Consider the following 104,940-nt stretch of genomic DNA (forward strand, 5'->3'; position numbering starts at 1 on the left):
CCCGATACCGTGCGGTGCTGTCGCCGGATTTCAGTATGTACCTGGAAATGGCGCCTGTCATGCAGCTTTACAATGTATTTCGTAATCGTTGGTGCGGCGCTTACTGGGCATCCAAAGGGCTCCGGGTCATTCCGACTGTCAACTGGGGAGATGAATCCACGTTTGATTTCTGCTTTGAGGGGCTCGAAAGAGGCAGTGTGGTGGCTGTCTCCACCTACATGGCGTCCGAACACGACAACCGCCAGGATCAAAAAGAGTGGTTCATGGCTGGATACAACGAGATGCTGCGTCGTATTGAGCCGGAAAAAATTATCTGCTACAATACACCGTTTCCCGAAATGCAGGGCAATATCATCTACGTGGATTACGAGCGCAGTTCCTGGAGGTATATGAACTATGAACGAAGTTTCCGTCGTGAAGATTTGGATGCCTTTAAAATTGGCGGCACATCCAGTAATAATCGTGATACAATAGAGCCGTACCTGATTGGAAAAGGCGGCGGCAGTGCTTATGGCGCAGACTGGAAACCGAACCCCAAGAAACCGAATGATTGGAAGTTTTTAGGGAATCCGGGCGATATCAATCAGACATATAATAAGCACGGAGAGCTTTATGAGGCCCATATTGGCCCAGATGGTAAAGCTGATCATGAGATTCATCATTCAGACCATGGTAACCCGGGTGAGCATGCAAATCCCCACGCCCATGAAATCATATGGACACCAACAGGTCCAAGCTTTAATCCTATGGATATGCCATTGAAGCGATTCATACACAGAAAGGAGATTTTTTCCATGACTCCTTTGATTCCCTCTAATACACCCGAACAGAATCAATTTGTTTCAATCAGTGATTTTAAATGGTGTGTGAACAAAGGCGGTGAAATCGACTTTATTTGGGATGGAAAAGAATACGGTATCAGCCATTCCAGAGGACGAATCATTGCCTACCTGTGGGGGCAGCCTGATACAACGCAGTACTTCGCAACAGCTGACGATGTTCTGAACTATATGGTGGGTTCTGACCGCCTGCGTGATGTGATCACGCAGGTTACTGTGCTTGACCGGACCATCTAAGATAAAAGTGACTTGTCTGCTGCTTGTAAACGGCTAGTATTGCTGGACTTTCGCAAGCCATTTCATGACACGCGGACGATCGGAGTATCCTTCGGGGTGCTCCGATTTTTTGTTCATTAGAAATAGGATCCGATCTTAATCCCTCAAAATCTGCGCCGCAGTAAACAATAATAGGCCCCTGCCCCTCGAACCACGCAAATGATAATTCTTTCTGAACTGTGGTCAAAATCCCTGGATATTCTCCGTGTCTTTCGGTATTGTGTGTCGCTGATAGGAGGCGAGACACATGAACGACTATATGCGTGCACTGCACCAGCGGTTCTTCCGGGAACCCGAGTATGCGGACGTGCGAAGAGAGATCGAGGGGCTCCGCCGGGAACTGCGGGAGCAGCTGGATCGGCAGAACCGGGAAAAGCTGCTGAAGCTGGTAGACCTAGGCATCGAGCTCCGGGAAGAGACATTCCTTGCCAGCTTCATGGCCGGGTTCAAACTGGCCTGGGGACTGGCACAGGAGTTGGAGGCAGACGGGCTGTATTCCTTCGAGGATGAGGAAGAGGCCAGAGCTTGCCGCCGGGCGGAGGAGGTGTAGTCCATGGGAAAGCGCAGACCGGCTGGGGACGGCATGGTGCGCAAGCGGGAGGATGGCCGCTGGGAGGGCCGCATCGTGGTGGGCCACAAGGAAAACGGCGACTCCATCTTCCGCTACGTGTCCGCCGGGAGCCAGAAAGCCCTGACGGAAAAGCTCCACCGGGAGATGAGTACCTACCGGGGTGTAGACCTTACCGAGAACAGTCGCATGACCCTGGGGGAGTGGCTGGACCAATGGCTGGAGGAGCTGGTGGCACCCTCCGTGCGGGAGAGCACTCTGGAAGGATACCGCCATCATATCCAGTACCACATCAAGCCCCGCCTGGGCAGCAAGCCCATCAGCAAGATCACCCCGGACGATGTCCGGAAGCTGTACCGGGACGCCCAGAGGCATGGCCGTATCCGGGAGGACCCGGAGTATGGCCACGCTCTGTCCGCCTCCACTGTCCGCCGACTCCACGGGGTGTTCCACCTGGCCATGGATGCGGCGGTGCGGGCGCGGCTCATCCCCTTGAATCCCACCCAGGGCGTCACGTTGCCCAAAAAGGAGACAGCTCCCAGAAAGATCCTCAATGACGCCCAGCTGGATCGGTTTATGGAGGAGATTCGGAAGGATCCCATCTGGTATGACTTCTTCTACACGGAGCTGACTACCGGCCTGCGGAAAGGCGAGATCTGCGGCCTCATGTGGTCGGACTTTGATGGAAAGCAGGGCACCCTCTCCGTCCGCCGCACCATCCACCGCCGAAGGGGCGGAGGCGTCACCGCAGGAGCCACCAAGACCGGAGCGGGCAAGCGGGTCATCACCCTGCCGCCCAGCACGGCGGAGCTGCTGCAAAAGCGGAAGAAGCGCTCCTATTCCCAGTGGATCTTCTGCCACCCGCTTCTGCCGGAGCAGCCCCTGCCGCCGGACATGGCATACAACCGGATGAAGACCCTGCTGAAGCGGGCAGGACTGCCGGAGCTTCGGTTCCATGACCTCCGGCACACCTTCGCCACCCACGCCCTGGCCAGCGGCGTGGATGCCAAGACCCTCTCCGGCATCCTAGGCCACACCAAGGCCAGCTTCACCTTAGACACCTACGCCCACGTCACCGGCGATATGCAGCGGCAGGCGGCCCAGGTGATGGACACCTTCATGACGGACATCTTCGGAAAGGAGCTGACACCATGGCAAAGCGGCGCAAGCCCGGCACCGGCAGTGTCCACCTGAGAAAGGATGGCCGCTGGGAGGGGCGGTGCGTGGTAGGCTACGACCAGCGGGGCTATCCCAGGACGAAGAACTGCCTGGCCAAAACGAAAGGGGAGTGCCTGCGGAAATTAAAAGCCCTGCGGGAGCAGTGCCGTCCTCCGGAACAGCCCAAGGAAATCAAATCCGGCATGACCTTCGGGGCGTGGCTGGATCACTGGTATCAGACCTGTTCCATGCCTGCCCTCCGGCCCAGCACCCAGCAGGAGTATGAGCTGCGGATCTACCGGCATATCATCCCGGCCCTGGGGGAGATCCCCCTGAACAAGCTGACAGAGGCGAATCTCCAGCAGTTTTACCACCAGCTCAAGCACGGCGGGCGGCTGAACAGAACGGACCTCTATGGGCCGGGACTGTCCGACCGCTCTGTCCGGGGCTGCCACATCACCTGCCGGGCGGCGCTGGCCCAGGCGGTGGAGGAGGGGCTGATCCCCGTGAACCCCGCCGAGGGCTGCAAGCTGCCGGGAGAGGGAAGACGGGAGATGCAGGTGCTGACCCGGGAGGAGATGCAGCGATTGCTCATCCAAGCCAAAGAGGACGGCTGCTATGAGCTGCTTCTTCTGGAGTTGTCCGCAGGACTGCGGCGGGGAGAGCTGCTGGCCCTCTAGTGGGACGACCTGGACCTGGGAATCGGCGAGCTGCGCATCAGCAGACAGGTCTCCCGGGTGCGGGGAAAGCTGACGGTATCCCAGCCCAAGACGGATGCCGCCGTCCGCACCATCGTTCTCTCGCCCGCTGTGACGGAACAGCTGCGGCGGTACCGGGAGCAGGTGGATTCCCGCTGGATTTTTCCATCCCCCAAAAAGGAGGATGCTCCCCGGGACCCAGCGGCAGTCCGAAAGCTGCTGAGCCAGGTCCTGAAAAGGGCCCAGTGCCTCAAGGTCCGGTTCCATGATCTCCGGCATACCTTCGTGACCACGGCGCTGGAGTACGGCATGGATGTGAAGACCCTCTCGGCGGTGGTGGGGCACCGGTCCTCTAGCACCACCCTGAACGTCTACACCCACGTGACGAAAGCCATGGAGCGGCAGGCAGCGGCCAAAATCGACCAGGGGATCGGAAAGCAGGAAGTTCCGCAGGAGGAACCCCAGGAGAAGCACCTAACCATGACCACTTTCTGGACGGACCCCGGAAAGCGGCGCAAGCCCGGCACCGGCTGCGTCAATCAGATCGGTGACCACCTCTGGGAGGGGCGGTATTCCCCCGGAGGGCCGGACGGCAAGCAGCGATCCAGGAACGTCTACGGCCACACCCCGGAAGAATGTGAGGAGAAGCTGAAGGTGCTGATTGAAACCATGAAAGCGGAGATCCAGGCGGAGCGGAGACAGCTCCGGGAGGCAGGGAACCGGCCATGAAAGTGAAAAAAAGAAACTCCCGCGGATGCGGGAGTTTTCCTGTCTGTGGTATTTCTGTGGTCAATCAAAAACAGCAAAAAATCGGGGCACTAGAAAGACACGAAAAAGTTGCGAAAGTGAAAGAAAAGAACCTGATTTCTTGCGAAATCAGGTTCTTTTTGGTGGAGACTACTGGACTCGAACCAGTGACCTCCTGCGTGTGAAGATACGTCGGGGGCGGAAAGAACGGGCTATCCCGTCCTTTCCGCCCCTTTTGGCTCAAAATGATTTGCTATCCGCTCCGTTGTCTCCATTGTTTCCTGCCTGCTCCGATTCCAGTCTGGGTCACGGTTTGGGTCAAGTTTACAAGATAGTTCCATAGGCAAATTTCAGGGCAGGGATATTCTCGTATGTTCTGCATTGGCTGAATACTTATAGTACAACGGGTTTGGATATAAGGAACCTGATGCGCTTCCGTGGAAAACCAAAGCATAGCGGGACTTTGTTTCGTTACTGTAATGGCTGCAGCAATTTCTCTACGGTTCACGCTAAAATGAACGTTTGCCCGATTCCCTGCTGACGGGCCCGCTGATAAACGATATCAGCGCAGACCACATCATGGGCGCCCATGCCCATATGCGTGGACACGATAATTTCATCCTCACGCTCCCGGCCGGGGACTTTCCCGGTGAGAAGCTCTGTCATGTCACCAAATACATCCTGATCCGACAGCAGGCCATGGGGATTTAGTTTTGGGCTGCGCAGAATATCCGCGTCTGGCTTGCGGTAGCCCAGATACCACTTATCTGCCGACTTTCCGATTTGGGGGTCCAGGTCCCGGAAGCCCTCAATACCGATAATCGTGGTGCCCGGGCGGATCATCTCCCGTGTAACCAGTGTCTCCTGCGCGCCAGAGGCCATCAGAATCAAATGGCTCCCCTCCACCGCTTGAGCTGGGGAATCACACAGCACCACCTCTACCCGGTCAGAGAGTTCCTGTTTCATCTGCTCCATGGGTGCGCGGCTGCGGCTGAACAGGCGGATCTGCTTCAGGGAGGAGAACTGTGTCACAAAGCCCCGCATTCCTGCTTTGGCCTGGGCCCCGCAGCCGATGACCGTCAGGACCTCCGGCTCAGGGTTGCTCAGATATTTGGCCTGGACTACGCCGTGACCACCGGCGGTGCGCATGGTGGTGATATGAGTGGCACCCACGATGGCAATGGGGGAACCGGTTTGTGTGTCGCTGAGGATCACCAGATTACCGTGGCTGAAGGGGTAGCCGGGCAGAGGATTGTCATAGGTGTCGATCCACTTTACACCGGCGCGCTGACGATGATGCAGGATGGCGGGCATGGAGTGAAAATTATTCTGCCGGTCCGCGTCCGCAAACATCAAGGCCATAGTCCCCACAGCAATCTCACTCAGGCCGATATGCAGGAATGTCTCTTCCGCGGCGGCAATCGCATCTGCGGGTGTCAGCAGAGAAAGCACGTCCTGTTCACTTAAAAGCAGCAATTCTTCTCGAATGCTCATAACAACACTCCTTTACATCATGTTGACGCCGTTTTTCGGCGCAGTCATCAGATCACATTCCGAATAAGTTTTCTTTAGGAATGCGCAGCAGTATTCAAAAGCAGAGCCTGATAGGTCTCCGGAGTATTCATATTGAAAAAACAACGGTCGGGAATCAGTCCCCCAGTGTCCAGATATATGCAGCGGACATCTTTTAAAAATGACATCATGCGGCGGTCTCCGTCACGCAGGTGCTCTTCCAATACCGGCAAAACAGATTTCGTATAGATTCCACACAGAGGATGCACCTGCCCGTTGCTATCTCTGCATGCCATTGCCCCCGCACTAGGCGGAAATCGATTCAGCAGAAGTTGGGCAAGCTCTGTTGTAAAATTTGGCAAGTCGCAGGAAACGCAGAGAAGCGCATCCTTTTCCGTTGCGGAAAGGGCCGCATGAAGCCCTCCCAAAGGGCCGGCATCCTGATACAGATCTGAAACAAGGCGTACCGGAAGCCCCGCAGCCAAATCAGGATTATTTGCGGAAAGCAGCCGTTCTTTGAAACCGCTCAGTTTTTCCAACAGTCTCTCCAGCATGGTTTGGCCGTCAATTTCCAGCGTGGCCTTGCAGCACCCCATTCTTCTGGAGCGACCGCCAGCCAGAATGACCGCGCCGCAAGTATCCGTTGATATTGCCATAAGCCCTCCTAGTCAGAAGCGTTACAGCCAGATGATCTCCACCTGGGTCCCTTCCGGGATCTCACTGCTGCCCGCTGGAACATCAATCAGGCAGTTGCAGCCGATCATGCTGCGCATCTGCCCGTTGGACTGCTCTGTCGGCATAAAAACCTGCCCATCCCGGCTATGCGCCCGCAGAAACCGCCGGACTCTGCTGCTTTTGGAAAACATATTGGCTGCCCGCACCGTCTCCCTGCGGGGAGCAATGGAGGCGTCCTGTGTCATTTTCGCCAGCATAGGCCGGAGCAGCAGCTCAAACGGAACCGCCGCCGAGAATGGATTTCCGGACAGGCCTAACAGCAGCAGGCCGTTTTTCTCTGCGAAAAGGGTCGGCATTCCGGGCTTGACATCAATGCCGTGGAATACGACCCGCGCACCGAAGGCGACCATGGCGGCCTCGGCCAGGTCCTTCTGGCCGACGGACACGCCGCCGGTGGTAAGGATCAGATCCGCATCCGCGCTGCAGCGGCGCAGCGTGGCTGTCATCTGCTCCAGATCGTCTCCGATGGCGTCTACTGCGGTGATCTCCGCCCCTAACTGATGCAGGCGGGCAACGAGATAGCTGGTATTGGAATCGTAGATTTTTCCAGGCGGAAGAGGCGTTCCCGGCTGCCAGACCTCGTCTCCTGTGGAGATCACCGCCACACGCATTCGGCGGCGGACGTACAGGGAGGTCAGTCCGCTCCCTGCTGCCACAGCCACAGCGGCTGCGTCAACTTTTCTTCCAGCGGAGATCAAACAGGCTCCCATCTGGTATTCCTCGCCTCTGTGGCAGTAATTCTCACCGGAACGTGCCGATTTGAAAATGTGGACAAGGCTCTCGTCCTCGTCGGTATCCTCCTGGCGGATGATACAGTCCGCACCGGAGGGGATCATGCTGCCTGTCATCAGCCGCACCGCCTGGCCCGCGCAAACCGGCACGCCGGATACATCTCCCGCGTACAGCTTGTCCACCACTTGCAGGACTGCCGGAGCCTCCCGTGAGGCGCCCACAAGGTCTTCGGCGCGTACCGCGTATCCATCCAGTGGAGACCGGTCAAAGGGAGGCTGCACAATGGCGGCTCTCACATCCCGGGTGAGGATGCGGCCCACAGCATCCAGGAGAGGGACTTCTTCCTCCTCCAGAAGGTGTGTATATTGCAATACCAAGTCAATCGCCTGCTCAACAGAGATCGCCATTACGGTTCATCCTTTCCAGGTTGGATTTGTGCTTTGCCGTCAGCACGCACTGCAGCAGAAATGCCGCCAGCGGAGCAGGATCATCCAGGGGAAATACGGGGCAGCCAGCTTCCAGCGGGACATCCGATACGATGGCGATGCAGTCCGACGGCTCTGCCGCAAGGTCCTTGCCGGAAGCCGCCCGAAACAGGGCGATTTTGGGATAAGGGCCTGTTTTATAGCCCTCTGTGAGAATCAGGTCCACATCGGAGAGCTGGTTTACGATGTCCTCCAGCCCTACCGGATGCTGCCTGCACAAAGCGAATCTTGTAGCGGAGGCAATAGCCACGGCGTCCGCGCCTGCCTGGGCAAACCGCCAGGTATCTTTTCCCTCCTGGTCCATTTGAAAATCATGGCCGTCATGTTTGATTACCGCCACGCGAAGACCCGCGGCCTTCAGGCGCGGGATCAATTTCTCCAGGTAAGTGGTCTTGCCCGTGTTGGAGTACGCGGCAAGGGTAACAACGACTGGCATTATGTACTGCCTCCATCTATGAAATACTTCCCGGAGAACACCGGGGGCTCCGGGCCCCCAGTGCTCCGCCGGTTGGATAAGGGAAGGGAAAACAATGTAAATCGGTTACTTTTTCTTCAGACCCAGCTGGTCGATTAGGGCGCTGCAGGCCTTGTTGCTGCCGCTGGCCTTGTACTCCTCCTCGGTGACACAGGTCAGGGCACCGAAGGAGCAGGCACAGACGCATGCAGGCTTCAGGCCGTTTTTGACGCGCTCATTGCAGCCGTCGCACTTCACCATCTTGCCGTCGGAGGCGCGATAGCGGGGCGCACCGAAGGGGCAGGCCATGGCACAGCTCTTGCAGCCGATGCAGTTGGTGTTGTCGTAAACGGTAAAGCCCGTCTCGGGGTCCTTGCTGAGACAGCCCACAGGGCAGGCGGCGATGCAGGGGGCATCGGTGCAGTGCATGCAGGCGGCAGAGATGTAGGCACAATAGGTGCTGCCGTCCGCCAGAGCGATCTCATTGTCATAGGTCTTGCGGAAGCACTGGTCACCGGCGGCCAGATCAATGTCGTTCTGGTCCATACAGCCCATCATACAGGCGGAACAGGCGCTGCACTTGTCCTGGTCAAATACAAAAACGTGTTTCATGGTCGTTAGTCCTCCTGAACCTTGCGAATATTGCAGCGCATACCCTTGAAGCCGGGGAAGCCGGAATAGGGGTCCAAATGGTTCCGGCCAATCAATTCATTGACATTTGCCTCTGTGTAGCCATGGAGTGTCATCAGGACGCCTTCCTTCGCTTTACCGGTGATCTTGACTAACATTCGAATCTCACCATAGGGGCTGGAGAGGGCCACCTTGTCGCCGTTCTGCAGACCCAGGCGGGCGGCGTCAGCCGTGTGGACCTCCACGGTGGGGTTGGGGCGAATGCTGCGCAGCCAGGGCGTGTCGTGAACACGGGAGTGGATCGCATGAGGAAGCCGTGCGCCTGTGCACAGGTAGAAGGGATACTTCTCGCGGGTCTCGGGATCGTTCTGGTCTGCCAGCGGATCACGATAGCTGGGCAGCGGGTCCAGCCCAAACTTCGGATCAATGGCCGCAATGGCGTTGGAGTAGAACTCAAATTTACCGCTGGGGGTTTTGAAGCCGTTTTCCAGAAGCTTGCCGGGCTTGGCGGGCCACTTGGCCGTGGGGACCTTCATGGGCTGGCCAGTCTTTTTCAGCTCTGCCACAGTCAGGCCGCAGCCGTCGATCATCCAGTCTGCGGAGGCCTCATAGCCCTGCTTCAGCAGATCGTCGTCCAGATCCATGACCCGAGCCAATTCGCAGAGAATATCCACGTCAGATTTGGATTCATACAACGGCTCAATGACCGGCTTTGTAAAGGCGAGATAGCCGCCCTCATAGGCCTTCAGTTCGCCGCGCTCCACAGACGAGCAGGCAGGCAGCACGATGTCTGCGTACTTGCAGGTCATGGTCATAAACAGGTCGATGTTCACGAAGAAATCAAGGTTCTTGGTCATGGCCGCAAGGAGTTTGTCGGTCTCAGGGAACATCTTTGCGTTCATGCCCAGACCAACGACAGCCTTGACGGGGTAGGGCTTTTGCTCTTCGATCTGGCGCAGGAGATCCATGGCCTGGAACTCATCGTTCTGTGCCTCCCACAGGGGGAAGCGCTCAGCGCCGATGCGCCGCTGGCCGCCGGGATAGCGGTTGGAGCGGAACTCCTCCTCGCGGCTGCGGAAGCCGGCACGCTTATGGATATAGCTGGGCGGATTGGGCACATTGCCGCCTTCACGGTCAAAGTTGCCTGTCAGCGCGGTCAGGCAGAGAATGGCCCGGTGAGAATTGAAGCCGTTGATGTGATGCACCAGGGCAGAGGCGGAGAAGTTGGTGCAGGCCGGGCCATTGGTGGCGTACAGCTTGGTGGCCTCATAAATGTCATCCGGATTCAGGCCGGTGATCTCAGCCACCTTGTCCAGAGGATACTGCTGGACCAATTCCCGATACTGCTCGAAGCCATAGGTGTACTTTTCCACATAGTCCATGTCGGCCCAGCCGTTGTCAATGATGAGCTTGGCCATGCCCAGGGCCAGGGCACCGTCCGTACCGGGGTTGATCTTCAGGAAAATATCCGCCAGGTTCTTGGTGGCCGGGGTGTCCCGGATATCAATGATGATGACCTTGCCACCCCGCTCCTTCAGCTTCTGGACACCCGCCACAGACAGGTGGTTGGAGTAATAGCCCTCATAGTTCCAGCCCAGGAAGGTATTCGCATGGCCCATATCCGGTCCGCCGCCGGTGCCGGCGGTGACCTTGTCGGCAATATACATGGACGCAAAGCATGTGCTGTCATCGGTGCCGAAGTTCACGCTACCGAACACGTGGGCAAACCGGTGCAGGATGGGGCGATACCACTTGCAGTAGCCGCTGAAGAAGGCCACAGCGTGGGCGGAGTACTGTTCCTTCACCTTGTTCAGGTTCTCCGCGATGATCTGATAGGCCTCATCCCAGGTGATGGGCTCAAACTTGCCCTCGCCGCGCTCACCCACACGCTTCAGCGGCGTCTTGATGCGGTCCTCGCGGTACACATAGTTCCGCAGAGAGGAGCCCTTGGTGCACAGCTTGCCGCGGTTCAGGGGGTGGTCCGGCGTACCCTCCACGCGGATGATCTTGCCGTCCTTTACATAGCAGTCCACACCGCAGTGGATACCGGGGCTGCAGATGGCGCACAGAGAATGTCTGACTTCAATGCCGGTATCCTCGCCAGGGATTTTGGCTTTGATCTTCTTTTCCAGTTCAGTCAATGGATGTCCCTCCTAAATAGTCGATAAAGCTGTCCGGGAAGCCTTTCTCCCTCAGGAAGCAAATGGTTTTGATATCCAAGCCGGCGTGCTTGCTTTCAATGGCCTTGATGAAGGCGTTCTTCACCACGCCGTTGCTGCCGGCCGAGCCGATCATGTTGATGCATTTGATGCCTTCACTGTTCTTCACCGCACGGATATAATACTTGTGGTCCTCGTATTCGTAGACCTCGTCCTCCGGCTTGCAGGCACTGATGTCACCGATGCTGATAAAATCATAATCCAGGTAATGGGCCAGATTCACCAGAACGTTGGCATCGAATTCCATGTGTCTGCCCGCCATGTTGGCACCGGCCACCTGCCCCTGCTTATTGGCGTTGAACCAGACACCGATGTTGCGGTGCGTGCCGCTCTGGATATCCAGGGCCTCACAGCAGTCGCCGGCGGCATAAATGCCCTCGTAGTTGGTGCGCATGGTCTTGTCCACCAGAACGCCGCGATTCATTTCAATGCCGCTGCCCTTCAGGAAGCCCACATTCATCCGCACACCGATGCACACCGCAACGGTATCCGCGGAAAAGCGGCGGCCGTTCTGCATGACTGCGGTCAGCTGGCCGTTCTCCTCCCGTTCGATGTGATCCAGCATCTGCTCGCAGTACACGGGAACGCCCTTGGCCTCCAGATCCTGCTGGGCGCGCTTGGCGGTCTTCTCAAAGGCGGCCACATAGAACATCCACTTGGCGCCGTCCACCAGGGTACAGGGAACACGATAGGCAACCATGTCCTCCACCACCTTGATGCCGACCCAGGAGGCGCCGATGACCAGGCAGCTCCCCACCTTTCCGGCCTCCAGCATTTTCTTCAGGGCCACGGCATCCGCCGCAGTACGCATCTTGAATACGCCGGGTAAATCCAGACCCGGGATAGGGGGCATCACGGCGGACGCGCCCGTGCTGATCAGAATGTTGTCATACTGCTTCCGGCTGCCGTCGGCAAAAATCAAGGCTTTTTCCGAGGGCTCCAGTCCGGTCACGGGCTGATTGCCGTGGAAATGAAGATTCAGCTCTTTTGCAATCTCCTCCAGAGGGCCAAAGGGAAACAGTGCTTCGTAGGGGATCGCGCCTTTCACATAGTATGTGGTCAGCATGGGGTTATACGGCCCGATATTGGTGTCGGAATACACATCGATGATGGCCTCCGGGTCAACGCTTCGTGCTTCTTTGGCGGCATTGTATCCGGCGCCGCCAAAGCCGACAATGGCTATTTTGTTCATATATTCCTCCAGTACATCCGGCTGTACCAGCCTCAGCAGGTCCCATACGAGAGAGTGACCGCTGGCCGGCCTGTGTCAACTGTCGGCCAGCGGTGTACGGGTTCTGCCGAGAAATACAGCTGTGTAAATGGCCTGTCTGTCAGATACAGGCCCGGAAATCAATAGAGAAGCTCAGAGACCGCAGCGATATCATCGACGGTTTCGATGCTGCAAAGAACCTCAATGGCCTTTTCCAGCCGGTCGCCCTGGAGTACGGGAGCGGCCTGAACACGGAAACGCTCCACGAACTCCTCACGGGTCATCATGTTGGCGGGATGACCGGGATGGCAGTCCATCTTGCCGACGTACTTCTCACCGTTCTTCAGCGTAATGGTGATGGTCTTCATGGGATAAGTGCCCTCACGGAACTGTTTGAAACCGACCATGGGAGAGTCAGGTGTGGAATCGCTTCCCTTGACGCGCTTGGCCAGGGCAATGATCTTGGGGTCCTTCATCTTCTCCTCGGTGTACCACTGCGCGCCGGGGTTGGGATCGTAGAGCATGGAGGCCACCACGAAGGGGATGGAGAACTGGGCATGGGTGACGGAGGTGAAGCCGTCATCAGGCGCCCACATGCGCTGTGCCACGGGAGGATCGACGATGATCTCCTCCACATCCTCAGGACCAAAGCCATGTTCCTTGACCAGGTTGCTGACGATCTCGGCAGTGGTCTGCACCCACATGTTGGCAGGCCAGTGCTTCATGAGGGTCTCCATGATGAGGTAACGGCTGCCCAGGTCTCTGGTATACCAGGAGGGATCGGACTTGTCCTCGCCGTCCAGCGTGCAGCAGATGACACCGCCGTAAGCAGGGGCAAAGTCCAGCAGATCCCGCTGGTTATGGATGCCCTTCTCCACGGACTTGGAGATCAGGAAGCCGTCGCGGGCACGGTAGCCATGCTCATAGTGATAGAAGTCGGACATGGTGGTGGCATGGTATGCCGTGGGGATCGTGCTGCTCTCGCAGCCCACGCCGATGGCCTGGTTGATCTTGCGGGCGTCAAAGTCATACAGCTTGGCAACAGACAGGATGCAGCCGAAGATCTGCCAGCTGGTCAGGCCCCAGCCCTTGGTCTTCCAGATTTCGTCGGTGGGCTGGACTGCCATGGCGATGCGCTGATAGACCTCATAGGCAGCCACGATGGCAGTCAGCATCTCCTTGCCGCTCTTGTGCTTTTCCTCGGCCGCCAGCCAGGCGCAGGGAATGATGCCGGCAGAGGGATGGCCGGTCCAGGAGCAGTCCTCCCAGTCCAGCGCGTCGGAGATCGTACCCAGGGCCAGGGCGGCGTTGACAGAAGCCAGCTTCTCGCCGGTGCCCCACAGGGTGGTAGGACCACCCTCGCCGCCGTTGGCCTCCACGGCCATCTTGCGGGCCTTGTCGGCAATGGGCGTGCCCTTAGCGGCCAGGGAAACACCGATGGTCTGGAGCATGATCATCTTGGCGCGCTCGATGACCTCGGGAGGAATATCCTCATATTTCAAATTCACAGCATACTCGCTGAGCTCCTGGGTATAGGTCGTGGGAGTCAGCCAGTTATTATCTCTAAAAAAACGATTATACCGCATACTGTACCTCCTGTTTCTTCAAAGTGATGTGGAACTTCACCGGCCGGCTCAATAGAAGAACGTGGGCAGCACGGAGGCGTCCTCGTACTTCTCCAGATGGCAAATGCAGTCAATGGCGCCCTCGGTCTTTTCGGGGCTCAGCACGTTTTTGGTGGTCAGACGGAACATGTCCTTGAACTCGTCGCGGGTGAGCATGTAGTTGGGATGACCGGGATGGGTGAAGGCGCTCTCCACATACTCGGTGCCGTCCTTCATGCGGACAGTCATAAACTTCTCGGGATGGGTTCCGGCGATCAGATCCTGAATGAAGCGAGACTTATGGAAGTCAAAGGGCACAAAACCGTCAGCCTTGACCTTCATCATCAGGTCGATGATCTTCTGGTCCTTCATGGTCTCGGGCTGATACCAGATGGCGCCGGGCTCGGGATGATACATGGCGCAGGCAGTGCCGTAGGGGATGGAGAACTGGGCCTGGGTGACGGACTCATAGCCCACCTCAGAATACCAGTGACGGAACTCCACAGAGGGACTGATGATGATCTCCGCCACGTCGTCGGGATTGAACTTGTACTTGGTGACCAGTCTGGCGGCCAGTTCGGTGTAGGTCTGCACGAACACGTTGGCAGGCCAGTGCTTGATGAGGATCATGTTCATCATCATCCAGGTCTCGCCCAGCTCCTTGGTGATCCATTCGGGCTGCGTCAGCCGGGTATGCCGCAGGTAGGCGGTGGGATCGTCGAAGGCGTCCTCCATGTTCTCAATGCCGTTGATGGCCGTCTTGATCATGGTGACCGTGTTCTCCGCCTTGTAGCCATACAGGTAATTCAGGGAGTCGGACATGGTGGTCTCATGGGGAGAGGTGGGAATGATGGCGCAGGCGGTGCCGATGCCGAATGCCTGGTTCATCTTCTCCTCGGACAGGTCCATCAGCTTCATCAGGACTGCCAGGCAGCCGAAAATGTTGTAGCTGACGATGTTGCTGTTGCCCGCCAGCGCCACACGCTGATAGACCTCATAGCCGGCCACCACAGCGGTCAGCAGGTCCTTGCCGCTCTTGTGCAACACTTCGGCGGCGATCACCGCGGTGGGGATGACGCCGGCGGAGGGATGTCCGGTGACAGAGCAGTCCTCCCAGTCCAGCATGTCGCCCATGGAACCGGCGGTAAAGGCAGCGGCTTCCCAGCTCATCTTCTTGCCGGTGGCCCACTGGGTGGCCTCCTGGGAGGCACCGGGAGACATCTCCTGGGAGATGGCAATGGCGTCCTTCACCTGCTGCAGCTCCGAGCTGCACAGGCTGACACCAACGGTGTGCATGATATTCATTTTGGCGCGCTCAATGACCATCGGGGGAATATCTTCGTATTTCAGCTCCTTGACAAAGTGGCACAGCTGCTTTGTCATGTCAGTTGTAATCCCATGATAATTGAAACCCATTTTGTATCCTCCTTACTGTTATCTTCCGCTGTTTTCCAAATGAGGGGTCAGATGGTGAACAGCTTGCCCAGCCCGGGCAGCTTGTCCTTGATGCCGGCATGGCGCAGGCAGGCCCACAGGCTGGCCTGGTGGCTGGTGATGACGGGCATCCCCAGATCCTCCTCCAGGATCTCCACCAGCTCCATGGTGGCAAGGCCCATGCAGCTGAGGAAGAACACTTCCGCGCCTTCCGTTTTCAGCTTCTTGGCATTGCGGTACAGGTGCAGCTTGCTGGCGTGGCTGTACGGACCATTTCTGTTGAAGCCGACGCCCGTGATGGAGGTGACCTCCAGCCCGTTGTCCTCCATGAACTTCTTTTCGGCCTCATTGGTATCATCGGGGTAAGGCGTCATCACCACCGTCTTTTTCAGTCCCAGGGCCTCAAATGCCTCCAGGACTGCGGTGCTGGTGGTCAGTCCGGGCCAGCCGCTGGCGCGTTCAATGCGCTCGATACATTCCTTATCAAATCCAAATCCTTTGATGCAGCTACCGGAGGTACAGCCAAAGAGGATCACATCATGGGGCTGCGTAGCATACATCTTTGCGGTGTCTTCCAGCAGCTCGGTCATGCGGATCAGGTTTTCCGGAGTGGGATTTCCAGAAAAGGCAAGTCTGCTGCTGTTAAAGGCAACGCCATCAGGGGCGTATTTGTTGAAAGCGTATTCGACCTTGTCATCCAAGGGAGCGATCACGCCGATTCTTGCTCGCCAACTATACATCGAATCAGTCCTTTCCTCTTTAATTAGAGCGTGAACAGCTTGCCCAGCTTGGGGAGCTTCGCCCCCACGCGGCAGTGGCGCAGGGCGCTCCACAGCGTGGCCTGATGGCTGGTGACAACGGGAACACCCAGGCAGGTCTCCAGACTGTCCACGATCTCCATGGTGGTCAGGCCCATGCAGCTGAGGAAGAAGGTGTCCGCTCCCTTGAGATCCATTTTCTTGGCATTCTGGAACAGGAAATACTCGTCCGCGTTGGAAAAACCGGGTTTGCCGTTTTCCAGGGTATAAGCGGTCATGTCCATGCCGACAATATTAGTGACCTCAAACCCATTGTCTTCCAAGAACTTTTTCTCTGCTTCGTTGGTGGCTTCCGGATAGGGGGTCAGGACAGCGACCTTTTTGGTCCCCAGGGCACGCAGCGCCTCCAGGACCGCAGTACTGGTGGTCAGACCAGGAATTCCGGAGGCGCGCTCAATCTGGTCAATGCACGCCTGATCCCAGCCAACGCCTTTGATACAGCTGCCGGAGGTGCAGCCGAACACCACCAGGTCCATGTCGGAACCCTTATAGGTGGCGGCGGTGGCTTCCAGCTGATCCGTCAGAATAATCAGTCCTTCAGGGGTCGGGCCCGGAAAGTTGATTTTCATCGAAGCGAAGGAAACGCCTTCCGGCGCATAGATGTGAAACGCATGCTCGGCATTTTCACTCATGGGAGTGATCAGACCAATTCTTGCTCTCCATCCGTACATATGCATACTTCCTTTCTCGCAGCAAAGGCTCGCTGCGCAGTAAAACATCCGGAGGAACGCAGTGATCATCAACTGCTGGATCGTTCTCCTTTCCGGGGGATATATGGCTCACTCTTTCACCATTATCAAACCCCAAACCGACCGAAATTGTCAAAGGGCAAACCTTGTTATCCCCTATCAAAAAACGCGGGTATCGCCCATCTTTTCAACGGCCGGGTTCCATGATACAATGCAGAAAACCATTCCTGAGGACATCGTTTTCCAATGCCGCGGTCTGATGTACGGGTTCACTCTTTCAAACGATACCCGCAGTTCGACCCGAGCAGAAGGACGCGCGCCTGCCCTTGCCCGGGCATTTTAGGTGCGTCCATGTAGCAGTCCCCATTTCTATCATACTGAAACAGAGAGAAAGGAATGGTATTTCAAAATGGCAACCAACGATAAGAAAACGAAATACAGCACATCATACATCGTCAACATCGTGATCACCCTGGCGCTGATGTTTGGCTTCGGTTACCTTCCCGCTTTCGGCGGCATCACTCCCGTTGGCATGAAGGTCCTGGGTGTATTCCTGGGTCTGGTCTATGGCTATACTGCCTGTGATATCATCTGGCCGTCCCTGTTCGCAATTCTGGCTTTCGGTATCTGTGGCTACACCACCATGGGCGCGGCCATTACCTCCATGATGGGCCACAACGTGGTGTTCCAGACCCTGGTGGGCTTCATCTCGGCTGGCGCGCTTTCTTACTACGGATTCGGCAAGTGGTTCGTCCGCTGGTCTCTTTCTCTGAAGATCTTCAAGGGCCGCCCCATGCTTTACGTCTGCTCCTTCTTTGTGATCTTCGGTCTTTCCTCCATCGTGGTCAATCAGATCGTCCTGTCCCTCATTCTCTACGGCATCTGGCTGGACATCGCTGAAAATTGCGGCTACGAGAAGAACAGTCCCTTTGTCTATGTGGGCTTCGCTGGAATTCTGATGTGCACCATGCTGGGCGGCGCTATGATCCCCTACACCAGCTGGCAGTTCGGCCTGGCCGGCGTTTGGGCCGAGGTCACCGGCAGTCCTATCAACTTTGGCCTGATGGGCTGCATCACCGTTCCCTGCACCGCCCTGACCATGATCCTCTATGTATATATCAGCAAGGCAATCTTCAAGATCGACTACAGCAAGCTGACCGAATTTGACGCAGATAAGCTGGGCGATGAGAGCAAAACCCTGCGTCCCCGCGCCAAGCGCATCCTGGTGGTTTACCTCATTTCCATCGTGGTCGTCATCCTGGCCAATACCATGATGGAGACCTCTTTCGCCAACTTCATCAACAACACCCTCACCGCCGCCGGTGTCTACTGCCTGTGCGCCGCGATCCTGCTGATCATGCCCAGCGGCGAGGGCGACGGCAAGGGCTGCATCGAGTTCTACAAGGTGAAGGACAGTGCCATCAGCTGGCAGGTCATCTTCATGTGCGCCGTTACGCTGCCTGTTGCTTCCGCTGTCACCAACGAGGCCACCGGCATCGTGCCCTTCCTCAGCAATCTGTTCTCTCCCATCTTTGCAGGCCGCAGTGGACTGTTCATCCTGATCGTTACCATCCTGCTGAGTATGTTCCTGACCAACGTGGGCTCCAACATTGCTTTCGGCGCCGCTATGATCCCCATCGTCGCCCCCTTTGTCATCGAAAGCGGCATGAATCCCATGTTTGCCGGCGCTGCCATGATTTATATCATCAACATTGGTGCCGTTCTCCCCGGCGCTTCTGCTCCGGCAGCCATCTTCCATTCTCAGGAAGCCCTCACCAGTGGCTCTATGCGTATTAAGGTGACGATAGTTAGTTGCCTGGCACTGTTGATTGTTGCAATCCCCCTGTTCAGCATTGCCTCTATGTTCCTGGGCTGAGACGTTCCGTTTCAACAGGCACAAACGCACAGAAAAGCGCTCCGGGTATTTCACATACCCGGAGCGCTTTTGGGGTCTCATAAAGTTTTTCGTTACCTGATACCAAAAAAATCATCTTGTAAATTCATACTATTTTCGTGTAATATAAAGTTGAACTGTGGGTAACATTTCACTATTTATCCTGCTGGGGCAACAGCCGGAGAGCATTGAGGAGATGTTTACCATGATCGAAAAAATTACTGTCATTGGCGGCGGTTCTACAGGCCATATGGTGGCGGCTGTCATGGCCATGCGCGGCTTTAAAGTGACCCTGACCGATACGGAGCGTTTCTCTGAGCAGTTGGATGCTGTGAAGAAGCTCGGCGGCATTCAGCTGAGAGGCGGGATGCGCGGTACGGGCGTCCCGGAGAAAGTCACGACGGATCCGGCGGAGGCCATTCCAGGTGCGGAGCTGATTTGCGTGGATGTTCCCGCTGACCGGCATGAGGAGATCGCCCGCTGGATCGCCCCTTATCTGGAGGACGGCCAGCACATTCTGATCATTCCCGGAAACCTGGGCTCCTTTATTTTCCGCAAGGTCTTTCAGGAGCTGGGTGTGACCGCCGACGTGACTCTGACGGAAAAGGAGGGCAACTTCGGCCCCTGCCGTCTGACCGCTCCCGCTGAGGTCACCACCGGAATGCCGCTGAACCTGAAGGGCAAGATCGCCTCTCTGCCCGCCAGCGACACGGAGAAGGTCATCAAGGCTCTGGAAGGCGTTGTGGAGTACACCGCCAACCAGAACGTGTTTGAAGGCACCATCAACGCTGGCAATGTGATCAACCACGTTGCCAGCACGATCCTTTCGTCTGCGGAAATCGATCACAAGGGCAACAAATTTTCCCTGTTCAAATATGCGTTTACCCCTGCCGCCGTTCGCTGCATCGGCAAGATCCGCAATGAGCGCAAGGCTGTCATTGAGGCCATGGGCATGACCGAGCACGGTAACCCCGTCGGCATGGTGGAGATGGTCCAGCATATTGACGAGCATCCTGAAATTCATGTGTTCTATGAATACATGGATGGCCCCTACGCACTGGATCACCGCTATCTTCACGAGGACTGCGGATGCGGTGGCGCTTTTGCCGTTTCCGTCGCCAAGCGGCTGGGGCTGGAAATGCCGGTGCTGACCGCTTTCCTGGGCGTGGCCGGCGCGATCAATGACCGCGATTATTTGAATGGTGGGCGAACCCTGGAGAACCTGGGCTTCCCCGAAGGTATGACGTTGGAGGAAATTTACAAACAGATCTGAGTATCTGACATAGGGGGACAGCTGTCCGCTGTCCCTCTCTTTGTCTATCAGGAGGGAGAGACATATGAGGCTGGAACACATCCAGTATCTGCTGGAGATCAATCGCCTGCATTCCATTTCCGCGGCAGCCCGCTCACTTCACGTGAAGCAGACAACGCTGAGCGCCATTGTCAAGGTGGTAGAGGAGGAAGTTGGCTTTCCGATTTTCCAGCGGACGCCGCAGGGGGTCCTTGTCACTCCCACCGGTGAGCGCTTCATGTCTCTGGCCTGGGAAATCCATGTAAAGTATGAGGAATTGATGGCTGTCAAGCGTCATCTTTCCGGAGGCGCTCCTACGATCACCGTTCCAATGGCGCCCGCCATCTCCATGCGTCTGTCGATTCCGCTCTCGGACTACTTCTCCCGGTTTGATGTGCATGGAAACCTGAACTTCGAAGAAGCCCCCAGCGAATCCATCGGCGAGCTGATCCTAGACAACAGCGCAAACCTGGGCCTCACGTATCTGACCGAGGATGAGATCGACTATATCCAGAAGGACGCCGGAAAAAGCAGCCTGAATGTGGAACGCCTGCTGGAGGATGAGCTTTGTATTCTGGTATCTCCAAAGCACCGGTTGGCATCCAGAGACTCCGTGAACATGGAGGATATCTTAGGTGAGCGGATGGTGACCGCCAATCCGGAGCGGAAGGATAAGATCGTAGGCGACTCCATCAACCGCGGGACCTATGTCACCCGTTATTCCAGCATAGACGATATGTTTCAGGCTGTCCTGACGCAGGATGTGATCGGATTTGCGCCAAGATTTACCGGAGAGTTCCACTTTGAACATATGAAAGAAACATTTAAGCTGATCCCTCTGCGCAACACAGAATACGAAAACCGGATGTTCCTGTGCCTGCTCACCTGCAAGGACCGGGACCTGCGGTATCAGGAGTATATTCTGGTTTCCTGCATTCACGATTATTTCCGGAACATGCACTCCCCGGCAGCGAGAGATCAATCCTCAGAGAACGGAGGTGTCAGTCGTGAGAACAGAACATCTGCAGTATCTCCTTGAGATCGACAAACATCAATCTATTTCCGCCGCGGCGCAAAATCTCTATCTGGGTCAGACCACGCTCAGCTCTATCGTAAAAAGTGTGGAGGAAGAACTGGGGTTCACTGTGTTTCAGCGTACCCATGCAGGTGTCCATACTACCCCGGAGGGAGAAGAGGCGCTGGCGCTAATCTGGGAAATCGACCGCCGCATGATAGAAATCAAGGAACTGAATCAATACGCATCTTCCCCCTCCCAACCAGTCACCATTATTACATCTCCCACCATCAGCAGCGGCCTGGCGCTTCCTCTCAGCGCGGCCTATCTGCAGAAAAATCCCTCCGGCAATTTAAGCATTCAAACCGTTTCCGGCGAGGAGGTAGGCGTAAAGCTGGTGAAAAACGAGGGAAACATCGGCATCACCTACTTTTCACCTCAGAATCTGGAGAACTACCGCACCATCGCGTCCAAATACCGGGTGGATGTCGATGTGGTTTACACCGATCAAATCTACCTGCTGGTCTCCCGGGAGCATCCCCTGGCCGCGCGGGACGAGGTTTCCTGCGAAGAACTGCAAAACCTGACGTTTGCCAATCTGCCCTATTACAGCACAGATGACAGCTTTCTGCGTCACTTCCAGCTGTTCGGCCCCGGAAACCGATACACCACTTTTTCCGATATCGCGCTGATCAAGCGGGCAGTGCTGACGCAAAACATGGTCGCACTCCTCAGCGGCTACGCCATTAAGTACAATCACAGCGTTGACAACAGCCGTCTGAAGGCCATCGTCCTGAATAATCCTCCGGCGCTGCGGGAGATGCAGCTGTGCCTGATCCACCGGTCAGATTCCAATCTGCGTTATCAGGAAAAGCTGGCGCTGCAATGTATCAAAGCCCATTTTCAGAATCTGGCATCCCTGCCATTCGCACCGCAGACGGCTGGAAGCAACTTGCCAGAAGGATCGGTCCAGGAAAGTAAGCCGGAGTAGACGCGCAGATCAGAGCTGCCCATCCACAGTATTCCGTGACACAGATGGATGCAGTTTTCGATAGAGTGTTTCTGGGACGTGACAGGGATTTTACAACCTCAAAGTGGCCGAGAAGAGTAGTTGGCTTACCTCAAGCAGTAACCAAACGTATTTGCGGACAGAAGGTTACGTCCACTTCAACTCACCCAGCATTAGCTCGAGAGTGGCATCCGGAGAAAAATGGTACTCTCTCATGCAGAGATGTAACTGTTGGTTACAATAAAAAAGTTTTGTGGAGATGTAGTTTGGGCCACGAATGGCAAGCGGTTATTAACAGAAGGAGAAATGGAGTAGGATGTCCTTGTTGTGCAAATAAAAAACTTTTGAGGTGATTTAATGACTTAGCTACAACACATCCGGATATTGCGGCACAATGGCACCCAACACTGAATGGCACATTATCTGCGAATGATGTTTTTGCTGGGACTGCAAAAAAGATTTGGCGGAGGTGTGAGCAAGGCCATCAATGGACAGCAACTGTGAATAGCCGTACAACCAATAGAACGAGTTGTCCATACTGTTCCGGGCAAAAAGTTGTTCCTGGAGAAAACGACTTGCAGAAACTATATCCAGAAATAGCTGCAGAGTGGGATTTCGAGAAAAATAAGCCACCGCTTCCGACGGCTTTTGAGCCCAAGTCAAATAAAGAAGTTTGGTGGAAGTGCTCAAACTGTGGAATGATATTTAAAAAGAAATTTTTTCAAAGAGGACTCTACCCTTTATGTCCACATTGCAAGCGCTGAATTTAATATCAGCTATATCTGTCTGGCCGGGGCGTGCCCCGGCCGGATTTGTTGACAAGGAAAAGTACTGGGATATCGCAAAGACCCAAATCAAAATTTGCGATGCAGTAATCAAAGAGGAGGGCCGCGGATATGGAGGACACATCAAGTAACAATCCTCACCCTGTTTGACACTGTGAGCCGTTGTGTGGCCTCAGCGGGGGATGGGTGGCATCCGTACACCTTCAAGCCGCTTCCGAAGCAGTGTGAGCGGTTTGTGGGAGAAGTCTTGCTGCCGCTGAAAAACACCTCAGAACCACGACTCTGCCCACAATGGGTGGGGTGCCCTCTCTTCTCCAGATAGTGTGGAATATATCAACAAAACGAAGATTAACAAGGAAAAGCGTGGATTGCCGGGAGTGGCGGGAAGAGACATCGGCCAGGACTGCGGGGCAGATTTACGCCACTTTCCGAAGGCTTACGAGGGACGAAAGGAGCAGCAGGATAAAGAACAGGCGTCGAGCGCGACGCCCTGTTCGGTCACTTCTGCCCGCAGTGCGGGCAGTTACGGGGGTTTTCAGAGAGTTCCAAAGTGGGGTCAAAATCGGAGGGGTGCTATCACTTCTGCGGTCGTTATCCCCGAGAGCTTACTCCTACAAGAAAAAAGTGGGTGTCATGCCCTGGAAACAATGCTATTGTGAGCAAAAAGGACATCTTCCGCTCTGCCGAATGCTGGAGCGGAGGATGCTTTTTACGGACGAACACCCTCAAGAATTGCGTCGCAGTAATCAAAGAATAAGCCTCGGCGCAGTTCAAAACCCAATTGATAACAATTTGATAACTCTGCCCGGTTGGGATGGCTATTAAGGTCAGGGGATGGTATTGTGTGTCGCTGACAGGAGGCGATACGATGTACGAATATATGAGAGGATTACAGCGACAATTCTTCAAAGAACCGGACTTCCCGGAACTGCGGCAGGAAATCAAAGAAATCCATCAGGAATTGACTGAGGGCAAGGCTAAACCGGAACGCCGTAGTCTTCTGAAGTTGGTGGACCTGGAAGCGGAGCTGCGGGATGAGGTATCCCTCGCCAGTTTCGCGGCAGGCTTCCGTCTGGCTTGGGGGATCATTGCGGAACTGAATACAGAGCCGCCCTACTCCTTCGCCGAGGAAGAGGAACGCCGAATGGAACAGCAGCAGAGGAGGGATGACTGATGGCAAAGAAACGAGCCAACGGTGAGGGTAGCATTCGCAAGCGGAAGGATGGCCGCTGGGAGGGCAGGTACACGGCAGGGCACGACCCAAACACCGGCAAGACCATCTATAAGAATGTCCTCGGCAAGACCCAGGGCGAGGTCAAAGAAAAATTGAAAAAGGCAATTGCGGACAGCCAGCAGTTGGATGTCACCAGAGCGAACACCTACACGGTCAGGAGCTGGATCAAGCTGTGGTATGAAGTCTACGCCGAGCCGAGATTGCGGGAGAAAACAAAGGACTATTACCTGAACTACATCGACAAGCACATCATTCCCGAGCTGGGTGATATCAAGCTTGATAAGCTGACGACCATCCAAGTCCAGAAGTTCTACAACGACCTCCAGAAAAACGGAAGGGTGCAGCGGTACAAGCACATCGAGCTGAAAAACAAAGGGTTAAGTGTGCGGGTAGTCCACGGTATCCACACCCTGCTGAACAACTGCCTTGAACAGGCGGTCAAGGAAAGACTGCTCCTTGTGAACCCGGCCAGGGGCTGTAAACTGCCCAAAATGGAGAAAAAGGAAATGAAGGTGCTTCCGCAGGAGAAAATCGGACCATACCTGATGGAAGCAGAAAAGCGTGGCCTTCTGGCGGCGTATTATCTGGAGCTGACCACCGGCCTGCGGCGGGGCGAACTTCTCGCCCTTCTCTGGACTGACCTGGATATCGAAGCCAAGACGATCTCCGTGACAAAGCAAGTGAACCGTATCAAAGGTAAACTGGTAGTGAGCCAGCCCAAGACGCAAAATTCCGTGAGAACACTGGCGATCCCGCAGCAGGCGGTGGACCTGCTGGTGGAGGAACACAAAAAGCATCCGGGAAATCCCTATATGTTCCCCTCACCAAAGACGGGTACCATGTTTGACCCAGATTCCTTCCGGCACACCCATGACAAAATTCTGAAAGCCATCGGAGCCGAGCATATCCGATTCCATGACCTCAGACACACATTCGCAACGTTATCCCTGAAGAACGGCGTGGATGTCAAAACGCTATCCGGCGCCCTGGGCCATTACTCAGCAGGATTCACCCTCAGCACCTACACCCATGCCACAGCGGAGATGAAACGGGATGCGGCGGATACCATAGGAAACGTCATCAGCCAGGCAATGTGAGATATGCCAAAAAATCAGCCGAAACTTGTACATCCGAAAAACACGAAAAAGCTGTAAAAATCAGCATGGGACGGGGAAAATCCCGTCCTGTGCTGTCTAATCCTTTCCGCTCATTTCCGCTTATGGGTCACGGTCTGGGTCGTGGGAAAAGCAAAAGAATTCAAGCGAATATTTCGATCATAAAAGCAAAGAAAAGTTCCTGATTTCTTGCAAAATCAGGAACTTTTTGGTGGAGACTACTGGACTCGAACCAGTGACCTCCTGCGTGTGAAGCAGGCGCTCTAACCAGCTGAGCTAAGCCTCCATAAGGATATCCAATTTTGGCCCCATAAGACGCCGCGATGCCACAGCGCCTTATGGGATGGTGACCCGTACGGGATTCGAACCCATGTTACAGCCGTGAAAGGGCCGTGTCTTAACCACTTGACCAACGGGCCGAAAAAACTTTAGATTCCATGAAGCGCCCATGGCGCTCCATGGAATATGGTAGCGGCACCTGGATTTGAACCGGGGACACTGCGGGTATGAACCGCATGCTCTAGCCAACTGAGCTATGCCGCCAAATTTCACCTACAATGGGCAGGAATTACTATACCAAAAAGTCATGCCTTTTGTCAATACCTTTGCCAAAAGTTTTTGCAAGAAAAGCCTAAAGCAAAGAGCGCGGCAGCCATACAATTTTCTGTTGAATAAACGTACCTGGTTCAATCAGCTTTTCTTTTTACACTTCTTACATATTGCGCGGAAAAATAGAAAACTCAGTTTCTGGATTGGCCACACTGATTGTAAATAGAACCCAAAATCACATAACAGTTAACAGTATAGTAAAAAGGAGTAAGAAAAAATTGTTTAAAAAACAAAAAATAAATCATATAAAGGGATTGGCGCTTGACACTGCCGTGAACTACTGCCATAGTTAAGTCCGCCGATAAAGTGTAACATACTACAAGGAGCGCCCAATGATTGGACGGGCAAAGTCATTAAACGTACAAGCATACGATCTGATTTCGGATGCCATTATTCAAAGTATAATCAAAAGAAATGAGATTTATTCTGAACAGTGATTTGCAGATCGGTTTCAGATTTCCCGTACACCTGTACGGAAAGCACTGCTACAATTGCGCGCAGAGGGAATGATTGAAACACTGCCAAATCGCGGAATTATTGTGAAGCCGCTTTCCCGCATAGATGCACGGGGGATTTTCCAGATGCGTATGGCAGTGGAAGGATTTTGCGCATCAGAATTGACTCGCCAAATTCAGGCTGGAAATTAAAACAAATGTGGAAAACACGATGAGCGAAAAAAACCCTATTTTTCGGATATGGCAGAAGTACCGGACTACGCAATGGAAGACCGTTTTATAAAGCGGATGTAAAGTGGACGAGCCGCCACAATTTTGAACTGGAGAAAAAGCACATTGACAAAGTTACCATTCATGATGTGACATTGCGGGATGGGGATCAGACGCCGGGCTCTGTGTTTTTGGAGGATGAACGGGTACGGATTGGCGATGCATCGGCAGAAATGAAGGTGCCCCGCATTGAGGCGGACATGCCATCCGTGTCTGCAGTGGTGGAAAATGCTATGCGGTGTATGGCGGCAAAAAATTATTTTGACAGCAAAATCTATGGTTTCGCAAGAGCTGTAACCAGCGATATTGACTTATGCAAAGATGTGGGCTGCCAGGGCATTATCATTGAATACTGTGTGAATCCCGTGATCATCAAATACGCATATAAGAAGTCACCAAAAGAAGTAGCCGAAAATCTGAACCATGGCATCAACCACGCAAAAAGCCTGGGTTTTGAAGATGTTGCGTTCATGGGCTGGGACTGGTTCCGTACTCCAATTGCGTTTACGAAGAGCCTGATTGAAGAAGTTTATGAGAAAGCGCAACTGGACGGGCTGGTAATTGTGGATACATACGACAGCGCGACGCCGGATGCGGCGGAGGAGATGTTCCTTCAGTTCAAGACCTGGTTTCCCCGCCTGCGGCTGGAGTTCCACGGCCATATCGACAACGGCTGCGGCGTTGCCAACTGTCTGGCTGCCCTGTGGGGCGGCGCAGAGGTGATTCACACGTCCATCAACGGCATGGGTGAACGCTGCGGCAACAACCCCACAGAAGAGGTTGCGGTGCTGATGGAAATTCACAAGGGGATTCATACAGGTATGGAACTGAGCAAAATTGCACCTGCCGGCAATGTGGTGTCTGCCATTAGTCAGATTCCCATTCCGGCCAATAAGCCTGTCATGGGCAGTCGTCAGGCACAGATCGAATCTGGCGCATCTATGGACATTGAATACAAAATGGCGCATAACGATCACTATCGGGTGACCAACATCTATAATACCGTCAGTCCCAGCGTAGTGGGGCGGCGGGACAAAGTCCATCCCGTCCTTGGTAAGAGCTGCGGTAAAAACTCGATTCGCCTGATTCTGGATCAGTACGGCATTGAAGCATCTAACGAGGAGATTGCAAAGGTTCTTGACATGGTTAAGGCAGAAGCCTATGTTACGAAGGGCATGGTGTCCGAGGATATGATGCTTAAGTTTCTGGAGGATATCAGAACAGCGCAGTAAGAATGTCGTGTTCAAATGAAGACGATTCAAGCTGCCTTGGGAAAGATAAAGCATAAATGTGATTTGCATAACCGAATTAAGGAGAGCCGATGCATTGCATCGGCTCTCCTTAATTATGAATATTTCTGGAATCGGAACAGGGTGCAGGCATGTTACAGCTCCAACAGCATTCAACAATCAGCCAGATCAAATAAAGAAATTATCCGTTGGATTGTTACGGAAATCAATCGTCTTGCCATAAAACATACTATAACAGCACCTGCAAAAATAAGATGATAAAAGAATCGGCAGTAAAAAGCCGTTGCCTGCAAACCCGCAGACAACGGCTTTTTTGCATGTGACAATTTTTACTGGTTCTGTCGTAAATTTACAAACTTACCCCCAGCAACTTCAATGGTCAGCGGCTCTCTCTTAGTACATGCCGCCCATGTCGGGAGCAGCGGGAGCAGCAGGCGCAGGAGGCTCGGGCTTATCGGCTACCAAGGACTCAGTGGTCAGTACCATGGAGCTGACGGAAGCGGCATTCTCCAGTGCGCTGCGGGTCACCTTGGCGGGATCAATGATGCCGGATGCGACCATATCGCAGTACTCTTCCTTGTATGCATCGAAGCCGTAGCCATTCTTGCCGGAGTCGCGGACTTTCTCCAGAATGACAGAACCATCCAAGCCAGCGTTAGCGGCAATCTGACGGATGGGGGCCTCCAAGGCCTTGGAAATAATCTGGACACCGGTCTTCTCATCGCCCTCCACAGAGTCCAGCAGGGCTTCCACAGCAGGAATCACGTTGACAAAGATGGTGCCGCCGCCAGCGACAACGCCCTCTTCCACAGCGGCGCGGGTGGCGTTCAGAGCATCCTCAATGCGGAGCTTCTTCTCCTTCATTTCGGTCTCAGTAGCAGCGCCGACCTTAATGACCGCCACGCCACCGGCCAGCTTGGCCAGACGCTCCTGCAGCTTCTCCTTGTCGTACTCGCTGGTAGTATTGGCAATCTGGGAGCGAATCTGGGCAACACGGTCCTTGATGGCCTGGGAATCGCCAGCGCCATCCACAATGGTGGTATTCTCCTTGGAGACCTTTACCTGACGGGCACGGCCCAGCATATCCACAGTCGCGCTCTTCAGCTCCAGGCCGACTTCCTCGCTGATGACGGTGCCGCCGGTCAGCGTGGCGATATCCTGCAGCATTTCCTTGCGGCGATCGCCAAAGCCGGGGGCCTTGACGCAGCAAACATTCAGTGTGCCGCGCAGACGGTTGACAATCAGGGTGGACAGTGCTTCGCCTTCCACGTCTTCAGCAATGATCAAAAGCTTCTTGCCAGCCTGCACCAACTGCTCCAGAACAGGCAGGATGTCGGCAATCACAGAGATCTTCTTATCGGTAATCAGGATATAGGGATCGTCCAGGTTGGCTTCCATCTTTTCCGTGTCCGTCACCATATAGGGGGTGATATAGCCGCGGTCAAACTGCATGCCTTCCACGACCTCACTGTAGGTCTCGGCGGTTTTGGACTCTTCGATGGTGATGACGCCGTCAGCGGAAACTTTCTCCATAGCCTCGGCGATCAAAGTGCCGATGGTATCGTCGCCGGAGGAGACAGCGCCCACGCGGGCAATGTCTTTAGAGCCATCCACGGTTTTGGCCTGCTTCTTGACCTCGGCCACAGCGGCCTCCACGGCCTTGGACATGCCCTTCTTCACAACAATGGGGTTGGCGCCCGCGGCCAGGTTTTTCAGCCCCTCGGCAATCATGGCCTGGGCCAGCAGGGTGGCGGTGGTGGTACCGTCGCCGGCCACATCGTTGGTCTTGGTGGAAACTTCCTTTACCAACTGGGCACCCATGTTTTCAAACGGGTCCTCCAGCTCGATTTCCTTGGCGATGGTGACACCGTCATTGGTGATCAGGGGAGAGCCATACTTCTTGTCCAGAACCACATTGCGGCCCTTGGGCCCCAGGGTGACCTTAACGGTATCAGCCAGTGTATCAACACCGGCCTGCAGAGCTTTGCGGGCATCATCGCCGCGCTTAATCAGCTTAGACATAATTACACGACCTCCAATTTAGAAGATAATTTTGATAACTTCGGGCAATTCACGTTCGCGTACTCACACGCGTTGGAAAGAGAAACGCGCCTTGGCCGGCGGACCAAGGCAGGGGACCAAAGGTTTGGCAGCTTAGTCCACGATGGCCAGGATGTCATTCTGGCGGACGACCACATACTCCACATCCTCCAGGGTGACCTTGGTGCCGGCATACTGGCTGGTGATGACCTTATCACCGGGCTTTACGGTCATAACGATGTCCTTACCATCCACATTTCCGCCAGGGCCAACGGAGATGACTTCAGCCACAGAGGGCTTTTCCTTCGCGGCGCCGGTGAGAATGATGCCGCCCTTGGTGGTCTCTTCTGTTTCGACCATTTTCAAGATGACACGGTCTGCAAGCGGAGTGAGTTTCATAGGGGATTCCTCCTTATAGAAAATAAAAATTTGAAAGACAAAATCAGCGTTAGCACTCAACTCTATCGAGTGCTAACGCTGTTATCATAGTACAGTCATCCCAGTTTGTAAAGGGGGTATTTCACAAAAATTATGAAGAAATTGTTAAAGTTGTCAAAGAAGGCCTAACGGGCAGTGGCATTACAATTGCAGCCCTTGGGGCCAAAGAAGTTCAGATGCTTGTCCGCCAGCTGCATTACCACATCCCGGCTGCGGAAGGTTTCACCATCCAGGCAGGAGACAATGTCCCCGCCGCTTTGAATCCGGACTTTCCGGGCAGTGGAGACACGAATCAGCTCTGGCGGCAGAGAAGCATACTCACCGGCGGAGTAGGGGCCGAAGAGGCGGGCAAAGGTCCAGCGGCTGACGCTGCGCACCAGCACTGTGTGAAGGACGCCGTCATCCATCCGGGCCTCCGGCACGGGCATGGATCCGCCGCCATAGTAGCGTCCGTTGCACATGGATACCAGAGCAAAGCTCCCTTCCAGGCGCTCTTCGTCCAGCCAGACGGTCCAGTGCTGGCCAATACTGCGGAAGAGAAAATTCGCCGCTACAGAGCAGAGATAACTTCCGCGGCCGGTCAGCAGGGGAGAGCGGGAGAACCGATGCACGCTGTCGGCCACACGGGCGTCAATTCCATTGCAGGCGATGGTGAGACAGTACCGGCCATTGCAGTCAATTAAATCCAGTGGGAACACATCTCCGTCCCAGAGCTTTTCCGCATCCAAAAATTTGCTCCAATCCTCCCCAAAATTTTTGAGAAAATCATTGCCGGTGCCGGAAGGAATACAGGTCATGGCGGCGTTGGAAAAGCCGGCCAGCCCACCCGCAACTTCAGAAACGGTGCCGTCGCCGCCGCAGGCATAAACACGAAGCGCCTCGCCGGTTTCTGCCAACCGCCGGGCCATCTCTGTGGCACCGCCGGGCCGTTCTGTCAGAAGGCAGGTGCAGTCCAGCCCATGGGACTGCCGTAGGTGATCCGCCATTGCATAAATACGCCCAACCTGGTTCCGCCTGCCCGCCGCAGGGTTGATAATGAAGACGTGGCGCACAAGATCCCCCCAAGAAGAATACATTTTGGAGAAATGGGTAGAAGAAAATACTTTTTGTAGAAAAAAGAGTGAAGAGGCAAAAACGGGGAGCGGTTATCTGCCGTACAAAAAGGCGTCGCACTTGATCATGCCGTTATAGAGCTTCCGCTTTTTGTCTGCCTGCCGGCCGAAGCACCGCTCAAATTCTGTGTGAGAGGAGAGTACCAAAATTCTCCATTTGGGAGGCATCGTCCGCATGGCTGCGCCGAAAGATCTGTAAAGCTCCTCTGCTTCCCGCTTTTCCATCAGCCGCTCCCCGTAGGGGGGGTTAGTCACCAGCTGGCCATATTCGCTGTCCCGGTGGAATTTCCCGGCATCTGCCACTTCAAAGCGAATATAGTCCTCCACACCCGCCAGCTCCGCATTGTGACGGGCCAGCTCCACAGCGGCGGGATCGATATCACCGCCCCAGATGTCATAGGCGCCGTGAAACTCCTTATCCATGGCCTCGTCCCCGGCTTCCAGCCACAGCCTGGAGGGCATGTTCTTCCACTTCTGGGCGGAAAAGCTCCGGTCCAGGCCGGGCGCCCGGTTTTTGGCGATGAGGGCCGCCTCAATGGGAATCGTGCCGCTGCCGCAGAAGGGATCGCAGAAGGGGTCCCGGCCCCGGTAGCGGGAGAGCGTCACCAGAGCCGCTGCCAGAGTCTCCCGGAGGGGAGCCCCCATGTTCTGAGCCCGGTAGCCCCGCTTGTAAAGCCCCTCGCCGGAGGTGTCCAGATACAGCGTGGCCACATCCTTAATGATGGAAAACTGAATCTGATAGCGACTGCCGGTCTCCGGCAGAGTTTCACAGCCATATACGGCACCCAGCCGTTTTGCAGAGGCCTTTTTCACAATGGCCTGGCAGGCGGGGACAGAGTGCAGCGTGGAGTTCAAGGAATACCCCTTTACAGGAAATTCCCCGTCCTTGGGAATGAACTCCTCCCAGGGCAGGGCGGCGACGCCCTGGAACAGCGCCTCAAAGTCCGGGGCGGGAAAGGAGCCCAGCTCCATCAGCACCCGGGCACCGCAGCGCAGATTGATGTTCAGGCGGGCGATGTCAGCCAAAGTGCCCTCGCAGTGAACCCGGCCGTTTTCTGCCCGGACATTCTGCAGCTGCAGGCGGCGCATCTCATCTGCCACCAGGCTTTCCAACCCGAATAGACAGGGAACGGTTAAAGTCATATTGGTATCTCCTTATAAATGGACAAATCCACAAATTTTATAATAACCTCAGTATAGCAGAAACCGCTGCAATACGCAACGGAGGAGAGCGGCCGTCTTTGTAACCAAAATGAAATGTTTTTTGCGCAGGAGATATGATATCATAAACAAAATAGCAAGGAATCTCTCTGAACAGGGGGGAAGGAGGAGACAACCTGTGAACTATATGATTTGGATTTGGCTGGGTGCGGTGATTCTGTTTGGTGCGGTGGAGGCAATGACGGCTGGACTGGTGTCCATCTGGTTTGTGGCCGGCGCTCTTGCGGCCCTGGCTGCGGCATTGCTGGATGCGTCGGTTCTTATACAGCTGGTGCTGTTTGTGGCGGTGTCCGCCGCGGCGCTGGCCGTCACGCGGCCGCTGGTGAAAAAGATCACATCCGGCAGAGTGGTTCCCACCAATGCGGACCGCGTTCTGGGCCAGGAAGTCAAGGTTACAGAGACTATCGACAATGAAAATGCCTCCGGCGCCGTCTATGCGGACGGGAAGACCTGGACCGCCCGCAGTGCGGACGGCAGCGTTATCCCCAGTGGGACAGTGGTGAAAATTGACCACATGGAGGGCGTAAAGCTCTTTGTGAAATATGAAAAGAAACTGAACGAAAAGATGGAGGTTATGTAATGGGATTTAATTTCGGCTGGATCGCAATCATTGTTCTGGTTATATTGCTTTTGGCTGTACTGGGCAGCTGTATTGTGATTGTGCAGCAGTCCCGGGCTTATGTAGTGGAGTTCCTTGGTGCGTTCCACGCAGTTTGGAATGTGGGCTTCCACTTCAAGGTACCCGTCTTCATGCGCATCGCCAAAAAGGTATCCCTGAAGGAGCAGGTGGCGGATTTTGCCCCCCAGCCCGTCATCACCAAGGATAATGTCACCATGCAGATTGATACGGTGATCTATTTCCAGATCACGGACCCCAAGCTGTATACCTACGGCGTGGAGCATCCCATGAACGCCATTGAGAATCTGACCGCGACCACGCTGCGGAATATTATCGGTGACATGGAACTGGATCAGTCCCTTACCTCCCGTGACACCATCAACACCCGGATGCGGGCGATTTTGGACGAGGCCACGGATCCCTGGGGCATCAAGGTCAACCGGGTGGAGCTGAAGAACATCATCCCGCCCAAGGAGATCCAGAACGCTATGGAAAAGCAGATGAAGGCGGAGCGTGAGCGCCGGGAGTCCATCCTGCAGGCCGAGGGACAAAAGCAGTCCCAGATTCTGGTTGCCGAGGGCGAGAAGCAGTCCGCCATTTTGAAGGCGGACGCCGCCAAGCAGGCTGCCATTTTGAAAGCGGAAGGCGAGAAGGAGGCCCGTATTATGGCGGCCGAGGCGGAGGCCCAGGCCATCATGCAGGTCCAGCAGGCCATGGCTGATTCGCTGAAGCTGCTGAATGCTGCCGCACCCAATGATCAGGTGGTAAAGCTGAAGGCTCTGGAGGCCATGCAGAAGGTGGCGGACGGCAAGGCCACCAAGATCATCATTCCCTCTGAGCTGCAGGGGCTGGCTGGCCTTGCCGCCAGCGCCAAGGCAGTGTTTGAGAGCGAGGATCCCAAGGCGGAGTAACATACAAAAAAACACGAAGGAGACGGCCTTTTCGGGCCGTCCCCTTTTTTCCGGCGGTGTGCGCTGCCGGGATCGAATGAGAGGTGTGCAACATGAGAGAAGTGGATCCTGATAAAACGCAAAGATCCATGAGTTATCAACTATATATCGACGCACCGATGCCTATGGTTACCCTGTTCCGGACACTGGATGTGTCCAGGCTGATCCGTCTGCGCAGGCGGGGCTATTCATTCAATATGCTGATGTGCTACTGCATTTTGTCCGCCGCCGGCGCCATTCCGGAGTTTTCCCTTCTGCCGGTGGGGAAAAAACTGATGGCATACGACACCCTTGCCGTCAGCGCCATCATTGCAAACCGGGCAGGCGGTATCAGCTCCTGCGACATTCCCGCCTGTCCGGATCTGCCGTCCTTTGACCGGGCCTATCGGGAGCTGACAGGGCGGGTTCGGGACACCTGCGAGAATCACGATCTTCCGGACAGCATGGTGATAGGTACCTCCTGCCTTGCCAAGTACGACTTGGACGGCGCTGTTAACTTTTACAGCGGACTGTTCAACAACCCGTTTCTCATCTGGGGCAGATACCGCCGCAGGGGTCTGCGGACATGGCTGCGGGTGTCCTTTCAGTTTCACCACGTTCAGATGGACGGCGAACAGGCCTGCCGTTTTCTCGATGAGCTGCAGACTGCCATCCGGCGCCTGGATACCTGACGGTGCTGCAGCCGCGGCGGGGTTCAAATCACGCCCATCGGGCATCCTTCGTTTCAGGTTACAGCACGTTTTTATTGTCCGGCCCGGGGGTGGTGACGATGACGGTTTCCGGTGTGATCACCAGCGCGCCCTTGGCGGTGGCGGCACCATGGAACATGTCGGATACCAGAGCTTTGAAGGTTTCTACCACGGGGCCCTCCGTCACATATTCCGCCGTGCCCTTGATTTGATAGCCCTCCATGGTGGCGGCGTCATAGGCGGAGACGGCGATTTTGCCGTTGCTGCGGAGGTTGGCGAGCGTGGTCTCCAAAAATACGTCGCCCACCACCAGCTTGCCATCTTCCGTGACGTCTTTGAACGCCACTGGCACGGCATTGGGTTGATCGGAGTAGGTGGCCAGGGTCCAGAGCTGCTCCTTGAGGAGCTTTGCAACTGCTTGATTCATGGGGTAATTCCTCCTTGATTGGTATTATTATCAGCATAGACCACGGGCTTGACAAAGGAAAGATATCCGCAAATTTATGAGTGACTATTAAATTGAATAGTAACTTGTCTCCTGACAGCGTTTTCGCTATAATAACCCCATCAAAGATGCGGAAAGAGGCGGGGAGCTCATGTATCAGCCGAAGCTGGAAAAAGACATCCGTTGTCCGCTGGAATATGGACTGGACGTATTCGGCGGCAAGTGGAAATCACGAATTATCTGTGTGCTGGCCGCAAAACAGGTTCTGCGGTACAGCACTTTGCGCCGGGAGATGGTGAATATCACGGACGCGGTATTGGCGGCGACGCTGAAGGAACTGATGACGGACGGCATTGTCTGCCGCCAGCAGTTTGACGAGATTCCGCCGCGTGTGGAATACCGCTTGACGGAAAAGGGAGTCTCCGTGGTGCCGATTCTGCAGAGCATCTGCCGGTGGGCAGGGGCGTATCACCCGGAGGCCGGCGGCCCGGCGCCGGAGCAATGCCGGAAGTGCGATTACGGCCGGACGGACATGGAGAACAGTCTCCTCTAAAGAAACAGGAAACGCGGAAGAATAAAAGGAGGGCGGTGCAATGCACCGTCCTCCTTTTGGCAGAAAGTTTTCACATGGCGGCCGCCTGAACGCACAAAAGCCCTGCCGCCATGTTATACCGGATCTTTTGGCAGAAAAACATCCGGCAGGAATTTTATTGGGCAGCTGTACAATAGCGCTGAAGAATGACCGCGAATTGAGCGCGGGTAGCAGTGCCGCCTGGGTTCAGCGTAGCGGAGGCAGTGCCGCTCACAAATCCGTTTTCCACTGCCCAGGACAGCGCGCCCACCGCATAGTCCGCAACGGAGGCGGCGTCCGGATAGGAAGTGAGTACGGCAGTGGCAGCCGGATTGCCGGCCTGACGCCAGAGCATGGTCACAAGCTGTTGACGGGAGACCGGGCTGCCCGGAGCAGTTCCGTCAGAAAGGCCGCTCTCCACTGCCCAATCTCTGGCTGCGGCAAAATCTGCAGGAGACTGGCCGTTGAGACGGGCGAGAATCATCCACAGCTGCTGGCGGGTGACTGTGTCGCCGGGATTGAATGTGGAGGCAGTGTCGCCGTTCATATAGCCGTTTTCATAGGCCCAAAGAATGGCATCCTCTGCCCAGTAGCCATCGGGCACATCAGAAAACACAGGCGAAGATGCTGCAGAATCCGCTGCAAAGGAGGCCTGGACAGTAACGCGCATGTCAGGCATTGTAAATGTGTAGCGGCTGCCGATCTGCTTTTCCAGCTTCATGGTATTGCCATTGGTGTCAGTAACGGTCAGGGTCTCCAGGACATAGCCCTCATCCGGCTTCACGGTGAGCGTGACGCTGTCGCCCTTCTCGGCATAGCGGGGAGAGACGGTAACCGTACCGCCCGTGGTCTTGGAGGGAATGGAAATGGTATAGGAGTTGTCGCCGTCGCTGCTGGAGGAAGAATCGTCATCCTTGCCGTCATCCGGCTTGGCATCCTCTTTCCACTGGGCGGTCAGCGTGACCGTGGCAGAAACCGGGTAGGGAGAGGAGACGGTTTGGCTGCCGTCATACCAGCCCAAAAAGGTATAGCCCGCACGGGTGGGGGAGGGCAGCACAAGCAAATGACCGGCAGGCTGATCGGCATATACTGTGTCCGCCGTGACGCCATCCCGATACTGCAGCGTGACGGTATACGTCTCGGCGCTGGGCTCCTGGGTCACATCAGAAATGGTGTCGCCGGGCTTGGCGTTCTGCAGAGCCTCTTCTGTGCTGGGATAGTAGCTGTAAGGTGCGTCGGAATTTGTCTCTGTGCTGTGTAGCTCGTATTTCAGCGATTCATCCAGATACTCCGGATCCACCGGGACAGCATAGCTGCCGCCGGAGATGATGGTCTTCGTGTTGGTGCATTCCACGGCTTCCGCATTTATGATTTCCAAATTTATTATAATATATTTTTTACAAATTGTGATACGCTGTGCAAAAAATCGAATAAAATGAAACTGGCGTGTATTAGATGGAGGGATAGCCATGGAAGACGCTTCGACGCAGAAATCCTCCATCCCCCGCACGCCATTGCACTGTGAAAGGATGCCACACAAAATAGAAATCAGCTCCGGGCAAAGATCATGTTTCAGGGTGTTTGCCGCCAAGGACGGTAAAACAGTAAAAAAGAAAAACAAAAAGAAGCGCCTAGCCCTTTTGGGGTTAGGCGCTTTGCTTGCAATTTTGGATTACAGCCGCGTCACCACGGGGATCACCATGGGATTGCGCTTGGTGTTTTTAAACAGGTAGCTGCTGACCGCGGATTTTACAGCGCCCTTCAGTTCTCCGTCATCCCGGCTGCGTTTTTGGGAGACGGCCGCAGCTGCGTCCATGGCCACATTCTGCAGCTCCTTCATCAGCTCCTCGGACTCCTTCACATAGATGAAGCCGCGGGTGACAATCTCGGGGGGACTCAGCAGTGCGCCGTCGTGGGAAGAGATGGGAAGAACCACCACCACCATGCCGTCCTCAGCCAGGCGCTTGCGATCCCGCATGACCACGGCACCCACATCACCCACGCCGGATCCATCCACATATACTTCGCCGGCGGGCACGGAACCATTGATTTTCAAAGTTTTCACCGTAATCTCAATCACGTTTCCGTTGTCCGCTATGGCAATATGGTTGCGATCCATGCCCATCTGCTGGGCCACCTGGGAGTGGATTTGAAGCATCCGCTGCTCACCGTGAAGCGGGACGAAGAAACGGGGCTTCGTCAGGGCGTGAATAATTTTCAGCTCCTCCTGGCAGGCGTGGCCGGAGACATGCAGCATATCCGCCCGGTCATAAACCACCTTTACACCCTTGCGGAACAGCTCATTGATCACCCGGCCCACCGTCACCTCGTTGCCGGGAATGGCGGAGGCGGAGATAATCACCTTATCACCGGCACCCAGTTCCACTTGCTTGTGGGTGGAGAAGGCCATGCGGTACAGGGCGCTCATCTCCTCCCCCTGGGAGCCAGTGGTGACGATGACCTGCTTGTTTTTAGGGAGTCCCTTGATTTTATTGATGTCCATAAGGGTGTTCTTCGGAACCTTCATATAGCCCAGCTCTGTGGAGACCTTCATCATATTCTCCATGCTGCGGCCGGTAACAGCTACCTTCCGGCCGCACTGGGCCGCGGCATCCAGCACCTGCTGAATCCGATGGACGTTAGAGGCAAAGGTGGTGACAATGATGCGCTCCTCACAGTTCTGGAACTGCCGCATAAAAGTAGTGCCTACCGTCTTTTCAGAAGGGGTAAAGCCGGGACGCTCCACATTTGTGGAGTCCGCGCATAGTGCCAGGACGCCCTCCTTGCCCAGTTCACCAAAGCGGGCCAGGTCAATAACTTCCCCATCGATGGGAGTGGAATCGATCTTGAAATCTCCGGTGTGGACCACAGTTCCCATATGGGTGTGAATCGCAAAGGCCACGGAGTCTGCAATCGAGTGGTTCACGTGAATAAACTCCACATTGAATTTGCCGGCCCGGACGGTCTTGCCCGGATCCACAGTGATAAGCTTGGTGCTCTTGACAAGTCCGTGCTCCTCCAGCTTCAGCTTGATGAGGCCGGCGGTAAAGCGGGTGCAGTAAATGGGCATGTTCACCTGCTTGAGGACATAGGGAATGGCCCCCACGTGGTCTTCGTGGCCATGGGTGATGAAAAGCCCCCGGATACGGGCGCGGTTTTTGATCAGATAGCTGACGTCGGGAATAATACAGTCAATGCCGTACATGTCATCTCCGGGGAAGGCCATACCGCAGTCTACCACGATGATTTCCCCGCCGTACTCATAGGCGGTCATGTTCTTTCCGATTTCGTTCAGACCGCCTAAGGGAATGATTTTTAGTTTTTCTGCCATAGATTCATCGTTCTCCTTTTATACAAATATGTAAGGAATCTCCCCGGAGAAAATGGATATGGCGCGGTTGCTGTGCCGCAAAATGGGCACACAAATAAGAGACGCCCGTTACCTGTCCAGCCCCGTTACGCCGGCAGGGATTCGGTTGCGCCATCCCAATTTTCTGTATAAGAGATTGATTTATTTGACTGAGGTGGAAACACCGCCCACACCAGTAAAATACAGAGGAAAGCGGAGAAACGGAAACGATCTCAACGCTTAATTTAATCTAGTATAGCACAGAAGCATGAAGTTGTATACATTTTTTTCAAAATGTTTCCTGGGGCAACGGGGAAAATGGCGCTGGCCATTGGTTTTAGCAGTTGCGTCCTTTTTGGAAAACTGGTATACTGTATTTCTATTAATATGCTTTCCGGTCAAAGGAGACTTTCGACATGAATAATAAAAAACTCTCCCGCCTGCTGGAGCCGAATCTGAAATTGTACTTCCTGTGCATGCTCCTCTTTTCTGCGGCCACCTGTACGGCCAGCCCTCTTTTGGGCCTGACGGAAATCTGTGTGACAGTGGGGCTGTATGTCTATTTTACCAAGAGCAATTTCAGCCGTCGGCAGGGAATTCTGCAATACATTGACAGTGTCACCGGCAGCGTGGACACGGCCAGCAAATCCACCCTCATCAATTCACCGCTCCCCATTATGGTATTCCGCCCTGACACGGGGGAAGTCATCTGGAGCAATGAAAATTTTCTTCAGCTGGCAGGGGTACGGGAGCATCTGTTTGAGATTAAAGTGGAGGACGCAGTACCGAACCTGCCGGTTCAGTGGCTGCTGGAGGGAAAACAGGAGTGCCCGGACCGCGTATTCATGAATGGACACCGCTTCCGGGTCTATGGCAGCCTGGTCCGGGCAAAGGGCCGGAATGGGGAGCAAAACCTGGTGGCAACCACCTATTGGGTGGATACCACGGAGGCCGACGAGCTGAAGGAGAGCTACATGGCCACACGGCCGGTGGTGGCGATTTTGACAGTCGACAACTATGAAGATTTAATGAAAGCCTGCGCGGATACCCAGCGGAGCGCGGTACTGGCCCAAATTGACGAAAAGCTGAACAGTTGGGCCGCCGGCGGACATGGGCTGCTGCTGAAGACAGATCGGGATCACTATCTTTTTATTTTTGAGGAACGCCATTACGATCATTTTGTGGAAGAGAAATTTTCTGTTTTGGACACCATTCGGGATATCAAGGTGGGCGAGGGGGTTCATCCAACGCTCTCTGTCGGCGTGGGCAAGGATGCCGACGGTATTGCAGAACTGTATAAGAACGCCAACCTTTCGGTGGAGATGGCGCTCAGCCGCGGCGGAGACCAGGCGGTGGTCCGGGGAAAAATGGACTTTGCATTTTACGGCGGACGGGCCAAGACGACGGAGAAGCGCACAAAGGTAAAGTCACGGGTCATGGCGAACGCGCTCAGCGAACTGATCGCCGATGCCGCCGAGATCTATGTCATGGGGCATGGCTATGCGGACATGGATGCCGTTGGTGCGGCGGCTGGCCTGTGCTGCGCGGCCAGGAAGCGCGGTAAGCGGGCCCAGATTGTCATCGACTTGGAGAAGAATGCGGCGGGGCCGATTTTGACCAAGCTGCAAGGGCTTCCGGAGTATGAAAATCTGTTCATCGATCCCGGAGAAGCGTTTTTAAAAATCAAACCCGGGGCTTTGCTGATCGTTGTGGATACCAACCGCCCAGATATGGTGGAAAGTCCGCAGCTGCTGGAAGCCTGCAATCGGGTGGCGGTGATTGACCACCACCGCCGGGCTGCCAGCTATATAGAGAATGCGGCGTTCAGCTTTCACGAGCCATATGCTTCCTCTGCCTCGGAGCTGGTGACAGAGCTTCTGCAATATCTGGTGGAGCCCGCCGATCTCCTGCGGGAAGAAGCGGAAGCCCTGCTTGCCGGTATTGTGTTGGACACCAAGCACTTTACACTTCGCACCGGCGGCCGCACATTTGAAGCGGCGGCCTTCCTGCGGCGGGCCGGCGCGGACACCACGGATGTGCAGCGCCTGTTCCAAAACAATTTGAATGAGATGGTCTTCCGATACGACATTATCCGCCGGGCGGAGCTATATCGGGATAACATTGCCGTGTCGGTGGTGCCGGAGAACAAGGTGGACCGTGTGGCGGCGGCCCAAGCTGCTGACGAGCTGCTGGGACTCAAGGGCGTCAAGGCGTCTTTTGTAATTTACCGCAGCGGTGAGGATGTTCTGCTGTCTGCCCGTTCCCTGGGGGAAATCAATGTCCAGGTAATCGTAGAAGCCCTTGGCGGCGGAGGAAATTCCACGACAGCCGGCGGGCGGATTGACGGCAGCAGCCCTGAGAGAGTCCGGGAGCAGCTGCTGGAGGCCATTGACCGTTATTTTGAGAAATAAGCAATGATAAAGGAATCACAGAAAAGGAGATTGTACCGATGAAGGTTATTTTACAGCAGGATGTGAAGGGCCAGGGGAAAAAAGGCCAGATGGTGGAAGTGTCCGAAGGCTACGCCCGGAACTTCCTTTTGCCGCGGAAGCTGGCCATTGCAGCCACGGCGGATGCCATTAACACGATGAATCTGAAGGAAAAGGCCAGGAAGGCTGAGGAAGCACGCCTGAAAGCGGAAGCAGAGGCCACTGCCGAAAAGCTGAAGGAGTGCCAGGTGAAGTTGACCGCCAAGGGAGGCAACGGCGGCCGGCTGTTCGGTGCCGTCACGACCAAGGAGATTTCCGAGGGGCTGCAGAAGCAGTACGGTGTGGACGTTCCGAAGCAGAAGCTGGTGCTGGAGGAGCCTATTAAGGCGTTTGGCTCTTACCAGATCAAGGCCAAACTTGGTTTTGAAGTGGTAGGCACGGTCTACGTGTCCGTATTTGAAGAGAAATAAAAAGGAAGCTTTGCCCTGCAGGGGATCGACTCCTACAGAGCTGATGCCCCATCTCTTTCGGAGGTGAAATCCCATGGCAAATGAAGATCTGCTGCTGCGGCAGATGCCCCACAGTCTGGAGGGGGAGCAGGCGGTGCTGGGCTCCATGCTGATCGACGCGGACTGCGTGAAATATGTGATGGAGAAGCTGCGGCCTGCGGACTTCTATCTCCGGCAGAATCGGGAGATTTTCGAAACGATTTACTCCATGTTCACCTATGCCAAGCCCATTGACGGCATCACGGTGTGCGAGGAGATGCAGAAAAACGGCACCTATGACGAGAACACCACCCGCACCTATCTTGCCCAGCTGATGGAGATTACCCCAACCAGCGCCAATGTGATGGAATATATATCCATTGTCCGGGATAAGGCGCTGCTGCGGGGGGTGGCTCAGGCTGCCTCTGAGATTACCGCCATGGTACAGGAGGGAGTCGGCGAGGCCGCCGCAATTTTGGAAGCCGCGGAGCAGAAGGTTTACGCTGTCCGGCGGGGCCAGAGCGCTCAGGACATGGTGCCGCTGCGGCAGGTGCTGCCGGAGGTGCTGGACCGCCTGAGCGAGATGAGCGAGAGTGACAGCCGTCTGCCGGGGCTTTCCACCGGCCTTTCCGCTGTGGACCAGAAGATTACGGGCCTGAATAAATCCGACCTGATTCTGCTGGCTGCCCGGCCCGGTATGGGCAAGACGTCCTTTGCCATGAATGTGGCGCTGAATGTGGCAAAGGGGACACAGAAGACCGTGGCCATTTTCTCGCTGGAAATGTCTCGGGAACAGCTTGCCACCCGGCTGCTCAGCTCGGAGGCTTGCGTGGAAAACTACCGGCTGAAAACCGGCTCCCTGCGGGAGACCGACTGGGAGAAGATTGCCGGCGCCGCCACAATTTTGAATAAAGTGGATGTTCGCATCGACGACAACCCCATGCTGTCGGTGGCGGATATGAACGCCAAGTGCCGCCGCCTGGAGAATCTGGGCCTGGTGGTGATTGACTACCTGCAATTGATGACCTCCGCCGGCGGCAAGGGATACGGCGGAGAAAACCGCCAGCAGGTGGTGTCCGATATGTCCCGTATGCTGAAAATTATGGCGAAGGAATTGAACGTTCCGGTGATCTGCCTTTCCCAGCTGTCCCGCGCCAATGAAAAGCGGGATGACAAGCGGCCTATGCTGTCGGACCTCCGGGAGTCCGGCGCCATCGAGCAGGACGCGGACATCGTTCTGTTTTTGTACCGGGACGATTATTATAATGAGGACTCGGAGAAGCACAACATCGCCGAGTGCATTGTGGCCAAAAACCGCCATGGCGAAACCGGCAAGGTAGAGCTGCGGTGGATGCCGGAGTATACGCAGTTCTCCACCCTGGACACACGGTACGACGATGAGGAGTGACCTGACTGCTGCGAAAGCTTTATTGCAGGCGGAGTTCCCAGGCGGCGGACGGGTTTTGTGCGCCGTTTCCGGCGGGCTGGATTCTATGTGCCTGCTGCATTTCATGACAACGTGGGGCGCGGAAAACGGCTTTTCCGTCACCGCCGCCCATTTCAACCACCAACTGCGGGGCGAGGACGCCGACCGGGATGAGAGCTTTGTCCGGGACTGGTGCGCTGCCCATGGAATTCCCTTTGCCGCCGGGCGGGGAAATGTCCGCAGTCTGGCGGAACGGGAAGGACTCTCTGCCGAGGAGGCGGCCCGCAGACTGCGGTATGCCTTTTTGCGGGAGACGGCGAAAGAAACGGACTGCGCGGCGATTCTCACCGCCCACCACGCTGATGACAGCGCGGAGACGATGCTGCTGAACCTGGCGCGCGGCACAGGCCTGAAGGGCCTGTGCGGTATTCCGGCCAAGCGGGATGGCATTCTGAGGCCGTTTTTGAGCGTGACCCGGGCGGAGCTGGCGGCTTATGCCGCCGTCCATGGGGTTCCCCACATAGAGGATGAGACCAACGCCGACCCCGATGCGGCGGCCAGGAATCTCCTGCGGCTGCAGGTGCTGCCGCTTTTGAAGGAAATCAATCCCCGCGTGGTGGAGCATATGAACGCCACCGCGGAACAGCTGAATGTTCTCGACCGTTCTTTGGAAGAGGATGCCCGCCGCCGCACCGCCCATGTGGAGCGCCGGGAAGGGCGGGTGACGCTGTCCTGGGAGACCCTGGGAGAGGCCCCGTGGAGCGTCCGCCCCCGGATGCTGCTGCAGCTGTTCGACCTTCTGGGCGTGGGCAGAAAGGACATCGGTGCCGTCCATCTGGATGCAATTTTGGCGATGGCGCGCCACACCGGCGGCGGAGAGAGCCGCCTCAGCCTGCCCCATGGCGTCACGGCCCGGTACAGCCGCGGCTGGCTGGTGCTGGAAACCCGGCCCCAGACGCTGACAGAAGCGGTGCTTTTGCCGGGGCAGCCTCTCCGATGGGGAGACTACACCCTGACTTTGCTGGACCGGCGGATAGGAGACGGCCTGGCGCTGCGCCCACGGAAAGAAAAGGAGAGCTGGAGGATTGCGGTGGGGCCCTGTATGCCGGGAGAACGGCTGATGCTGCCGGGAAGCAATGGCGGCCGCTCCATCAAGCGCCTGTGCATCGACCGACACATCTCTTTGGAGGAACGGGATCGGCTGCCGGCGATTTATGCGGATGGACGGCTGGCGGCAGTCTGGAAGCTGGGTGTGAATCAAACATTTTTGCCGGAGGGGGAACCCGGCCGGTTTATTCAAATTATCAAAGAGACAGAGGAGAACAACTATGAAAAGTGAGATGGAGCAGGACATTCTGAAGGTTTTGGTAACAGAAGAGGAAATCCAGCGGCGAATCGCGGAGCTGGGAGCGGAACTGTACGATCAGTTTCACGACAAAAACCCACTGTTTCTGGGAGTCCTGAAGGGATCCTTCGTGTTCATGGCGGATTTGGTGCGGGCCTGCCAGGTAAAGAGCGATGTGGAGTTTATCGCCGTCAGTTCCTACCAAAATGCGACGGTATCCTCCGGCCGGGTGCAGATTACCCACGACCTGCAGCAGGATATCACCGGACGGAATGTCGTCATTGTGGAGGATATTCTGGATTCCGGAAATACACTGGCCTTTTTGAAAGACTACTTCCTCACAAAAGGGGCGGCCTCCATCACCATTGCCACGTTGCTGGATAAGCCTGCCCGCAGGACGAAAGCCATTACTGCGGACTATGTGGGCTTCGTCGTGCCGGACGAATTTGTGGTGGGCTACGGCTTGGACTATTGTCAGCGGTACCGTAATGTGCCTTATATCGGCGTCCTGAAGCCGGAGGTCTACGCAAATCACTGACCGGCACCGGTCTGAAGGAGGAAACCCGAACGTGAATCAACAAAGACGAAATTCAGTATTCAGCCTGGCGTTTTTGGGATTGATCATTGTCCTGTGCCTGAGCTGGCTGTGGCAGATGGATACGAATACTCCGGCGCTGACCTACTCGCAGGTCCGTCAGCTGATTGAACAGGAGAAGGTGGACGAGATCTCCTTTGCGGATGAGCACACTTTAGTGCTGCACCTGCGGAAGAAGGACGGGAATACAGATACCTATCGTTATCGGCTATACGACGTGGGCCTTTTTTATGAGGATATGAACGATCTGATCCAAGAACAAAGGGCCAAGGGAATTATCAAGAGCTATGACTATCCGGAGCCGCCTACCACCAACTGGCTGGAATTGCTGCTGCCCTATGTGATGGTGGCAGTGGCCTTTGGGTTGGTGTGGTATTTTCTGATTGCCCGGGCACAAGGCGGCGGCATGGGGCCGGATAAAATGGCAAAGTTTGGCGCAGCCCGAACCCGCACCTTGACGGAGAAGGATAAAAAAGTTACCTTTGACGACGTGGCAGGTGCTGATGAGGAGAAAGAGGAACTTCAGGAAATTGTGGAGTTTTTGAAAGACCCCCAGAAGTATATCACTCTTGGCGCACGGATTCCAAAGGGTGTGCTGCTGGTAGGGCCTCCAGGTACCGGAAAGACGCTTCTGGGCAAAGCGGTGGCGGGAGAGGCCGGTGTGACATTTTTGTCGATTTCCGGTTCTGATTTTGTGGAGCTGTATGTAGGTGTTGGCGCCAGCCGGGTACGAGATCTGTTTGACCAGGCGAAAAAGACAGCACCCGCCATTATCTTTATTGATGAGATTGACGCGGTTGGCCGTCAGCGGGGCACAGGCTTGGGCGGCGGCCACGACGAGCGGGAGCAGACACTGAATCAACTGCTGGTGGAAATGGACGGCTTTTCTGCGAACGAGGGCGTGGTGGTTCTGGCCGCGACCAACCGGGCGGATGTACTGGATCCGGCGTTGCTGCGGCCTGGCCGTTTTGACAGGCAGGTCTATGTGGGATTACCGGATATCCATGGCCGGGAAGCCATTCTGGAAGTCCATGCCAAAAATAAACCATTGGCGGAGGACGTGGACTTGAAAAAACTGGCCCAGGGAACCCCAGGCTTCACCGGCGCGGATCTGGAAAACCTGATCAACGAAGGCGCACTGCTGGCGGCCAGACGCGGGGAGAGATTCATTACCATGACAGATCTGCGCGAGGCAGAGATGAAGGTGATTGCCGGCCCTGAGAAAAAGAGCCGGGTGATTCCGGCTCAGGAGCGGAAGCTGACGGCCTACCATGAAGCGGGGCACGCCGTGGTAATGCATTCCCTTCCGGATCATGATCCGGTGACACAGATTACGATTATTCCAAGAGGACAGGCCGGCGGTATGACGATTTCTCTGCCGGAGCAGGACCGCTCCTACCTCTCCAAGCACTATCTGGAGGATCAAATCGTGGCACTGCTGGGCGGCCGCGTGGCGGAAAAACTGTGCTTGGGGGACATCTCCACTGGAGCCAGCAATGATATCCAGCGGGCCAGTGAGATTGCCCGAAAGATGGTGGCGAGTTATGGTATGAGCGATCAGCTTGGAACGGTTTCCTTTGAATCCGGCCATGATGAAGTCTTCATCGGACGGACTATGACGCAGGGGCGCAGCTATTCTGAGTCTGTGGCGGCACAAATTGATGAGGAGGTAAAGCGGCTGGTAAACAGCGCCTATGCCCGCTGCGAGGAGATTTTGACGGCGAGCCGCGACAAGCTGGAGGAAGTGGCAGAGTATCTGCTGAAGAATGAGACAATGGATCGGACGGCCTTCCTGGCTGTATTTGGAGAGCAGGAGCTTTCGTCCGGTGACGAGAAGTGAATCAATGCGCCGCCCGGTATCCACACGGGCGGCGCAGTTCTGTTTATAACGCCATACCCATTTGTAGGCTCATGAGGTTTGACAGAGTTGTTAAAAAAGCAAACATAATTTTTGAAACACATTCGGCAAAATCACTAAAAATGGCGTCCGCGAGAGAAGGACATTTGACGGAGGATAATTCTTTATAATTTAGAGACGTCTTTGTGTGGAGGACAAATGGCCGGTTCATATAGAGGCGAATTTGTCGTCCTCCAAAATCCGCCGAAATCTTTCTGTGTATTATTGACCTTGCAAACTGCGAAAAAACCACGTAAAATGCCTTTATCACCAGGGAAATTGGATGGTTTCTCTGAAATAGGAGGAAAAGAAGTTATGAAGAAATTTTGGGCAATGATGTTATCTCTTGTCATGGCTCTCAGCCTGCTGGCTGGCTGCGGCGACAGCGGCTCCGGCAGCACAGGCAGCAGTCAGGACAGCGGTAACGCATCCGATGGTGCCAAGGTTGTAAAAATTGGCGTTTTTGAACCTCAGACCGGTGATAACGGCGCCGGCGGCAAGCAGGAGATTCTGGGCATGCAGTACGCCAACACAGTGCAGCCCACTGTGGAGATTGGCGGAGAGACCTACGAGGTCAAGCTGGAGATTGTGGACAACCGCACGACTGCTGAAAACGGTCCTTCCGCGGCGGCTGAACTGATGAACCGGGACGTGTCCATCGTGCTGGGCTCCTATGGATCCGGCGTGTCCATTGCCGGCGGCAAAGTGTTTGAAGAGGCCGGCGTGCCGGCCATCGGCGTCACCTGCACGAATCCACAGGTGACCTCTGACTATGACTGCTACTTCCGAATCTGCTTCCTGGATCCCTTCCAGGGCACTGTTCTGGCAAACTATGCCTATAATGAGCTGGGTGTGACCACCGCTTATACGCTGGCTATGTTGGGCAGTGACTATGACCAGGGCCTGGTTCACTACTTCAAGGAGGCCTTTGAGGCACTGGGCGGCACGGTCGTCAGCGAGGACTTCCCTGAGGGCAGCGCCAACTTTGTCTCTTACATCAACAACGCCAAGAGTGCCGGCGCCGGCGTCATCTTTGCTCCCGTTTCCACCAACTATGCACAGCTGATCATCGAGGCTGCGGCAGCTCAGGGCTTTGAGGGCTCCCTGCTGGGCTCTGATACCTGGGACAACAACATGGTTCTGGAGAGCACCCAGGGCAAGGCAATCAATCTGGACATCACCACCTTCTACCAGGAGGGCGGCAATGCGGATTTCGACAGCGGCATCAAGGAGTGGATCAACGCCAATGCCGATGCCAAGACCAACAACGGCGGCAACGACATGATTTCCGCCGTCACCGCCATGGGTTATGACGCTTATTTCACCGCACTGGAGGCCATCAAGGCCGCCGGCAGCACGGATCCCGCCGCTGTGAAGGCTGCGCTGCCCTCTGTCAGCTACGAGGGCGTGTCCGGCCTGATCGAGTTCGATGATATTGGCGATGCCAAGCGCGACGCGGCCTATATCAAGACTGCCAACACCGAGACCGGTGCCTGGGACTTTGTGAAGGTTCAGGGTGTCAACTGATCCGGAGCCTGTATCCAAAAGCTTGGCGGGGCAAATGCTCCGCCAAGCTTTCCCTGCGTTTGATCGGGTCGCCTCGAAAGAACGGGCGTGCCCCGTTTTTTCGAGACGGCCCAGCAGATGGAGCAGAGAAAACCAACAGGAGGACTTCCTATGAGAGAAATATTGCCCTATATCATCAACGGCATTTCCGTGGGTGGCCAGTACGCCCTGATTGCCATCGGCTACACACTGGTCTATGGCATTCTGCGCCTGATTAACTTTGCCCATGGAGATGTGTTCATGGTGGCGGGTCTCGTGATGGTGTACGCCACGACGGCCCTGCCGATGTATATTGCCCTGCCGCTTGTGCTGGCGGTTACAGTGCTGCTGGGATTCCTGATTGAACGGGTGGCGTATAAGCCCTTGCGCAATGCGCCCCGCATGTCCGTGATGATCTCCGCCATCGGCGTCAGCTACCTGATTCAGAACCTGGCGTTCTATATCACCGGCGGCGTGCCCCAGCCGGTCAGCACACCGATCCCCTGGATCTCCAACAATGTGGTGGTTCTGGGGGTATCCACCAAGCGCGTGACATTGATTACACCGGTACTGACGATTTTGCTGGTGGCCGTTTTGGTGTATCTCATCAAAAAGACGAAGATCGGCATGGCGATGCGGGCTGCGGCAAAGGACTTTGAAGCCGCACAGCTAATGGGTATCAAAATCAATTCTGTCATCTCCTTTACCTTTGTCATCGGCTCTTTCCTGGCGGCGGTGGGCGCAATGCTGTATTTCACCAACTATCCCTCCGTGGCCATCACCTCGGGCGGCATGCCGGGTCTGAAGGCCTTTGTGGCGGCTGTGTTCGGCGGAATCGGCTCCATTCCCGGCGCGGTGGTGGGCGCTTTCATCATCGGCCTGTGTGAGGAGCTGATTAAGGGAATTGGCTATACCACGTTTTCAGATGCCTTTACCTTTGCGCTGCTCATCGCGGTGCTGTGTGTGAAGCCCACCGGCCTGTTCGGTGAAAAGGTCACCGACAAGGTGTAAGGAGGGAGACGATGACAATGAAGAAAAAACAAACCATATTCATGGCTGCGGTATTGTTGCTGCTGCTGGCGGCATCAATTGCGGTGGATGCGGCGCTGCCCAGCTATCACATTGCCGTGAAGGTCATTGAAAAGGCCACGGTTTATGCATTGGTGGCAGTTTCCATGAACCTGCTGAACGGTTTTACCGGCCTTTTCTCCCTGGGGCAGGCGGGTTTTATGCTGCTGGGTGCCTATGCCTACGGTATTTTGACCATCCCCGTGGCCAAGCGGGAGAGCGTATACCAGTATTTTGACGGCGGGGCTATCCACTTTTCCCTGCCGGAGATTTTTGCGGGCTTTTTGGGAGAGGGCGTGGGCTCTACGGTTGGTATGCTGGCGGCGCTGCTGGTGGGCGGCCTGCTGGCGGCTGTGTTCGCCTATCTGATTGGCCTGCCGGTTCTGCGGCTGAAAAGTGACTACTTGGCGATTGCAACCCTGGGCTTTGCGGAAATTTTAAAGGCATTTTTCCAGTGGAACGCCCTGGGGCCGCTGACCAATGGCTCCAATCTGCTGAAAAGCTATCCGGCCTTTGAAAACGCCACTGCCTATGTGCTTTTGGCAGGGGTTTTGATTACGTTTATTGTGCTTTTGATCAATTCTACCTATGGCCGGGCCTTCAAGGCCATCCGGGACGACGAGGTTGCGGCGGAGGCCATGGGCATCAATTTGGCAAAGCACAAGCGGATGTCGTTTGTCATCAGCTCCTTCTTTGCCGGCATCGGCGGCGGGATGCTGGCCATGTATGCGGGCACCATTGCGGCTGCGCCCTTTAAGAGCACCATGACCTATGAGATTCTGTTGATTGTGGTCATCGGCGGCATTGGCTCCATCACTGGCTCCATCCTGGCAAGCTTTTTGTATATCTTCAGCTCGGAATGGCTGCTGCGGGGCTTGGACTCCGGCACCTTCCTGGGGATTAACGCACCCGGCATTTTCAAAAACGGCTTCCGTATGGCAGTGTTCTCTGTGATTATCATGGTCATCGTGCTGTTCTTCCGCAAAGGCATCATGGGAGACAAGGAATTGCCGGATCTGCTGAACCGGCGGCCGAAGCAGCGGAAGAAAGGAGGCGCGGTGAAGTGAGCGGAACGATTCTGAAAGTAGAAAACGCCACCATGCAGTTTGGCGGCGTGGTGGCAGTGGATAATCTGAATCTGGAGGTCAACGAGGGGGAGATTGTAGCCCTGATTGGCCCCAACGGCGCCGGAAAGACCACCGCCTTCAACGTCATCACCGGTGTGTATCAGCCCACCAACGGCGCTGTGTGGTTTGAAGAGAAGAAAATCATTGAGAATCACCCCCAGGGGAAAATGAAAAGCCTTTACAAAGGGCAGCATGCCGGGGAATACACGAGCGTGCTGGCGCCTACGCCGGACCAGGTGACCAAGCTGGGCATGGCCCGCACCTTCCAAAATATTCGTCTTTGGAAGAGCCAGACGGTATTTGACAATGTGCTGATTGCAAAGCACTGCCGCACTCACACAAACTTTTTGGCGGCTGCCTTCCGTCTCAACCACAAGGAGGAGGCACGGCAGCGGGAGCATGTGGAACAGTTGCTGGGGGAGGTCGGCCTCTCAGATGTGAAGAACGAGCTTGCAACTTCCCTGCCCTACGGCAAGCAGCGCCGTCTGGAGATTGCACGTGCCTTGGCAACAGAGCCGAAGCTTTTGCTGCTGGATGAGCCGGCGGCAGGCATGAATCCGCAGGAGACGGATGAATTGACGGCTTTCATCGGCGAGATCCGAACCAAATTCAACCTGACGGTCTTTTTGATTGAGCATCATATGGATCTGGTCATGGACATCTCAGACCGCATTTATGTATTGGACTTCGGCAAGCTGATTGCAGACGGCACACCGGATGAGATTCAAAACAACAAACGCGTGATTGATGCATACTTGGGGGTGGCGGAAGATGCTTAAAATTGAAAACCTCCATGTGGCGTACGGCGGCATCCAGGCGCTCCGGGGAATCAGCCTGGAGGTGCCAGATGGCAAGATTGTCACCTTAATCGGTGCGAATGGCGCGGGAAAGTCCACCACGCTGCGCACGATTACGGGGCTTGTGAAAGCGGCCTCCGGCTCCATTCAATGGAATGGGGAGGAACTGCTGGGCAAGTCCATTGACCGCATCAACAGCGCCGGTATCGCCATGAGCCCGGAGGGGCGACGGGTGTTTGCCGACCTGACGGTGTTGGAAAACCTGAAGCTGGGCGCCTATCTCCGCAAGGACAAGCCGGAGATTGAAAAGGATCTTCAGTGGGTCTATGATCTGTTTCCACGTTTGAAGGAGCGTTCCTGGCAGCTGGCCGGTACGCTTTCCGGCGGCGAACAGCAGATGCTGGCCGTGGGCCGGGCGCTGATGAGCCGCCCAAAACTGTTGCTGATGGATGAGCCGTCCCTTGGCCTGGCCCCTTTGGTCGTGCAGGACATCTTCTCCATTATCCGGGAGATCAACCGCCAGGGCGTCACCATTTTGCTGATTGAGCAAAATGCAAATATGGCGTTGAAGGTTGCGGATTTGGCCTATGTGCTGGAGACTGGAAATATCACGCTGTCCGGTACCGGGGCAGAACTGCTGGCCAACGAAAAGGTGAAGGAAGCGTACCTGGGCAAACATAGAAAATAAAAAAGAAACACAGCCGGCCTTCTGGCCGGCTGTGTTTTTTTGTCCAAAATCAGAAATGAGCGCATGAAAATGCAAAATACAGAAACCCTAATCCAGAAAGACCGCGCAAAACCTTTCACGCATAAAGGAGTGAGCTTTTTGGAAACCGGAATTCACAATACTTCTGAGATCGGCCGGCTGAAAAAGGTTCTGCTGCACCGCCCTGGCGGCGAGCTGGAGAATCTGATGCCGGAATATTTGGAGCGGCTGCTGTTTGATGACATCCCATATTTAAAAGAGGCACAGCGGGAACATGACGCTTTTGCTGACTGCCTCCGAAACCAAGGCGTAGAGGTAGTATATCTTACGGACTTGGTGACCCAGTCCATTGTGGACGGTGATGTAAAACGGGATTTGCTTCGCCAGTTTTTGGACGAATCCGGCGTCAAAGACCCAAGAATGCGGGAAAACCTGGAAAGCTACTTGGGCAATCTTCCGGATAAGGAAATGGTGGCAACCATGATGGCTGGCGTCCGAAAGAGCCAGCTGCGCCAGGGCAGCGCCCGCCTGGGCGACTATCTGTCTGCGGCGGAGGATGATTACCCCTTTGCGGTGGATCCACTGCCGAATCTCTACTTTACACGGGATCCCTTTGCCACCATTGGTACAGGTGTGTCGCTTCACAAAATGCACACCACTACCCGAAACCGCGAGACGTTATTCGGCAAGTTTATTTTTGAGCACCACCCGGAATACAAGAACACCCCTCGTTGGTATGACCGGGGGGAGACCTCCTCTTTGGAGGGCGGCGATATTTTGATTCTATCGCCCCAGGTGCTGGCGGTGGGTATTTCCCAGCGAACAAGAGAGGATTCCATCGACACCTTGGCGGAAACCGTTCTTTCCCATAGCCAAACCTTCCGAAAAGTTTTGGCGTTCAACATTCCCAAAACCAGATCCTTCATGCACCTGGACACGGTGTTTACCATGGTGGACCGGGACAAGTTTACCGTTCATCCCAATATTCTTGCCAGCATGACCGTATTTGTCATGGAGATAGGCGAAGATGGAAAAATGAAAATTCAGCAGGAGGACGGCCGGCTGGAGGATATTTTGAAAGAGCACCTCGGCCTGGATCGGGTGACGCTGATTCCCTGCGGCCAGGGCAGTGAGATTGACGCCGCCCGCGAGCAATGGAGCGATGGCAGCAATACGCTGGCCATTGGTCCTGGTGAGGTTGTGGTGTATTCCCGCAACTATGTGACCAACCGCTCTCTGGAGGAGGCCGGTATTAAAATTCACGTGATTCCAAGTGCGGAGCTCAGCCGCGGCCGCGGCGGCCCCAGATGCATGTCCATGCCTCTGTGGCGGGAAGACCCCCAGTAAAAGGACTTTACTTGGAAAGTGGTGCCGCCGCGATGAACGCATGCGGCGGCAAACGGAATGCCAATCTCTCTGCGTACCAAGCGCAGATACGGCAAAACGAAAGACTGTGAAGGAGAATGACCATGGCTGTTAATTTGAAAGGCAGAAGTTTTTTGACGCTGCAGGATTTTACGCCTGCAGAAATTCGGTACCTGTTAGACCTGGGCCACGACCTGAAGGCCAAGCGGAGAGCAGGAATCTGTGATCCTACGATGAAGGGCAAGCATATTGTGCTGCTGTTTGAAAAGACCTCCACCCGCACCCGCTGCTCTTTTGAAGTGGCTGCCACCCAGGAGGGTGCCCATGTCACCTATCTGGACGCAGGTTCTTCCCAAATGGGCAAGAAGGAATCCCTGGAGGACTCTGCCAAAGTGCTGGGCCGCTTTTTTGATGGCATTGAATACCGCGGCTACGAGCAGAAAGTGGTGGAGGACCTGGCCAAATATGCCGGTGTCCCCGTGTGGAATGGTTTGACCGACGCAGACCATCCAACCCAAATTCTGGCAGACATGATGACCATTGAAGAGCACTGCCACAAGCCGCTGAACAAGGTGAAAGTGGTGTTCCCCGGCGATGTGCGCAATAATATGTGCTATGCCTGGATGATTGGCGCCGCTAAAATGGGAATGCACTTTGTAGGCATTGGCCCGGAACAGCTGGCCAAGGAGATGGATTCGGAAATTGTCAAGACCACCTTTGCCACGGCCCGGGAAAATGGAGGGCTCATTGAGATCACGGACAATCTGAATGATGTGAAGGACGCTGATGTGATTTATGGCGATATCTGGGCATCCATGGGGGAGGAGGCGCTGATCCCCGACCGGGCCAAGCTGCTCTCTCCCTTCCGGGTGACAGAAGAGACGCTGGAGGCCACTGGCAATCCCAATGTGCTGTATATGCACTGCCTGCCTTCTTTCCATGATTTTGAAACTAAGTTGGCTAAGGAGTGGCAGGAGAAGGGCGTAGATATTCGAGAAGTCACCGATGAAGTATTCCGCGGCCGTCACAGCGTGGTCTTCGACGAGGCGGAAAACCGAATGCACTCCATTAAGGCTGTACTGGTGGCCACCATCGGAAAGTAAGGAGGGATGCCCCTTGGGCAAGTCCAAGTTCCAAATGCCCACAGCATACACGATCCTATTTCTTTTGATTATCATTGTGGCGATTTCCACGTGGTTCATTCCGTCCGGTGCCTATGAATATGTGGATGGCGTACCCACGGCGGGAACGTATCACGCAGTAGAACAAAATCCGCAGGGAGTTGGGGCGGTTCTGAAAGCGGCCTTTTCCGGCTTTTATGACGCGGTGGATGTATGTGTGTTTATTTTAATGGTGGGCGGCTTTTTGGGTGTAGTGATGAAGACCGGCGCTATTGACGCCGGGGTCTCCAACGTCATCCAGCTGTTGGGAGGACGGGAGAAGTGGCTGATTCCCATTTTGATGCTGCTGTTCGGCCTTGGCGGCACCACCTACGGCATGTGGGAGGAAACCATGGCCTTTTACCCCCTGTTGATTCCGGTGTTTTTGGCGGCGGGCTATGACGCAGTAGTAGGAATTTCCGTCATTTTGCTGGGGGCTGGAGCGGGAGTCATTGCCTCCACGGTAAATCCGTTTGCCACCGGGATTGCCGCCGGATTTGCCGGCGTTTCCCTGGGAGAGGGCATCCTGCTGCGTATTCTCCAGTGGATTGTGTTTGAAGGAACTGCAATTTGGTATGTGATGGCTTATGCCGCCAGGGTAAAAAAGAACCCATCCCGGTCAGTGGTGGGCGTTGGTGCGGGAAAAATTCACGTGGCAATGGACGAATCGGTGCCCTTCACTCCCCGGCGAAAAGTCATTATGGCAATTTTTGCACTCACCTTCCTGGTGATGATTTACGGTGTTATTCCATTTGAGGACATGGGCCTGCCGCTGCCGGCCTTGGGCTGGTGGTTCCCGGAGCTCTCCGCACTATTTCTGGTAGGCGGCATTGTAATTGGTCTGATTGACCGTATGGGAGAGAGCGAAATTGCCGATACCTTTGTGGCGGGCTGTGCGGATTTGCTGGGTGTGGCCTTCATCATCGGTATCAGCCGGGGCATTACCGTACTGATGAATGATGGCGGTATCACGGACACGGTCCTCCACTGGGGAGAGAATGCGTTGGCCGGGGCAGGGCCTATCAGCTTTGTGCTGTTGGTATATCTCATTTATCTGCCCCTCACCATTTTGATCCCCTCTTCTTCGGGCCTGGCGACCCTCTCCGTACCCATCATGGCGCCGCTGGGCAAGTTTGCGGGTGTAGGCGGCGATCTGGTGGTAACGGCTTTCCAGTCAGCGTCTGGCCTGGTCAATATCATTACCCCCACGGCGGCGGTTGTAATGGGAGCGCTGGCCCTGGGGCACGTACCCTACGACAAGTGGGTAAAATATATCTGGAAGCTGATCTTGTGTTTTCTGCTGCTGACATTGGGATTCCTGATGGTTGGCGTTTGGCTTTCATGAAAAAAGGCGGCCGTGGGCCGCCTTTTTTATATGTTTAGTTTACAGCAGAAGGGAAAGAGCATGAGTTTAAACACCGCTTGTATATCTTGTGTAGGATTTTTCTGAAAAATGTCCATGGATTTGTGAAATTGTGCAAGAAAGACGGCGAGCCCTTCACTATACTGAAAACATGGAACTATAAAATTCAGCAAGGAGGATTTACAATGAGTCATGCAGATCATGTGAAAAGCAGCATCAAGCTGGTATGCTGTGCGCGAAAGAAGGGGTATCCCGGCTGGCCCCACGTGGATTATGATCACGAGGGAATGATGGCGCGATACCTGCCGCAGCTGCAGGAAGCACTGCCCAACTGTGAGTTTACCGTAGTTTACTACAGCAATGCAGAAGAGGCCAAGGCGGGCTTTGCGGACAACGATCAGTACGACGGTGTGGCCATTTTCAATGCGACCCATGGTATCGGTGTTGCCAATGAGTTTGTCTGTCTGGGGAAGCCCGGTGTGATTGTAGACGAGCTCTATGCTGGTTCCGGCGATTTGGTGCGGCTGAATACCCGAATCAACAAAGAGCACCTGCCCATCGTTGTTGTGGCCTCTTCGAACTTTAGCGATGCCATCCAGGCAATCCGCCTGTTACATGTGAGAAAGCAGCTGGCATCTTCCAAAATTGTACTCTTCAAAAATTTTGAGCCTATCAGCGAAAACATGGAGGCATTTTTGAAGGAGGCGCTGGGAACCGGAAGTACGTGGAAACGGTATCTGGCCGGTCCGGCAGGACTCCAGGAGAAGCTGAACAAGCTCCGGGAAAATTTCGGCGTTGAGGTTGTTTTGAAGACCAAGTCGGATTTGGAGCGCTACTATAATGAGGCGGATCTGACGGAGGCCCAAACTGTGGCGGACCGTTGGCTGCATGGAGCCCAGGGGTGTATTGAGCCAAGCAAAGAGGACGTCTTTAACTCCGCCAGAATGTACCTGGGCCTGAAACGCTGTGTGGAGGAGGAACAAGTCGATGCCGTCAGCGTAGACTGCATCATGATGTTCTATACCACAGATCTTTCGGTTTATCCCTGTATGAGTCACTCTCAAATGTGCGACGATGGACTCACCGGCACCTGTGAATCCGACATCGACTCCACGCTGACGCAGCTGGCCATTCGCTATCTCACAGGCCGCGCAGGATTTATTTCAGATCCTGTTATTGACACGGCCACCAATCAGATCATTTACGCCCACTGTTCCGCCGCTACCAAGTGGTTTGGCCCGGAAAGTCCTGCTCAGCCCTACTTCCTGCGATCTCACAGCGAAGATCACAACAGCACCTCCATTCAGAGCATTATGCCGGTGGGCGAGACGGTGACTACTGTGAAGATGGACATCGAGAACCACGCAATGGCCTTACATACAGCCAAGGCAGTGGGGAATGTCAGCGAGGAGAAAGGCTGCCGCACCAAGCTGGCCGCCGAAGTGCCGGACGCACAGGTGCTGCTGGACAACTGGGATGCCGATGTTTTCAGCTGGCACAAGGTCACCTTCTACGGTGATTATCGCCGGGAGTTTCTGAATCTCGCAAAACTTTACAGCATGAAGGCGGTCCAAGAGGATCGGGCGGCTTCCGGCTGCTGAGAAACCCTGAAGCAGCTGGCTGGCGGAAAAGGGAGTGCATAATATGGCATATCTAATGGGAATTGACTTGGGCTCTACCAGTATCAAGGCGGTGGTCTACGACGAGACTGGAAATATGATTTCCAGCGGTTCTCAGCCCACGCCGCTGACTCACGACAATCCTGCTCAGCCCACTTGGTGCGTCTGGGAGCCTAAGCGGATTTGGGACAGTGTAGTTTATGCGGTGATGGAAGCAACCTCTAAAGTAAAGGACGTTCAAGATATTAAAGCCTTGGCGGTAACAGGCTTTGGAATGGATGGCTTGCCCATGGACCGGGAAGGCAATCCGCTCTATCCCATGATTTCCTGGCATTGTCCCAGGACCATCCCTCAATATGAAGCGTTTACCCGACGTATCGGTACGGAGAACATTTTTCACAGGACGGGGAAGCGTGCCATGGACATTGATACGATCTACCGGATGCAGTGGATGAAGGAGAACCATCCAGAGATTTTGGATGCCACGGACAAATGGCTGCTGATTGAGGATTACATCAATTATATGCTCTGCGGTGTCAAGGCTACAGACTATTCCATGGCGACCTGCACCTCGGCGTTTGACCAACGAACTCACGACTGGTGTGATGATTTGCTGCGAGAGGCGGGGATATCCAAAAATATTTTCCCAAAGGCATATCCTGCTGGACGGGTATTGGGGACGATTCTTCCTATGGCGGCACGGGAGACGGGGCTGGCACCCGGCACGGTGGTGGTGTTGGGCGGCCATGATTTCATCTGCGCGGCATTGGCCACCGGCGCTATCGACGAATCTGTGCTGCTGGATATTACCGGGACCTGGGAGATGCTGGTGTTGGCAACGGATCAAATCAACATCACCGATGAACTCTATGAAAGCGGTTATTATCTGGAAGGTCATGTGGCCAAGGGCAAGTGCTGTTATGTAGGCAGTACTGTCAGCGGAGACATGACTGAATGGATGCGGAGGAACCTCTGCGCGGAAGAGCGTATGATTGCCTCAGCCCAGGAAACAGATATCTGGAGCACCATCATGGAGGTGTGCCGCAAGTCTCCGCCCGGCAGCAACGGCTGTATGTTCCTGCCGCATTTTTCCGGGGCTGGTGCCCCCAACCGAGATCCAGATTCCATGGGGGCCTTCGTGGGGCTCCACAATGCCGTACGCAAGCGGGATATGATGCGCAGCATCCTGGAGGGCTTGGACTACCAGTTCCGCATGATGGCGGATTCGTTTACGGCCTATCGCCTGGGAACGCCCCAGCGGATTGTGGCCACCGGCGGCGCAGCATATAATAAGTTCTGGATGCAAAACAAGGCGGATGTCACCGGATGGAGGTTAGAAGTGCCGGAACTCTATGAGGCAACACCTCTTGGCGCAGCCATGGTGGCGGGGCTGGGTATTGGTGTTTATGCCAGTGAACAGCAGGCTGTGGAAGCCGTGCGCCGCAGCGTCACCATCTATGAACCGGACGAGGAACTGCACAAGCGCTATGACGACTACTATCAAAACATCTATGTAAAACTACAGGGAGCACTGGGGGACGTCAATCACGCCATTTCCAAGCGTTTTCGCTGAATACAAACAGCGGCGGAGCTTATCCGCCGCTGTTTGCGTTTCTGCTTTTTGGATGGTATACTTTCTGTTGAGAGGAGGGGATTACATGTTGCCTAAGGGGCAATTGCAGCGTTGTCAGCAGTGTTGCCAGGATATACGACTGCTTTGCGGCGTGGACTGCCGGACGGTGAGCACAGAAGAGATCCGAATTCTGCGTGAGACGCCACCCCAGCCGGATTTTTGCGATGGATGCAGCTATATCCGTTGCCGTGCCCGTGCCACCCATGCATACGGCTGCAACGAATCTTACCGATGGCACAGCCCGTACCTCTACTATTGTCCGCTGGGACTGGCCTTTGTGGCACAATGCATATGTACTGACGCCGGAGAACTGGAAGGCGGCATTGCCGCAGGCCCATTTCTTACAAGCAACCGGGAAGAGGCCCGAGAGCAGGTGGCAGAGCTGACCAGTGCCGTCTGCATTGATTCAGTGCCCCAATGGAGTGGGGATCAGTCCGCCGCGCTGGGACGGCTTTTGGAGTTCCTTTGCCGGGGTATGATAAGTGAAGGCTTTCGCCCGCCGTCCGCCGTTTTGCCGGAAAACCAAGGTGAACCGGCAGATCTGAGTACTTCGCTAGAGGGGGAACGCCAGCTTCAGCAGCTCATAGAACAGCAGGACAGTGAGGGCGCCCGGGGGTTGCTGGATCAGGTGTTTTCGCAGGCTTACGCCGCCAGCGGCGGTGACACGGAGGCTATGCGCCACCGTGTGATGGAGCTGTCGGTGATGCTTGCAAGGGCTTGCGTCAACGCAGGGGCAGATGTACAGGAGGTTTTTGGACGCAGCGACTATTTGACAGACATCCGGGAATTTTCCACTGTGGATCAGCTCTATAGCTGGATTACCTCCGTCCTGCGGCGTTTCATGGATTATACATTTGAATTTCAACAGGTGCGCCACGCCAACGCACTTTTCAATGCACAGCGGTTCATCCGACAGCATTATGCGGAGAGACTGACGCTGGAGAGCATCGCGGCAGAGGTTTGCCTCAGCCCAGGCTATCTAAGCAGCCTTTTTAAAGCAGAGGCCGGAGAGAGCCTCTTCGCTTATCTGAATCGCTTTCGGGTGAAGCGGAGCCGGCAGCTATTGCTGGAGAGCAGCCGTCCTTTGGTGGAGGTAGCTCACGCTTGCGGATTTGAGGACCAGAGCTACTTTACCCGGGTCTTCAAAAAGTACACCGGAGTCTCCCCTGGGAAATTCCGCCAAAAAAATGGAAGGGTATGAGCAAGGAACCGATCATTGATTCAAACAGAACGGCACCCCATATGGGGTGCCGTTCTGTTTGAATGCAGAAAATATCTTTCCGGAGGATGGCTTCTAAGGGGAGACAGAGACAGCGGAGCGGGAGGAAATCAAGATCCGTTGTGTTCAGTGCTTGGCAGGAAGATGGATGCAGCGGCCCAAAGCAGCGCTACAGGCTTCCATGAAAGCCTCTGAAACACTTGGATGGGCGTGAATGATGTCGGCAGCTTCCTCCGCAGTTACCTCAGAAGCGATCAAGGAGGCAGGCTCAGAGATCATCTCGGCCGCCTGCGCACCAAAAATATGGACGCCCAAAAGTTCAGAATACTTTTCCAATACGATGACCTTCACAAACCCCTCTGTCTCGCCGCTGGCCAGAGACCGGCCGTTGGCAGAAAAGGGGAAGCGGCCGATTTTCAGAGAGGCGGCACCATATTTCGCTTCCGCTTCCGCTTCCGTAATTCCCACAGATGCAGCCTGAGGGGAGGTGTAGACACAGGAAGGAACTGCGCTGAGGTTGATGCTGCGGTGAATACCCATTGCATTTTCGGCAGCTACCTCACCCATTTTGAAGGCGGTGTGAGCCAGCATCAGCTTGCCGTTGATGTCGCCCGCGGCATAGATGTTTGGAATGCTGGTACGCAGATGTTCGTCTGCCAAGACCTTGCCGTTCTCTACAGCCAGACGCCCTGCCAGGGCGCCCAGACAGCTGGTATCGGTGGTACGTCCCACGGAGAGCAGGATTTTGTCGGCTTCCACCACATCACCGCCGGCACAGAGAATGCGGCTGGAGGAGCCGGCATTTTCAATGCGGGTGATTTGTGAGGAGAGCATCAGCCGTACTCCCTGCTTTTCCATACAGGGGGCCAATGCCTCGGAAAGCTCCCGGTCCATCATGGGCAGCAGGCGATCGGCAGCCTCGACAATGGTTACCTCGCTGCCGAAACCCCGAAAGGCTGTGGCCATTTCGCAGCCAATGACGCCGCCGCCGATGATGGCCAGACGCCGGGGGAGCTCAGTGATCTCCAGAATATCGGTGCTGTTGAGTACGTTGGGATCTTCAATGCCGGGGATGGGAATGCTGCAGGCCTTGGCTCCCCCGCAAAGAAGAATGGAATCAGCCTGATAGGACGCTCCGTTGCACAGAATGGTATGCTCGTCAACCAGGGAGGCTTCACCCTTTATCACGGTTACGCGATTGGACCGGAGCAGGGCAGCCACGCCGCTGGTCAGCTGGCGGACGACCTGATCCTTATAGGCCTTCACCACGGGCATATCCACGACGGCATTGGGGTCGTTCTTTATACCGCGCTGACTGGCACTGCGGATTTCGTTGAGAACATCAGCAGTTTTGATATAAGTTTTGGTGGGAATGCAGCCGCGGTTAAGGCAGGTACCGCCTATGGTGTCCTTTTCAAAAAGCACCACACTGGCGCCGAGCTGGGCGCCTCGGATGGCCGCAACATATCCCGCCGGACCGCCACCGATGACGGCAATCTGAAATGCTTTTTCAGCCATATTCTACACTCCTAACGATTACAGGACCAAAAACAGTTCGGGGCTTTCAATGTATTCTTTCATGGTCTGCATGATGTGACCAACCTCACCGCCGTCGAAGACCCGATGATCATAGGTGACGGAGAGAACCATCATGGTGCGGATGCAGATCTCGCCCTGATAGACGGCAGGTTTGTCCACACAGCGCCCAAAACCAATAATGCAAGACTGGGGAGAGGGCAGAATGGGATTGAAGTTATCCACCGGGAAGATTCCCATGTTGGTAATGGTAAATGTGGCACCGGATTGATCGTCCATAGTCAGCTTCCGCTCCCGGGCCTTGATGACAATTTTCCGCAGAGCTTGACTCAGTTCCACCAGAGACATCCGATCCGCATGGTGAACCACCGGGGAGGTCAGTCCGTAATCAGTGGCCACTGCCATGCTCAGATTTACATAGGGATAGGAAAGAATTTCAGTATCTGTATAGGAGGCATTGGCCAAGGGGTGGGTCTGAATCATCTTCACAGCCGCATAGGAGAGCAGATCGTTGATGGTAATCCGGGTCCCCAGCCGCTCCTGATGGCTCAGAAGGGATCCGCGCAGACGCATGAGATCAGTGACATCAATTTCAACGGAATCGGAAGTCTGAGCCATACTATGCTGGCTGTTGTACATATTCCGGGCGATGGCTGCGCGGATGGGAGTCAGGGGAATGCGGACGGGCTCGCCGGCCGGAGCGGCGGCTCCACTGCCCAATACATCGTCCTTGCGGATTTTACCCCGGAAGCCGGTTCCGGTGATGGAGGTCAGATCCACATCGTTGACCTCGGCCACCTTCCGGGCCAGAGACGTTGCTTTAGCAGACTTGCGGGCGGAGGCAGCCTCTACATCCCGGGCGAGAATCTCCCCAGCGGTGCCGCTGGGGACTATGTCAGCCAGATCGATCCCTGCTTCCTGGGCAAGCTTTTTGGCATAGGGCGTTGCAGCCAGAGGGGCCGCAGGTGCAGCAGGAGCGGCGGGAGCGTTTGTCGCCTCTGATGCTGTGGGAGTATCAGGAATAACGGAGGCGGTGTCGGGGATTTTTTCCCCTTCCTTTCCAATATAGCCAATGGTTTGCAGGACTGGCACCGTGGTGCCATCCTCCACCAGCTTAGCCAGCAGAATCCCGGTGCCGGGAGCTTCTGCCTCCATGGTGATCTTATCAGTTTCAATTTCCATAATGGGCTCGTCAAGCTGTACGGGATCGCCAACGTTTTTCAGCCAGCGAATCAGGGTTCCCTCTTTCATATCCATGCCTGCTTTGGGCATAAAAACTTCAACCATGTGTCGTTCCTCCTACAAAGAGCTTACAGCAGGCTTTTAACCTGTGTGATAATTTTCTCCACAGTGGGGAAAGTTTCGCGCTCCAAATTGGGATTGAAGGGAATGGGGCAGCTCAGGGCGCCCAGCCGGCGGATGGGTGCATCCAGATAGTAGAATGCCTCGCTGTCGGCGATCTGGCCGACAACTTCACCGCCGAAGCCGCCGAACTGCACGGCTTCGTGGACGATGAGAGCCCGGTGCGTCTTTTTGACGGAGCGGATGATGCTCTCTCTGTCCAAAGGCAGTAGGCTGCGCAGATCCACAACTTCTACGTGGATTCCATCCTCGGCCAATTTGTCGGCAGCCTGCAGGCTCATCTGCACCATGCGGCCGTAAGTAATGATGGAAAGGTCAGACCCCTCTCGCTTCACATCGGCTACGCCAAGGGGAATGGTATATTCCTCTTCAGGAATCATGCCCTTGGTGCGGTAGAGCGTCTTCTGCTCCAAAAACATGACAGGGTTGTCGTCACGGATGGCGGTTTTCAGCAGCCCCTTGGCATCATAAGGCGTGGAGGGAATCACTACCTTCAGGCCGGGAAAGTGAGTCAGGCAGGCCTCCAGACTTTGGGAATGCTGAGCGGCGGCGCCGGTGCCGGCACCTGCGGCGGTACGCATGACCATGGGGACTTTTACCTTGCCGCCGAACATGAAGCGCATCTTGGGTGCTTCGTTGACCAGCTCGTCAAAGCAGACGCACATAAAGTCAGAGAACATCAACTCCACGATGGGGCGCATGCCAGCCATAGCCGCGCCGATGGCGGCACCCACATAGGACTGTTCGGCGATGGGGGTGTTCATAATGCGATCCTTCCCAAATTTTTCCAACATTCCGCGAGAGACACCAAAGGCACCGCAGTATTCAGCGATATCCTCGCCCATCATAAAGACGTTTGCGTCACGTTCCATTTCCTCGCACATGGCCTCATTAATGGCCTGCGCGTAAGTCAGTTCTTTCATTATGTGTTCCCTCCTTCTTTATGCGTACACGTCACTTAGCAGATCGTCGATGGAAGGCTCTGGGCAGCTCTTGGCATAGGCTTCAGCGGCAGAAATTGTGTCAGAAGCATCCTGGGCGGCAGCATCCAACTCCACTTCGGTAAAAATACCGTTTTCTACCAGATACTTTCGGAAGGCCTTAATGGGACACTTTTCCTTCCAAGCGGCAATTTCTTCCTTCGTACGATAGAGGTTGCCGTCACTCTTGGAATGGCCGGAGATGCGATATGTATTCTCCACCACCAACATGGGGCCGTTGCCACCTGACACATATGCCCGGGCTTCCGCGATGGTCTTATACACTTCCAGAACGTTGTTGCCGTCAATGGACTTGGAGGGCATATCAAATGGATACGCACGCTTAGAGATGTCTGTATCCCTCATGACGTCAGCGATAGGCGTAGACATGCCGTAGGTGTTGTTGACACAGACAAAGAGCACCGGCAGCTGCCAGATCGAAGCTAGGTTCATGGCCTCCCAAGTGGCACCTTCGTTGGAGGTGCCGTCACCGAAGAAAACTACGGAAATGCGATCCTGCTCCTTGCGCTTGTGAATGGCCAAAGCGGTGCCTACACACATGACCGCGCTGGCACCAAGAATGCCGTCGGCACCAAAGTAGTGAATGTCGGGGTCTGCAATGTGCATAGAACCGCCCTTGCCTTTGCACACGCCGGTGGAACGGGCCAAAATTTCAGCCATCATATGATTGACGTCAATCCCCTTGGCAATGGCCTGGCCATGGCCGCGGTGTGTGCCGAAAACATAATCCTGGGGCTTTAGAGCGGCGATGGTACCGGATCCGGTGGCCTCTTCACCAATGCCGAGGTGGGTGGTTCCATGGACCAAACCCTTGGAAAAGAGCCATTGTACACGCTCCTCAAAGCAACGGGCCAAGTTCATGTTGCGCCACAGTGTGGCCATCAGTTCTTTGCTGGGGACGACTGCTTCCGCAGACGGTTTCTTTGTGCTGCTCAAAAAAATCGCTCCTTTCAGAAAGTGAAATATCGACCGAATCACTGAATTGAATCAGATATGTGGTTCTTACAAGACGAATATTAACATGTGTCAAAACGAATGTCAACATCGCAAAAAGCCTTTCTACAAATCGAGATACAAATCTGGAAGAATTTCTAAAATAAATGCTAAAAATGGGGCAAAATTTACGTTTGAACATTTGACAGGAGGCTGGGAGATGTAGTATCTTAAATATAGGCATTTTACCGGAGGTGAGTATGGAGAATTCAGATATTCAGAAATTGGTGGAGATCTCAAAGCTGTATTATCTGCAGGGCATGACACAGGAGCAGATTGCGAAGATCTTTGGCATTTCACGCAGTGCGGTTTCTATGTATCTGACAGATGCCAAGAACAACGGTATCGTGCAGGTACAGATCAAGGATCCGTCGGAGAATAATGAGGAACTGGCGGAGCGAATAGAGCGGGAATTTGGTATAAAAAAGTGCATTGTGGTACCCAGCGGTACCCACAACCATAAGGTGATGCTGCGGATCGTCACTTCCCAGGCGGCGCGCTTTGCCCGGGACTTGTTTACAAGCCACTCCTCTCTTGGTATTGCCTGGGGCAGTACTTGTTCGGAATTTATGAATGCCTTCCCGGAGGACACGGATCTTTGCGATATCAGTGTGGTGCCAATGGTTGGAACCTCCCTGCTGCTTACGGAGGAATACCAATTAAATGAAAGCATCCGGATGTTTGCAGAAAAGCTGCGGGGATACCCACTGTTTATTTACTCACCCGGTATCGTAGACACGATGGATGATTACCGCCGCATTATGGACAGCACCTATATGAAACCGATTTTGGACCGCTGGAAAAACATGGAGTATGCGGTGCTCGGCATAGGTCGGCTTCAAGAACGGGATGTAGCCCGGCAGCTGCGCTGCGGCGGGGAGAATATGCTGGAGGAGATCAGCCGTTATCACGATATGGCTGTGGGTGACATATGCGCGCGTTGGTTTAACATTCGGGGCGAATTTATCGAATGCGAGCATAACAATAAGCTCATCGGTGCGGACGCTGAGATTTTAGGCACCATCAAAAATGTTATGGCCATTGCCATCGGCAGCAGCAAGGTATTTGCGATCATCGGCGGACTGCGGACTGGCGTGATCCATTACTTTGTGACAGATGAAAATACTGCCCGACAGGTACTGGCGGTAATGGAGTCCAATGCGCTGCCTGGATAAGGTTTTTTCGGTGCAGCAGCAAAAGTGATAAAAGCAGGAGGACATCGAAGCGCGATGTCCTCCTGCTTTTGTCATAGGAGCAAGGGTTTAGTGCATCCTGTTGGGATATTTCTGTGGCACTTGTACAAAAAAGTGCTCTGAAATTTGACTGGACAAAAGTCAGAAGGAGATTGACAATGTTGGATTTGTTTGGTAAAGTGAATGCATGGACGGAATTTGTTGTGACAAATGTCAAAACGATGGACGCCTTGCCAAAAAGCGGGAAGGAAAAGCAACCCGAAACAGAAGCAACTGCATCTTATTTTTAAGGAGGAGATTTAGAATGAAGAAGAGAATCCTTGCATTTGCCCTGACCCTGGTTATGATTTGCGGCTTGACAGCTTGCGGAAAAACCGAAATCCCGGCAGACAACTCCGAAAACAACGACTCTGCAGTTGAAGCCACAGCGACCGGTTTGGCTGGCGCTGAGGGCGAGACCTATTACATGAATGTGTTCGTATCCGGTGTGGAATATTGGTTCCCTGTGTATGCCGGTATGAAGGATGCCTGCAAACAGTTGAATGTCAACTGCGTTTACGGCGGTACCACCGAATATGACGCCCAGGCGCAGGTGGAGTCCTTCGAGGCAATGCTTGCGAAGAATCCGACCGGCATCCTGTGCTCCCCTATTAATGAAGAGGCGTTTGTGGAGCCAATCAACCGTGCCATCGAGCAGGGAGTGGCTGTTGTGACCTACGCCTCTGACTCTCCCAACTCCAACCGCCAAGCTTACGTTACCTCTGATAATACCAACGAGGGCGCTACTGCCGCTCGCGCTGTTGCCGAGGATATGGGCGGTCAGGGCAGCGTGATGGTTTTGCGCAACCCGGGCCAGAGCAACCATGATATCCGCTGCGATTCCTTCATCGCCACAATAGAAGCGGAATATCCCAATATTCAGGTAGTTGCCGATGTGGCCACCAACCAGAACGAACAGGCCGGCTATGACGCAGTCATGTCCACTTATCAAAAATATCCTGACCTGGGCGGTGTATTCTGCCCCGAGGGGGTTTCCATTGTCGGCGCTGCCACTGCGGCGAAAGAACTGGGCACCGGCATCCGCTGCCTGTGCGTTGATACCAACGACACGCTGCTGGACATGCTGAAGGATGGCGATATGTTCTCCCTCCTCTGCCCCGACCAGTACATGCAGGGCTATTTGGGTATGATGTCCCTGTTCATCGCCGCCCATCCTGAGAACGTCAATCCTATGAATGAGCGCAAGGCCAATGGCGAGAACATCATGGATATCTCCATTGATAACGGCCTGACCATTATTACCCCGGAGACCGCTGATTATTACTATGTTGCCGACTATGCGGCATCCCTTGGCTATAAGGATGTCAATGACATGCTGAGCGAGTACAAAACCAAGTAAGTTATTTACCACCCCGGCTCCGTCGGTGGTTATCCACCGGCAGAGCCGGGGTCGTTTGACTTTTTATGGGGAGGTATATCTATGAATGCCCTTGAACTCAAAGGCATCTCAAAATCCTTTGGCCGAAATCAGGTTCTTTTTGGAGTTGATTTTGCACTCCGACCGGGAGAGATCCATGCGATTATGGGTGAAAACGGCGCGGGCAAATCCACTTTGATGAACATCGTATACGGCAACTTGAAGCCGGACGGCGGCGAAATCTATATTAATGGCCAGAAGACGGCCATCAACCATGTTCTGGATGCGCAGAATCTGGGCATCTGCTTCGTCCACCAGGAGATTGCCCTATGCCAAGACGCCACTGTAGCAGAAAATATTTTCATGTCCCAAATCGGGCGTGGCGGAAAGTACAACCTGAAAACTCTTGCGGCAAAAGCAAAAGAGATACTGGACCCACTGTCCAGTAAACCCATTGATCCCTATGAAATTGTGGAAAGACTGCCGATTTCCAGTCAGCAAGTCGTGGAAATTGCCAAAGCAATTTCCAACAATTGCAGAATCCTGATTTTAGATGAGCCGACATCCTCTCTGTCCGGAGCAGAGGCGGAAGCGCTGCATCAGATGATCCACAGACTGAGAGAAAACGGAATCGGCATTATTTATATCAGCCACCGCATGTCCGACATTTTTGAGCAGTGTGACCGTGTCAGCGTTCTGAGAGATGGCCACATGGTGGCAACGTACAATGTATCTGAGGTATCCGTACAACAGCTGGTCAACGATATGGCTGGCCGGGAAGTGGATATGCTCTATCCGGAAAAAGCTGCAGATCTCCACCGGGAAGAGAGCAACGTGGTGCTGGATGTTCGGGGGCTGGAAGATGCTGCCGGAAAATTCCATGAGATTAATTTCCGCCTCTATCAGGGCGAAGTACTTGGCTTTGCGGGACTGCTGGGTGCTGGACGCAGTGAAATTATGAAGGGCATTGTCGGGCTGCGGAAACTCAAAGGCGGAGAGGTGCTTTTCCAGGGGAAAAATATCGTCGGTATGCGCACCAAGGATATATTTGACAGCGGCCTTGTAATGCTACCGGAGGATCGAAAGAAGCAGGGACTCTTTCTGGATATGAACATCCGGCAAAATACGGTGGCTACATATCTCTCTGAGATTACCAAAAACGGAATTATCGACCGGAAAAAGGAGCGGGAACTGACCCAGAGCCGGATTGAACGGATGAACATCCGCTGCGTCGGTTCAGACCAGATTGTGCGCAGTCTCAGCGGCGGCAATCAGCAAAAAGTATTGGTTGCAAAAACCTTGGCAAAAAAGCCTGAGATTGTGATTATGGACGAACCTACCCGAGGTGTTGATGTAGGAGCCAAGGCAGAAATTCACCGTTTGCTGCGGGATCTGACGCACGAGGGCGTCAGTGTAATCCTGGTTTCTTCCGAGCTGAACGAAGTCATCGGTATGTGTGACCGGGTGGAGCTGATTGATGGATCCGGCACCATTGTGAAGGAAGTTCTTGGCGACGAGATCAACTCCGATACCATTATGTACTATATTTCCGATGCATACAGATACGAGCAGTCGAATAGAGAGGTGTCTATCAATGAATGAAATTGCGCCGAAGCCCGGAATTAAGGGGATCGTCAAGAAACTCAGTGACGTACGAGAAACCAGCCTGCTGATGATCATTATCCTCTGCGCGGTAATCCTGACGTTTACCAACGAATTCTTCTTTACCACAGCGAACCTGCAGACGGTGCTGGGCAGTATTTCCATCAATGGAATCCTGACCATCGGCATGATTGTTGTCATGATTACCGGAGGTCTTGACCTATCTGTGGGATCTGTTATGTGTATGTCTATGGCATTTGCTGCGCAGGCCATTCTCAGCGGTGTCCCTCCGCTGCTGGCCTGCCTTATCGGCATCGCGGCCTCGGCGCTCAGCGGACTGTTGATCGGCCTTGTTGTGACGAAGCTGAAGCTCTCTCACTTTATCGTGACGTTGTGCTTTATGGGTATTTACCGCGGTGTAGTTTATGTGATGACAGCAGGAAAAAGCATTTCCCTGGTCAGCACCTTGAAAGATATGCCCAAACTGGCCTTCCTGGGCTCTGGTTATATCGGAAGCTACATTCCATTTACCTTTGTGATTTTTGCATTGCTGGCAGTGGCCGCGGATCTTTATGCCCGGCGCTCTACCCGCATGCGCAAGCTTTACTACACCGGCAGCAACGAGCTGGCAGCAGGCCATTCCGGCATTAATACTGACCGGGTGAAGATCGGCGCCTGCGTGGCCTGTTCCACGTTGGCCGGTGTTGCAGGAATTATTTACATGAGCAAATATTCAGGCGTCTCCACCAGCGCTGGAACCGGCCTGGAGATGACGGCACTCTCCGCTGCTGTCATCGGTGGTGTTAGCATGAATGGCGGTAAGGGCACCGTGGCGGGCGGTCTGCTTGGGCTGCTGTTTATCGTGCTGATTCAAGATGCCATGAACCTCTTCTCTGTGCAGGCTTTCTGGCAGGATTTGATTCGCTACGTTATCGTATTGCTGGCAGTGATACTGGATGTGGTGCAGGAAACTGCAAGAAAGAAAAAGAACTCTTAAGAAAATGAAAGAAGGATATGGTATGATGTACCTGCAGGATAAAGAAGAGATTATCGAGGTTGCCAATGAGATCAAGCGGATTGGCCTTGTGCAGCTGACTGGTGGTAATGTCAGCGTCCGCAAGCCAAACGGCGATATAATTGTGACGCCATCTGGCATGCCCTACGAGACCATGACGCCGGATCAAGTATTGGTACTCAATAAGGACGGCCAGGTCATAGAAGGAGATTTGCGCCCCTCGGTGGATACGGTGGCCATCAAATACATCTTTGATCACTGCCCGAATGTCAACGCTGTCATCCATACCCATCAGCCCTATGCCACGGCAGTTGGGTTGATTGCGGACGAACTGCCCGCATGCTGCACGACGCTTTGCAATGTGTGTCTGGGGGCTGTGCCAGTAGCCCCCTATTCCGCTGCAGCCAGCGAAGATATGGGGATTCAGGCAGTGGAGTACCTGGATGGCAAACGCGCTGTGATTTTGAAGCACCATGGTGTTATTGCGGTGGGGCCGACCCTTCATGATGCAGAGTATTCTTGCATCTATCTGGAGGATGTGGCCAAGTGCTGGCTGGCAGCTAAGGCAGCTGCTGGCGGAGAAGTGGCGCTGATGACACCGGAAGAAGTGGAAGAGGCTGTCAATACCCACAAAACATACGGACAAAAGCACTGAACCAAGAAAGGATCGTGGGCGTGTGCTATGAATAAGAGAAAATGGCTGGTGCTGGCCGGTGCGATCGCAGCCCTCTGCGTGTTGGTCTGTTTGCTGGCAGGCTGGAATCAGGCAGTATCGGATGACGATGATCCAATTATTTTACAAACTGCACACAGCACCTTTTCTAAAAAGGAAGTTATTGCCATGATCGACCTGAACTGTCGAAAATATGGCTTGACTTTGGAGGATTTGCATAGCGATCCTGGTTTTTGGAATCAGATGGTTCACGATATCGTATTTGAGTATGCAGGGGCTGAGATTGCCCGTGAGCTTGCGCCGGAATATGGTTTAGACCAATTGTCTTCTGAGCAAAAGGCGGCGGGCGCCGCATATGCGGAGTCCCTGCTTTCTGATATAGAAGCCATTGGAGAGGAACCTGGGGAATATTTGACTGTATTAGGCTTTACCAAGGAGTCTCTGATAGTCTACGGGGAAAACCAGGTCTACGAAACATTTCTGCAGGAGCGTTGGGCAGAAAAGATTGAGTTGTCTGCAGATGCGGAGACAGCGCACTACCAAAAAATTATCAACTACACGAACAACATGCAGGATGAAATTGAGCAGCGAACTAAGAGCGGCGTCATTCAGGTGGATATGTCTCCTCTGCTGCAGGAGATGGATAAAAGCTGAAAGGAGAACACCGATGGAAGATCATCAGGCAAAACGGGTAGTTTTAATCACCGGGGGTACCAGTGGTATCGGCAAAGAGACTGCTAGACTGTTTGCCAGGCATGGCGACCACGTAGTTATCACCGGGCGTGATTTACAGGCGCTCCGCCGTACGGCCAGTGACATTGACGGGATAGACATTGTACAGGCAAATGTTACACAAGCCGCAGATTGGGAGCGCGTGCGAACACATATTCTGGAGACATATGGGACGCTGGACATACTCATCAATAATGCAGGCGCCGGTGTTGTGATCAAAAATTTGACGCAGCAGAGTCTGGAGGAAATTGAACGATGCCTGAATACCAACTTACTTGGACCGATCTTGGGAATTCGCTGCTTTGCACCTTTGATGATGGAGCAGAGGAAAGGGACGATTATTAACCTGTCTTCCGTATGCGCCAAGCATGCATGGGAGGGCTACGCAGTCTATGCGGCGGCAAAGGCCGGGGTGCTCAATTTAACGAAAAGCGCTTATGCGGAGCTACAGCCGTACCATATTCGGGTAACCTGTGTAATTCCTGGCGCGGCGGCAACCAACTTTCAAGTCAATGCCCAGGACGCACCTATGGCAGAGCATCCGGACAACCTGCTGCCGGAAAACGTGGCGCAGGTAATTTACAATATTTGCGCACTGCCGGAGCACGTTGCGATTGAAGAAACGACGGTCTGGGGTCTCTCCCAGGTGATCCGGCCGTTCTGAGAGGAAGAAGACCCTTTGAGCTATTTGAACAATTTGCCGCTTGGCCTTTACGAAAAAGCGGTGTGCCAAAGTCTCCCTTGGGAAAAGAAGCTGACCTTGGCACGGGAAAGTGGATTTGACTACTTTGAAATGAGTGTGGATACCACGCCGGAGCGCTTGGCCCGTCTGACTTCCCGGGAAGAAATCCTGGAGATTCGCCGGGCGGTGGAGTCAACGAATTGCCCCATTTACACCATGGCGCTCACAGTAAATCGAACCTACCCTGCAGGCAGTCTGGATGCTGCGGTAAGAGATGCGGGACAGAAACTGGTACAGCAGGGAATTTGCTTTGCCGCGGAAGTAGGAATCCGCGTGGTTCATCTGGCGGGATATGATGAGCACGTGCCCCGCTGCAGCCGGGAGACAGAGCGCCGCTTCACTGAGAGCATGGCGGAATACGCGGCTTTTGCTGCACGCTATGGGGTAATTCTGGCGGTAGAGACCATGGAGACCGAGTACATGGGCAGCTGTAAAAATATTGCCCGCTTGGTGCGTGAACTGGATTCCCCCTATTTCCAATGCTATGCAGACATCGGAAACCTGACCGCCCGGGGTGTCGACCTGGCGGCTGACATTCCGGAGGGGGGAAGTCACATCGTTGGAATCCATCTCAAGGATGCGAGACCCGGTGTTTGCCGGGATGTACCATTTGGAGAGGGTATCGTAGATTTCCAAAGAGCTCTGGCCATTTTAAATGACATACACTATAGCGGTTTTTTCGCTGCGGAGATGTGGTGCTACGAACATCCGGAATTTCACGGATACCTACCTGAGGTGTGTGCATTTTTACGCTGCGAGATCAGCAAGATTTAAAACAGGGGGGACAATTCATGCGCTACCTGATGGGCATTGACATTGGCGGTTCGGTGGCTAAGGCGGCGATCTATGATGAGCGGGGGAGTGAGATCGCGGCCTGCGGGCAGAAACTGACCACTCTTTGTCCCAAACCGGGTTACTGCGAACGAAATCCGGAACAAATTCGGGAGAGCATTTATCAGGTGGTTTCCATGGTGCTGGAGAAGGCAAACCTGAATGGCGGACAAATCGCGGCCATCGGGGTTACCGGCCAGGCCAACGGCCTGTATATGTTTGACCGTGGCGGAAACCCCACGTATCCTGCTATTCTCAGCAGTGACATGCGGGCCAGAGAGTTCATCCGCCGCTGGAATTATGACGGTACGCTTGAGCGGATTCTGCCAAAGACAAGGCAGGTTCTCTGGGCTGGACAGACCGCTGCTCTGGTAGCTTGGTTTGCCCGGAACGATCCCGAGGCCTTGGAACGGGCAGAGGTTTTTGTCACCGCAAAGGACTATGCCCGGTACCTTCTCACTGGGGAGTTCTGCATGGAGACTACAGAGGCCTCATCTATCAGCCTGATGGATCTCAACACTCGGAAGCTGAGTGAGGAGATTGCAGAGGAGCTTGGAATCAGGAAGTATCTCTCAAAATTTCCAAAGAAGATTCTGGAGAGCACAGAAATCGGCGGCACCGTGACGGAGTCAGTAGCCCGGCGCACCGGGTTGAAGGCCGGCACGCCGGTAGTGGGCGGACTGATTGACACGGTGGCCAGCATTATTTCTCAGGGGATCACACAGGAAGAGCAGTTGGGTATCATTGTGGGGACTTGGGGTGTCAATGCCTTTATCACCCGCCGTCCGCTGCATTCTAGAGATCTTTTCAGCGCATTCTATTATTGCCTGCCGGGATACCACTTGATCCTGGAGGGAAGCTCCACCTCGGCATCTAACCAGGAGTGGTTCATTCATACGTTTCTCAAACAAAACGGAATGGATTTCTGCGGCTATGACGAGATCAACCGCATGATTGCGGAGAGCCCGGAAAAAAGCACGTTGCTGTTTTTCCCATTTCTCTACGGCACAAATGTCAGCATCGATGCAAAAAGCTGCTTTTTCGGTTTACAGGGAAGCCATGGAATTCCGGAACTGCTGAGGGCGATCTATGAGGGCGTTGTCTTCTGCCACATGTACCATATTGACCGGCTGCTGAAATTTCGGGATGCTCCAAGGACAGTCCGGATTGCCGGCGGCGGAGCGCGTTCGGAAGTCTGGATGCAGATGTTTGCGGATGCCTTGGGAACAGTTGTGGAAGTCAGCGAGGCTGAGGAGCTGGGGGCTATGGGGGCGGCCATGGCCGCCGGCGTCTGCAGTGGAACCTTTGACGATATGTATCATGCGGCGCGGCAGTTTACACGGATCAGGCGGGTATTCCGCCCAAATGCGGAACACCACGCCTACTACAAAGAGAAGTATGCCATGTATTGCCGGTTGATTGACGTCATGGATCCCTTGTGGAAGGACTTGGCGCATCTGGGTGAAGAGGCTTGGGGGTGAGCGCCGTGCTGCAGTTTACACTGACGGCCAATGCTGGTTTTTTGCTGCAATTGGGCGGTTATCGTTTTTTGGTGGATGCACTGCACCGGGAAAGCGGATATCCCTTCAGCCCGGTGCCGCAGGAGCTGTTAGACGAGATGAGCCGGCCGGACAGCCCGTTTCACGATGCAGATTTTGTCCTTTTCAGTCATGATCATCCGGACCACTATACTCCGGATGTGGTGGTGGAGTACCTGCGGCATAACCGGGTACGTCGATTACTGCTGCCCGCAGAGCAATATGGAGATCGCACTGCGGGGCTGATGGCTTTTCTTGCGACAGACCATCGAAGCTACTGGAAGCTGGGTCTTCCCAGGGGAAAAAGGCACCTTTATCGCCTGGAAGAAGATGTGTTTCTTCTGGCGGCAGGCATTCGACACGTGTCAGAACCATTCCGGAAGCTAAACTGCGACGCGCTGCTGCTTTCGGTGCACGGGGAGAATGTGCTGGTACTTTCAGACTGTGATTACATGTGTTTAGAGGACTTTGCCTTTTTGCAAGGTGTACCGGTTCGGGCAGCTGTAGTGAACCCGCTGCTTTTTCATGCTGAGGAGGGGAGGCAGCTGCTGCACGCCATTGATCCGGAGCATGTGCTGATTTACCACATTCCCTTTGAGGGGGAGGATACGCTCTCCATGCGAAGCTTGGTTCGCCAAGATTTGCGGAAACGCGCAGGAGAATATCCGGATGTGCAGGCCCTTATGCAGTGCCGCCAGACGATTACTCTGCTATAAGAGGTTGAGAACCGTACCAAATACGAACTGACAGAAAAAAGCGGACTTCTGACCATGCGGTCGGAAGTCCGTTTTTTAATATTTTCTATATTGGGATCTTGCTGCGCAGTGAAACGAACGTCCATTCCGTGCTTGACCTGTATGGCTAAAAGCCCAGAATCAAGCCCTTCTGCATCGCATAAAAACTGGTGAGGCCCCGACAGGAGAGGATCTCCACACTTTTTACCGGCAAGTCCTCCAGAATCTGCTGCTTCAGTTTCAGCGCTCCGGACAGATTTTCACAGTGGGAGATGACCACTTCCGAACCAGTGCAATCCTTGCTGGAACGCATCAGCGCGGTGAGCGCCTTGTAGGTTTTTGCTTCGCCACGGGCCTTGTCGGCTACATGAATGGTGCCTTGGGGTGTGGCGTCGGCAATAATGTGGATCCCCAGTGTTTTCAAAAGATTGCCCACCAGCGGCCGCATACGGCCGTTTTTAATGAGGTTGTCATAGCACTCCAAGGTAAAACAGGTCCGCAGAGCGGCCTGATATATGCGCAGCTGATTGCAGATTCCTTCAAAATCCCCATTTTCATCTGCCTCCATCAGCATCTTGGCGCGACGAATCAGCAGCACGATGGCACCGGCGGTGGACTTGGAGTCGATGACACAGATCTTTTTCTCCGGATGCTCCTCCAGCACCATGTCCCTGGCCATAACAGCGGCATTGTACGTGCCGGACAGACTAGAGGAGATGGTAAAGCATATGGTGCAGTCTGCTGCCTCAAAGGCCTTGGCGAAGGCGGCGGGAGACGGGCAGGCAGTGGAAGAGGCGGATTTCTCCGAGGCCATAGCATCCAACAGATCCGGGACTACCAGAGTATCGTTATCGATAAACTCCCGGTCACCGACCTGAATCCGCAGGGGCACCGTCTCAAAGCGCACACGGTCGCTTGTAAAAGCGGACATCTGCAGGTCACAGCTGCTGTCACTTACAACATTCCAAATCATATGAAACTCCTCGTAATCTGGTTTTTGAAACCATATTTTATTTTATGATAATACGGAAAAGCTGATTTGTCAATGATGAAAATGGGATGGGGACAGGATTTTAACTCCCTCTTAACTTTTATGCTGCGATACGCTGATTTCTGAACCCGTTCGTCGAAATGACGGAAAGAGGTGTTGTCCTTTTGGACAGCACCTTTCCCGCAGTTCGATGAGCTGGAGCTTGCAGGATTACCCTGTATAAGCATCTTTGGCATTGTTCATGAAATTCTGCTTTTTGAGCCACTGCTTTTCCTCTTCGGTTTCCGGAATATCGATTCTTTCAATTTTAAAGATTACAGGCCTGGTGCCATCGTTACAACAAGCAATCATCAACCGTTCATCATTCGTCCACTTGTGCATAATGGAGCCGCCTTGAAGTGCTGTGTACACATACCGGCTAATCGCATCCCACGCTTCACCGCAAAATTTCCCGTTCATCAGATGGTAAAAGTCATCCTGTTCACCCGTCCGTTTCAAAACAAATGTGTCTCCTTCTTTAAAGCATGGACACGGACCTGATTTGGGGTCAGCAAGATATTTTTCCTGATAATCAGCAAATACTTTTGTTTCCAATACCGTTATTTTGCATTCGTGCTGCATATAGTGCGCCTCCTCAAATTCCGATTTATTGAGAGCATCATACCAGGCCATGGAACGATGTGCAACAAAACGCGTGGATAAAATTGCCGAAGTTTTGCCATCAGCCCAAAGGGGAAAAGGGAGGATTTGAGCGTGCTTGACAGTTTGCGGCAGATGTGCTATGCTGAAACAGTTCCTAATTAGAACTGTTCTAAAAAGAACTAAAACGGAGGCGGAAGAGATGGATCCGATTCATGCGCAGTGGATTCAGTTTTATCACCAGTTCGGGAAATTTTATACAAAGCAGTTTGCGCCTATTCTGGCTGAAACCGGACTCTCCATGCGGGAGATCCATGTACTTCTGTTTCTGGCCAACAATCCAGAGTTTGATACGGCACGGGATGTGTCGCTCTATCGTAGAATCTCGAAATCCCAAGTATCCGAGGCCGTGGAGCTACTGGTTGGACGGGGGCTTTTGTGCCGGACATCTGATGCAGCCGACCGGCGGGTAACGCACCTGGCTATTACGGCGGAGGGCCTTCCGCTGGTAAACAGGGCACAGGAGGTTCAAAGTGATTGTGTTCAGCAGATGCTGGATGGACTGACTCTGGAAGAAAACGAGCAATTGCGTGCTGTCTTGAAAAAACTATTTGCCAACGGAAAACGGCTGGCGGAGGGAGAGAGTTCGAAATGAACCATCAGAGTGTTGATCTTGGAAAAGGGCCGGTTGGAAAGCTGTTGTTTTCTCTGGCACTGCCTACCATTACCTCACAAATTGTCAACATGCTGTACAACCTGGTGGATCGGGTATACATCGGGCATATGACGCCGGCGGACACCGTGGGACGCCTGGCGCTGACCGGGGTGGGCGTCTGCCTGCCGGTTATTTTGGTGATTTCCGCATTTGCGGCGCTGCTGGCAATGGGGGGTGCACCGCGGGCCTCCATTGCGGAGGGAAGAAACAACCCTACGGAATCCGAGCGCATTATGGGCAACTGTCTGACCATGCTGGTGGTGGCTTCTCTGGTTTTAACTGCAGTACTTCGCCTGTTTGCAGAGCCGCTGCTGCTGACCTTCGGCGCCAGTGACAATACCATCGGATATGCGCTGGATTATATGAATATCTACGCGCTGGGCACTGTGTTTGTACAGGTGACATTGGGAATGAACGCCTATATCACTGCTCAGGGCTTCACCACCGTCAGTATGCGGACAGTCCTCATCGGAGCAATTCTCAACACCATTTTGGATCCCATTTTCATCTTTGGCCTGAACATGGGGATCCGGGGAGCTGCACTGGCTACCATCCTCTCCCAAGCGGTCAGTGCCATCTGGGTTTTGCGCTTTCTGACAGGGGAGAGAACAAGGTGGCGGATTCGGCGGGAGAACCTGCGCCCGCAGGCAAGTGTGGTGTTGCCCTGTCTGGCTCTGGGCCTGTCGCCCTTTATTATGCAGTCTACAGAGAGCCTGATTGCCATATGCTTCAATTCATCCCTGCTGAAATATGGCGGCGATTTGGCGGTGGGCGCGATGACGGTACTCACCAGCCTGATGCAGTTTGCCATGATGCCCCTTCATGGGCTGACACAGGGAGCCCAGCCCATCGTCAGCTATAATTACGGCGCACGAAATGCGGAACGGGTGCGGGCGGCCTTCAAGGCACTGCTGAAGGCCTGCTTTACGTATTCTATGGTCATGTGGGTTCTGGTTCAACTGTTTCCCCGTGCGTTTATCATGCTGTTTAACAGTGACCCGCAGCTACTGGACTATGCGGCTTGGGCACTGCGGGTTTATATGGGCGCTACCGGTATTTTCGGCATCCAAATCGCCTGCCAGCAAACTTTCATTGCCTTGGGCAATGCCAAGGCATCTTTGTTTCTGGCGGTACTGCGGAAGATTATCTTGCTGATCCCCCTCATTTATATATTGCCCCATTTCTTTGCAGACCAGGCGTTTGCCGTTTTCCTGGCAGAGCCGGTGGCGGACTTCCTCGCGGTGTGCACCACTGCAGGCATGTTTGCTGTACAGTTCAAAAAGAGCATGAGAGCGCTGGAGGCACCCGGCTCATCCCCGGCATAAAACTTCATGTGCCGTGACGTGCACCGCGATAACAGGAAAGCCGATGGCACATGGCCATTTTGCCATGTAAAAGCATAGCAAAAGAATACCCCGGAACCGGTTTCCCGGCTCCGGGGTTATTCTCTTACGGAGCTTATGCAGATTCTTTGGGCAGGATGACATTCAGCAGTACGGCCATTAAGGTGGCAATGACCACAGGAGACTTGCCAAAAATCATGGTAAAACTCTCCGGAAACTGGCTCAGAGCATCGGCGGCCTGGGAAATTCCGACCCCCAGTGCTGCGGACAGCCCGACAATGGTGGTATTCCGTGCCGTTAGATCCTGAGAGGCGATGAGCTTCATACCGGTCATAGCAATGGTGGAAAAGACCGTGATGGTGGCACCTCCCAGCACACACTGGGGAATGGTAGTCAGCACTGCCGCAAATTTGGGGGAGACACCCGCCAACAGCAAAAAACCGCCTGCCAAGGCAAAAACCCTTCGGTTTACCACTTTGTTGGTGGTGACAATCCCGACGTTCTGGGAATACGTGGCTGTTGGCAGACCGCCAAACAGAGCGGCTATAATATTGGTGGCGCCGTAGGCGATGATGCCGCCCTGCAGCTCCTGGTCGGTGGGATTGCGCTCCAAACCGCCCACAGTGGTGGCGGTAAAGTCTCCGATGGCCTGAATGGAATTGATGGCAAACAGCAATCCAATGGCAATACAGGAGGGAACATCGAAGGTGACGCCGAAGTGCAGGAGACGAGGCAGGGAGAACCAGGCGGCACTGCTCACATCCGCAAAGCTCACCATACCGAATAACAAAGCCAGCACATACCCAAAACACATGCCCAGCAGAATGGAGGCCAGCTTGCAGAAGCCCTTGGTGTGGTGATTTAAAACCATGACTGCCGCCAGTGTCAAGACCGCCACCAGCCAATTTTGCCAGGAGCCGTAGACTAAGGCCTCGGTCAGCCCCTTTGTCTCCACCACCAACTGGTACGTATTGGCGGTGCCGCCGGCCATGTAGTTGATGGCGGTGGGATAGAGGGAGAGGCCGATGGTGAATACCACGGTGCCCGTGATAACCGGCGGAAACAGCAACCGAATTTTTTTCACAAAAATGCCCACAAGGATTGCAACTGCACCGCCGACCAGCATGGCGCCGGCAATGGCACTGACACCACCGCCGGAGGCGGCAATGGGCTGCATACTGGGCACATAGGCAAAGCTGACGCCCAGAATGACCGGCAGCCCGGAACCAAAGCGGCCGCCGATGGGATAGAGCTGCAGCAGGGTGGACACCGCTGACATCACGAGAGATGCCTGAATCAAAAGGACCCGATCCGCCTGGGAAAGGCCGATGACGCCCGCAATGATGATGGGCGGCGTGACACAGCCCACAATCATTGCCACCAGATGCTGAAGGGCCAAGGAGACGGAGGCGCCGAAGGGCGGCCTGCCGTTGAGACGGAACAGCGCTTCGCGGTTTGGTACCGATCGTTCCATAGGCAGAGTTCCTTTCCAATCAATGATTCTCATTTGGGTGGTTGGACTGAATCTGCTTTCAGCATAACACGGTTTTCAGCAAAAGTAAAACAAAAAATTTGGGTGGCTAAAATAAAATTTGTTTAAATTGCTGGGCAGGGCGAAACCAAACTGCCCCGCTTGCAGATTGATTCCGTTTTGACAAAGAAACGGTATTTGGTGAAGTGGCGATACTCCTCCCCGGCCCGGAGAATGGGGGAGGGAAAACCTGCATGGTGCACAGCATCCGGGAAATGTTGTGTCTCTAGGCAAACGGCGTGGCGGGGACCGTATCGGACACCGCCCTTACCGTCTCTCGGCGTCAAAAATCCGGCGGTGTAAATTTGTATGCCCTCCAGCGTGGTGCAGACTTCCATCCCAATGCCGCTGGAGGGACACCACAGGGTGGCAGCGGGAGACGCTTCGGGCGCCCCTGTCGGCATGTCCAGCACCAAATTGTGGTCGAAGCCTCTGGTAGCCGTGAGAAGGGGAGTCTCCAACCGGTCTCCCAGCCGGACGCCGCAGCGCAGATCCAGAGGGGTTCCCGCTACATCCTGCAACTCCCCGGTCGGAATGTTATCTTCGCGGCAGGGGGTGTAGCGGCTGGCCCGTACGGTCAGCATGTGATCGTCCACCGGACCGCCGGTATGACCTGCCAGGTTGAAATAGGCGTGGTTGGTCAGATTCACCACCGTATCCCGATCGGAGTGGGCCCGGTAATAGATGCCAAGGCACCCGTCACGCAGGGTATAGGTAACCTCCACCTGCAGAAGCCCTGGGTATCCCTCCTCCAGATGGAGAGAGGAACGGATAAAGGTGACAAAGCTGTCTCCCCAAAGGAACTCCCAATGGCGGCGGTGGAAGCCCTCCGTACCGCCGTGGAGATGGTTGACGCCTTCATTGGCGGTGAGCTGCCATTCCTGCCCATTCAACGAGAAGGAGGCACCGGCAATGCGGTTTGCACAGCGGCCGATAATCCCGCCGAAGCAGGCGTCCTGCTCCCAATATTCGCCGGGAGAGTCGTAGCCCAGGCAGATATCGGTTAGGGTACCGCAGCGGTCTGGCACCACAATGGAGCGGATGGCCGCCCCGAGGGAGAGCAATTCCACTTGAGTCCCGGTATTGTCGGAGAGGGTCAGCAGCGTAACGGGTTTGCCGTTTACGCTGCCGAAGGGAGACGTTTTTACCATAGATTAGCCCTCATAGCCGTTGGGATGGCTGCTGTGCCAAGCCCAGGCGTCGGAAATAATTTCCTCCAGGCCGCGGGTGGGCTTCCAGCCCAGCACAGCCGCCGCCTTTTGATTGGAGGCGATGAGGACGGAGGGGTCGCCTGCCCGGCGGGGTTCCACCACAGCGGGAATGGGCCTGCCGGTGATCTTCCGGGCGGTGTCGATAATTTCCTTTACGGAATAGCCGTCTCCGCTGCCCAGGTTGAAGATGCCGCTTTCCCCGGTTTTTTCCAGATGCTCCAGGGCCAGCAGATGGGCTTCCACCAAATCCCGAACATGGATATAGTCCCGGATGCAGGTGCCGTCGGCGGTGGGGTAATCGTCCCCGAAGATACCGATGTGCGATCGCTGCCCCAACGCAGTCTTCATCACCAGGGGGATAAGGTGGGACTCCGGATCGTGATCCTCGCCAATTCCGGCGTCGGGGTTGGAACCGGCGGCGTTGAAGTAGCGCAGGGCCACGTAATGAATACCGTAAGCATTGTCGCACCACTTCAACATTCCCTCGATGGCCAGCTTACTGGCACCGTAGGGATTGGTGGGATCCGTGCGGTCCGTCTCCTCGATGGGCTGTTTCTCCGGCTCGCCATAAGTGGCGGCGGTGGAGGAGAAGACAATTTTATGGACGCTGTGCTCCTTCATGGCGGTCAGCATGGACTGGGAGCCCGCCACATTGTTGCCGTAGTACTTCAAAGGATTTGTAACGCTTTCCCCCACCAGGGAGTAGGCGGCAAAGTTGATGACGCCGTCAATATCGTTTTCACTGAACACCTGATCCAGAAAGGCGGCATCCCGCAGGTCGCCCACATATAGCTTCCGGGCACCCTTGGCCGCCTGCCAATGGCCTGTGCGGAGATTGTCCACCACTACAGTGTCAATCCCGCGCTCAGCCAGAAGCGCCACCATATGGCTGCCGATATAACCGGCACCGCCTGCAACGAGAATGGTTTTCATATGAAACTTCCTCCTTTATCAATTCCGGATACTGCTGGTAAACCGGAGGAAGGCCCGGCGGCCCTCTTCCGTGCACTTATAGACGCCTGCATGTTCCAGCACGGCGGCAAAGACCCTGCCTACCTCCTGCTGCAGAATGGGCATGGCATTTTCTGCTGTAAAAGAATACTGCTGGGCAAGGGATTCCGCCCAGTCGGCGTGTTTGCCGAGTGTCTCGTCGGTCCGGATATCCCGCCGATGTATCAGAGCGTCTGCAAGAAGCGACAGCTCGCCCTTCAGCCGGGCGGGCAGCACCGCCAATCCCATGACCTCAATGAGGCCGATGTTCTCTTTCTTAATATGGTGCAGCTCCGCGTGGGGATGGAAAATTCCCAAGGGATATTCCTCTGTCGTGCGGTTGTTTCGCAGAACCAGATCCAGCTCAAACCGGCCGTCCCGCATGCGGGCAATAGGCGTGATGGCGTTGTGCGGCTCCCCATTTGTTTCGGCCAAAATCTCCGCCTCCGGGTCGCTGTACGCCCGCCAGGCCAGCAAAATGCTGTCCGCCAGATCCACCAGGCGGCTGTCGTCGGTGCACCGCAGACGGATAACGGACATGGGCCATTTCACAATGCCGGCCTCCACGTCGTCAAAGCCGGGGAAGGAAATCCGGCGCTCCATTGGGGCGCGCTCCATGGCAAAGGTGTACCGGCCTCCCTGAAAGTGGTCGTGGCTGAGAATGGATCCGCCCACAATGGGTAAATCCGCGTTGCTGCCCACAAAATAATGGGGAAACTGGCGAATGAAGTCCAGCTGCCGGCGGAAGGTAGAGCGGTCGATTTTCATGGGTACGTGCCGGCTGTTCAGGACGATGCAGTGTTCCCTGTAATAGACATAGGGAGAGTACTGGAAAAACCAGTTCTGCCCGTCCAGATGCAGGGGAATCATCCGGTGGTTCTGCCGGGCTGGATGGTTGACCCGGCCGGCGTAGCCCTCATTCTCCCGGCACAGCTGACAGGCGGGATAACCGCCCTGGGGGGCCGCCTTGGCGGCGGCAATGGCCCGCGGGTCCTTTTCCGGTTTGGAGAGGTTGATGGTAATGTCCAAGTCTCCGTAGTCTGTGGAGGTGACCCACTTGACATCTTTTGCAATCCGGTAACAGCGAATATAGTCTGTGTCCTGGCTGAACTGATAATACCAGTCTGTGGCAGATTCCGGAGAGCTTTCGTATTTCTCCCAAAATGTGCGGATCACCTGGGAAGGCCGCGGTGTCAAGCGGCCCATCAGTTCTGTATCAAACAGATCCCGGTTGGTAATATCGTCGGTAATGTATCCCCGGACGGCGGCCCAATCCAAAATATCCTTTAAAATGGCTTCCAGTGGACGAACCGGGAAAGATTCCGGCATTTCAAGGCCTGTCAGCTGCAGGGCGTCCAACAGGCGGTTCATGGCCCAAATGCGGTCGGCCGCATCCAAAAGGCCTGTGCGGACAGCATATTCTGTCAGTTCCACAATCCATGTGTCAATCATGCTGCACCTCCTTAGGCCAGCCGCACACCGCCCACGGGACGGATAGACAGCACATGGCAGCTGCCAATGCCCAGAACGGCCTCGGTTTGAAGCTGGAAGGAATCCAGCAGATCCAGGGGAACGAAGGCCTGGGCGGTTCCTCCAAAACCACCGCCGTGAACCCGGACTGCGCCCTGCCCGCTTAAAATGCGATCACACAGGGCAAGCGTCAGCATCAGCTCCTGATGGGCGGTCTGACCGGTGGGAATCACATTTTGAAGGTAGAGGGCAGAGGAATGGCCGGACTCCCGCACCAGACGGAGAAACTCCGGAAAGTTTCCGGATTTCAGCGCCTGGGCCTGAGCGGCGGCCCGCATGTTTTCTCCATAGAAGTGGAAAGCGCGCAGGGCTGCCCGATCCCCGGCCGCTTTCCGAATTTCAGGCAGCGCTGCCATGAAGGCATTCTCAGGAACTTCCCGCAGTACCTCCTTGCCAAAATAGCGGCAGACGGCTCTCAGCTCGTCGGTGATGGCGGCATACTCTTCCGTCAAATCCGCGTGATCCGCACCGGAGTCCAAAATGCACAGCGCATAGCCTGCGTTATGGAGATCCAGCGAAATCTGCTCCACCACAGGGTGACTGGTGTCCATAAAATCAATGGCCACGACGCCGCCTACGGAAGAGGCGGTTTGATCCATCAAGCCGCAGGGCTTTCCGAAAAAGGTATTTTCTGCGTACTGTCCAATCTGCGCAAGCTCCACCGGCGTGCATCGTCCACCCCAGAACAGATCATTGAGCATGGTGCCGATTAGCACCTCAAAGGCGGCGGAGGAGGAGAGGCCGCTTCCGCCGGGGACGTCGGAGACAATATAGGCGTCCAACCCGGCCCCCTGCAGGGGGCAGCCCATGGCGGCGAGACGGGCAGCCACGCCGCGAATCAGAGCGGCGGAGGTATTTGTTTCCTCCGGTCTGGGCGCCAAATCGCGCAGATCAACCACCAGGAGCGGATAGCCCTCTGACTGAATGCGGATCATGCCGCTCTGATTGGGAGCGGCAGCCGATAAGATGTCCAAGTCAATTCCAGCGGCGAGTACCCTGCCGTGTTGGTGATCCGTATGGTTGCCGCCCAATTCCGTGCGGCCGGGAGCACTGAACAGCGCGTCGGGGGGACAGCCAAAAACTTTGGTAAAATTGGCTATGACACCGGAGCAGCGGGTACGCGCCGCCTCCAAACGGCCGGGACCATAGAGCCGGAGCAGCTGGCCATCCAGAGCGCCTGCTTGCAGGCGAGCTTCCAGAGAGAGTCGTTCCATTTTGGGAAACCTCCTTTACTTCATAGACTCACCCTATCAAAACATCCTGGAGTTTTCCATACATTCTGGTACCTGATTATATGGATTTTTGTTGCAAATCCGCAAGAAGTGGAATATGCTTGAAAAAACGGCGGAAGGGGCGCATGGGAATGGGCGGAGACTTTAAACACTCTTTCAAAATTGAAGAACGGGCGGAATTGGCGCTGACAGTCTACAATGTGGGCTTTCAAAAGTGCCCCTCCGGCTATGGCTGGGGACCGGGAGTACGGGATCACTTCCTGATTCACTATGTGGTTTCCGGGAAGGGGATCTATGATAACGGCGGAAGGACTTTTGTTCTCCAAAAGGGAGAGACGTTCCTGGTGCGCCCTGAAGAGATCGTCTATTACCGGGCGGATGAAGAGGAGCCTTGGGAGTACTACTGGGTGGGCTTTTCCGGCCCGGCGGCGGCACTGCTGCTGGCGCAGACGCCCTTCACCCGGCAGCATCCCGTCCTGCGCCCTGCCGCGGGGGAACGGCTGCGGCAGGCGCTGCTGGATATCTATAAAGCAAGAGGAACGGACTACCCAAGCGCCGTGCGGATGGCAGGATATCTGCAGGCGGCTCTGGGACTTTTGATGGAACCGCAGGGAGAAAGGGGGGAGGAAGCGCTTTCCTTATATGCCCGGCGGGGATCGGCCTATATGCAGCAGAACTATTCCCGCTCCATCAGCGTGGAGGAAGCCGCCAGGCAGGCTGGAGTCAGCCGCAGCTGCCTGTACCGGGCCTTTCGAGCGGAATTTGGCTGCTCGCCAAGCGCGTACCTGACCCGTTACCGCATACAGCGAGCCTGCCAGCTGCTGCGGTACAGCGGCCTCTCTGTCGGCGAGGTGGCCGCCTCTGTTGGCTTTGAAGACCGTTTGTATTTTTCCAGGGCGTTTCGAAGAGAGACCGGATACTCACCCACAGAATATCGGAATGGCAGGCAGCTGCCGTAAATTGGAAAACTGTCCCGGCGCTGAAAGGCGCCGGGACAGTTTTCCTTAGAGAAATGCATCCAGATTGTCTGCCGTCACGGTGGTATAGGGAAGCCAGGCGTATTTCCCATCCTCCAGCTCCACTGCGTCCTCCACGGGAGTCCCATCGATAAAGGCACCAATCAGGTCCAGAATCTTTTCGGCCTGCCCCGCGGCATCATTTTGAACGGTCCCCTTTAAAGTGCCTTCCGCCACAGCCGCAAGAGCTGGCGGCGTGGCGTCTACGCCCACGATAAAGGGGAGGCTGGCGGTATCCATACCGGCGGACAAGCAGGCGTCAATGGCACCGAGGGCCATGTCGTCGTTATTGGCAAAGACAACGTCAATTTGGCCATGAAACTCTTCCAGCCACTGGGACATCCGGAGACTGGCCTGCCCGCGCTGCCAGTTTGCAGTGTCGTTGGCCAGCTTTTCCACTGGAATTCCGTCTTGCGTCAATGTCTGAATGCTGTATTCTGTCCGCAAAAGGGCATCCTGGTGGCCGGGTTCGCCCTCCAGCATCACATATTGCAAAACGCCATCTCCGTTTTGATCCAAGGCTGCCGCGTCTGCCTGCCAGGCATTTTTCACAATTCCTCCCTGCAATCTGCCAGCCTGTTCTGCCTTGGATCCCACATAATAGGCATGCTCCCAGCGGGCCAAATCCTCCATGACAGGCTCACGATTGAAAAAGATCACCGGCACATCGGCAGCCTGGGCCTTGTCAATGATGACGGCAGCGGCAGTACGATCTACAATATTGACACAAATGATATCGCAGCCCTGAGCCAAAAAACGGTCCACTTGGTCATTCTGAGTGGATTGGCTGCCCCTTCCGTCGGCCAAGGTGAGGTTCATTTTAATTGTACGGGCCAGTTCTTCCTCTCGGGCCAGCAGTTCCAGATTTTGCGCCACAGTCGAAATAAAAGTATCCTCTTGCTGATAGAGGGCGACCCCCACCCGGACCGTCTGAATGCCGGCATCCCTGCCGCAGCCGGCCGGCAGAAGTAAAGCCAGCAGCAAAACGGGCAGCAGCAAATATGAAAGTGGAAATCTCTGCTTCATAAAATCTCCTTTCCCCTGCAGCTACCGGGTCACCGGGAACAGCAGCTTTTGGTTATCAGGGTGATACATGGTTTCTTTCCGCACCAGGGTGTAAGCAAGAGGAGCGGTGTCCTGTCCGGCTTCCCGGCGAACGGCGCGGACAGCTGCATCAACGGCCAGATATCCAGCGGCAAACTCATTCTGGGCTGCAATTGCAGTAATGACGCCCTGCTCCAGGTGGGCAGCGATGGTGTCGGTTGCCCCCATACCGTATAGGAGCGGCCGGGGATTCATTCCCTGAATCGCAGCAGCAGCCAGATCCAGCGCGTCGGCCTCAAAGGCAATGATGGCATCGGGAGGGTCTGCCGCCAAAATGGCGGGAAGGGCCTCCGACAAACCAAGAGCCTTGGATGGGGAGCCAATGCGGACCGTACGGCCGGCTCCCTCCAGAACCTGAGCCGCAGCCTCCAAACGAGCAGAAATCCCATTGCTGCCAGGGACACTGTTCAGCAGCAGCACGGTTCCATCCACACAGACGCCATTCAAAACCGCCTGACCCAGAGCTTCTCCAAGGGCCACATTGTCCACGCCGACAAAGGCGGCTGCTCCACTGTCGGCCATTTCCGTTTCCATAGTAATCACAACGGTTTGGGTGCTGGCGGCGGCAACCGATTCAGCCAAAAGACTTTGATCGGACGGAACCAGCACAATGGCATCTGTTCCGCCGGCAACTTCACGGGAAAGAAGGTTCTCCTGCTCTTCTGCCTGGTTGGAAACACTGGGGGCCAAAAAACGGAGCTCTACTCCCATATCGGCTGCAGCCTGCTCCATTCCCTGCCGGGCAGCGGACCATAGCGTGCTGTCCGATTCCCGGTGAAGAATCGACACCTCCAAAGGCGCTTCATCTGCATGGGCCTGGCCTGGATCAAATGCCAGCAGTAAAAACAAGACGCACAGGCTCAGCAGGGGAACCACCAGCTGTAAAAGAATTTTACGCTTCATTGTTCCCCCTCCTTCCGATAATGGCGCGCGGCTTCTTCGTCCAGGGCCGGCAGATGAATACGAACTGTGGTGCCGGCATCCGGCTCGCTGAGAATGGTGAGTCCATAAGAAGCTCCGAAGGCCAGTTGAATCCGCCTGTGGACATTTCGAAAGCCAATGCCGGATCCCTTGGCTCCGGAGACGGAGGGAGCGCCGGTATCCAGCAGCTGTGCCACCAGCTCCTCCGGCATGCCGGGGCCGTTGTCCGACACTTCGATAAAGACATCGCCCCCTTCTCGAAACGCACGAATCTGGATTTCTCCGTCCCCATCAGCGTAGGCCATACCATGGTAAATTGCATTTTCCAAAATGGGTTGCACAATCAGCTTCAGGGTATACAGGGTTTCTACACATGGATCTGCTGTAATCACAGCCGAGAACTTATTTTTGTACCGCATTTTTTGGATCGTGAGATAGTGTCGGGCATGATCCAGCTCATCCGCAATGGGGATCATGCTGTTGCCGCGACTCAAAGAGATGCGGAAAAAACGGGCCAAGGAGGTAAGCATCACCACGGCGTCCTGCGTGCGGCCGTTTTCCGTCATCCAGACGACGCTGTCCAGTGTATTATAGAGAAAATGCGGATTGATCTGGGACTGAAGCACATCCAGCTCACTGCGGCGTTTCTGCTCCTCCTGCTCGATAATATCATCCATCAGATGGCGCATGGTAGAGACCATTGAGCGGATGGAGTGGCTCAGATGTTCCACTTCGTGGGGACCGCCTACGTCAAGATCCACCTCCTGCTGTCCTGCCTCCAGCTCTTTTACTGCCTGATCCAACCGTTTGACGGGCGCGGTAATCCACTCAGAGAGCCGCAGATTCACGAAAACAAGCAAAAAGATAGAGAACAGCACAACAAAGAGAAAGAACAACAGCAGTTGGCCGTAATTATCCCACATATTGTCCATGGGGACTACCCCTACCAGCTTCCATCCGGTGTAGCCTACGGTTTTGACAGTTACCTGCCGATTTCTGCCCTGAAAAGACTCCTGGTGGCTTCCATCCCGGTATCCCGCAGCTGTCAGGTTATTTTCCGACTGCAGGCCCGCATAGATCAGCTGCTGTCTTGGATGATAGATAATCTCCCCATCCCCGTCAATCAAATACAGATACCCGCCGGAAGCCGACAGGTTCACATCCTTGCAGATCTGTTCAATACCGCCGAAGCTCATGTCTACCAACAGTACGCCGCCCTCAATGGAACCGGAGCGGGTCAGTTCCACCTGCCGGCTCAGGGAGACCACCCAGCGGTAGCGGTAATCCGGATCTGCAAAGAGATTCTGAACATGAGGCGTAGAAAAGTGGAGATTTTCGATTTTTTCCATAGCGGTGAGAAACCAGGGCTCCCATTGTGGGGAGACGCTGTTTTTCAGGCCGGCCAATGGGGTAGAGGCAATCAGGCGTCCATCCGAAGAAAAGACGGCAATCGAAACCAACGAGTCCCGGTTGCTCTCATACAGCAGCTCCAAATCCCGGGAGAGGTCGTCCTGCTCCAGATCCAGATCCTTAATGACACGGTAGTACGCTGTATCAGATACACGCATCATGCTGCGAAGATAATTGTCCAGATTCAGGTTGACCTGGGCCAGCACCCGTTGGCTGTTTTCGGCCATCTGTGTATTGGTGGTAGAGGAAAACCGAAAGAACAGTGTCAGCCCCAAAAAGACCATACCCACAACTGCCACGGCAGTAAAAGAAGCCGACAAAATCATTTGAATACTGGATCTGCGGTAAAGGTGGTTCCATCGCTGGAGAAGAGAACGAAAAAATGCCATGCGACACCTCCCTGAAAAGCCGGGGGCTTACCGGCCTGTTGGAGTTTGAACAAAGAAAAACTGCCAAATATCGGACAGGCTTATCCTGCCCGATATTTGGTGGGACTGACACCAAAATGCCGCTTAAAGACATAACTGAAATAATTGGGGTCGTCATAACCGCACTGCCGGGCAATCAAATAAGTTTTTTCCTCTGTGTTCCGCAGTGCTGCGGCAGCGGCCTCCATGCGCACGACCGTCACATAAGCGGTAAAGCTCATACCTACCTCTCGCTTAAAAAGCGTGGAAAAGTAAGTGGGGCTCAGATGAAGGTGCTCACACAGCATCTCCACCGACAACTCGCTTTCCGCATAGTGATCTTGAATGAACTTTTTCGCACGCTCCACCGTCCGGCCGGCAGAATCGGTCCGCTGGCGGCGAATCAGGGACTGAATCTTCAAGCAGCGTTCCAGACACCAATCGCCCAGCTGCTCTGGAGAGTCAAAGTCCGTTACATTTACAGTGCCAGAAAAATTGGAGCCAAAAACGGCTTCCAACTCCAGATCTGCTGCACGGGCCAGCTTCAGAAGGCAAGTCAGCAGCTCCAAAAAGAACAGCTGGCACTGGGACATGGTCCGTCCCGAGGCACGCAATCTGTCCATCAGATACCCAACTGCGGATCGGACCTCATCCTCGCCGCACAGCTTGATGGCGCTGGTCAGCTGCTGCTCGTCACTCTCGCCAAAAGCCAGACGAACACCAGCGTCCGGTTCCAAGTCGCCAATATAGATGGCGCGGCCCCGCCCAACGAGACTGCGGTATTCCAATGCGCTGCGTGCGCCGTCTGCCGATTGGGACAGATCCTCTACCGCAGAGCAGGCGGCGCCCACGCCAACGGTCAAATCCAGCCCCAGATAGCTTTCCGCCAGTGCGCAGACCCGGTTGACCGCCTCAATAAAGTCATAAATAGAAACTCCGCTTTGAAAGGCTCCCAGTACAGCCACAAAGCCATTGTACATGAACAGCTGACAGCTGCAGCCCTCCAACTGCAGATTCTCCTCGAACAACTGCTGCACGGAAATGGGCAGCAGCTCATTGCGCCCTGCGTCACCGCTGACGTGGGCCAGCGCCACTGTCCAGGACGCGCCGCCTAGGTCAACCTCATAGCGTGCCGCCAGCTCGGCTACCTGCTCCCGGGCCACCTGCCCACTCAAAAGGCGGGAAAGGAACAAGCTCCGCAGCACCGGGAGGCTTTCTTCGTAACGGCGGCGAAGCGTCTCCATATTCTGCCGCTCCGCCCGTTCTGTGTCCAGCTGTTCCTTCAGCTTTTGCAGAACAGCATGGAGCTCGGCGGCATTAATCGGCTTTAGAATATACTCAGACACATTCATGCGAATGGCCTGCTTAGCATATTCAAAATCATCAAAACCGGAGAACACCACAAATTTTGATGCAGGCAGCCGAACTGTCAAAATACGGCACAGGTCCAAGCCATCCATGAAGGGCATCTTGATGTCGGTTAAAATGACGTCCGGGTGCAGCTGGTCAGCCAATTCCAAAGCATCCCGGCCGTTTTCCGCTTCTCCCACCAAGGCAAAGCCCAGGCTCTCCCAATCCATCTTTTGACTGATACCCACACGGATATCCTCCTCGTCATCTACCAACAGCACACGGTAGAGCTCCATGGAAAATCGCCCTCCTTTTTTCACTTAAAAGTATATCATGTTTTTCAGAGGAAACAAAGGGGGCGCGCATTTTCATCAAAAATGCGCGCCCTTGCAGTGCAGAGAGATGCCGTTACTTTTTCACCAGATACTTCCGCATATCCAGCGCACAGGCAAACAAAATGATACCGCCCTTAATTACATAGAACAAATCCTGGTTTACACCCACCATGTTCAGCCCCACGAAAATCAGGCGGAGCATCAGCACACCGATGACCACGCCGCGGATTTTACCAATGCCGCCGACAAAACTGACACCGCCGATGACACAGGCTGCAATGGCGTCGGACTCATAGTTCAGGCCGGTGTTGGCGGTATTGGAGGCCACGCGGGCACCCTCAATAAAACCGGTGACAGCATACATGGCACCCGCAAGTGCGAAGACCAGGACGGTGGTGGCAAAGACATTGACGCCGGATACCCGGGCCGCTTCCTCATTGGCGCCAAGCGCGAACATGTTTTTGCCGAAGGTGGTCTTGTTCCAAATAAACCACATGACAACCGTCAGCAAAAGGGAGATCCACACATAATTGGGAATGGTAATGCCGCCGGTGAGGTTTTTGATAAACTGCGGGCAGCCGGTGATAAAATCACTGTAGGACTTGTCCAGGCCAGAAATGGCCATGCCGCCGTTGTTGCCGGCTTTCATATACAGCAGCAGGAAGGTATAGATGATCAACTGGCTGGCCAAAGTCACGATAAAGGGATGCAGCTTGAATTTTGCCACAAAAAAGCCATTGAAAGCGCCGATGGCCGCACCGATCACCATGGCAATCACCAGCACCAGCAGCACCGGAGGCGGTGTCAGGTTTACCCACATCTTACTGGAGGCAGTCACTGCCTGCAGAAGGGAAGCAGAAATGCAGGCCGTCAGGCCGACAATGCGGCCTGCGGACAGGTCCGTGCCTGTCAGAACAATGCAGCCTCCCACACCAAGGGCCACCGGCAGATAGGCGCAGGTTTGGGCCAGAATATTGATAATGGAGGCGGCCTTGATGAAGTTCTGGTTCCGGAAAGCAATATAAATCACAGCGATGACCATGATGATGATCAGCGCGTTATTCAGCAGGATGTCTCCAACCCGCTTGGCACCGCCAAAGGCTCTGGCAGTCTCCTGAAGATTTTTGGATTCTTTACTCATGGGTGGTTCCCCCTCTTACACGTATTTGGCGGCCAGGGTGAGAATCTCTTCCTGGCTGGTATTTTTGGCATCAACCTCACCGGCCAGCTTTCCGCCCGACATGACCAGAATCCGGTCACACACGCCCAAAAGCTCCGGCATTTCGGAGGAGACCATAATAACGCCTTTCCCCTCCTTGGCCAAGTCGATGATGAGATCGTAGATTTCATACTTGGCACCCACGTCAATGCCGCGGGTCGGTTCATCCAGCAGCAGCACCTCAGGCTTGGTCAAAAGCCACCGGCCGATGATGACCTTTTGCTGGTTACCGCCGGAGAGGGAGCGGATTTGGGTTTTTTGACTGGGGGTTTTGATATGCATGGCCTGAATTGCCCAATCAGTATCCGCTTTCATCTTTTTTTCGTTGAGACAGATACCGCCTATCAAATAGCTTTTCAAATTGGAGATGACGGTGTTGTCCCGGATATCACGGATGCCAAAAATACCGGTGGCCCGGCGTTCTTCCGTCAGCAGCGCAAACCCGTTTTTGATGGATTCCCCAGGGTTTTTGTTTCGAATTTCCTTGCCATGGAGACGAATGGTGCCGCCGCTTCTGGTCATGGCCCCAAAGAGAGTCTCCAGCACTTCCGTCCGGCCGGAACCGTCCAGACCAGCAATTCCAAGGATTTCGCCCTTGTGAAGCTGGAAAGAGGCATCTTCCAACCGGGTATACTTGCCGGAGAGATGCTCTACTTCCAAAATGACTTCACCCGGTACATTCTCCTTGGGGGGAAAGCGGTTGGTCAACTCGCGGCCCACCATCAGCCGGATAATCTCCTCCATGGTCAAATCCTTGGCGGCTTTGGTGGCCACATACTGGCCGTCCCGCATAATGGTGACCTCATCGCTGATGCGGAGAATTTCCTCCATTTTATGAGAGATGTAAATAATACCGCAGCCCTTCTGCCGCAGCATATTGATAATGCGGAACAGATGCTCCACCTCGACTTCGGTCAAAGAAGAGGTGGGTTCGTCAAAAACGATCACTTTTGCATCATAGCTGACGGCTTTTGCGATCTCTACCATCTGACGCTGGGAAACCGGCAGTGTGGACATAACTGCCCTGGGATCCACATGGACTTCCAGCTGGTCAAAAATTTCCTTGGTACGCTGGCGCATGGCCCTCTCGCTGACCATAACACCGCCCACCTTGGGATAACGGCCCAGCCACAGGTTGTCTGTGACCGTGCGGGTCAGAGCTTGGTTCAGCTCCTGATGCACCATGGCCACGCCATTTTCCAGCGCCTCCTTGGAGCTTTTAAAATGAACCTCCTGTCCATCCAGCGTGATGGTGCCGCTGTCCTTGGCATAGATGCCGAACAGGCACTTCATCAGCGTGGACTTACCGGCGCCGTTCTCCCCCATCAGGGCATGGACAGTGCCGGGGCGGACGGCCAGAGACACATTATCCAAAGCTTTCACACCGGGAAACTCTTTGCTGATATTGCGCATTTCCAGCAGAGCTGGCTGTTCCATATCGTTCTCCTCCTTTGTGATTGTGTCGTTGAAGCGTCTGCCTCAGACACGCCCCATGGGCGAATTTCAGGCAGAGGCTCCTGGCAAAATACTTCAAAGAGCGGGGCTGCCGAAAACGACAGCCCCGCTTCTTACCTGATTGGGGCGAACAGCGTTTGCTGATCAGCCGGTGATCTTGGCATAGGGTACGCGGATCTTTGCCACGCCCTCATCCACATTAAAGCTATCGGTGTTGTCCATCAGGGCGCCATTTCCGCTGATATTGGAAATCAGTGTCATAATGGTGCTGGCCATGCCGTCGCCGTCCTGCTTGACGGTACCGGTCATCTGACCATTTTCAATCTTCTGAACAGCAGAGTCCATGGCATCCACACCGTAGACAGGAATGGTGGTGGAACCCTCATCTCCGGTGTTGTAGCCGGCAGTCTGCAGGGCAGCCACAGCACCCTCAGCCATGTTGTCGTTGTTGGCAATGACCAGCTCAATCATGTTGCCGTTGCTCTCCGAGTAGGAAGCCAGGATGGTGGTCATGTAGTCAGTAGCGGCCTGGGCAGACCAGTTGCCGGCGGTATCCACCAGATACTTGGAGGTGTTATTGGCATCATAGAACTCCAGGGCGGGCTTGCCGGCCTCAACCAGCTTGGCGTCAGCGTCTTCCACAGCGTACTGCGTGCGGTACTCGGCCTCTGCGTTGCCCTCCTGGCCCTTGAACATCACATAGGTAATCTTGCCGTCGCCGTTCAGATCCACGGCATCATAGTTCTCCAGCAGATAGTCGCCGATCATCTCGCCCTGCATGTGGCCAGCCTCGGGGGCATCCGTACCGACGAAAGCGCAATTCTCATAGCTGCTGACCACGTCGTCGGCAACCTCGCGGTTAAAGAACACGATGGGAATGTCGGCATCCTTGGCGGCATTGCAGGCCTGCTGTGCAGCATCGGGAGAAGAGGTCTCCACAATGTTGACCACCAGCATGTTATAGCCGTCGGTGATAGCGGTGTTGATCTGATCCAGCTGAGTGGCCTGGTTTCCGGCACCGTCGTAGTTGTTGTAAGTGATGCCGGCGTCCTCCAGCAGACCGTCCATTGCGTTGCGGACAGTGGTAATATAAGCATCGGCAAAGTTATAATAGAACACGCCGACCTTCAGGGCACTGGCCTCAGGAGCATCTGCACCGCCTTCATCAGCGGGAGTTTGCGTGTTGCTGTCGCCGCATGCGACCAGGGATAGGCCCATAACGAGAGCCAGGATGAGTGCAAGAATCTTCTTCATCATTGTTCCTCCTGTTAGATTATAAATTCATCCTCTACGGCACGTCCAATGCGGACGCGTCTTCTTCCGAAGATAATCTTATTCTAACGGGAACTTTATAAAAAAACGATAGAAAATTCTCCGCTCTTCTAGGAAAAAACTTTGATGGTTACTCAATGCTTCGGTAAAATTTCCGTAAGATAACGTCGATTTACATAAAATAAAACTCTATTTTCCGGAAATCTCAAAATTTTCCGCCAACGGTGTCCAAAAAAAACCGCCTGAGCTTATACTCCGGCGGTTTGGGCTTTCAAAACAGAATCACCAGCTGTGATAATTCCAAGATTGGCTGGGGGTCATGGCAAAGTAGCGGTAGTCAATGGATGTGCCGCTGTCACCCCAAGTAGTGTCAATATGGTACTGCGTGCCGTCCAGGGTGGCCACGGTCCAAATGTGCCCGGTGTTGGACAAGGCAGTGCAGGAAATGCCTTCCAATTTTAAAAGCAGATTGTAGGCCCCCGTGTAGCCATCACACACTGCAGTACCGTTTTGGAAGAGATTATAGGCAATATGACTCAGGGAGGTGTCACTGGCACCGTAGTCATAAACGCAGTTATCGCAGATCCAAGTATAATACACCCGGGCTTTTTCATACTCCGTCATGTCCGGCGTAATTTGGCCGGATTCCCAGAGCGCGTCATGGACGGCGATAGCAGAGGCCATAGTTTCCTCCCGGTAGCCCGAAAGGGCGTTTCCAGCGCTGGCGGCGGAAAAGGTCAGTGTAATCGTTCCATTCACGGTATAGGAACAGGAAACGGTATTGTAGCACTGCTCGCAATAACTCTTAATAATAGAGAGTGCCTGCTCCATGACTTTTCTGGCGGAAATGGCAGTGATGGGAGCACTGTATTGCAGCGTCAGCGTATTTTGTCCAGAGGCAAGCATGTAACGGACACAGGCATCCATCTCTTCGTCGGTGGATGGAGCTGCCATATAGGCACCCGCGGCAACTAGATCCGCCATTGTGGTGTCAACCGCGCTCCAAAGAGGGGCGACCTTCCAGGAGGGGGTGACGCGCAGAGAGGGATCTACCATACGGGTCAGCATTGCCGCCGCAGCGCCCCTGGTAATGGGCTGATCCGGCAAGTAGGATCCGGTGGCATCGCTGCCGACAGAAATGCCCGTACGATACAAAAAGAGAATATCCCGATAATAATCTGTGTATTCCGTTACATCGGAAATAAACTTACGGCTGGCGTAGCCCTGGGTGACGATAGCGTCGTTGACGGCCGGAAGCACCCCGGCCGGAAGCGTACCTGCCAGCACATGGGCCACCTGTCCGCGGGTGGCGGGGGAAGACAGGCTGCCGTCCAGCTCCGTGCCCAGGATGCCTTCCGCCTGGAGATAGCGCAGATACCGTGACGCGGTCAGCGGCTGTCCGTCTGCGCCATAGGCCGTGGGCCCTGCCTCAGCGTCGCCTGTGCGGTAAAGGCTGCGGATCCGGGCGGAAAAAATGACAATCTGCCCAACAGTTACAGAATCCTGAGGACCAAAGGTGCCATCCGTCTTGCCGACAGAAAGACCATATTCATACAGGGCGACAATATTCTCATAAAACACGGAATCGGCTGCCAGGTCGGAGAACTGGCTGTCATAGGTTTTGCTGCGGATAAAATTCTCGGTACTGTCCGCTGCAGCGAGAGCTGGAACAGTCAGCAGCAGGCTGAACGCCAGAAAAAGTGAAAGAATACGCGTTTTCATCACGGCACCCCCTTTATTTGAACACCAAAAGTTTCAACAGAAGTCATCAGGAGGGAATCTGCAGGTCTTCCTGTACACGATCCTCCACATAGGGATTCAAAGATTCGTTGACCAGCGTCAGAACTTCTTCCTGGTTTAAATAGATATAGGGAGACTTCCATTCGCCGGGCAGCGTGGAAAAGGAAATGCTGTCAGCCCCCATAGAAATGGCCTCTTTACCAAGCCAAGCCAGGTTACCCAGTGTCAAATCCGTCTCCACATACTTTTGAAAAATCTTTGAAAACTCGCCAACCTTGTCCACGTTCGAAAGGGTCAGCGTCTGCTTGGCCACAGCTTTCAAAAAGTTTTGCTGTGTCTGCATGCGGCCAATATCCTCGCTGCCGTAGCCAGTGCCGTCGTTGTTGTGACGAAAGCGAACTACCTTTAAAGCCTCCGCCCCAGTCAGGTGCTGCATCCCTGCGCGAAAGTGGATGGAGAGGCCCTGAATCGGATCATCGTAATCCATATTGACGGGGACGTTAAAATCCACGCCGCCAATGGCATCTATCAAAGCCTCAAACCCCTTTAAATTTACCAAAACCGTATAGTCAACGGGAATGCCCAATTGCGCTGATACCACATTCGCCAGCATGCTCATGCCGCCGGTATTGTAGGCGGCATTGATCTTGTGGTTTTTGCCATTGAAATACGCCTTGGTATCCCGGGGAATACTGACACCGTGAATATATCCGGTTTCTGCATCCACCGCAATCAAAATATTGGTGTCGCTGCCTCCGTTGCCGTCGTCCACTCCAGACAGCAGGATGGTATAAAAATTGTTTTTGCGGGCAGTGTGGGCGGCTAAGGCCAGTGCCTCTGCATTCTCCTCCGGAGAGGACGGTTCGTCCTGTGTCTCAGAAGGGATTGCGGCGGGGACAGAGACTTCGGGGGCCCGAAAGAAACAGTGAACGCCGGCATATAATGCTGCGGTGGCAAAGACGGCTAACAGCAGAGTCCGGCCCCAGCTACGCCGTCTGCGGCGGTGTTTGGCTGCCATGTAAACGCTCCTCGAAAACGCGGCGGGTGCCGCGGTAGTATCTTTTATGTGATTTACATAATGTAATACTCATTATAAGATGCCGGAAGAAAAAACACAAGAGGAAAATGGCGCACCGAAGACCGGCACGCCATTTTTTAATCCGCTTGTTCCTGCTTTTCCTGGCTTTCCACAATTTGCTGCAGAAGTGCCTTGATATCGGCCAGCAGTTGGTTTTGATAGGACAGCGCACAGCGTATGTAATGGAGCGTTGGATCCGCCTGATGGACGGGCTCTATTCCATTAATGGGGTGGGGCCAGCGTCTGACAGGCGGCTCGACTGTTACAGGGTCCGCCGGGGTCAGGGGCTGGACTGGTACTGGCCGGGACTGCCGGCCACGGCCACGGGAACAATTTGCCATATTGATTCCTCCGATACGAGCATGATAGTCCATTTTATGCGAGACTCATCCGCCGCGATACTTTTTTCGAGTGGCAATCCCGCCGCGAATATGCCGCTGGGCCTTGTTGACTTCAAGAACCTCCTTGACTTCCAGATATAGCGCCCGATTGAATAGGGGAAGCCGTTCGGAGATGTCCTTATGTACGGTAGATTTGCTGATGCCGAATTTCTGCGCGGCGGCCCGGACTGTCGTCCGGTTTTCTATGATGTACAGGGCCAGGCGTTCGGCCCGCTCCTCCATATTACCCTTCAAAACACAACACTCCCCGCCTCTTGTTGCTCCATCCTATGCAGGGAAGAGGTTGGATATGTGCCGGAGGTGGGAGGAAGCTCCACGGACACGCTTCTCTGGTGATCACAAAGAACAAATAAGGTGGTTAAAATGTCCAAAAAGATTTCGGAAACATATGCGAAAAGTTTACAAAAATGAACTTCTTGATAAAAACGCATTCAATTTTTTGCAAAAAAATGCTAAAATGAAAATATCTCAAAAAGGAGGAGTTTCTATGAAACGAATTCAGGCGGCCTGTCTGGAACAGACCATTCACTTTGCGCTGAAAGAGGAGTTGCCACATGCAGAGGCCCTTCGGTATGTGGAAGCGGAGTATTCCAATTATCTTGCTCAACTGGACCGCAGCCGAACGGTTTATCAGATTCTGGAGAAGACAGGCCAGCCTGACGGATCTCTGCTTGTCAAGCTAAAAAAGCAATATAACAGTTATCCATATGGGGCATATATGGAGGAAAGCGGAGAAACAAAAGAACGGAGAAAATAAAAGGCCGCACCCTATTGCCATTTGGTATAGGGTGCGGCAAATTTTATGAATTTACAAAACCTTGCTGAGAAAATCCTTCAGCCGGGGGTGCTGAGGGTTGCTGAAAAATGTATGGGGTTCGTTTTGCTCCACGATATGGCCACCGTCCATGAACAAAACCCGGCTGCCTACTTCCCGCGCAAATCCCATCTCGTGCGTGACAACCACCATGGTCATTCCCTCATTGGCCAGCTGCTTCATAACCTCCAGTACCTCGCCCACCATCTCGGGATCCAGGGCGGAGGTGGGCTCGTCAAACAGCATGACCTTTGGCCGCATGGCCAAGGCGCGGACAATGGCAATGCGCTGCTTTTGGCCGCCGGAGAGCTGCGCCGGATAGGAATCCACACGGTCAGACAGTCCCACGCGCTCCAGAAGCTTGACCGCCTCAGCATCTGCCTCGTCCTGCTTCATCAGCCCAGTGCGCACAGGTGCCAGTGTGATATTTTTCCGGATGGTCATGTTGGGAAAGAGATTAAAATGCTGAAATACCATGCCCATTTGACGGCGAATTACATTGATATCCACCTTGGGATCTGTGATGACCGTACCATTGAAGGAAATGGATCCGCCGGTAGGCTCCTCCAGCAGGTTCAGACACCGGAGAAACGTAGATTTTCCGGAACCGGAGGGGCCGATGACCACGACCTTTTCGCCGGGATGGATATGATTCGAGATGTTGTCCAGAACCAGATGATCCCCAAAGGACTTGGAGAGGTGTTTAACGTCGATCACTTTGACGCAGCCTCCTTTCCAGAATGCCCAGCAGCCAGGTCAGAATCATGACCACCACCAGATAAACCAGTGCGATGCCGATGAAGGGCATAAACGCCTGATATGTGCGCCCCTGAATCTGCATAGCGACCTTTGTCAGATCCACCAAACCGATAACGGTGACAATAGAGGTTTCCTTAAACAGGGTAATCAGTTCGTTGCCGAGAGAGGGAAGAATGGCCTTGATTGCCTGTGGGATGACAACAAACCGCATGACCGGCACATAGCCCAGGCCCAAGGAACGGCCGGCCTCCATCTGGCCGGGATCCACGGACATGATCCCACCCCGGATAATTTCCGACACATAGGCGCCGGAGTTGATGCCGAAGGCCAGCATAGCGACACCCAGTTGGTTACGGGTACCGGCAAAAATGACAAAGTACATGATCAGCAGCTGGACCATCATAGGGGTGCCGCGAATAACAGTGGTATAGACCTTGCAGATTGCATTGATCATTCCAAGCAAGGGATTCCGCCGTCCTGTCCGCTGCTGGTCGTGCATGGTGCGGACCACCGCCACCAGAACACCCAGCACCACACCGATGACCAGTGCAAGAATCGTTACTTCGAATGTAGTCCCCAGTCCCTTGAGATACAGCAGCCAGCGGTCGCCCTCGACAAAGCTTTGATAGAAATCATGAAGCATATCGATGTGGAACGGGATAGCCTGCTTGGCAGCACTTAATTCTGCATATTGTGCCATCATGGATTCCCAAAATCCCATGCGTTCATCTCCCCTGTGTGAAAAAAGGGACGGCATTTGCCGCCCCTCTCTTGCATAAATTTACAAGTTGCGCGGTGTTTATTTTACTCCGCGGTGATGTACTTGTCAACAATGGACTGCACGGTACCATCAGCAATCAGATCCTGCAGCGCAGTATCAACGGCTTCCAGCAGGGCGGAATTCTCCTTGGAGACGCCGATTGCATAGTCCTCAACAGCATATTCAGTATCCAAAATAGTCAGATCCGGGTTGGCCGCCACAAATGCCTTGGCAGGCTCATTGTCAATAACCACACAGTCCACGCTGCCGGCCAGCAGAGACTGGACAGCTGTAGCGCCGTTGGTATAGGCGATGACATGGTCCTCACCGAATTCATCCGCGCAGTAGATGTAACCGGTGGTGGATTCCTGGGTACCAATCATCTGGTCACCCAAATTGTCCAAGGTGATATCAGAACCGGCCTTCACGATGACCACCTGTACGCCGGTGGCGTAGGAAGCGGTGAAATCCACATTCTGCTTGCGCTCTTCATTTACAGTCAAGCCAGCCATGGCAATGTCGCTGGAACCCTGCTGCACGGCGGTGATGACAGAGTTGAAGTCCATATCGTCGACAACCAGCTCCAGGCCAAGCTTCTCGGCAATCGCGGCGGCAACATCCACATCAATACCCTCAAAACCGCCGGCATCGGTGGTCATCTCATACGGAGGAAATGCGGCATTGGTGGCCATATGCAGTTTTCCCTCTTCCACTGTGGTAAAAGCAGTGTCCGCAGGATCTTCATTCGTCTGATTATCGGGAGTCTCTGTGGGGGCAGCTTCGCTGCCGCAGGCCGCGAGAGACAGCACGCAAGCCAATGTCAGCAGCAGTGCAAAAAACTTCTTCATAATCGCTTCATCCTTCTTCTAAAAAATGTGCCCGCCGAAGCGGAAAAATGAAATGGGATTCCGGCAAAAAGTGACTTTCCGGAACAGGGTTACCTTATCACTTTGCCGTGTGGTTGTCAATGCATTTGCAAAAAAAATGAATAAATATTTGGACAATGCAACAAAAAATAAAAAGAGTAATATAAAATAGGGAAAAGACAAAGAACCATTTGTATAATTTGGCGCATAAAATGAATATTCCGCAGACGGAGGTATCATTTGCCGCAGGAAGAGACTAAGAAAGGGCCGCATGTGCTACGCTACATGCGGCCCAGGAAAGCCTGTCCGGCATCAAATGGAAGGAAGCTGGTATTTGCGCAGATCCCGGCGTACATTTTCATTGAACACACCGTCGGTTTTGACCTCGTTGATATAGGCGTGGCGGTCCACGGATTTGTTCTTTTCTTCAATCACACACATGGCAATATTGGAGCAGTGGTCGGACACCCGCTCAAAATTGGTGAGCAAATCGTTGAGAACAAAGCCCAACTGAATGGTGCAGCGGCCAGTCTGCAGCCGTGAAATGTGGCGCAGGCGAATGTCCTCAATCAGGCGGTCAATGGTCTCCTCCAAAGGCTCAATGCTCTGCGCAGCAACCGGATCGTCTGCGGCAAAACAGGAAAATGCGTCCTCCATAATATCCTCCAGAGCAGACACTAGGACGGCCAATTCTGCTTTGGCAGCGTCTGAAAAGTGCAGCTCCTTGTCATGCAGCTCCTGCGCAGACTCCTGCAGATTCAGGGCGTGGTCACCGATACGTTCAAAGTCGCCGATGGCGTGCAATAGTCGGGAAACTGTGCGGCTGTCCGCACCGGACATGCTGTGGCGGGAGATTTCCACCAGATATTTTCCAAGGCGGTCTTCGTAAATGTCCAGCTTGTCCTCATTGCTGATAATTTCGGCCTCCCGTACCTCCTCATATGAGGAGAGCTGCTGGATGGCAAGGAGCAGATTCTGATGAGAAAGACTGCCCATCTGATTGGCAATATTCACGCATTCGGCAATTGCAACGGCAGGTGTCCGCATCAGCAGCGGATCCAGGAATGCAAAGCTCTCGGCTTTGGCATCGTTGCGTACCAGCCTCCGCGCCAGCTTTTCCAGCTGGCGGGAGAAGGGCAGCAGCAAAAGGGTGGTAAACATATTAAAAACCGTGTGGCAGAATGCGATGCCAACGGCGCCCACGGTCCAGTCCATAAAGGCGAAGTCGAATAGCAGATTGCCGCCATAAAAGAGAATCAAACAGGTTAACGTGCCGATGACGTTAAAAGAGACGTGAATGACAGCCACCCGCTTGGCGTTGCGGTTCACACCGATGGAACTAATCAACGCCGTCACACAGGTGCCGATATTCTGCCCCATGATAATGGGAATTGCCATCCCGTAAGTGATGCTGCCGGTCAGGGCCAGGGCCTGCAGAATACCGACCGAGGCGGCGGAGGACTGGATGATGCCGGTGAATACAGCGCCCACCAGTACGCCCAGCAGCGGATTGTTGAAGGCGGTCAGCAGG

93 protein-coding genes and 3 tRNA genes are annotated in these 104,940 nt (G+C 54.6%); 49 read left to right on the forward strand and 47 right to left on the reverse strand.

Going from position 1 to position 104,940, the window contains the following annotated elements:
• The 6 genes from BMZ81_RS07875 to BMZ81_RS07895 form a co-directional block, all read left to right on the forward strand.
• On the forward strand, positions 1-1,076 hold a 1,076-nt coding region (locus tag BMZ81_RS07875; protein ID WP_143072753.1), incomplete at its 5' end, for a DUF4417 domain-containing protein.
• A 286-nt stretch (positions 1,077-1,362) separates the two neighbouring features.
• On the forward strand, positions 1,363-1,665 hold the full coding sequence (locus BMZ81_RS07880; RefSeq protein ID WP_091130623.1) for a DUF6809 family protein: 303 nt from the start codon (positions 1,363-1,365) through the stop codon (positions 1,663-1,665).
• Positions 1,666-1,668: 3 nt separating this feature from the next.
• A complete protein-coding gene (locus BMZ81_RS07885) occupies positions 1,669-2,877 on the forward strand; it encodes a tyrosine-type recombinase/integrase (protein WP_091130625.1) in 1,209 nt (402 codons plus the stop codon).
• Entirely contained in the window at positions 2,835-3,521 is a 687-nt protein-coding gene (locus tag BMZ81_RS14240; RefSeq protein ID WP_242942591.1) for a site-specific integrase, read from the forward strand. Before BMZ81_RS07885 ends, BMZ81_RS14240 begins: the two co-directional genes overlap by 43 nt.
• A 15-nt stretch (positions 3,522-3,536) precedes the next feature.
• Complete coding sequence (locus BMZ81_RS14245; RefSeq protein ID WP_347498059.1) at positions 3,537-4,268, forward strand: tyrosine-type recombinase/integrase; 732 nt, start codon at positions 3,537-3,539, stop codon at positions 4,266-4,268.
• Complete coding sequence (locus BMZ81_RS07895) at positions 4,265-4,471, forward strand: hypothetical protein (protein WP_091130626.1); 207 nt, start codon at positions 4,265-4,267, stop codon at positions 4,469-4,471. The genes BMZ81_RS14245 and BMZ81_RS07895 overlap by 4 nt, the downstream gene beginning before the upstream one ends.
• A gap of 319 nt (positions 4,472-4,790) precedes the next feature.
• Here BMZ81_RS07895 and BMZ81_RS07900 read toward each other — a convergent pair whose 3' ends face one another.
• The 11 genes from BMZ81_RS07900 to BMZ81_RS07950 all read right to left on the reverse strand — a co-directional run bounded on the left by BMZ81_RS07900 (position 4,791) and on the right by BMZ81_RS07950 (position 16,790).
• Positions 4,791-5,780: an ornithine cyclodeaminase family protein gene (locus tag BMZ81_RS07900; RefSeq protein ID WP_091130627.1), complete on the reverse strand. Its 990-nt coding sequence runs from the start codon at positions 5,778-5,780 to the stop codon at positions 4,791-4,793.
• Between the two features lie 74 nt (positions 5,781-5,854).
• The gene (locus BMZ81_RS07905; protein WP_091130628.1) at positions 5,855-6,454 is read right to left on the reverse strand and encodes a molybdenum cofactor guanylyltransferase; all 600 of its coding nucleotides are present in this window, start codon (positions 6,452-6,454) and stop codon (positions 5,855-5,857) included.
• 21 nt (positions 6,455-6,475) lie between these two features.
• The gene (gene glp / locus BMZ81_RS07910; protein WP_091130630.1) at positions 6,476-7,672 is read right to left on the reverse strand and encodes a molybdopterin molybdotransferase MoeA; all 1,197 of its coding nucleotides are present in this window, start codon (positions 7,670-7,672) and stop codon (positions 6,476-6,478) included.
• Positions 7,656-8,186: a molybdopterin-guanine dinucleotide biosynthesis protein B gene (gene mobB, locus BMZ81_RS07915; protein ID WP_242942593.1), complete on the reverse strand. Its 531-nt coding sequence runs from the start codon at positions 8,184-8,186 to the stop codon at positions 7,656-7,658. Before mobB ends, glp begins: the two co-directional genes overlap by 17 nt.
• A gap of 105 nt (positions 8,187-8,291) precedes the next feature.
• Complete coding sequence (locus tag BMZ81_RS07920) at positions 8,292-8,816, reverse strand: 4Fe-4S dicluster domain-containing protein (protein ID WP_091130634.1); 525 nt, start codon at positions 8,814-8,816, stop codon at positions 8,292-8,294.
• Positions 8,817-8,821: 5 nt separating this feature from the next.
• A complete protein-coding gene (locus tag BMZ81_RS07925; RefSeq protein ID WP_091130636.1) occupies positions 8,822-10,975 on the reverse strand; it encodes a molybdopterin-containing oxidoreductase family protein in 2,154 nt (717 codons plus the stop codon).
• Entirely contained in the window at positions 10,968-12,245 is a 1,278-nt protein-coding gene (locus BMZ81_RS07930; protein WP_091130638.1) for an NAD(P)/FAD-dependent oxidoreductase, read from the reverse strand. The genes BMZ81_RS07925 and BMZ81_RS07930 overlap by 8 nt, the downstream gene beginning before the upstream one ends.
• Positions 12,246-12,403: 158 nt before the next feature.
• Positions 12,404-13,849, reverse strand: a complete 1,446-nt coding sequence (locus BMZ81_RS07935) for an MmgE/PrpD family protein (RefSeq protein ID WP_091130640.1) — start codon at positions 13,847-13,849, stop codon at positions 12,404-12,406.
• Positions 13,850-13,897: 48 nt separating this feature from the next.
• Positions 13,898-15,283 carry an MmgE/PrpD family protein gene (locus BMZ81_RS07940; RefSeq protein WP_091130644.1) on the reverse strand — a complete coding sequence of 462 codons (1,386 nt, stop codon included), beginning with the start codon at positions 15,281-15,283 and terminating at the stop codon, positions 13,898-13,900.
• Between the two features lie 47 nt (positions 15,284-15,330).
• Positions 15,331-16,041, reverse strand: coding sequence for a maleate cis-trans isomerase family protein (locus BMZ81_RS07945; RefSeq protein ID WP_091130646.1), 711 nt, complete (start codon positions 16,039-16,041; stop codon positions 15,331-15,333).
• 23 nt (positions 16,042-16,064) lie between these two features.
• On the reverse strand, positions 16,065-16,790 hold the full coding sequence (locus tag BMZ81_RS07950) for a maleate cis-trans isomerase family protein (protein WP_091130651.1): 726 nt from the start codon (positions 16,788-16,790) through the stop codon (positions 16,065-16,067).
• A 427-nt stretch (positions 16,791-17,217) separates the two neighbouring features.
• Here BMZ81_RS07950 and BMZ81_RS07960 point away from each other — a divergent pair, with 427 nt between their 5' ends.
• From BMZ81_RS07960 to BMZ81_RS08005, 6 genes are all read left to right on the forward strand, one after another.
• On the forward strand, positions 17,218-18,684 hold the full coding sequence (locus BMZ81_RS07960; RefSeq protein ID WP_091130653.1) for an SLC13 family permease: 1,467 nt from the start codon (positions 17,218-17,220) through the stop codon (positions 18,682-18,684).
• Between the two features lie 223 nt (positions 18,685-18,907).
• Positions 18,908-19,975 (forward strand): NAD/NADP octopine/nopaline dehydrogenase family protein, encoded by a 1,068-nt coding sequence (locus tag BMZ81_RS07965; RefSeq protein WP_091130654.1) that lies wholly within the window; start codon positions 18,908-18,910, stop codon positions 19,973-19,975.
• A gap of 64 nt (positions 19,976-20,039) precedes the next feature.
• Positions 20,040-21,032 carry a LysR family transcriptional regulator gene (locus BMZ81_RS07970; protein ID WP_091130657.1) on the forward strand — a complete coding sequence of 331 codons (993 nt, stop codon included), beginning with the start codon at positions 20,040-20,042 and terminating at the stop codon, positions 21,030-21,032.
• Positions 21,001-21,999, forward strand: a complete 999-nt coding sequence (locus tag BMZ81_RS07980) for a LysR family transcriptional regulator (protein ID WP_143072754.1) — start codon at positions 21,001-21,003, stop codon at positions 21,997-21,999. Before BMZ81_RS07970 ends, BMZ81_RS07980 begins: the two co-directional genes overlap by 32 nt.
• Before the next feature lie 1,671 nt (positions 22,000-23,670).
• Positions 23,671-23,976, forward strand: a complete 306-nt coding sequence (locus BMZ81_RS08000; RefSeq protein WP_091130689.1) for a DUF6809 family protein — start codon at positions 23,671-23,673, stop codon at positions 23,974-23,976.
• Positions 23,976-25,133 (forward strand): tyrosine-type recombinase/integrase, encoded by a 1,158-nt coding sequence (locus tag BMZ81_RS08005; protein WP_091130691.1) that lies wholly within the window; start codon positions 23,976-23,978, stop codon positions 25,131-25,133. The genes BMZ81_RS08000 and BMZ81_RS08005 overlap by 1 nt, the downstream gene beginning before the upstream one ends.
• A 227-nt stretch (positions 25,134-25,360) precedes the next feature.
• On the opposite strand, the gene BMZ81_RS08010 is transcribed toward BMZ81_RS08005, so the two are convergent.
• From BMZ81_RS08010 to BMZ81_RS08020, 3 genes are all read right to left on the reverse strand, one after another.
• Positions 25,361-25,437 (reverse strand) — tRNA-Val (locus tag BMZ81_RS08010).
• Positions 25,438-25,495: 58 nt separating this feature from the next.
• Positions 25,496-25,570 (reverse strand) — tRNA-Glu (locus BMZ81_RS08015).
• 47 nt (positions 25,571-25,617) lie between these two features.
• A tRNA-Met gene (locus tag BMZ81_RS08020) sits at positions 25,618-25,694 on the reverse strand.
• An 871-nt stretch (positions 25,695-26,565) separates the two neighbouring features.
• On the opposite strand from BMZ81_RS08020, the gene BMZ81_RS08030 reads away from it, so the two are divergent.
• On the forward strand, positions 26,566-27,717 hold the full coding sequence (locus tag BMZ81_RS08030) for a LeuA family protein (RefSeq protein WP_278308882.1): 1,152 nt from the start codon (positions 26,566-26,568) through the stop codon (positions 27,715-27,717).
• A gap of 411 nt (positions 27,718-28,128) precedes the next feature.
• On the opposite strand, the gene groL is transcribed toward BMZ81_RS08030, so the two are convergent.
• From groL to BMZ81_RS08050, 4 genes are all read right to left on the reverse strand, one after another.
• Positions 28,129-29,757 carry a chaperonin GroEL gene (gene groL, locus BMZ81_RS08035; protein ID WP_091130698.1) on the reverse strand — a complete coding sequence of 543 codons (1,629 nt, stop codon included), beginning with the start codon at positions 29,755-29,757 and terminating at the stop codon, positions 28,129-28,131.
• A gap of 132 nt (positions 29,758-29,889) precedes the next feature.
• Entirely contained in the window at positions 29,890-30,174 is a 285-nt protein-coding gene (locus BMZ81_RS08040; RefSeq protein ID WP_091130701.1) for a co-chaperone GroES, read from the reverse strand.
• A 164-nt stretch (positions 30,175-30,338) separates the two neighbouring features.
• On the reverse strand, positions 30,339-31,265 hold the full coding sequence (locus BMZ81_RS08045; RefSeq protein ID WP_177187246.1) for a diacylglycerol/lipid kinase family protein: 927 nt from the start codon (positions 31,263-31,265) through the stop codon (positions 30,339-30,341).
• A 93-nt stretch (positions 31,266-31,358) separates the two neighbouring features.
• The gene (locus BMZ81_RS08050; RefSeq protein WP_091130703.1) at positions 31,359-32,468 is read right to left on the reverse strand and encodes a THUMP domain-containing class I SAM-dependent RNA methyltransferase; all 1,110 of its coding nucleotides are present in this window, start codon (positions 32,466-32,468) and stop codon (positions 31,359-31,361) included.
• Between the two features lie 205 nt (positions 32,469-32,673).
• On the opposite strand from BMZ81_RS08050, the gene BMZ81_RS08055 reads away from it, so the two are divergent.
• The 3 genes from BMZ81_RS08055 (at position 32,674) to BMZ81_RS08065 (ending at position 34,786) form a co-directional block, all read left to right on the forward strand.
• Positions 32,674-33,126, forward strand: a complete 453-nt coding sequence (locus tag BMZ81_RS08055) for an NfeD family protein (protein ID WP_091130854.1) — start codon at positions 32,674-32,676, stop codon at positions 33,124-33,126.
• Positions 33,126-34,076 carry an SPFH domain-containing protein gene (locus BMZ81_RS08060; RefSeq protein ID WP_091130705.1) on the forward strand — a complete coding sequence of 317 codons (951 nt, stop codon included), beginning with the start codon at positions 33,126-33,128 and terminating at the stop codon, positions 34,074-34,076. The genes BMZ81_RS08055 and BMZ81_RS08060 overlap by 1 nt, the downstream gene beginning before the upstream one ends.
• A gap of 92 nt (positions 34,077-34,168) precedes the next feature.
• Entirely contained in the window at positions 34,169-34,786 is a 618-nt protein-coding gene (locus BMZ81_RS08065) for a CatA-like O-acetyltransferase, family 2 (RefSeq protein ID WP_091130708.1), read from the forward strand.
• Between the two features lie 58 nt (positions 34,787-34,844).
• Here BMZ81_RS08065 and BMZ81_RS08070 read toward each other — a convergent pair whose 3' ends face one another.
• The gene (locus BMZ81_RS08070; RefSeq protein ID WP_091130713.1) at positions 34,845-35,231 is read right to left on the reverse strand and encodes a pyridoxamine 5'-phosphate oxidase family protein; all 387 of its coding nucleotides are present in this window, start codon (positions 35,229-35,231) and stop codon (positions 34,845-34,847) included.
• Positions 35,232-35,400: 169 nt separating this feature from the next.
• Here BMZ81_RS08070 and BMZ81_RS08075 point away from each other — a divergent pair, with 169 nt between their 5' ends.
• On the forward strand, positions 35,401-35,802 hold the full coding sequence (locus BMZ81_RS08075; RefSeq protein WP_091130714.1) for a winged helix-turn-helix transcriptional regulator: 402 nt from the start codon (positions 35,401-35,403) through the stop codon (positions 35,800-35,802).
• Between the two features lie 154 nt (positions 35,803-35,956).
• Here the strand turns inward: BMZ81_RS08075 and BMZ81_RS08080 are convergent, their stop codons facing one another.
• Together BMZ81_RS08080 and BMZ81_RS08085 are read right to left on the reverse strand one after the other, a co-directional pair.
• Entirely contained in the window at positions 35,957-37,174 is a 1,218-nt protein-coding gene (locus BMZ81_RS08080; RefSeq protein WP_177187247.1) for an S-layer homology domain-containing protein, read from the reverse strand.
• A 318-nt stretch (positions 37,175-37,492) separates the two neighbouring features.
• Entirely contained in the window at positions 37,493-39,151 is a 1,659-nt protein-coding gene (locus BMZ81_RS08085) for a ribonuclease J (protein ID WP_091130716.1), read from the reverse strand.
• Positions 39,152-39,585: 434 nt separating this feature from the next.
• On the opposite strand from BMZ81_RS08085, the gene BMZ81_RS08090 reads away from it, so the two are divergent.
• The 17 genes from BMZ81_RS08090 to BMZ81_RS08170 all read left to right on the forward strand — a co-directional run bounded on the left by BMZ81_RS08090 (position 39,586) and on the right by BMZ81_RS08170 (position 60,933).
• On the forward strand, positions 39,586-41,580 hold the full coding sequence (locus tag BMZ81_RS08090; RefSeq protein WP_091130717.1) for a DHH family phosphoesterase: 1,995 nt from the start codon (positions 39,586-39,588) through the stop codon (positions 41,578-41,580).
• Positions 41,581-41,618: 38 nt separating this feature from the next.
• On the forward strand, positions 41,619-42,068 hold the full coding sequence (gene rplI, locus BMZ81_RS08095) for a 50S ribosomal protein L9 (RefSeq protein ID WP_091130718.1): 450 nt from the start codon (positions 41,619-41,621) through the stop codon (positions 42,066-42,068).
• A gap of 73 nt (positions 42,069-42,141) precedes the next feature.
• Positions 42,142-43,494 carry a replicative DNA helicase gene (dnaB, locus tag BMZ81_RS08100; RefSeq protein WP_091130719.1) on the forward strand — a complete coding sequence of 451 codons (1,353 nt, stop codon included), beginning with the start codon at positions 42,142-42,144 and terminating at the stop codon, positions 43,492-43,494.
• The gene (tilS, locus tag BMZ81_RS08105) at positions 43,484-44,851 is read left to right on the forward strand and encodes a tRNA lysidine(34) synthetase TilS (RefSeq protein WP_091130722.1); all 1,368 of its coding nucleotides are present in this window, start codon (positions 43,484-43,486) and stop codon (positions 44,849-44,851) included. Before dnaB ends, tilS begins: the two co-directional genes overlap by 11 nt.
• Entirely contained in the window at positions 44,841-45,395 is a 555-nt protein-coding gene (gene hpt / locus BMZ81_RS08110; RefSeq protein WP_091130725.1) for a hypoxanthine phosphoribosyltransferase, read from the forward strand. The genes tilS and hpt overlap by 11 nt, the downstream gene beginning before the upstream one ends.
• A 31-nt stretch (positions 45,396-45,426) precedes the next feature.
• Positions 45,427-47,292, forward strand: coding sequence for an ATP-dependent zinc metalloprotease FtsH (gene ftsH / locus BMZ81_RS08115; RefSeq protein WP_278308879.1), 1,866 nt, complete (start codon positions 45,427-45,429; stop codon positions 47,290-47,292).
• Between the two features lie 372 nt (positions 47,293-47,664).
• The gene (locus tag BMZ81_RS08120; RefSeq protein WP_091130728.1) at positions 47,665-48,876 is read left to right on the forward strand and encodes an ABC transporter substrate-binding protein; all 1,212 of its coding nucleotides are present in this window, start codon (positions 47,665-47,667) and stop codon (positions 48,874-48,876) included.
• A 150-nt stretch (positions 48,877-49,026) separates the two neighbouring features.
• Positions 49,027-49,905 (forward strand): branched-chain amino acid ABC transporter permease, encoded by an 879-nt coding sequence (locus tag BMZ81_RS08125; RefSeq protein ID WP_091130731.1) that lies wholly within the window; start codon positions 49,027-49,029, stop codon positions 49,903-49,905.
• Positions 49,906-49,916: 11 nt separating this feature from the next.
• Positions 49,917-51,029 carry a branched-chain amino acid ABC transporter permease gene (locus BMZ81_RS08130; RefSeq protein ID WP_091130735.1) on the forward strand — a complete coding sequence of 371 codons (1,113 nt, stop codon included), beginning with the start codon at positions 49,917-49,919 and terminating at the stop codon, positions 51,027-51,029.
• On the forward strand, positions 51,026-51,868 hold the full coding sequence (locus BMZ81_RS08135) for an ABC transporter ATP-binding protein (protein WP_091130738.1): 843 nt from the start codon (positions 51,026-51,028) through the stop codon (positions 51,866-51,868). Before BMZ81_RS08130 ends, BMZ81_RS08135 begins: the two co-directional genes overlap by 4 nt.
• Positions 51,861-52,574 (forward strand): ABC transporter ATP-binding protein, encoded by a 714-nt coding sequence (locus BMZ81_RS08140; RefSeq protein ID WP_091130740.1) that lies wholly within the window; start codon positions 51,861-51,863, stop codon positions 52,572-52,574. Before BMZ81_RS08135 ends, BMZ81_RS08140 begins: the two co-directional genes overlap by 8 nt.
• Before the next feature lie 138 nt (positions 52,575-52,712).
• The gene (gene arcA / locus BMZ81_RS08145; protein ID WP_091130859.1) at positions 52,713-53,939 is read left to right on the forward strand and encodes an arginine deiminase; all 1,227 of its coding nucleotides are present in this window, start codon (positions 52,713-52,715) and stop codon (positions 53,937-53,939) included.
• A 122-nt stretch (positions 53,940-54,061) separates the two neighbouring features.
• Positions 54,062-55,060: an ornithine carbamoyltransferase gene (gene argF, locus BMZ81_RS08150; RefSeq protein ID WP_091130744.1), complete on the forward strand. Its 999-nt coding sequence runs from the start codon at positions 54,062-54,064 to the stop codon at positions 55,058-55,060.
• A 13-nt stretch (positions 55,061-55,073) separates the two neighbouring features.
• Positions 55,074-56,462, forward strand: a complete 1,389-nt coding sequence (locus tag BMZ81_RS08155) for a YfcC family protein (protein ID WP_091130747.1) — start codon at positions 55,074-55,076, stop codon at positions 56,460-56,462.
• A gap of 203 nt (positions 56,463-56,665) precedes the next feature.
• Complete coding sequence (locus BMZ81_RS08160; RefSeq protein WP_091130750.1) at positions 56,666-58,081, forward strand: hypothetical protein; 1,416 nt, start codon at positions 56,666-56,668, stop codon at positions 58,079-58,081.
• Positions 58,082-58,124: 43 nt separating this feature from the next.
• Positions 58,125-59,672, forward strand: a complete 1,548-nt coding sequence (locus BMZ81_RS08165) for an FGGY-family carbohydrate kinase (protein WP_091130751.1) — start codon at positions 58,125-58,127, stop codon at positions 59,670-59,672.
• Positions 59,673-59,757: 85 nt separating this feature from the next.
• Positions 59,758-60,933, forward strand: a complete 1,176-nt coding sequence (locus tag BMZ81_RS08170; RefSeq protein WP_177187249.1) for a helix-turn-helix domain-containing protein — start codon at positions 59,758-59,760, stop codon at positions 60,931-60,933.
• A gap of 144 nt (positions 60,934-61,077) precedes the next feature.
• On the opposite strand, the gene lpdA is transcribed toward BMZ81_RS08170, so the two are convergent.
• Genes lpdA through BMZ81_RS08190 form a run of 4 tightly spaced genes read right to left on the reverse strand, consistent with a single transcriptional unit; the run spans position 61,078 to position 65,786 of the window.
• Complete coding sequence (gene lpdA / locus BMZ81_RS08175; RefSeq protein WP_091130757.1) at positions 61,078-62,469, reverse strand: dihydrolipoyl dehydrogenase; 1,392 nt, start codon at positions 62,467-62,469, stop codon at positions 61,078-61,080.
• 18 nt (positions 62,470-62,487) lie between these two features.
• Positions 62,488-63,774 (reverse strand): dihydrolipoamide acetyltransferase family protein, encoded by a 1,287-nt coding sequence (locus tag BMZ81_RS08180; protein ID WP_091130758.1) that lies wholly within the window; start codon positions 63,772-63,774, stop codon positions 62,488-62,490.
• A gap of 23 nt (positions 63,775-63,797) precedes the next feature.
• Positions 63,798-64,772 (reverse strand): alpha-ketoacid dehydrogenase subunit beta, encoded by a 975-nt coding sequence (locus BMZ81_RS08185; RefSeq protein WP_091130761.1) that lies wholly within the window; start codon positions 64,770-64,772, stop codon positions 63,798-63,800.
• Positions 64,773-64,790: 18 nt separating this feature from the next.
• The gene (locus tag BMZ81_RS08190; protein WP_242942594.1) at positions 64,791-65,786 is read right to left on the reverse strand and encodes a thiamine pyrophosphate-dependent dehydrogenase E1 component subunit alpha; all 996 of its coding nucleotides are present in this window, start codon (positions 65,784-65,786) and stop codon (positions 64,791-64,793) included.
• A 257-nt stretch (positions 65,787-66,043) separates the two neighbouring features.
• Between BMZ81_RS08190 and BMZ81_RS08195 the strand changes: the two genes are divergently transcribed.
• The 11 genes from BMZ81_RS08195 to BMZ81_RS08235 all read left to right on the forward strand — a co-directional run bounded on the left by BMZ81_RS08195 (position 66,044) and on the right by BMZ81_RS08235 (position 76,302).
• Positions 66,044-67,018 carry a sugar-binding transcriptional regulator gene (locus tag BMZ81_RS08195; RefSeq protein WP_091130763.1) on the forward strand — a complete coding sequence of 325 codons (975 nt, stop codon included), beginning with the start codon at positions 66,044-66,046 and terminating at the stop codon, positions 67,016-67,018.
• A 176-nt stretch (positions 67,019-67,194) separates the two neighbouring features.
• Positions 67,195-67,326 (forward strand): hypothetical protein, encoded by a 132-nt coding sequence (locus BMZ81_RS14375; RefSeq protein ID WP_278308880.1) that lies wholly within the window; start codon positions 67,195-67,197, stop codon positions 67,324-67,326.
• A 14-nt stretch (positions 67,327-67,340) separates the two neighbouring features.
• The gene (locus tag BMZ81_RS08200; RefSeq protein WP_207645617.1) at positions 67,341-68,435 is read left to right on the forward strand and encodes a substrate-binding domain-containing protein; all 1,095 of its coding nucleotides are present in this window, start codon (positions 67,341-67,343) and stop codon (positions 68,433-68,435) included.
• 81 nt (positions 68,436-68,516) lie between these two features.
• The gene (locus BMZ81_RS08205; RefSeq protein ID WP_091130764.1) at positions 68,517-70,055 is read left to right on the forward strand and encodes a sugar ABC transporter ATP-binding protein; all 1,539 of its coding nucleotides are present in this window, start codon (positions 68,517-68,519) and stop codon (positions 70,053-70,055) included.
• Positions 70,048-71,052: an ABC transporter permease gene (locus BMZ81_RS08210; protein ID WP_177187250.1), complete on the forward strand. Its 1,005-nt coding sequence runs from the start codon at positions 70,048-70,050 to the stop codon at positions 71,050-71,052. Before BMZ81_RS08205 ends, BMZ81_RS08210 begins: the two co-directional genes overlap by 8 nt.
• A 22-nt stretch (positions 71,053-71,074) precedes the next feature.
• Positions 71,075-71,725: a class II aldolase/adducin family protein gene (locus tag BMZ81_RS08215; protein WP_242942595.1), complete on the forward strand. Its 651-nt coding sequence runs from the start codon at positions 71,075-71,077 to the stop codon at positions 71,723-71,725.
• A gap of 27 nt (positions 71,726-71,752) precedes the next feature.
• Complete coding sequence (locus BMZ81_RS14040; RefSeq protein ID WP_177187251.1) at positions 71,753-72,397, forward strand: hypothetical protein; 645 nt, start codon at positions 71,753-71,755, stop codon at positions 72,395-72,397.
• A 13-nt stretch (positions 72,398-72,410) separates the two neighbouring features.
• The gene (locus BMZ81_RS08220) at positions 72,411-73,139 is read left to right on the forward strand and encodes an SDR family oxidoreductase (protein WP_177187252.1); all 729 of its coding nucleotides are present in this window, start codon (positions 72,411-72,413) and stop codon (positions 73,137-73,139) included.
• A 15-nt stretch (positions 73,140-73,154) separates the two neighbouring features.
• A complete protein-coding gene (locus BMZ81_RS08225; RefSeq protein WP_091130781.1) occupies positions 73,155-73,991 on the forward strand; it encodes an L-ribulose-5-phosphate 3-epimerase in 837 nt (278 codons plus the stop codon).
• Between the two features lie 17 nt (positions 73,992-74,008).
• Positions 74,009-75,529: an FGGY-family carbohydrate kinase gene (locus BMZ81_RS08230; RefSeq protein WP_091130783.1), complete on the forward strand. Its 1,521-nt coding sequence runs from the start codon at positions 74,009-74,011 to the stop codon at positions 75,527-75,529.
• On the forward strand, positions 75,526-76,302 hold the full coding sequence (locus BMZ81_RS08235) for an MBL fold metallo-hydrolase (protein ID WP_091130784.1): 777 nt from the start codon (positions 75,526-75,528) through the stop codon (positions 76,300-76,302). Before BMZ81_RS08230 ends, BMZ81_RS08235 begins: the two co-directional genes overlap by 4 nt.
• 145 nt (positions 76,303-76,447) lie before the next feature.
• On the opposite strand, the gene BMZ81_RS08240 is transcribed toward BMZ81_RS08235, so the two are convergent.
• Together BMZ81_RS08240 and BMZ81_RS08245 are read right to left on the reverse strand one after the other, a co-directional pair.
• Positions 76,448-77,293, reverse strand: coding sequence for a DegV family protein (locus tag BMZ81_RS08240; RefSeq protein ID WP_091130787.1), 846 nt, complete (start codon positions 77,291-77,293; stop codon positions 76,448-76,450).
• Between the two features lie 228 nt (positions 77,294-77,521).
• Positions 77,522-77,932, reverse strand: coding sequence for a TIGR04076 family protein (locus BMZ81_RS08245; protein WP_091130788.1), 411 nt, complete (start codon positions 77,930-77,932; stop codon positions 77,522-77,524).
• Positions 77,933-78,152: 220 nt separating this feature from the next.
• Here BMZ81_RS08245 and BMZ81_RS08250 point away from each other — a divergent pair, with 220 nt between their 5' ends.
• Together BMZ81_RS08250 and BMZ81_RS08255 are read left to right on the forward strand one after the other, a co-directional pair.
• The gene (locus tag BMZ81_RS08250; RefSeq protein WP_177187253.1) at positions 78,153-78,605 is read left to right on the forward strand and encodes a MarR family winged helix-turn-helix transcriptional regulator; all 453 of its coding nucleotides are present in this window, start codon (positions 78,153-78,155) and stop codon (positions 78,603-78,605) included.
• A complete protein-coding gene (locus BMZ81_RS08255; RefSeq protein WP_091130793.1) occupies positions 78,602-79,990 on the forward strand; it encodes an MATE family efflux transporter in 1,389 nt (462 codons plus the stop codon). The genes BMZ81_RS08250 and BMZ81_RS08255 overlap by 4 nt, the downstream gene beginning before the upstream one ends.
• 133 nt (positions 79,991-80,123) lie before the next feature.
• Here BMZ81_RS08255 and BMZ81_RS08260 read toward each other — a convergent pair whose 3' ends face one another.
• The 5 genes from BMZ81_RS08260 to BMZ81_RS08280 form a co-directional block, all read right to left on the reverse strand.
• Positions 80,124-81,482 carry a uracil-xanthine permease family protein gene (locus BMZ81_RS08260; RefSeq protein WP_091130795.1) on the reverse strand — a complete coding sequence of 453 codons (1,359 nt, stop codon included), beginning with the start codon at positions 81,480-81,482 and terminating at the stop codon, positions 80,124-80,126.
• Positions 81,483-81,604: 122 nt separating this feature from the next.
• Complete coding sequence (locus BMZ81_RS08265) at positions 81,605-82,690, reverse strand: aldose epimerase family protein (RefSeq protein WP_091130798.1); 1,086 nt, start codon at positions 82,688-82,690, stop codon at positions 81,605-81,607.
• Between the two features lie 3 nt (positions 82,691-82,693).
• A complete protein-coding gene (galE, locus tag BMZ81_RS08270) occupies positions 82,694-83,683 on the reverse strand; it encodes a UDP-glucose 4-epimerase GalE (RefSeq protein WP_091130799.1) in 990 nt (329 codons plus the stop codon).
• Positions 83,684-83,701: 18 nt separating this feature from the next.
• Entirely contained in the window at positions 83,702-85,192 is a 1,491-nt protein-coding gene (gene galT / locus BMZ81_RS08275) for a UDP-glucose--hexose-1-phosphate uridylyltransferase (RefSeq protein ID WP_091130802.1), read from the reverse strand.
• 11 nt (positions 85,193-85,203) lie between these two features.
• Positions 85,204-86,484 carry a galactokinase gene (locus BMZ81_RS08280; protein WP_091130804.1) on the reverse strand — a complete coding sequence of 427 codons (1,281 nt, stop codon included), beginning with the start codon at positions 86,482-86,484 and terminating at the stop codon, positions 85,204-85,206.
• Positions 86,485-86,603: 119 nt separating this feature from the next.
• Between BMZ81_RS08280 and BMZ81_RS08285 the strand changes: the two genes are divergently transcribed.
• A complete protein-coding gene (locus BMZ81_RS08285; RefSeq protein ID WP_177187254.1) occupies positions 86,604-87,461 on the forward strand; it encodes an AraC family transcriptional regulator in 858 nt (285 codons plus the stop codon).
• Between the two features lie 45 nt (positions 87,462-87,506).
• On the opposite strand, the gene BMZ81_RS08290 is transcribed toward BMZ81_RS08285, so the two are convergent.
• The 11 genes from BMZ81_RS08290 to BMZ81_RS08340 all read right to left on the reverse strand — a co-directional run bounded on the left by BMZ81_RS08290 (position 87,507) and on the right by BMZ81_RS08340 (position 100,444).
• Positions 87,507-88,544: a galactose ABC transporter substrate-binding protein gene (locus BMZ81_RS08290; RefSeq protein ID WP_091130807.1), complete on the reverse strand. Its 1,038-nt coding sequence runs from the start codon at positions 88,542-88,544 to the stop codon at positions 87,507-87,509.
• A gap of 21 nt (positions 88,545-88,565) precedes the next feature.
• Positions 88,566-89,525: a sugar ABC transporter substrate-binding protein gene (locus tag BMZ81_RS08295; protein ID WP_091130814.1), complete on the reverse strand. Its 960-nt coding sequence runs from the start codon at positions 89,523-89,525 to the stop codon at positions 88,566-88,568.
• On the reverse strand, positions 89,522-91,342 hold the full coding sequence (locus BMZ81_RS08300) for a cache domain-containing sensor histidine kinase (protein ID WP_091130817.1): 1,821 nt from the start codon (positions 91,340-91,342) through the stop codon (positions 89,522-89,524). The genes BMZ81_RS08295 and BMZ81_RS08300 overlap by 4 nt, the downstream gene beginning before the upstream one ends.
• Positions 91,343-91,422: 80 nt before the next feature.
• Complete coding sequence (locus BMZ81_RS08305; RefSeq protein WP_091130819.1) at positions 91,423-93,006, reverse strand: response regulator; 1,584 nt, start codon at positions 93,004-93,006, stop codon at positions 91,423-91,425.
• A gap of 112 nt (positions 93,007-93,118) precedes the next feature.
• Positions 93,119-94,186 (reverse strand): galactose/methyl galactoside ABC transporter permease MglC, encoded by a 1,068-nt coding sequence (locus BMZ81_RS08310; protein ID WP_091130822.1) that lies wholly within the window; start codon positions 94,184-94,186, stop codon positions 93,119-93,121.
• A 15-nt stretch (positions 94,187-94,201) separates the two neighbouring features.
• Complete coding sequence (locus BMZ81_RS08315) at positions 94,202-95,701, reverse strand: sugar ABC transporter ATP-binding protein (protein WP_091130824.1); 1,500 nt, start codon at positions 95,699-95,701, stop codon at positions 94,202-94,204.
• Between the two features lie 162 nt (positions 95,702-95,863).
• A complete protein-coding gene (locus tag BMZ81_RS08320; protein WP_347498058.1) occupies positions 95,864-96,976 on the reverse strand; it encodes a galactose ABC transporter substrate-binding protein in 1,113 nt (370 codons plus the stop codon).
• 297 nt (positions 96,977-97,273) lie between these two features.
• Entirely contained in the window at positions 97,274-98,713 is a 1,440-nt protein-coding gene (locus tag BMZ81_RS08325) for an S-layer homology domain-containing protein (protein WP_091130828.1), read from the reverse strand.
• Between the two features lie 46 nt (positions 98,714-98,759).
• On the reverse strand, positions 98,760-99,749 hold the full coding sequence (locus BMZ81_RS08330) for an LCP family protein (protein WP_091130831.1): 990 nt from the start codon (positions 99,747-99,749) through the stop codon (positions 98,760-98,762).
• 137 nt (positions 99,750-99,886) lie between these two features.
• The gene (locus BMZ81_RS08335; protein WP_091130834.1) at positions 99,887-100,150 is read right to left on the reverse strand and encodes a hypothetical protein; all 264 of its coding nucleotides are present in this window, start codon (positions 100,148-100,150) and stop codon (positions 99,887-99,889) included.
• Positions 100,151-100,195: 45 nt separating this feature from the next.
• Positions 100,196-100,444: a sporulation transcriptional regulator SpoIIID gene (locus tag BMZ81_RS08340; protein WP_091130835.1), complete on the reverse strand. Its 249-nt coding sequence runs from the start codon at positions 100,442-100,444 to the stop codon at positions 100,196-100,198.
• Positions 100,445-100,697: 253 nt separating this feature from the next.
• Here BMZ81_RS08340 and BMZ81_RS08345 point away from each other — a divergent pair, with 253 nt between their 5' ends.
• Positions 100,698-100,967, forward strand: a complete 270-nt coding sequence (locus BMZ81_RS08345; protein WP_091130838.1) for a hypothetical protein — start codon at positions 100,698-100,700, stop codon at positions 100,965-100,967.
• A 51-nt stretch (positions 100,968-101,018) separates the two neighbouring features.
• Here BMZ81_RS08345 and BMZ81_RS08350 read toward each other — a convergent pair whose 3' ends face one another.
• From BMZ81_RS08350 to BMZ81_RS08370, 4 genes are all read right to left on the reverse strand, one after another.
• Positions 101,019-101,741 carry an amino acid ABC transporter ATP-binding protein gene (locus tag BMZ81_RS08350; protein ID WP_091130839.1) on the reverse strand — a complete coding sequence of 241 codons (723 nt, stop codon included), beginning with the start codon at positions 101,739-101,741 and terminating at the stop codon, positions 101,019-101,021.
• A complete protein-coding gene (locus BMZ81_RS08355) occupies positions 101,728-102,426 on the reverse strand; it encodes an amino acid ABC transporter permease (protein WP_242942596.1) in 699 nt (232 codons plus the stop codon). Before BMZ81_RS08355 ends, BMZ81_RS08350 begins: the two co-directional genes overlap by 14 nt.
• Before the next feature lie 161 nt (positions 102,427-102,587).
• A complete protein-coding gene (locus tag BMZ81_RS08360) occupies positions 102,588-103,391 on the reverse strand; it encodes an ABC transporter substrate-binding protein (protein ID WP_091130842.1) in 804 nt (267 codons plus the stop codon).
• 330 nt (positions 103,392-103,721) lie between these two features.
• The coding region (locus BMZ81_RS08370; protein ID WP_091130846.1) for a Na/Pi cotransporter family protein at positions 103,722-104,940 on the reverse strand (1,219 nt) is incomplete at its 5' end.

This window comes from Oscillibacter sp. PC13, assembly GCF_900115635.1.
Taxonomy (GTDB): domain Bacteria; phylum Bacillota; class Clostridia; order Oscillospirales; family Oscillospiraceae; genus Oscillibacter.

What these genes read in the sequence shown, in the direction of transcription:
- BMZ81_RS07880 (WP_091130623.1), top strand. Translation starts at nt 1,363, where the DNA reads ATGAACGACTATATGCGTGCACTGCACCAGCGGTTCTTCCGGGAACCC.
- BMZ81_RS07885 (WP_091130625.1), top strand. Translation starts at nt 1,669, where the DNA reads ATGGGAAAGCGCAGACCGGCTGGGGACGGCATGGTGCGCAAGCGGGAG.
- BMZ81_RS14240 (WP_242942591.1), top strand. Translation starts at nt 2,835, where the DNA reads ATGGCAAAGCGGCGCAAGCCCGGCACCGGCAGTGTCCACCTGAGAAAG.
- BMZ81_RS07895 (WP_091130626.1), top strand. Translation starts at nt 4,265, where the DNA reads ATGAAAGTGAAAAAAAGAAACTCCCGCGGATGCGGGAGTTTTCCTGTC.
- BMZ81_RS07900 (WP_091130627.1), bottom strand. Translation starts at nt 5,780, where the DNA reads ATGAGCATTCGAGAAGAATTGCTGCTTTTAAGTGAACAGGACGTGCTT.
- BMZ81_RS07905 (WP_091130628.1), bottom strand. Translation starts at nt 6,454, where the DNA reads ATGGCAATATCAACGGATACTTGCGGCGCGGTCATTCTGGCTGGCGGT.
- glp (WP_091130630.1), bottom strand. Translation starts at nt 7,672, where the DNA reads ATGGCGATCTCTGTTGAGCAGGCGATTGACTTGGTATTGCAATATACA.
- mobB (WP_242942593.1), bottom strand. Translation starts at nt 8,186, where the DNA reads ATGCCAGTCGTTGTTACCCTTGCCGCGTACTCCAACACGGGCAAGACC.
- BMZ81_RS07920 (WP_091130634.1), bottom strand. Translation starts at nt 8,816, where the DNA reads ATGAAACACGTTTTTGTATTTGACCAGGACAAGTGCAGCGCCTGTTCC.
- BMZ81_RS07930 (WP_091130638.1), bottom strand. Translation starts at nt 12,245, where the DNA reads ATGAACAAAATAGCCATTGTCGGCTTTGGCGGCGCCGGATACAATGCC.
- BMZ81_RS07935 (WP_091130640.1), bottom strand. Translation starts at nt 13,849, where the DNA reads ATGCGGTATAATCGTTTTTTTAGAGATAATAACTGGCTGACTCCCACG.
- BMZ81_RS07940 (WP_091130644.1), bottom strand. Translation starts at nt 15,283, where the DNA reads ATGGGTTTCAATTATCATGGGATTACAACTGACATGACAAAGCAGCTG.
- BMZ81_RS07945 (WP_091130646.1), bottom strand. Translation starts at nt 16,041, where the DNA reads ATGTATAGTTGGCGAGCAAGAATCGGCGTGATCGCTCCCTTGGATGAC.
- BMZ81_RS07950 (WP_091130651.1), bottom strand. Translation starts at nt 16,790, where the DNA reads ATGTACGGATGGAGAGCAAGAATTGGTCTGATCACTCCCATGAGTGAA.
- BMZ81_RS07960 (WP_091130653.1), top strand. Translation starts at nt 17,218, where the DNA reads ATGGCAACCAACGATAAGAAAACGAAATACAGCACATCATACATCGTC.
- BMZ81_RS07965 (WP_091130654.1), top strand. Translation starts at nt 18,908, where the DNA reads ATGATCGAAAAAATTACTGTCATTGGCGGCGGTTCTACAGGCCATATG.
- BMZ81_RS07970 (WP_091130657.1), top strand. Translation starts at nt 20,040, where the DNA reads ATGAGGCTGGAACACATCCAGTATCTGCTGGAGATCAATCGCCTGCAT.
- BMZ81_RS08000 (WP_091130689.1), top strand. Translation starts at nt 23,671, where the DNA reads ATGTACGAATATATGAGAGGATTACAGCGACAATTCTTCAAAGAACCG.
- BMZ81_RS08005 (WP_091130691.1), top strand. Translation starts at nt 23,976, where the DNA reads ATGGCAAAGAAACGAGCCAACGGTGAGGGTAGCATTCGCAAGCGGAAG.
- groL (WP_091130698.1), bottom strand. Translation starts at nt 29,757, where the DNA reads ATGTCTAAGCTGATTAAGCGCGGCGATGATGCCCGCAAAGCTCTGCAG.
- BMZ81_RS08040 (WP_091130701.1), bottom strand. Translation starts at nt 30,174, where the DNA reads ATGAAACTCACTCCGCTTGCAGACCGTGTCATCTTGAAAATGGTCGAA.
- BMZ81_RS08050 (WP_091130703.1), bottom strand. Translation starts at nt 32,468, where the DNA reads ATGACTTTAACCGTTCCCTGTCTATTCGGGTTGGAAAGCCTGGTGGCA.
- BMZ81_RS08055 (WP_091130854.1), top strand. Translation starts at nt 32,674, where the DNA reads ATGATTTGGATTTGGCTGGGTGCGGTGATTCTGTTTGGTGCGGTGGAG.
- BMZ81_RS08060 (WP_091130705.1), top strand. Translation starts at nt 33,126, where the DNA reads ATGGGATTTAATTTCGGCTGGATCGCAATCATTGTTCTGGTTATATTG.
- BMZ81_RS08065 (WP_091130708.1), top strand. Translation starts at nt 34,169, where the DNA reads ATGAGAGAAGTGGATCCTGATAAAACGCAAAGATCCATGAGTTATCAA.
- BMZ81_RS08070 (WP_091130713.1), bottom strand. Translation starts at nt 35,231, where the DNA reads ATGAATCAAGCAGTTGCAAAGCTCCTCAAGGAGCAGCTCTGGACCCTG.
- BMZ81_RS08075 (WP_091130714.1), top strand. Translation starts at nt 35,401, where the DNA reads ATGTATCAGCCGAAGCTGGAAAAAGACATCCGTTGTCCGCTGGAATAT.
- BMZ81_RS08085 (WP_091130716.1), bottom strand. Translation starts at nt 39,151, where the DNA reads ATGGCAGAAAAACTAAAAATCATTCCCTTAGGCGGTCTGAACGAAATC.
- BMZ81_RS08090 (WP_091130717.1), top strand. Translation starts at nt 39,586, where the DNA reads ATGAATAATAAAAAACTCTCCCGCCTGCTGGAGCCGAATCTGAAATTG.
- rplI (WP_091130718.1), top strand. Translation starts at nt 41,619, where the DNA reads ATGAAGGTTATTTTACAGCAGGATGTGAAGGGCCAGGGGAAAAAAGGC.
- dnaB (WP_091130719.1), top strand. Translation starts at nt 42,142, where the DNA reads ATGGCAAATGAAGATCTGCTGCTGCGGCAGATGCCCCACAGTCTGGAG.
- tilS (WP_091130722.1), top strand. Translation starts at nt 43,484, where the DNA reads ATGAGGAGTGACCTGACTGCTGCGAAAGCTTTATTGCAGGCGGAGTTC.
- hpt (WP_091130725.1), top strand. Translation starts at nt 44,841, where the DNA reads ATGAAAAGTGAGATGGAGCAGGACATTCTGAAGGTTTTGGTAACAGAA.
- BMZ81_RS08120 (WP_091130728.1), top strand. Translation starts at nt 47,665, where the DNA reads ATGAAGAAATTTTGGGCAATGATGTTATCTCTTGTCATGGCTCTCAGC.
- BMZ81_RS08125 (WP_091130731.1), top strand. Translation starts at nt 49,027, where the DNA reads ATGAGAGAAATATTGCCCTATATCATCAACGGCATTTCCGTGGGTGGC.
- BMZ81_RS08130 (WP_091130735.1), top strand. Translation starts at nt 49,917, where the DNA reads ATGACAATGAAGAAAAAACAAACCATATTCATGGCTGCGGTATTGTTG.
- BMZ81_RS08140 (WP_091130740.1), top strand. Translation starts at nt 51,861, where the DNA reads ATGCTTAAAATTGAAAACCTCCATGTGGCGTACGGCGGCATCCAGGCG.
- argF (WP_091130744.1), top strand. Translation starts at nt 54,062, where the DNA reads ATGGCTGTTAATTTGAAAGGCAGAAGTTTTTTGACGCTGCAGGATTTT.
- BMZ81_RS08160 (WP_091130750.1), top strand. Translation starts at nt 56,666, where the DNA reads ATGAGTCATGCAGATCATGTGAAAAGCAGCATCAAGCTGGTATGCTGT.
- BMZ81_RS08165 (WP_091130751.1), top strand. Translation starts at nt 58,125, where the DNA reads ATGGCATATCTAATGGGAATTGACTTGGGCTCTACCAGTATCAAGGCG.
- BMZ81_RS08170 (WP_177187249.1), top strand. Translation starts at nt 59,758, where the DNA reads ATGTTGCCTAAGGGGCAATTGCAGCGTTGTCAGCAGTGTTGCCAGGAT.
- lpdA (WP_091130757.1), bottom strand. Translation starts at nt 62,469, where the DNA reads ATGGCTGAAAAAGCATTTCAGATTGCCGTCATCGGTGGCGGTCCGGCG.
- BMZ81_RS08180 (WP_091130758.1), bottom strand. Translation starts at nt 63,774, where the DNA reads ATGGTTGAAGTTTTTATGCCCAAAGCAGGCATGGATATGAAAGAGGGA.
- BMZ81_RS08185 (WP_091130761.1), bottom strand. Translation starts at nt 64,772, where the DNA reads ATGAAAGAACTGACTTACGCGCAGGCCATTAATGAGGCCATGTGCGAG.
- BMZ81_RS08195 (WP_091130763.1), top strand. Translation starts at nt 66,044, where the DNA reads ATGGAGAATTCAGATATTCAGAAATTGGTGGAGATCTCAAAGCTGTAT.
- BMZ81_RS14375 (WP_278308880.1), top strand. Translation starts at nt 67,195, where the DNA reads ATGTTGGATTTGTTTGGTAAAGTGAATGCATGGACGGAATTTGTTGTG.
- BMZ81_RS08200 (WP_207645617.1), top strand. Translation starts at nt 67,341, where the DNA reads ATGAAGAAGAGAATCCTTGCATTTGCCCTGACCCTGGTTATGATTTGC.
- BMZ81_RS08205 (WP_091130764.1), top strand. Translation starts at nt 68,517, where the DNA reads ATGAATGCCCTTGAACTCAAAGGCATCTCAAAATCCTTTGGCCGAAAT.
- BMZ81_RS08210 (WP_177187250.1), top strand. Translation starts at nt 70,048, where the DNA reads ATGAATGAAATTGCGCCGAAGCCCGGAATTAAGGGGATCGTCAAGAAA.
- BMZ81_RS08215 (WP_242942595.1), top strand. Translation starts at nt 71,075, where the DNA reads ATGATGTACCTGCAGGATAAAGAAGAGATTATCGAGGTTGCCAATGAG.
- BMZ81_RS14040 (WP_177187251.1), top strand. Translation starts at nt 71,753, where the DNA reads ATGAATAAGAGAAAATGGCTGGTGCTGGCCGGTGCGATCGCAGCCCTC.
- BMZ81_RS08220 (WP_177187252.1), top strand. Translation starts at nt 72,411, where the DNA reads ATGGAAGATCATCAGGCAAAACGGGTAGTTTTAATCACCGGGGGTACC.
- BMZ81_RS08230 (WP_091130783.1), top strand. Translation starts at nt 74,009, where the DNA reads ATGCGCTACCTGATGGGCATTGACATTGGCGGTTCGGTGGCTAAGGCG.
- BMZ81_RS08240 (WP_091130787.1), bottom strand. Translation starts at nt 77,293, where the DNA reads ATGATTTGGAATGTTGTAAGTGACAGCAGCTGTGACCTGCAGATGTCC.
- BMZ81_RS08245 (WP_091130788.1), bottom strand. Translation starts at nt 77,932, where the DNA reads ATGCAGCACGAATGCAAAATAACGGTATTGGAAACAAAAGTATTTGCT.
- BMZ81_RS08250 (WP_177187253.1), top strand. Translation starts at nt 78,153, where the DNA reads ATGGATCCGATTCATGCGCAGTGGATTCAGTTTTATCACCAGTTCGGG.
- BMZ81_RS08255 (WP_091130793.1), top strand. Translation starts at nt 78,602, where the DNA reads ATGAACCATCAGAGTGTTGATCTTGGAAAAGGGCCGGTTGGAAAGCTG.
- BMZ81_RS08260 (WP_091130795.1), bottom strand. Translation starts at nt 81,482, where the DNA reads ATGGAACGATCGGTACCAAACCGCGAAGCGCTGTTCCGTCTCAACGGC.
- BMZ81_RS08265 (WP_091130798.1), bottom strand. Translation starts at nt 82,690, where the DNA reads ATGGTAAAAACGTCTCCCTTCGGCAGCGTAAACGGCAAACCCGTTACG.
- galE (WP_091130799.1), bottom strand. Translation starts at nt 83,683, where the DNA reads ATGAAAACCATTCTCGTTGCAGGCGGTGCCGGTTATATCGGCAGCCAT.
- galT (WP_091130802.1), bottom strand. Translation starts at nt 85,192, where the DNA reads ATGATTGACACATGGATTGTGGAACTGACAGAATATGCTGTCCGCACA.
- BMZ81_RS08280 (WP_091130804.1), bottom strand. Translation starts at nt 86,484, where the DNA reads ATGGAACGACTCTCTCTGGAAGCTCGCCTGCAAGCAGGCGCTCTGGAT.
- BMZ81_RS08290 (WP_091130807.1), bottom strand. Translation starts at nt 88,544, where the DNA reads ATGAAGCAGAGATTTCCACTTTCATATTTGCTGCTGCCCGTTTTGCTG.
- BMZ81_RS08295 (WP_091130814.1), bottom strand. Translation starts at nt 89,525, where the DNA reads ATGAAGCGTAAAATTCTTTTACAGCTGGTGGTTCCCCTGCTGAGCCTG.
- BMZ81_RS08300 (WP_091130817.1), bottom strand. Translation starts at nt 91,342, where the DNA reads ATGGCATTTTTTCGTTCTCTTCTCCAGCGATGGAACCACCTTTACCGC.
- BMZ81_RS08305 (WP_091130819.1), bottom strand. Translation starts at nt 93,006, where the DNA reads ATGGAGCTCTACCGTGTGCTGTTGGTAGATGACGAGGAGGATATCCGT.
- BMZ81_RS08310 (WP_091130822.1), bottom strand. Translation starts at nt 94,186, where the DNA reads ATGAGTAAAGAATCCAAAAATCTTCAGGAGACTGCCAGAGCCTTTGGC.
- BMZ81_RS08315 (WP_091130824.1), bottom strand. Translation starts at nt 95,701, where the DNA reads ATGGAACAGCCAGCTCTGCTGGAAATGCGCAATATCAGCAAAGAGTTT.
- BMZ81_RS08320 (WP_347498058.1), bottom strand. Translation starts at nt 96,976, where the DNA reads ATGATGAAGAAGATTCTTGCACTCATCCTGGCTCTCGTTATGGGCCTA.
- BMZ81_RS08325 (WP_091130828.1), bottom strand. Translation starts at nt 98,713, where the DNA reads ATGAAAACGCGTATTCTTTCACTTTTTCTGGCGTTCAGCCTGCTGCTG.
- BMZ81_RS08330 (WP_091130831.1), bottom strand. Translation starts at nt 99,749, where the DNA reads ATGGCAGCCAAACACCGCCGCAGACGGCGTAGCTGGGGCCGGACTCTG.
- BMZ81_RS08335 (WP_091130834.1), bottom strand. Translation starts at nt 100,150, where the DNA reads ATGGCAAATTGTTCCCGTGGCCGTGGCCGGCAGTCCCGGCCAGTACCA.
- BMZ81_RS08345 (WP_091130838.1), top strand. Translation starts at nt 100,698, where the DNA reads ATGAAACGAATTCAGGCGGCCTGTCTGGAACAGACCATTCACTTTGCG.
- BMZ81_RS08355 (WP_242942596.1), bottom strand. Translation starts at nt 102,426, where the DNA reads ATGCTTCATGATTTCTATCAAAGCTTTGTCGAGGGCGACCGCTGGCTG.
- BMZ81_RS08360 (WP_091130842.1), bottom strand. Translation starts at nt 103,391, where the DNA reads ATGAAGAAGTTTTTTGCACTGCTGCTGACATTGGCTTGCGTGCTGTCT.